General features: G+C 59.4%; 107 protein-coding genes (2 of these 107 only partly in view). 64 read left to right on the top strand and 43 right to left on the bottom strand.

All coding sequences use genetic code 11. From position 1 onward, the window contains the following. On the bottom strand, window positions 1–433 hold the start of the coding sequence (locus ACYU7Z_RS11055; protein WP_460570387.1) for a S41 family peptidase. Its footprint begins 1,004 nt before the window's first position; only the first 433 of its 1,437 coding nucleotides appear in the window; its start codon is at window positions 431–433; its stop codon lies beyond the left edge, outside the window. Window positions 434–724: 291 nt separating this feature from the next. On the opposite strand from ACYU7Z_RS11055, the gene ACYU7Z_RS11050 reads away from it, so the two are divergent. The 9 genes from ACYU7Z_RS11050 to ACYU7Z_RS11010 all read left to right on the top strand — a co-directional run bounded on the left by ACYU7Z_RS11050 (window position 725) and on the right by ACYU7Z_RS11010 (window position 7,508). Continuing rightward, complete coding sequence (locus ACYU7Z_RS11050; RefSeq protein WP_460570385.1) at window positions 725–1,477, top strand: hypothetical protein; 753 nt, start codon at window positions 725–727, stop codon at window positions 1,475–1,477. 163 nt (window positions 1,478–1,640) lie between these two features. Continuing rightward, window positions 1,641–2,489, top strand: coding sequence for a hypothetical protein (locus ACYU7Z_RS11045; protein ID WP_460570383.1), 849 nt, complete (start codon window positions 1,641–1,643; stop codon window positions 2,487–2,489). A 115-nt stretch (window positions 2,490–2,604) separates the two neighbouring features. After that, a complete protein-coding gene (locus ACYU7Z_RS11040) occupies window positions 2,605–3,018 on the top strand; it encodes a DoxX-like family protein (protein ID WP_460570381.1) in 414 nt (137 codons plus the stop codon). 44 nt (window positions 3,019–3,062) lie between these two features. After that, window positions 3,063–3,824 (top strand): YqjF family protein, encoded by a 762-nt coding sequence (locus tag ACYU7Z_RS11035; protein WP_460570379.1) that lies wholly within the window; start codon window positions 3,063–3,065, stop codon window positions 3,822–3,824. Continuing rightward, window positions 3,788–4,543 carry a class I SAM-dependent methyltransferase gene (locus ACYU7Z_RS11030; RefSeq protein ID WP_460570377.1) on the top strand — a complete coding sequence of 252 codons (756 nt, stop codon included), beginning with the start codon at window positions 3,788–3,790 and terminating at the stop codon, window positions 4,541–4,543. Before ACYU7Z_RS11035 ends, ACYU7Z_RS11030 begins: the two co-directional genes overlap by 37 nt. After that, a complete protein-coding gene (locus ACYU7Z_RS11025; protein ID WP_460570375.1) occupies window positions 4,527–4,922 on the top strand; it encodes a hypothetical protein in 396 nt (131 codons plus the stop codon). The genes ACYU7Z_RS11030 and ACYU7Z_RS11025 overlap by 17 nt, the downstream gene beginning before the upstream one ends. Before the next feature lie 93 nt (window positions 4,923–5,015). Then, window positions 5,016–5,612, top strand: a complete 597-nt coding sequence (locus ACYU7Z_RS11020) for a NifU family protein (protein WP_460570373.1) — start codon at window positions 5,016–5,018, stop codon at window positions 5,610–5,612. Between the two features lie 162 nt (window positions 5,613–5,774). Then, window positions 5,775–6,875, top strand: a complete 1,101-nt coding sequence (locus ACYU7Z_RS11015; protein WP_460570371.1) for a transglutaminase-like domain-containing protein — start codon at window positions 5,775–5,777, stop codon at window positions 6,873–6,875. A 45-nt stretch (window positions 6,876–6,920) separates the two neighbouring features. Next, the gene (locus tag ACYU7Z_RS11010) at window positions 6,921–7,508 is read left to right on the top strand and encodes a M23 family metallopeptidase (protein ID WP_460570369.1); all 588 of its coding nucleotides are present in this window, start codon (window positions 6,921–6,923) and stop codon (window positions 7,506–7,508) included. Between the two features lie 92 nt (window positions 7,509–7,600). On the opposite strand, the gene ACYU7Z_RS11005 is transcribed toward ACYU7Z_RS11010, so the two are convergent. Further along, on the bottom strand, window positions 7,601–8,710 hold the full coding sequence (locus ACYU7Z_RS11005) for an AI-2E family transporter (protein ID WP_460570367.1): 1,110 nt from the start codon (window positions 8,708–8,710) through the stop codon (window positions 7,601–7,603). Between the two features lie 225 nt (window positions 8,711–8,935). On the opposite strand from ACYU7Z_RS11005, the gene ACYU7Z_RS11000 reads away from it, so the two are divergent. Genes ACYU7Z_RS11000 through ACYU7Z_RS10985 form a run of 4 tightly spaced genes read left to right on the top strand, consistent with a single transcriptional unit; the run spans window position 8,936 to window position 13,249 of the window. Further along, window positions 8,936–9,853, top strand: coding sequence for a P-loop NTPase family protein (locus ACYU7Z_RS11000; RefSeq protein WP_460570365.1), 918 nt, complete (start codon window positions 8,936–8,938; stop codon window positions 9,851–9,853). Beyond that, window positions 9,850–12,051 (top strand): ABC transporter permease, encoded by a 2,202-nt coding sequence (locus ACYU7Z_RS10995; protein WP_460570363.1) that lies wholly within the window; start codon window positions 9,850–9,852, stop codon window positions 12,049–12,051. Before ACYU7Z_RS11000 ends, ACYU7Z_RS10995 begins: the two co-directional genes overlap by 4 nt. Continuing rightward, the gene (pnuC, locus tag ACYU7Z_RS10990; RefSeq protein WP_460570361.1) at window positions 12,051–12,710 is read left to right on the top strand and encodes a nicotinamide mononucleotide transporter family protein; all 660 of its coding nucleotides are present in this window, start codon (window positions 12,051–12,053) and stop codon (window positions 12,708–12,710) included. Before ACYU7Z_RS10995 ends, pnuC begins: the two co-directional genes overlap by 1 nt. After that, on the top strand, window positions 12,707–13,249 hold the full coding sequence (locus ACYU7Z_RS10985; RefSeq protein ID WP_460570359.1) for an AAA family ATPase: 543 nt from the start codon (window positions 12,707–12,709) through the stop codon (window positions 13,247–13,249). Before pnuC ends, ACYU7Z_RS10985 begins: the two co-directional genes overlap by 4 nt. Before the next feature lie 207 nt (window positions 13,250–13,456). On the opposite strand, the gene mtgA is transcribed toward ACYU7Z_RS10985, so the two are convergent. From mtgA to purN, 7 genes are all read right to left on the bottom strand, one after another. Then, window positions 13,457–14,209, bottom strand: a complete 753-nt coding sequence (gene mtgA / locus ACYU7Z_RS10980) for a biosynthetic peptidoglycan transglycosylase (protein ID WP_460570357.1) — start codon at window positions 14,207–14,209, stop codon at window positions 13,457–13,459. Between the two features lie 133 nt (window positions 14,210–14,342). Next, a complete protein-coding gene (locus tag ACYU7Z_RS10975; RefSeq protein ID WP_460570355.1) occupies window positions 14,343–14,969 on the bottom strand; it encodes a LysE family translocator in 627 nt (208 codons plus the stop codon). 175 nt (window positions 14,970–15,144) lie between these two features. Continuing rightward, window positions 15,145–16,692, bottom strand: coding sequence for a GH3 domain-containing protein (locus ACYU7Z_RS10970; RefSeq protein ID WP_460570353.1), 1,548 nt, complete (start codon window positions 16,690–16,692; stop codon window positions 15,145–15,147). Window positions 16,693–16,732: 40 nt separating this feature from the next. Beyond that, a complete protein-coding gene (locus ACYU7Z_RS10965) occupies window positions 16,733–18,676 on the bottom strand; it encodes a glycosyltransferase (protein WP_460570351.1) in 1,944 nt (647 codons plus the stop codon). Window positions 18,677–18,764: 88 nt separating this feature from the next. Beyond that, entirely contained in the window at window positions 18,765–19,208 is a 444-nt protein-coding gene (locus ACYU7Z_RS10960; protein ID WP_460570349.1) for a response regulator, read from the bottom strand. 45 nt (window positions 19,209–19,253) lie between these two features. After that, window positions 19,254–19,493 (bottom strand): hypothetical protein, encoded by a 240-nt coding sequence (locus tag ACYU7Z_RS10955; RefSeq protein ID WP_460570347.1) that lies wholly within the window; start codon window positions 19,491–19,493, stop codon window positions 19,254–19,256. A gap of 159 nt (window positions 19,494–19,652) precedes the next feature. After that, window positions 19,653–20,258 (bottom strand): phosphoribosylglycinamide formyltransferase, encoded by a 606-nt coding sequence (gene purN / locus ACYU7Z_RS10950; protein ID WP_460570345.1) that lies wholly within the window; start codon window positions 20,256–20,258, stop codon window positions 19,653–19,655. A gap of 267 nt (window positions 20,259–20,525) precedes the next feature. Here purN and ACYU7Z_RS10945 point away from each other — a divergent pair, with 267 nt between their 5' ends. From ACYU7Z_RS10945 to ACYU7Z_RS10880, 14 genes are all read left to right on the top strand, one after another. Continuing rightward, on the top strand, window positions 20,526–21,809 hold the full coding sequence (locus tag ACYU7Z_RS10945) for a c-type cytochrome (protein ID WP_460570343.1): 1,284 nt from the start codon (window positions 20,526–20,528) through the stop codon (window positions 21,807–21,809). A 111-nt stretch (window positions 21,810–21,920) separates the two neighbouring features. Then, complete coding sequence (locus ACYU7Z_RS10940; RefSeq protein ID WP_460570340.1) at window positions 21,921–25,226, top strand: Fe-S cluster-containing hydrogenase; 3,306 nt, start codon at window positions 21,921–21,923, stop codon at window positions 25,224–25,226. 102 nt (window positions 25,227–25,328) lie between these two features. Beyond that, complete coding sequence (nrfD, locus tag ACYU7Z_RS10935; RefSeq protein WP_460570338.1) at window positions 25,329–26,774, top strand: NrfD/PsrC family molybdoenzyme membrane anchor subunit; 1,446 nt, start codon at window positions 25,329–25,331, stop codon at window positions 26,772–26,774. A gap of 14 nt (window positions 26,775–26,788) precedes the next feature. Beyond that, the gene (locus ACYU7Z_RS10930) at window positions 26,789–27,379 is read left to right on the top strand and encodes a DUF3341 domain-containing protein (protein WP_460570336.1); all 591 of its coding nucleotides are present in this window, start codon (window positions 26,789–26,791) and stop codon (window positions 27,377–27,379) included. A 10-nt stretch (window positions 27,380–27,389) separates the two neighbouring features. After that, a complete protein-coding gene (locus tag ACYU7Z_RS10925; RefSeq protein ID WP_460570334.1) occupies window positions 27,390–28,106 on the top strand; it encodes a c-type cytochrome in 717 nt (238 codons plus the stop codon). 22 nt (window positions 28,107–28,128) lie between these two features. After that, entirely contained in the window at window positions 28,129–29,373 is a 1,245-nt protein-coding gene (locus tag ACYU7Z_RS10920; protein WP_460570332.1) for a quinol:cytochrome C oxidoreductase, read from the top strand. Window positions 29,374–29,494: 121 nt separating this feature from the next. Beyond that, window positions 29,495–30,565, top strand: coding sequence for a cytochrome c oxidase subunit II (locus ACYU7Z_RS10915; RefSeq protein ID WP_460570330.1), 1,071 nt, complete (start codon window positions 29,495–29,497; stop codon window positions 30,563–30,565). A gap of 36 nt (window positions 30,566–30,601) precedes the next feature. After that, on the top strand, window positions 30,602–32,434 hold the full coding sequence (locus ACYU7Z_RS10910) for a cytochrome c oxidase subunit I (protein WP_460570328.1): 1,833 nt from the start codon (window positions 30,602–30,604) through the stop codon (window positions 32,432–32,434). Window positions 32,435–32,532: 98 nt separating this feature from the next. Then, on the top strand, window positions 32,533–33,468 hold the full coding sequence (gene cyoE / locus ACYU7Z_RS10905) for a heme o synthase (protein ID WP_460570326.1): 936 nt from the start codon (window positions 32,533–32,535) through the stop codon (window positions 33,466–33,468). A 76-nt stretch (window positions 33,469–33,544) separates the two neighbouring features. Next, window positions 33,545–34,111, top strand: a complete 567-nt coding sequence (locus ACYU7Z_RS10900) for a cytochrome c oxidase subunit 3 (RefSeq protein ID WP_460570324.1) — start codon at window positions 33,545–33,547, stop codon at window positions 34,109–34,111. Between the two features lie 149 nt (window positions 34,112–34,260). Further along, window positions 34,261–35,136: a cytochrome c oxidase subunit 3 family protein gene (locus ACYU7Z_RS10895; protein ID WP_460570322.1), complete on the top strand. Its 876-nt coding sequence runs from the start codon at window positions 34,261–34,263 to the stop codon at window positions 35,134–35,136. 24 nt (window positions 35,137–35,160) lie between these two features. Then, the gene (locus tag ACYU7Z_RS10890; RefSeq protein WP_460570320.1) at window positions 35,161–35,628 is read left to right on the top strand and encodes a cytochrome C oxidase subunit IV family protein; all 468 of its coding nucleotides are present in this window, start codon (window positions 35,161–35,163) and stop codon (window positions 35,626–35,628) included. 104 nt (window positions 35,629–35,732) lie between these two features. Next, window positions 35,733–36,560, top strand: a complete 828-nt coding sequence (locus ACYU7Z_RS10885) for an SCO family protein (RefSeq protein WP_460570318.1) — start codon at window positions 35,733–35,735, stop codon at window positions 36,558–36,560. Beyond that, entirely contained in the window at window positions 36,535–37,074 is a 540-nt protein-coding gene (locus tag ACYU7Z_RS10880) for a DUF420 domain-containing protein (RefSeq protein ID WP_460570316.1), read from the top strand. The genes ACYU7Z_RS10885 and ACYU7Z_RS10880 overlap by 26 nt, the downstream gene beginning before the upstream one ends. A gap of 12 nt (window positions 37,075–37,086) precedes the next feature. On the opposite strand, the gene ACYU7Z_RS10875 is transcribed toward ACYU7Z_RS10880, so the two are convergent. Further along, window positions 37,087–39,663, bottom strand: a complete 2,577-nt coding sequence (locus ACYU7Z_RS10875; protein ID WP_460570314.1) for a lamin tail domain-containing protein — start codon at window positions 39,661–39,663, stop codon at window positions 37,087–37,089. Window positions 39,664–40,129: 466 nt separating this feature from the next. On the opposite strand from ACYU7Z_RS10875, the gene ACYU7Z_RS10870 reads away from it, so the two are divergent. Then, a complete protein-coding gene (locus ACYU7Z_RS10870; protein WP_460570312.1) occupies window positions 40,130–41,119 on the top strand; it encodes an aspartate-semialdehyde dehydrogenase in 990 nt (329 codons plus the stop codon). A gap of 136 nt (window positions 41,120–41,255) precedes the next feature. On the opposite strand, the gene ACYU7Z_RS10865 is transcribed toward ACYU7Z_RS10870, so the two are convergent. The 4 genes from ACYU7Z_RS10865 to ACYU7Z_RS10850 form a co-directional block, all read right to left on the bottom strand. Continuing rightward, complete coding sequence (locus ACYU7Z_RS10865; RefSeq protein ID WP_460570310.1) at window positions 41,256–42,089, bottom strand: Rossmann-fold NAD(P)-binding domain-containing protein; 834 nt, start codon at window positions 42,087–42,089, stop codon at window positions 41,256–41,258. 458 nt (window positions 42,090–42,547) lie between these two features. Then, the gene (locus ACYU7Z_RS10860) at window positions 42,548–43,216 is read right to left on the bottom strand and encodes a DUF2461 domain-containing protein (RefSeq protein WP_460570308.1); all 669 of its coding nucleotides are present in this window, start codon (window positions 43,214–43,216) and stop codon (window positions 42,548–42,550) included. A gap of 355 nt (window positions 43,217–43,571) precedes the next feature. Continuing rightward, window positions 43,572–43,778, bottom strand: a complete 207-nt coding sequence (locus tag ACYU7Z_RS10855) for a response regulator transcription factor (protein ID WP_460570306.1) — start codon at window positions 43,776–43,778, stop codon at window positions 43,572–43,574. Between the two features lie 159 nt (window positions 43,779–43,937). Further along, window positions 43,938–44,189 (bottom strand): hypothetical protein, encoded by a 252-nt coding sequence (locus ACYU7Z_RS10850; protein ID WP_460570304.1) that lies wholly within the window; start codon window positions 44,187–44,189, stop codon window positions 43,938–43,940. Between the two features lie 188 nt (window positions 44,190–44,377). On the opposite strand from ACYU7Z_RS10850, the gene ACYU7Z_RS10845 reads away from it, so the two are divergent. Continuing rightward, window positions 44,378–44,974, top strand: a complete 597-nt coding sequence (locus tag ACYU7Z_RS10845) for a DUF6624 domain-containing protein (RefSeq protein ID WP_460570302.1) — start codon at window positions 44,378–44,380, stop codon at window positions 44,972–44,974. Between the two features lie 90 nt (window positions 44,975–45,064). Here the strand turns inward: ACYU7Z_RS10845 and ACYU7Z_RS10840 are convergent, their stop codons facing one another. From ACYU7Z_RS10840 to ACYU7Z_RS10825, 4 genes are all read right to left on the bottom strand, one after another. Next, window positions 45,065–45,469 (bottom strand): four helix bundle protein, encoded by a 405-nt coding sequence (locus tag ACYU7Z_RS10840; protein ID WP_460570300.1) that lies wholly within the window; start codon window positions 45,467–45,469, stop codon window positions 45,065–45,067. 142 nt (window positions 45,470–45,611) lie between these two features. Then, window positions 45,612–46,172, bottom strand: a complete 561-nt coding sequence (locus ACYU7Z_RS10835; RefSeq protein ID WP_460570298.1) for an NUMOD4 domain-containing protein — start codon at window positions 46,170–46,172, stop codon at window positions 45,612–45,614. A 39-nt stretch (window positions 46,173–46,211) separates the two neighbouring features. After that, window positions 46,212–48,311 (bottom strand): NAD-dependent DNA ligase LigA, encoded by a 2,100-nt coding sequence (ligA, locus tag ACYU7Z_RS10830; protein WP_460570296.1) that lies wholly within the window; start codon window positions 48,309–48,311, stop codon window positions 46,212–46,214. 87 nt (window positions 48,312–48,398) lie between these two features. Next, window positions 48,399–49,019 (bottom strand): hypothetical protein, encoded by a 621-nt coding sequence (locus ACYU7Z_RS10825; RefSeq protein ID WP_460570294.1) that lies wholly within the window; start codon window positions 49,017–49,019, stop codon window positions 48,399–48,401. 383 nt (window positions 49,020–49,402) lie between these two features. On the opposite strand from ACYU7Z_RS10825, the gene mutL reads away from it, so the two are divergent. Then, window positions 49,403–51,289, top strand: a complete 1,887-nt coding sequence (gene mutL, locus ACYU7Z_RS10820) for a DNA mismatch repair endonuclease MutL (protein WP_460570292.1) — start codon at window positions 49,403–49,405, stop codon at window positions 51,287–51,289. Window positions 51,290–51,370: 81 nt separating this feature from the next. Here the strand turns inward: mutL and ACYU7Z_RS10815 are convergent, their stop codons facing one another. The 8 genes from ACYU7Z_RS10815 to ACYU7Z_RS10780 all read right to left on the bottom strand — a co-directional run bounded on the left by ACYU7Z_RS10815 (window position 51,371) and on the right by ACYU7Z_RS10780 (window position 59,335). Further along, a complete protein-coding gene (locus tag ACYU7Z_RS10815) occupies window positions 51,371–51,829 on the bottom strand; it encodes a DUF4352 domain-containing protein (protein WP_460570290.1) in 459 nt (152 codons plus the stop codon). Window positions 51,830–52,002: 173 nt separating this feature from the next. Further along, complete coding sequence (locus ACYU7Z_RS10810; protein WP_460570288.1) at window positions 52,003–52,653, bottom strand: hypothetical protein; 651 nt, start codon at window positions 52,651–52,653, stop codon at window positions 52,003–52,005. A 106-nt stretch (window positions 52,654–52,759) separates the two neighbouring features. Next, window positions 52,760–53,995, bottom strand: coding sequence for a M23 family metallopeptidase (locus tag ACYU7Z_RS10805; RefSeq protein WP_460570286.1), 1,236 nt, complete (start codon window positions 53,993–53,995; stop codon window positions 52,760–52,762). Between the two features lie 79 nt (window positions 53,996–54,074). Beyond that, entirely contained in the window at window positions 54,075–54,605 is a 531-nt protein-coding gene (locus ACYU7Z_RS10800) for an SRPBCC family protein (RefSeq protein WP_460570284.1), read from the bottom strand. Between the two features lie 23 nt (window positions 54,606–54,628). Continuing rightward, window positions 54,629–55,219 carry a DUF6985 domain-containing protein gene (locus tag ACYU7Z_RS10795; protein WP_460570282.1) on the bottom strand — a complete coding sequence of 197 codons (591 nt, stop codon included), beginning with the start codon at window positions 55,217–55,219 and terminating at the stop codon, window positions 54,629–54,631. A 90-nt stretch (window positions 55,220–55,309) separates the two neighbouring features. Beyond that, window positions 55,310–56,947, bottom strand: a complete 1,638-nt coding sequence (locus tag ACYU7Z_RS10790) for a DUF5585 domain-containing protein (protein WP_460570280.1) — start codon at window positions 56,945–56,947, stop codon at window positions 55,310–55,312. Further along, on the bottom strand, window positions 56,940–57,494 hold the full coding sequence (locus tag ACYU7Z_RS10785; RefSeq protein ID WP_460570278.1) for an RNA polymerase sigma factor: 555 nt from the start codon (window positions 57,492–57,494) through the stop codon (window positions 56,940–56,942). Before ACYU7Z_RS10785 ends, ACYU7Z_RS10790 begins: the two co-directional genes overlap by 8 nt. Window positions 57,495–57,565: 71 nt before the next feature. Continuing rightward, window positions 57,566–59,335 carry a carboxypeptidase-like regulatory domain-containing protein gene (locus ACYU7Z_RS10780; RefSeq protein ID WP_460570276.1) on the bottom strand — a complete coding sequence of 590 codons (1,770 nt, stop codon included), beginning with the start codon at window positions 59,333–59,335 and terminating at the stop codon, window positions 57,566–57,568. Window positions 59,336–59,514: 179 nt separating this feature from the next. Between ACYU7Z_RS10780 and pyrH the strand changes: the two genes are divergently transcribed. The 3 genes from pyrH to pdxH all read left to right on the top strand — a co-directional run bounded on the left by pyrH (window position 59,515) and on the right by pdxH (window position 61,618). Further along, the gene (gene pyrH, locus ACYU7Z_RS10775; protein WP_460570274.1) at window positions 59,515–60,231 is read left to right on the top strand and encodes a uridine monophosphate kinase; all 717 of its coding nucleotides are present in this window, start codon (window positions 59,515–59,517) and stop codon (window positions 60,229–60,231) included. Between the two features lie 47 nt (window positions 60,232–60,278). Further along, the gene (locus tag ACYU7Z_RS10770) at window positions 60,279–60,887 is read left to right on the top strand and encodes a hypothetical protein (protein ID WP_460570272.1); all 609 of its coding nucleotides are present in this window, start codon (window positions 60,279–60,281) and stop codon (window positions 60,885–60,887) included. A gap of 83 nt (window positions 60,888–60,970) precedes the next feature. Beyond that, a complete protein-coding gene (gene pdxH / locus ACYU7Z_RS10765) occupies window positions 60,971–61,618 on the top strand; it encodes a pyridoxine/pyridoxamine 5'-phosphate oxidase (protein ID WP_460570270.1) in 648 nt (215 codons plus the stop codon). 80 nt (window positions 61,619–61,698) lie between these two features. Here the strand turns inward: pdxH and ACYU7Z_RS10760 are convergent, their stop codons facing one another. The 4 genes from ACYU7Z_RS10760 to ACYU7Z_RS10745 form a co-directional block, all read right to left on the bottom strand. Further along, on the bottom strand, window positions 61,699–61,818 hold the full coding sequence (locus ACYU7Z_RS10760) for a 30S ribosomal protein THX (RefSeq protein ID WP_460570268.1): 120 nt from the start codon (window positions 61,816–61,818) through the stop codon (window positions 61,699–61,701). Between the two features lie 179 nt (window positions 61,819–61,997). Beyond that, complete coding sequence (locus ACYU7Z_RS10755) at window positions 61,998–62,297, bottom strand: HU family DNA-binding protein (protein ID WP_345258107.1); 300 nt, start codon at window positions 62,295–62,297, stop codon at window positions 61,998–62,000. 235 nt (window positions 62,298–62,532) lie between these two features. After that, window positions 62,533–62,838 (bottom strand): DUF4286 family protein, encoded by a 306-nt coding sequence (locus tag ACYU7Z_RS10750; protein ID WP_460570266.1) that lies wholly within the window; start codon window positions 62,836–62,838, stop codon window positions 62,533–62,535. 192 nt (window positions 62,839–63,030) lie between these two features. Beyond that, window positions 63,031–63,807 (bottom strand): exodeoxyribonuclease III, encoded by a 777-nt coding sequence (locus ACYU7Z_RS10745; protein WP_460570264.1) that lies wholly within the window; start codon window positions 63,805–63,807, stop codon window positions 63,031–63,033. 264 nt (window positions 63,808–64,071) lie between these two features. Here ACYU7Z_RS10745 and ACYU7Z_RS10740 point away from each other — a divergent pair, with 264 nt between their 5' ends. From ACYU7Z_RS10740 to ACYU7Z_RS10715, 6 genes are all read left to right on the top strand, one after another. Further along, window positions 64,072–66,975 (top strand): alpha-amylase family glycosyl hydrolase, encoded by a 2,904-nt coding sequence (locus ACYU7Z_RS10740; protein WP_460570262.1) that lies wholly within the window; start codon window positions 64,072–64,074, stop codon window positions 66,973–66,975. A 3-nt stretch (window positions 66,976–66,978) separates the two neighbouring features. Then, window positions 66,979–67,713, top strand: a complete 735-nt coding sequence (locus ACYU7Z_RS10735) for an NUDIX hydrolase (protein ID WP_460570260.1) — start codon at window positions 66,979–66,981, stop codon at window positions 67,711–67,713. A 179-nt stretch (window positions 67,714–67,892) separates the two neighbouring features. Continuing rightward, window positions 67,893–70,931, top strand: coding sequence for a SusC/RagA family TonB-linked outer membrane protein (locus ACYU7Z_RS10730; RefSeq protein WP_460570258.1), 3,039 nt, complete (start codon window positions 67,893–67,895; stop codon window positions 70,929–70,931). 26 nt (window positions 70,932–70,957) lie between these two features. After that, complete coding sequence (locus ACYU7Z_RS10725) at window positions 70,958–72,547, top strand: RagB/SusD family nutrient uptake outer membrane protein (RefSeq protein ID WP_460570256.1); 1,590 nt, start codon at window positions 70,958–70,960, stop codon at window positions 72,545–72,547. 27 nt (window positions 72,548–72,574) lie between these two features. Then, a complete protein-coding gene (locus ACYU7Z_RS10720) occupies window positions 72,575–73,414 on the top strand; it encodes a SusE domain-containing protein (protein ID WP_460570254.1) in 840 nt (279 codons plus the stop codon). 20 nt (window positions 73,415–73,434) lie between these two features. Then, window positions 73,435–74,649 (top strand): SusE domain-containing protein, encoded by a 1,215-nt coding sequence (locus ACYU7Z_RS10715; protein WP_460570252.1) that lies wholly within the window; start codon window positions 73,435–73,437, stop codon window positions 74,647–74,649. Between the two features lie 129 nt (window positions 74,650–74,778). Here ACYU7Z_RS10715 and ACYU7Z_RS10710 read toward each other — a convergent pair whose 3' ends face one another. After that, window positions 74,779–75,123 carry an HNH endonuclease gene (locus ACYU7Z_RS10710; RefSeq protein WP_460570250.1) on the bottom strand — a complete coding sequence of 115 codons (345 nt, stop codon included), beginning with the start codon at window positions 75,121–75,123 and terminating at the stop codon, window positions 74,779–74,781. A 99-nt stretch (window positions 75,124–75,222) separates the two neighbouring features. Here ACYU7Z_RS10710 and ACYU7Z_RS10705 point away from each other — a divergent pair, with 99 nt between their 5' ends. The 6 genes from ACYU7Z_RS10705 (at window position 75,223) to tsf (ending at window position 81,070) form a co-directional block, all read left to right on the top strand. Next, complete coding sequence (locus tag ACYU7Z_RS10705; protein WP_460570248.1) at window positions 75,223–75,822, top strand: hydrolase; 600 nt, start codon at window positions 75,223–75,225, stop codon at window positions 75,820–75,822. Window positions 75,823–75,921: 99 nt separating this feature from the next. After that, window positions 75,922–77,673, top strand: coding sequence for a PKD domain-containing protein (locus ACYU7Z_RS10700; RefSeq protein WP_460570246.1), 1,752 nt, complete (start codon window positions 75,922–75,924; stop codon window positions 77,671–77,673). A gap of 480 nt (window positions 77,674–78,153) precedes the next feature. Next, window positions 78,154–78,603 (top strand): large ribosomal subunit protein uL13, encoded by a 450-nt coding sequence (gene rplM / locus ACYU7Z_RS10695; RefSeq protein ID WP_460570244.1) that lies wholly within the window; start codon window positions 78,154–78,156, stop codon window positions 78,601–78,603. Window positions 78,604–78,645: 42 nt separating this feature from the next. After that, window positions 78,646–79,035, top strand: coding sequence for a 30S ribosomal protein S9 (rpsI, locus tag ACYU7Z_RS10690; RefSeq protein ID WP_460570242.1), 390 nt, complete (start codon window positions 78,646–78,648; stop codon window positions 79,033–79,035). Window positions 79,036–79,116: 81 nt separating this feature from the next. After that, on the top strand, window positions 79,117–80,028 hold the full coding sequence (gene rpsB, locus ACYU7Z_RS10685) for a small ribosomal subunit protein uS2 (RefSeq protein ID WP_460570240.1): 912 nt from the start codon (window positions 79,117–79,119) through the stop codon (window positions 80,026–80,028). Window positions 80,029–80,230: 202 nt separating this feature from the next. Further along, window positions 80,231–81,070, top strand: a complete 840-nt coding sequence (gene tsf, locus ACYU7Z_RS10680; protein WP_460570238.1) for a translation elongation factor Ts — start codon at window positions 80,231–80,233, stop codon at window positions 81,068–81,070. 119 nt (window positions 81,071–81,189) lie between these two features. On the opposite strand, the gene ACYU7Z_RS10675 is transcribed toward tsf, so the two are convergent. The 5 genes from ACYU7Z_RS10675 to ACYU7Z_RS10655 all read right to left on the bottom strand — a co-directional run bounded on the left by ACYU7Z_RS10675 (window position 81,190) and on the right by ACYU7Z_RS10655 (window position 86,223). Further along, entirely contained in the window at window positions 81,190–82,449 is a 1,260-nt protein-coding gene (locus ACYU7Z_RS10675) for a DUF547 domain-containing protein (protein ID WP_460570236.1), read from the bottom strand. A gap of 147 nt (window positions 82,450–82,596) precedes the next feature. Then, window positions 82,597–83,499, bottom strand: coding sequence for a prohibitin family protein (locus tag ACYU7Z_RS10670; RefSeq protein WP_460570234.1), 903 nt, complete (start codon window positions 83,497–83,499; stop codon window positions 82,597–82,599). An 81-nt stretch (window positions 83,500–83,580) separates the two neighbouring features. Then, window positions 83,581–84,189, bottom strand: coding sequence for a hypothetical protein (locus ACYU7Z_RS10665; protein ID WP_460570232.1), 609 nt, complete (start codon window positions 84,187–84,189; stop codon window positions 83,581–83,583). Between the two features lie 93 nt (window positions 84,190–84,282). Beyond that, window positions 84,283–85,242 carry a 1-acyl-sn-glycerol-3-phosphate acyltransferase gene (locus ACYU7Z_RS10660; RefSeq protein ID WP_460570230.1) on the bottom strand — a complete coding sequence of 320 codons (960 nt, stop codon included), beginning with the start codon at window positions 85,240–85,242 and terminating at the stop codon, window positions 84,283–84,285. A gap of 189 nt (window positions 85,243–85,431) precedes the next feature. Continuing rightward, on the bottom strand, window positions 85,432–86,223 hold the full coding sequence (locus ACYU7Z_RS10655) for a hypothetical protein (protein WP_460570228.1): 792 nt from the start codon (window positions 86,221–86,223) through the stop codon (window positions 85,432–85,434). A 196-nt stretch (window positions 86,224–86,419) separates the two neighbouring features. Here ACYU7Z_RS10655 and ACYU7Z_RS10650 point away from each other — a divergent pair, with 196 nt between their 5' ends. From ACYU7Z_RS10650 to murI, 16 genes are all read left to right on the top strand, one after another. Beyond that, window positions 86,420–87,727, top strand: a complete 1,308-nt coding sequence (locus tag ACYU7Z_RS10650; protein ID WP_460570226.1) for an OmpA family protein — start codon at window positions 86,420–86,422, stop codon at window positions 87,725–87,727. A gap of 5 nt (window positions 87,728–87,732) precedes the next feature. Beyond that, window positions 87,733–88,752 (top strand): hypothetical protein, encoded by a 1,020-nt coding sequence (locus ACYU7Z_RS10645; protein WP_460570224.1) that lies wholly within the window; start codon window positions 87,733–87,735, stop codon window positions 88,750–88,752. Between the two features lie 61 nt (window positions 88,753–88,813). Further along, the gene (locus ACYU7Z_RS10640; protein WP_460570222.1) at window positions 88,814–89,068 is read left to right on the top strand and encodes a hypothetical protein; all 255 of its coding nucleotides are present in this window, start codon (window positions 88,814–88,816) and stop codon (window positions 89,066–89,068) included. A 142-nt stretch (window positions 89,069–89,210) separates the two neighbouring features. Beyond that, window positions 89,211–89,561, top strand: a complete 351-nt coding sequence (gldC, locus tag ACYU7Z_RS10635) for a gliding motility protein GldC (RefSeq protein WP_460570220.1) — start codon at window positions 89,211–89,213, stop codon at window positions 89,559–89,561. Window positions 89,562–89,672: 111 nt separating this feature from the next. Beyond that, window positions 89,673–90,128 (top strand): GatB/YqeY domain-containing protein, encoded by a 456-nt coding sequence (locus tag ACYU7Z_RS10630; protein ID WP_460570218.1) that lies wholly within the window; start codon window positions 89,673–89,675, stop codon window positions 90,126–90,128. Window positions 90,129–90,199: 71 nt separating this feature from the next. Continuing rightward, window positions 90,200–90,736: a CvpA family protein gene (locus ACYU7Z_RS10625; protein ID WP_460570216.1), complete on the top strand. Its 537-nt coding sequence runs from the start codon at window positions 90,200–90,202 to the stop codon at window positions 90,734–90,736. Window positions 90,737–90,977: 241 nt separating this feature from the next. Further along, entirely contained in the window at window positions 90,978–91,757 is a 780-nt protein-coding gene (locus ACYU7Z_RS10620; protein WP_460570214.1) for an alpha/beta fold hydrolase, read from the top strand. A gap of 30 nt (window positions 91,758–91,787) precedes the next feature. Further along, a complete protein-coding gene (locus ACYU7Z_RS10615) occupies window positions 91,788–92,447 on the top strand; it encodes a CBS domain-containing protein (RefSeq protein ID WP_460570212.1) in 660 nt (219 codons plus the stop codon). A 178-nt stretch (window positions 92,448–92,625) separates the two neighbouring features. Continuing rightward, window positions 92,626–94,083 (top strand): BamA/TamA family outer membrane protein, encoded by a 1,458-nt coding sequence (locus ACYU7Z_RS10610; protein ID WP_460570210.1) that lies wholly within the window; start codon window positions 92,626–92,628, stop codon window positions 94,081–94,083. A gap of 21 nt (window positions 94,084–94,104) precedes the next feature. Further along, a complete protein-coding gene (locus tag ACYU7Z_RS10605; RefSeq protein ID WP_460570208.1) occupies window positions 94,105–94,992 on the top strand; it encodes a diacylglycerol kinase catalytic domain-containing protein in 888 nt (295 codons plus the stop codon). 171 nt (window positions 94,993–95,163) lie between these two features. Then, complete coding sequence (gene porG / locus ACYU7Z_RS10600) at window positions 95,164–96,003, top strand: type IX secretion system protein PorG (RefSeq protein ID WP_460570206.1); 840 nt, start codon at window positions 95,164–95,166, stop codon at window positions 96,001–96,003. Between the two features lie 138 nt (window positions 96,004–96,141). Further along, window positions 96,142–96,888, top strand: coding sequence for an undecaprenyl diphosphate synthase family protein (locus ACYU7Z_RS10595; protein ID WP_460570204.1), 747 nt, complete (start codon window positions 96,142–96,144; stop codon window positions 96,886–96,888). A 247-nt stretch (window positions 96,889–97,135) separates the two neighbouring features. Next, complete coding sequence (locus ACYU7Z_RS10590; RefSeq protein ID WP_460570202.1) at window positions 97,136–99,871, top strand: BamA/OMP85 family outer membrane protein; 2,736 nt, start codon at window positions 97,136–97,138, stop codon at window positions 99,869–99,871. Window positions 99,872–99,901: 30 nt separating this feature from the next. After that, window positions 99,902–100,417, top strand: a complete 516-nt coding sequence (locus ACYU7Z_RS10585; RefSeq protein WP_460570200.1) for an OmpH/Skp family outer membrane protein — start codon at window positions 99,902–99,904, stop codon at window positions 100,415–100,417. A gap of 79 nt (window positions 100,418–100,496) precedes the next feature. Further along, the gene (locus tag ACYU7Z_RS10580) at window positions 100,497–101,093 is read left to right on the top strand and encodes an OmpH/Skp family outer membrane protein (protein ID WP_460570198.1); all 597 of its coding nucleotides are present in this window, start codon (window positions 100,497–100,499) and stop codon (window positions 101,091–101,093) included. Window positions 101,094–101,218: 125 nt separating this feature from the next. Then, window positions 101,219–102,043 (top strand): glutamate racemase, encoded by an 825-nt coding sequence (gene murI / locus ACYU7Z_RS10575; protein ID WP_460570196.1) that lies wholly within the window; start codon window positions 101,219–101,221, stop codon window positions 102,041–102,043. A 224-nt stretch (window positions 102,044–102,267) separates the two neighbouring features. Here murI and ACYU7Z_RS10570 read toward each other — a convergent pair whose 3' ends face one another. After that, window positions 102,268–104,046: an acyl-CoA dehydrogenase family protein gene (locus ACYU7Z_RS10570; RefSeq protein ID WP_460570194.1), complete on the bottom strand. Its 1,779-nt coding sequence runs from the start codon at window positions 104,044–104,046 to the stop codon at window positions 102,268–102,270. Window positions 104,047–104,156: 110 nt separating this feature from the next. Next, window positions 104,157–104,606, bottom strand: a complete 450-nt coding sequence (locus ACYU7Z_RS10565; protein WP_460570192.1) for a MarR family winged helix-turn-helix transcriptional regulator — start codon at window positions 104,604–104,606, stop codon at window positions 104,157–104,159. A gap of 72 nt (window positions 104,607–104,678) precedes the next feature. On the opposite strand from ACYU7Z_RS10565, the gene ACYU7Z_RS10560 reads away from it, so the two are divergent. Together ACYU7Z_RS10560 and ACYU7Z_RS10555 are read left to right on the top strand one after the other, a co-directional pair. Beyond that, a complete protein-coding gene (locus ACYU7Z_RS10560) occupies window positions 104,679–105,797 on the top strand; it encodes a glycosyltransferase (RefSeq protein ID WP_460570190.1) in 1,119 nt (372 codons plus the stop codon). Between the two features lie 17 nt (window positions 105,798–105,814). Continuing rightward, window positions 105,815–106,900 carry an ABC transporter permease gene (locus ACYU7Z_RS10555; protein WP_460570188.1) on the top strand — a complete coding sequence of 362 codons (1,086 nt, stop codon included), beginning with the start codon at window positions 105,815–105,817 and terminating at the stop codon, window positions 106,898–106,900. A gap of 51 nt (window positions 106,901–106,951) precedes the next feature. Here ACYU7Z_RS10555 and ACYU7Z_RS10550 read toward each other — a convergent pair whose 3' ends face one another. The 3 genes from ACYU7Z_RS10550 to ACYU7Z_RS10540 are packed head-to-tail and all read right to left on the bottom strand — an operon-like array spanning window position 106,952 to window position 110,651. Then, complete coding sequence (locus ACYU7Z_RS10550) at window positions 106,952–108,397, bottom strand: O-antigen ligase family protein (RefSeq protein ID WP_460570186.1); 1,446 nt, start codon at window positions 108,395–108,397, stop codon at window positions 106,952–106,954. A 1-nt stretch (window position 108,398) separates the two neighbouring features. Then, window positions 108,399–109,235, bottom strand: coding sequence for a GumC domain-containing protein (locus ACYU7Z_RS10545; RefSeq protein WP_460570185.1), 837 nt, complete (start codon window positions 109,233–109,235; stop codon window positions 108,399–108,401). 12 nt (window positions 109,236–109,247) lie between these two features. After that, window positions 109,248–110,651, bottom strand: coding sequence for a lipopolysaccharide biosynthesis protein (locus tag ACYU7Z_RS10540; RefSeq protein ID WP_460570183.1), 1,404 nt, complete (start codon window positions 110,649–110,651; stop codon window positions 109,248–109,250). Between the two features lie 77 nt (window positions 110,652–110,728). Here ACYU7Z_RS10540 and fabG point away from each other — a divergent pair, with 77 nt between their 5' ends. After that, the gene (gene fabG, locus ACYU7Z_RS10535) at window positions 110,729–111,484 is read left to right on the top strand and encodes a beta-ketoacyl-ACP reductase (RefSeq protein WP_460570181.1); all 756 of its coding nucleotides are present in this window, start codon (window positions 110,729–110,731) and stop codon (window positions 111,482–111,484) included. Window positions 111,485–111,749: 265 nt separating this feature from the next. Here the strand turns inward: fabG and ACYU7Z_RS10530 are convergent, their stop codons facing one another. Both ACYU7Z_RS10530 and ACYU7Z_RS10525 read right to left on the bottom strand, forming a co-directional pair. Beyond that, window positions 111,750–112,427 carry a DNA-3-methyladenine glycosylase family protein gene (locus ACYU7Z_RS10530; protein WP_460570179.1) on the bottom strand — a complete coding sequence of 226 codons (678 nt, stop codon included), beginning with the start codon at window positions 112,425–112,427 and terminating at the stop codon, window positions 111,750–111,752. A gap of 150 nt (window positions 112,428–112,577) precedes the next feature. Continuing rightward, window positions 112,578–113,234: the 3' portion of an enoyl-CoA hydratase/isomerase family protein gene (locus tag ACYU7Z_RS10525; protein WP_460570177.1), read on the bottom strand. It continues 117 nt past the right edge of the window; only the last 657 of its 774 coding nucleotides appear in the window; its start codon lies off the right edge, out of view; the stop codon is at window positions 112,578–112,580.

Below are 113,234 nucleotides of genomic sequence, written 5' to 3'. Positions count from 1 at the left end.
GGTCGCCGGCGCGGAGCAGGCTGTCGCCCGAAAGATCGGCCAGCACATAAAAGCCATTCTCCGAGGCATCGCGCAGCAGCACCGGGAATACCGGGATCTTGCCGGCAATGATCTTCTGGCTCAACGGCGTTGCCCAGGCATGGGTATGCCCTTCGTTGTTCGCAGCGCACAGCCGCGCCACAAGCGGGTATACTTCCTCAGAGCCGACGTTGCGCCTGACCGACCCGGCCAGCGAGTCGCGCAACTGGTAAAAGCGGCCGCGGTTTATGTCGTGCCAGGGATTCGGATGCATGCTCTCCAGGGTGCGGGAAACGAAGCCGAGGTCTTCGCGTACCTGCGCGGGCGTGAGCGAATCCGGAATGCTTTGCGCAGCAACCGAAGTAAGCAGCAGGCAACAGCCGACGGACAGCGCAATACGAAACGGTGTAGTCATAACAATGGAAAGCTACACAAGCGAAATCAACCGCCACACGCCGCCGGAAGGAACCCGCATTTTCGCGGGATGAATCCGGCGACCGGAGTCCATTTGTTAAAATTTTCGAAAAGGAAATCGCCGCCGACCGGAATTTTTACTGTTTGCACCCCGTCGGTTAAACCTTTTTGGGAAAGGCCCGTCTGAGCGCCTTTTTATCGACGGCGAGGTATATGCGCATTTTCAAAAAACAGCTCTGGAGTTTGGCACAGATTTGTCTTAAGGGCGATCAAACCCTTAAACGTAAGTTTTATGAAAATTGCCAAGCAATCCCTCTTCCTGATCGCCGCCACCTTTGGCGCCACTGCTGCTTTCGCCCAACTGGGTACTGCCGTTTCAACTACTACCAATGCTGCTGTACGCGGCAGCGTTAGTTCTGCCGCCGCCACGAAGGCCGCCACCGGCGCGGCTGTGAGCGCTACGCATGCCGCTTCCGCCGCTACGAAAGCCACGACGGCTACCGCCGCATCCACTGGCGCCGCCACGCAGGCCGCCGCATCGGCCGCCGCTACCAAGGCCGTTGATGTGAAGAGCAGCGTTGGTTCGACCGTGGGTACTACCGCTGCCGGTGCCACGCAAACCGCGACCGAGGCCGCCGATGTAAAAGCCGGCGCCCGCGTGAATGCCCAGGCTTCCACGCATGCCAGCGACCAGGCCAAGGCCAACGCCAATGATAATTCCGCCGTATTCGGCGCGAAGACCGATGCGTCGACCAGCGTAAACACCGGTGCCGATGTGCGCGTGAATGGCAGCGACGCGATCCGCCAGGGCGAGGCCCAGGGCGTGAAGACCAAGGAAAAAGTAAAGCAGGATGGCAGCGCCGCCGTGCAAAAGACAAAGCAAAAGAGTGCCCAGGCCCGCAGCAAGGTGAAGACCGAAGTGCGCGCTAAATCGAAAGGTGCCGTTCACGCTTCGCAAACCGCGAAGGAGCACGCCAGCGAAAATTCCGCCGTTCAGGGCAGCGCCGCTGTGCAGTCTTCCGGCAGCGTGAAGGTGAAGCACTAATACTACGTCATTGCGGCACAGCGAAGCAACTCCTGGCCTACGCAGGCGCTCTGAATAAGAAGTACCCTGCAAACGCCGGACGTCCTTTACAATCAGCACAAGATCGTGGAGGCCGCTTTGCTGTGCCAGCAATGACTTTTTTACTACCCGAAACCCTCCGTGTATGAAACCGATCTTTCTCCTCGCCCTCAGCTTCTGCGGCCTCGCTGCTTCGGCCCAATCCGACAGCACCGCCCGCACCGACAGCGTTCCGAAGGCAAAACCGCAATTCAAGATATCGCTCAACTACAACAGCAACCTGCATTACTACGGACGCACCGACAGCATCCGCAGCAGCGGTTACTTCCCGATGGCCGAATTCTGGGCCACGCCCAACTTCTATATCAACGCAGCGCCCATCTTCGTCAACAACTCGCTTCAATCGTTTGAGTACGCCGGCGCGGTGGCTACGATCGGCTTCCAGAAGGTGACGAAGAAGTGGATCACGGGCCTCTATGCGCTGAAACCCTTTTATACGGCCGAAGCCCGCCTGGTGCAGTCGGCCCTGAAGGCACAGACAGGTGCGAGCGTCACGCGGCTCAACAAGTTGCTCAACCTGACGCTGGGCGCCGATGCGAAATTCAGCAGCGCCGTCGACTTCGGCGCCTCCGCCGGCATCGACCACCTTGTGCGCATCGAGTTGGGCAAGGGCGTCTTCGTCATCGACCCGGGCGTGACCGTCAACGCCGGCACGCAGCAGTTCAGCAGCACCTATGTCAAAAAGGGATCGGGCAGCAACAGCCCGCTGCCGGTACCGCTGCCCGGCAACAACGGCGGCAGTAGTTCTACGGTCACCGAAACCGGACGCCGCTTCGCCGTGCTTTCGTATGAGGCCACGCTGCCGCTTATCTACGCCCGCGATCACTGGATGCTGCTGGTCACGCCCGGCTTCGTAGCACCGCAAAACCTCGTAGCCGGCGAATACGGCAAGGCGATGGGGTATGTGACGGCGGGAGTGAAGTATACGTTCTAGGCCGCGGAAAATTTTCAATGTTCAACGCTCAATGCTCAATATTCAAGGGTCTTCCCTGAGAATTGAATATTGAGCGTTGTTTATTGAGCATTTCTGATCACTGTATCTTTAGCGCGTGCCGCTCCTTCACCGCATTGTCCGCATTTTTATTGCTTTTGTATGGCTCGTCAACGGGCTTTGGGCGAAGCTGCTCCACGCCGTGCCGCGGCACGAGGCGATCGTGGCGCGCTTCGTGGGCACAGACGCGGCGCCCCTGCTCACCCGTCTTATCGGCGCTGCCGAGATCGTGATGGGATTGTGGTGGCTGAGCGGCTACCGGCGGCGCGCCAACACGATACTGCAGCTCATAGTGGTGGCAACGATGAATACCCTCGAGGCGATCTTCGCCCGCGACCTGCTGCTCTGGGGACCGTGGAATGCGGCCTGGGCGGCGCTTTTCTGCGGCCTTGTCGCCTGGGGCGGACTCCGGCGGAACGCCGCCGATTCATTGACCGGCACGCGGCGCAGCGCGCTTCCGCTTGAAAATTGAGCCGGAACGATTTCGCGTAGTCTACCTTTGCCTTATACTTTCCTATGCAGTCACTGAAGGATCATCCCTTTGCCGTTGAAGCCCACTTCGACTCGTCGCTGGTACTCACCTTCGCGGCGCCCAAGGAACGCCTGCAGCCGCTGCTTCCCGAATGCCTGGAGCTCGACACCTTTCACGGCGATACCGCCTTCCTCGCCGTAGCGATGGTGCAAACAAGGGGGCTTCGCCCGAAGGGCTTCCCGGCCTTTATGGGCAACGACTTCTTTCTCACCGGCTACCGGCTTTTTGTACGCTATACCACGAGCGCCGGCAAGCGCCTCCGCGGGCTCTACATCCTCCGCTCCGAAACCGACAAGCCGCGGATGTCGTTCTTCGGAAACATCTTCACACACTACAACTACCGCACAACCGACATCACGCTGGCGCACTCCGGGCCGCATACCGAGATCGTATCGAAGCGCTCGAAGCTGCACGTGCGCACTACCGATACCGAAAGCCCGGTACCGCTCCCCGCGCACTCGCCCTTCGCCGACTGGAAGGAAGCACGCCGCTTTGCCGGCCCGCTGCCCTTTACGTTCACCTACGACAAATCGCGAAGCGAAGTGCTGATCATCGAAGGCGTGCGCGAGCACTGGGATCCCGAGCCGGTGCTGGTAACGGGTTACGAGGTGGGCTTTCTCCGGGAGCTCGGTCTTGCCGACCTGCCGCTGGCCAACGCCTTCCGCATCCGCAACATTCCGTATTATTGGAAAAAGGGTAAACGCGATCTATGGAAACCCGCCGCCGGCCCCTCCAGGGTGTCCTGAACATCATCCGCTTCAACTGGCCCTTCTTTGCCGTAGCGCTGTCCGCCTGGATTGTGCTGGCGCTGGCCGCATCGTGGGTACAGGATTGGCTGAAGGGCCTGCTCCTCGTGCTGCTGGCGGCAAGCATTGCGCTGACACTCGTTTCACTGCTCGTGTCCCTGTATATCTACGACCTGTCGGGGTTTTACCGGCTGCAGTGGCTCGGCGCCGCAGGCATCGGTCCCGGCGCGCGGGTGCTCAACATCAATGCCGGCTTCGACGAAACGAGCGCTGCCCTGCAGGAACGGTTCGGTCCCCTGGCGTTGGAGGTTTGGGACTTTTATGATCCCGCGCGGCACACGGAGCCTTCCATCGCACGGGCACGCGCCGCCTACCCCGCGTACCCCGGCACACAAGTGGTGGAAACATCGCAGCTTCCGGGTGGCGGGTCCTTCGACCGGATCCTCCTCACCTTCGCCGCCCACGAGATCCGCAACGACGATGAGCGGGCGCGCTTCTTCACCGCACTGCGCGAGCGGCTGGCGCCGGGCGGCCGCATCATCGTTACCGAGCACCTCCGCGACAGCGCCAATGCCCTTGCCTATCACTTCGGCGTGCTCCACTTCCTGCCGCGGAAAAGCTGGCTCCGCGTGTTTGGCGAAAGCGGGCTGCGCCTGGAAAAAGAAACGAAGTTCACGCCGTTTGTCAGCACCTTTGTACTCCATGCTGCTGCAACTTAAGATCATCGGCGTACTGCTCCTGTGCCTGGCGGCGCTGCACTGCATCTTCCCGCGCTACTTCCGCTGGCGCGAAGAGCTCGCCGGCCTCAGCCTCATGAACCGCCAGATGATGGGGATCCATACCTTTTTTATCGCGGTGACCGTAGGACTGATGGGGCTGCTGTGCCTGGCTGCCGGCGAGGAGCTGCTGCAAACGCCACTCGGCAAAAAGCTCGCCCTCGGCCTCGCCCTCTTCTGGGCGCTGCGCTTCGGGATCCAGTTTTTCGGCTACTCCCCGCAACTGTGGCGCGGCAAGCGCTTCGAGACGGCCGTTCACGTTGCCTTTACCCTGCTTTGGGCATACCTGGTGGCCGTTTTCCTCCTGGTGTACTGGTACTGACCGCGGCCCGTGTCGCGGGCGGGTCATATTTCCGTTTCCCGTAACATTTCCGCGCCGGCCATTGCCTAACTTTGCCCCCGTAAACCTGACGTTATGATCAAGACCGGCAATCCCATTATCAGCATATATACCGAGATGACGCCCAACCCGGAAACGATGAAGTTTGTTGCCAACAAGCTCCTCTACCCCGGCAAAAGCATCGACTTCCCCGACGTGGAAAGCGCGAAGCCCTCGCCGCTCGCCACCGAGCTGTTCGGCTTCCCCTTTATCCGCGCCGTATTCATCGCCTCCAACTTCGTTACCCTCAGCAAGACCACCGAGACCGATTGGGCCGACGTGATCCCGACGATCCGCCAGTTCCTCAAAGAGTACCTCGAGGAAGGCAAGGCGGTTGTGAATGAAGATGAAGTGGCGCAGGTGGTGCCCCAGAGCTCCAACGAGGTAACGGCCGACGACGACGACGTGGTGAAGCGTGTAAAGGAACTCCTCGAGAACTATGTGAAGCCCGCGGTGGAAATGGACGGTGGCGCGATCCAGTTCAAAAGCTACAAAGAGGGCGTCGTAAACCTGATGCTCCAAGGCTCCTGCTCCGGCTGCCCCTCCTCGATGATCACGCTGAAGGCCGGTATCGAAGGCATGATGAAGCGGATGATCCCCGAGGTGAAGGAAGTAGTTGCCGAGGCCGAATAAAGAACCGGCGCGTCCCGAAGCTTCGGAACACTAAGAAAACAGAGCATACACATTCGCAACGAATAAGAATGGTCCCGCCCGCCGCGGGACCATTTTTTTTGACAGTTCATGTAACTCAGGCCGCGCCCCGTTCGTCAGAACGAGCATCTTGCAGCTCCATTTATGAAACCACTACTCACGCTCTTGCTTGCCACGGGCAGCCTGCTGGCCGCCGCTCAACCGACGTACCGTAACCTGCCCCTGCTGGAGGCCTCCGGCGCCACTGCCGACTACCGGGTAGATGGCAACTGGACGCGTGGCTCCTGGGGCTTTGCACCCGAAGCCGCGCCCGACGTGCTCAGCATCCCCGTGTTTTCGCGCACGGTACAATTCGGTTTTTTTACCGGTAAGGACTCGATCCTGTTTCCCCTCAGCGCCGGCAAGCCCTACCGGTTTTACGTGCATACGATCGACGGCAAATACGCGCTTACCGACGTGCGTGGCTACAACTACGAGCCGCTCTCCTTCGACAGCGCTGCATCGGGGCGTCACCCGCAGTTCTGGTACGAGCACTCGGCCGACAATCCCTTCCTGCAGCAGCTCCGGGCATCGTATGGATTGGAGGAGATTGTGCGCGGCGCTACCTCCGACTCGGCCCGTGCGCTCCGCATCCTGAAATGGACACACGACCGCTGGAGCCACAATGGCGACAACCAGCCTTCGAAGCCCGATGCCCTGACGATCCTCGAAGAGGCGAAGTCGGGCAAGCAGTTCCGCTGTGTCGAATACGGCATCGTGGCGACGTCCGCCCTCAACGCCATCGGCCTGCCGGCGCGGGTGCTGGCGCTCAAAACGAAAGACGTGGAAACCACCGAGTCGGGCGCGGGTCACGTGCTGCTCGAGGTATACCTCACCGACCTGAAAAAGTGGGCGATCCTCGACGGGCAGTGGGATGCGATGCCGGTGCTCAACGGCGTGCCGCTCAATGCCGTCGAATTCCAGCAGGCCATTGCCCGCAACTACGACAGCCTGCAGATCCGCAGCCTCTCGGGTACCGGCAAAGACGATTACACCCGCTGGATCTTTCCCTATCTCTATTACTTCGATGTGAAATTCGACAACCGCGAAGGTGTTGCCGAGCGCGCCAGGCAGGAAGGCAAGCAGAGCCTCATGCTCGTACCCCTTGCTGCGAAGGAGCCTGCCGTGTTCCAGAAGGTGGCGCCCATCACCTATGCGCTGTATACGCGCTCTCTGGCCGATTTCTATGCAGCGCCCGCCTGGTGACCGCCCGCTTGATTTCAGCCCCGTAAACGGCTATCTTCATGGGTCATGAGGATAGCCGTTTGTGTTTCGATAGTGCTCAGCGCGCTGGCTTTTTGTACCGGTTCCTGTGGCGTGCAGCACCGCTTTGCCAGCGCCGCCGAGGCCGCGGCCGACTCCTCGCCCGTGTACCGGCTGCCCTATGCGCCAAGTTCGCGGTACCGGCTGGTGCAAGGCTACAACTCCTGGCTCTCGCACCGGCACCGCCTCGGGCTTGACTTCAAAATGAAAGTGGGCACCACCGTTATCGCCGCCCGCGAAGGCGTGGTGGTTCGGGTGGTCGACAGCTTTTCGGCACATGGGCTCAGCAAGCGCTACCTCGGTCGCGCCAACGTGGTGGTGATCCGCCATGCCGACGGCTCGAACCTGCTTTATGGCCACTTGAAAAAGGGAAGCGCGCTGGTGCACGTAGGCGACAGCGTGCAGCTCGGACAGCCGCTGGCGCTGAGCGGCAATGTAGGCTTTTCGGCCTTTCCGCACCTGCACCTTACCGCCTGGACAAACAGCGCCGCGGGTCGCCGCGCTCTGCCCACCCGCTTCGGCACCCGCGAAGGAATCCTGTACCTGCGTCCCGGCCGCCGCTACCGCGCTCTTTAATCAGTGACAGTTCCCGGCCACAACGCCAAACGCCAAACTCCAAACTCCAAACTCCAAACTCCAAACCCCAAACCCCAAACCGGAACCGGAAACTACTTCGACTTATGCCGGATGCGCCGGATGAGGAACCCGTGCTCGCGCGGCAGGTTGGTGTCGTCGCCCATCAGCAGGGCGAAGGGGCGCAGGCCGGGGATCTCTTCGAACACCACCTTTACGATCGCCAGCAGGGGCAGGGCCATGAAGGTGCCCGACAGGCCCCAGAGGGCCGCCATGGTGAGTACGGCCACGATCGCCGCCAGCGCGTTGATGCGGATCTTGGAGCCCACGATGATCGGGTTAAGGATGTTGGTGTCGATCATGTGAATCAGTAACATAGACACGACGGCCCACAGCACCGTAGCGGGCGCGTTGGTGGTGATGGAGATCAGCGCGGTGAGCAGCAGCGCGAGCGTGATGCCGATATAGGGAAGGATCTTGATGATGGCGCTGATGATGGCCAGGAGCAGCGCGTAGCGGATGCCCAGCAGCGCCAGCACGGCGAAGAAGGCGCTCGCAACGACCGCCATCTCGATGAGCAGCCCCACGATGTAGCTCCGGATCACGTATTGAATTCGGTTGAACAGATTCTGGATAACGCCCGCGTGCTCGTCGGCAAACAGCTGCAGGAAAAAGCCCAGGATAAGTCCGCGGTACAGCAGCATCAGGAACGTCATGATCAGCAGCAGGATGCCGGCGAAGAGGATCACCGAGCCCAGGGTGAGCGTCCGGTTTACCAGGTACGACGTTTTGGGTAGGAGGTTGACGCTCGAGGTTTGGACGATCTCGTGCACCCGCGCCGTGTCGGTCTTGAGCCAGCGCCCGAGCAGCGCCTCCAGTTGCTGCAGCGAATGGTCGATGTTCTGCTTGATAAGGGGCAGGTCTTCGCGGAACGAGAGGATGGCGTTGAACAGGAAGTAGAACAGCAGCACGAAAAATACGATCGCGAACAGCAGCACGATAAGCGCCGCGTAGGCCCGACCGAAGCCCTGCTTTTCGAAAAAGCGGCAGGGGCCGGTGAGCAGCAGCGCCATAAGCCCCGCCAGGGCCAGGGGCTTCAGCACCATCTGGCAGTAATAAAACAGCACCAGCGCCAGCGCCAGCGTCAGCAGGGGTGGAAGCAGGCGGGTAAAGGTGTCGTTGGTGGGGACGCGGCAGACGGGCATAACGGCAGGGGTAAAAAAGTTGTGCCGGGGCTACGTACAAGAGAAAGAACGCAGATTTGTTATGATTTTTATGATTAGAGCGCAGATAAACACTTCAGAAATCATAACCAATCTTAAAAATCTGTGTATCCACCGCAGGTGGATCTGCGTTCTTTCTCTCACCGGCGCTTGCGGCGCTTACTGCAGATTCCCGAAAATCAGTAAGTTTATCCCACAACTGCACCTATGTCCTTTGCAATCGAAACCCGGGCGCTCTCCTTTGCCTTTGGAAAGCGCCGGGTCGTCAACGAGCTGTCGCTCCATGTACCCGGGCAGAGCATCTACGGGTTTCTTGGTCCCAATGGCGCCGGCAAGAGCACGACGATCCGCCTACTTACCGGCATGCTGCTTTCCGATAGCGACAACATCTTTCTCCAGGGCCGCTCGCTGCAGCAGCACCTGCCAAGGTTGTTCGCCAGCGTCGGCACGCTCATCGAAAGCCCGTCGCTCTGGGGTCATCTCACGGCCCGCGAAAACCTCCGTGTCATCGCCACGCTCCGCGGCCTGCCCGCCACCCGCATCGACGCCGTGCTCGGCATCGTGCGCCTCACGCAGGTGCAGCACCGCCGCGTGGCGCAGTTCTCACTCGGCATGAAGCAGCGCCTCGGCATCGCCATGGCCCTCCTGCCCGACCCTTCGCTGCTGCTGCTCGACGAGCCCGCCAACGGCCTCGACCCATCGGGGATCGTCGAGATCCGCGACCTGCTCCGGCACCTGCACCGCGAGGAAGGCAAAACGATCTTCGTGTCCAGCCACCTGCTCGCCGAGGTCGAAAAAACCTGCACCCATATCGGCATCATCCATAAAGGCGTGCTCCGCTACGAGAACACGCTCGAGCAGCTGCGCCGCGATGCCGAAGCGGGTGGCGAAGCTGTCTTCACCATCCCCGGCGCGGCCGCACGCAGCGATGCCTTCGACCCCGCCTGGGGCGCGCGCCCGCTCAACGGCGACGAGGTGCTCTTCCCCATCACCGACGCCGGCGGCGTGGCCCGCCTCAACGAAAGCCTCGTGGCCCGCGGCCTTCCCGTTTGCGGCATCCGCATGCAGGGCGGCCTCGAAGACTGGTTTATGCGCATCACCCAAAACGACAAGTCCATCGTATGAAATTATTTCTCGCCACCCACGCCGCCTGCTTCCGCGCCGAGTGGATCAAGCTCAAACGCACCGGTCTTTTCTGGATGGGCCTCGGCACCGCGCTCGTGATCCCGCTGATCATGACCATCGTCGGCTACTTCATCCCCGATCTCAACAGCGACCGCGACGCCTGGAACAAGATGCTCGAAACGAATATCGGCGCCTTCGGTGCGTTCTTTTACCCCTTGTTCCTGGTCATCACCATGGTGCGCCTCGTATATCTCGAGCACAAGGCCGATACGTGGAAGGTGCTCGAAACGCAGCCCGTGTCGCGGGCCGCACTCTTCCTGGTGAAGTACGAGGTGGCGCTGCTCGTCGCGCTCCTGAGCCTCCTGCTGCTGGTAGCCTTCAGCCTCCTCGGCGGAAGCATCCTGCAATGGAGCGGCGCGCAATCCGCCCTGGCCTCCTCGAAGATCGACGCGCTCCGCATCGCCAAAGTGCTGCTCCGCTACTGGATCGCCTCCCTCGGCATCGTGGCGCTGCATTACTATATCGCCCTGCTGATCCGCACCTTTGCCTGGCCGCTTATCATCGGCCTTATCGGGATCATTGCCGGCAATTCGCTCGCCGACGCGGGCATCTGGAACTGGTTTCCCTGGTCGGCCTTTGCGCTTACAGGCGAGGGAATGAAGGGCTCGCCGCAGGGAAGCCTCCTGCTGCCCCACGAGTGGCTTGCGATCCTGTGGGCACTCCTTGGACTCCTGTTCGGGTATACGCTGCTTACACGCCGCGGCTTCGCGGCCGCGCATCTCCGGGGCCGCTATGCCGTGTTCAGTGGGACTGCCGTTGCCATATTCGCGCTCGCGGCCTGGGGCCTCACGCGGCCACAGCTGATGACCCGTTACAACGGTACCGTGATCGCCGGGCAGCTAAAATCCGACAACCCGGTGAAGACGGTGGCGCTGCTCCGCGGGCCGGCGCAGGATACGGTTCTTTCCGGAATGGTGGTCAATGGTTCCTTCCACCTGGCGGGCGTGGATGGCCTCGCCCCCGACCTGTACCAGCTTCAGCTGGGAAGCCTGTCGCTGCCGGTGTATTTCGGAAGCCGCGACTCGCTCTTTGTTGCGGTCACCAATACAAAGGAGCAGTTTGAGCAGCACTTCAGCGGCACGCGCGGCGCCGAGAACGAATTCCTCGCGCGGGAGCGCCTCCCCGACTTCTCAAGTATCGAGCGCTTCGGCATCCAGGAGCCGCCTGCGAAGTTCTCGAGGCTGGTGCTCAATAACCTGGATGGCTACACGCAAAAGGCGGAGCGCTTTCATACGGTCGACAACGTGCGGCCCGCCGCCGACTTCGTAGCGTTCTACCGTAAGCTGTGCGCGGTGTCGCTGCTGCGTATCGTCAACATCGAGTACCCCAAGGCCTTCGCGCTGTATCACCCCAACGAGAAGCTGGCGTACACGCCCGGCCTCGAGGAGCTTCGGCGCGAGATCTCCCTCAACGATCCTTCGCTGGCAGGGCAGGCGAATTACCTGCAGTACGTGGCCGACTACCTGCGCAGCCGCGTGGCGCTCAGCCCGAACCGCGATAGCGCGCTGGTCGCCTATGCGCAGCAGCAGGTAACGAATCCTGCCGTTCGCGACGCTTTTTACCTGAGCATCTTCTCCGATCGCTTGCAGCGGCTTCCCGACAGCAGCGCGCGTGCTTCGTTCGTGGCCGCAGCCCTGCCCGAGCTCAGCAGCCCATCGTACCGGCGTGTGCTGGAGCAAAACCTGCGGCGGCTCAACAGCCTGATGCGCGGCCGCCCGGCACCCGACTTCGCGTCGGAATCGGGCAACGGCACCGCCTTCCGTCTTGACCGCTTCCGGGGTCGCTACGTCGTGATCGATGTGTGGGCTTCCTGGTGCGGCCCCTGCAAGCGCGAGTCGCCTTATTTCGAGGAGATGGCCGAGCGCTTCACCGACGAGCGGGTGCTGTTCGTGGCGCTGTCGGTCGACGAGGACCGCAACGACTGGCGCCGCGAGATCGTGTACAATACGTCGCGCGTGCTGCAGCTGCATGTGCCCGATGCCGGCGACTCCTTCCTTCAGCCGTATGGCATTACCACGATCCCGCGCTACCTCCTGCTCGACCCGCAGGGCCGCATCCTCAACGCGAGCCTCCCCGTGCCCTCCGATCCCGAATTTGCCGCTATCTTGCAGCGGGAGATCCCGTTCGGGAAATATTGATGCACGACTTTTTTGAGCAGTTCTGGCAAGGGCTGCGGCTAACGACGCCCCTCGAGTTCATTGCGGTTATCAGCGGCATCGTGAGTGTGTGGTTTTCGCGGAAGGAAAACATCTGGGTGTACCCGGTGGGCCTTGTCAACACCGCCATTTACATGTACCTCTCGATCAAGGGTGACCTCTTTGGCGAGGCTACGGTAAACCTTTATTACACCATCATGAGCATTTACGGCTGGATCCTGTGGGCGCGTCGCAACGAGCGGCAGCAGCATGCCGTGCGCATTACTTTTTCAACCAGCCGCGAATGGCTGCAGGAGATCGCTTTCTTCGCCGCATTCTATATCGCCATCTTCTTTGCCCTCGACTATGTGAAGGGCGCCTTCCAGGCCAACACCATTCCGGCCGCCGATGCCTTTGCCTCCGCCACCGCCTTTACCGGTATGTGGCTGATGGCGCGCAAGAAGGTGGAAAGCTGGTACTGGTGGATCGCTACCAACATCGCATCGATACCGCTCTACTACGTCAAAGGATACGTGTTCACGAGCGTCCTGTTTTTCATCCTGCTGCTGATGGCATTCTGGGGTCTTGCCGAATGGAAGGAGCGGGCCCGGAGCGCTCAAAAAGTGGTCGTCGACGACCTGCTGATGGAGGTGCCGCGATGAAGAAGATCGTGGTGATAGGTCCTGAGTCGACGGGCAAAAGCACCCTCTGCCGCGAGCTCGCGGCGCACTACGACACGGCCTGGTGCCCCGAGTACGCCCGCAGCTATCTCGAGGTGAACGGCACCGACTACGACCGCGGCGACCTGATGCGCATCGCCCAGGGCCAGCTGGCACTCGAGGCTTATATGGAGGAAGAAGCCCGCGGCGACTATTATTTCGTGGACACCGACATGTACGTGATGAAGGTGTGGTACGAGGTGGTCTTCGGCGAATGCCCGCCCTGGATAATCCGGCAATGCGCAGTACAGCACTGCGACCTCTACCTCCTCTGCAACACCGACCTGCCCTGGGTGGCCGACGGCATGCGCGAGTACCCCGACCTGGAAATGCGGCAGCGGCTGTACAAAACCTACCTGGATATTATGGTGAATGATGGCCGCCCCTTTGCGATCATCTCCGGAAACGAGCAGGAGCGGCTGCAGTGCGCGATTGCCGCGATCGAGCAGGAGTTTGCGGACTGGGACGATGAAGCTTCCTAACCGCAAAGAAATAGAGAAAGAAGTCCGTACGCTAAGCCCGTTGAAACCCTCATTGCGAGGAGCCGTCGTCGGAGGAAGGGGCCTGAAGCAATCTCCCGGGGCTTACGCGGCAGGTGTTTCTGTCGCCTTCCGAGACCGCGGACGCACCCCGAAAGAGATTGCTTCGCTACGCTCGCAATGACGTGATGATGGGACGTCGCGAATCCCTTATTCGCTTTTTTCATCCCGGTTCCGGGCCTTCTTCACTTTACTCTCTTTCGCTTGCTGCAGGCCGATCACACGTTGCACATCCGGATCTATCTGCAAGAAATTCATGTTGGCCTGGATCTGCGCCGCGCGCCGCTGCACGTAACCGCCATTGCCCGGCTGAAAGCGCTTCGGATTGGGCAGGCAGGCGGCGATGAGGGCCGCCTCGCGGCGCGAGAGCTCCGCGGCCGGCTTGTGAAAGTAGTGTTGCGCCGCGGCTTCCACGCCGTACACACCGCGTCCCATTTCGATCACGTTGAGATATACTTCGAGGATGCGCTCCTTGCCCCAGATCCACTCGATCATCTTGGTAAAATAAACTTCGAGGCCTTTGCGGAGCCAGCTGCGCCCCTGCCAGAGAAAAACGTTCTTGGCTGTTTGCTGTGAGATGGTGGAAGCGCCGCGCACGCGGCCCGGTTTGCGCTTGTTGTAGGCCTGCGCCTTTTCGATGCTTTTCCAGTCAAAGCCGGCATGGTCGGGGAAGAGCTGGTCTTCGGACGCGATCACCGCCAGCTTCATGTTCGACGGAACATCACCGATATAATCGCGCTTCAGGCCGTCGCCGCTGAACAGCGACACCAGCTGCGTCATCGTCACGGGCGGATCGATCCACTTCAGCAGCACGATGTACAGCAGCTGCGCGATGAACAGGAAGAGAAAGGTTCTCTTCACGATGCGCCAGAAAGGGGAGCCTTTGGATCGCTTGTTTTTCATAAGGGATCAAGTCAAAATCAAAAATCAACATTCAAAAAGCTTGGTGCCGCGACTTTCTTTTGAAATGGAAACGCGTCAAAGCTGGGAGTTGTTTCCAGGCGCTTTTGACTTTTGGTTTTTGACTTTTGAGTTATCAATGGTGGAAGAACAGGTAATACACCTGCAGCCCCACGCCGAAGCAGATCAGGATAAACCCGTTGAGGCGGCTGATGAACTGGATATTGTGCGGGGTGAGGCGCCGGCGGATCTTGTTGGCGCCAAGAACCTTCAGCACGTCGGTGCCGGCTACGAAGAGCAGGGCGATCCCGAAGATGCCGAGCCGCTGGTCGATGGTGTGATCGGCGAAGGATGTTGCCGCCGCCAGCCAGAATAGCCAGATGCCCGGGTTTAGCACGTTCATCAGGAAGCCCGTCACAAACAGCTTGAAGAAATCGCGCTTGCGAAACTTCTGCTCCGTTTGCCCGTCGACGGCCACCTTGATCTTTTTAAAGAAAAGAAAATAAACGCCCACGCCCACCAGAAAGAGGCTCCCGATGATCCCGACGATCTCCTTTCCCGTAATAATACGGGTGAAGAGCTCGGTGAAGAAGTTGACGGCGAGTGCCAGCAGCACATCGCTCACTGACACGCCCGCGATAAAGGCCATGCCGCCGCGCGTTCCGTTGTTGATGCTTTGCTTGATGGTGGTAAAGAGCAAAGGCCCCACCGAGATGGAGAGCAGCAAGCCAAGCGAAAGTCCTTTGATGAGAGCGTACCACATATTCTACCGCAACGAATATAATGTGCGAATGTGCAAATCTGGTTTTGAGTCTGCAAACGAGTCTGCTAACGAGTCTGCTAATGTGCTGGTCTGCTAATCTGCTAATACCTGCTCTCTACCCGAAAGTCAGAGACTTCTCCTTATTCGCAGACCAGCAGACTATTTCATTAGCAGATTACACCCGCCCGTTTGTTCCCCTTGTTTCTTCGAGGAACCGGTTCCAGTCGGTGAGTATTTTTCCTTTGAGCACGCGTGGGAATTTATGCTGGCTTCCGAGCTTGCCTTCTTTTTCCATGAACTCCATAAAGGCGCGCTCGGGGAGTTTTTCCAGGAACACCGCCTTCAGCGCCGAGCCGCGCTCCACGGCGTAGTCGTCGTTGAGCACGCAAAGCTGCGCGTCGATCTTTTCGGCCAGCAGGGCTTCGTCAACGGCATCGTCGCAGGCAACGTACCACTTGTGCGCGAAGAGGCCTTCATAGGGAAAGCCCACAACGCCGTACTCGGGGATGGAGATATTCATTTCTTCGCTGACGAGCTGCACGGCGCGGTTCATGTTCTCCACGCTGAGGTGCTCGCCCACGAGGCTCAGGAAGTGCTTGGTGCGCCCGGTGATCACCACCTCGGCGCGCTCCTTGTTCACGAAGCGCAGCGTATCGCCGATGAGGTAGCGCCAGGCACCCGCGTTGGTGCTCATAAGCAACGCATACTCGCGGCCCACCTCCACCTCGTGGATCATCAGCGCCTCCGGGTTGTCGACCATCTTGCCATCGGCATCGAAGTTCTTGTCGTCGAAGGGCACGAACTCCATGAAGATGTTGTTGTCGAGTATCAGCTGCATCCCCTCTGCGTTCTCTCGGGCGCGGTAGCCGATAAAACCTTCGCTGGAAAGGTAATTCTCGATATAAACGATGGGCTTGCCGAGCAGCTTCTCGAAGCCTTTTTTATAGGGCTCGAACGAAACGCCGCCGTGCACAAAGAAGCCGAGGTTGGGCCAGATATCGTGGATGGTCTTTACCTGGTAATGCTCCACGATCATCTCCATGCACATCTGGCACCAGGCGGGCACGCCCACGATGTAGCCGATGTCCCATTCGCGCGCATGCTCTACGATCTCGTGGAGCTTCTCGTTCCAGTCTTTGATCTTGGCGATGCGGCCTCCGGGCTTGTAGAAGGTCTGGAACCAGAAGGGGCGGTTCTTGGCAAGGATACCCGACAGGTCGCCGGCATACCAGCCGGCCGCGCCCTTCTGCAGGTCGGTGGCGCCGCCGAGCATGAGAAAGCCTTTCGTTACGGCGTTGCGTGGGAGGTTGTCATACGAGATGATCGACAGCCACTGCCGCAGGTAATTGACGCGGTTGCTGCGGAGCATCTCGCGTGTTACGGGGATGTATTTGCTGGCCGCCTCGGAGGTGCCCGAGCTCAGCGCGTAGTACTTGATCTTGCCGGGCCAGGCAACGTCGGGCACACCGTCGAGGGTTTTCTTCCACCACTCCTCGTAGATCTTGCTGTAGTCGTGCACCGGCACCATCTGCTGAAACAGCTTGCCGGGGTGCTTGCTGAGCAGGATCTCGTCAAAGCGGTATTTCTGTCCGAACTCGGTAAACCGGGCCTTCCGAAGCAGTTTTTTCAGCACCCGGAGTTGCTGCCGACGCGGGTCGTTTTGCGGGATGCGCAGCGCAGCCGCGAGGGCTTTGGGTAATTTCAGATCGATTATTCTCGCCATTCGTTCGCAATAAAGGTAAGGGCTCCTAAGCTCAGTGCGTTCATAAACCAAGCCAACGGTAATTGCGGAAAATGATTTTGAGGTCTTCGGCCGCGTCGTAGTCGCGCGCATACCAGTAGTCGGCCTGCCGGAGGCTTTCTTCGGCCAGCGCCGAATAGGCTTCCGCGGGTCGTCCGCCGGCGCTGAGCACGCCCGTCCGCAGCACAGGCAACGCGGGCCCGGGGAGGCGATAGCCCACCCAGGTTTTGCGGCCCAGCAGCACAGCCAGCACATTGCGGGCAAAGCGCCCGGGCCGCTTCACGAGCAGCAGGTGTACCGGCAGGGTCACGAGGAAGCCCAGGGCCAGCAAGACATCGGTAAGCCGCTTGCTGCGCCGGTACGACGGGGCAGCCAGGCGCAGCGGCGCCTGCAGCGAAAGGGCTTCACCGCTGCTGTCCTTCGAGTCGCTACCCACCATGCTCGAAGAGCCGGCGGCGTGGTAACGGAGCCGCACATGCCGCGCCAGGCGGCCGGTGTGGGTCACCGCATCGCGGAAGCTGAGCGTGCCGATGCAGAAGATAAGCTCCTGCGCGTCGAGTGCCCGGATGGCCTCCGGCGCGCGCGCCAGGTCGGTAACGGTATCGGGCTCGCCGGGCTGCAGCCCCACGCGCCCGAGGATATGGGCGCCCCGCCCGTTGCGAACGAGCAACTGCCGCAGCTCGGCGTATTCATCGGCGGTGGCCGCAATGAGGATATAGGGTTTCTCCACCAGCTCGGCCGGCCGCTGCAGGAGGCCCGTTTGGAGCAGCAGGCGCCGCACCGTGCCGATGGCCACAAACCCAAGAAGGGCGCCGCCCACCAGGATCGCGCGCGAAAAGCGCAGGATCTCGGGCAGCAGCGCGTAGCCGGCCAGCAGCACCAGTGCGGCAAAGCCGGCGGCCCGCAGGAGGTTGCTGCGCCGGTAGATCTTGTCGTACAGGCCGGCATAGTACGCCGTAATAATATATACGAGCGTATAGATCGGCAGCGAGGCACGGATGAGCGGCCCCGGCAGTACGATGTCGGGACGTACGTAGCCGATCCACAGCTCCTTGACGAGCCAGAACGAAAGCAGGATCAGGATGCCGTCGATCACGGGGAGGCCGATCCAGCGGAGCGCCTTGGCCCCCGCGGCCAGCGCCGCCCGGAGCCAGATCGCGAACTGGATCGATATGCGGAAGAGCCGCGCCCGCGCGCCACCGTAGTGCTTGCGCACGAAGATGTTCATGGCGCTGTAGAAGAGCCGCACGTAGTTGAGTGATCCGCGCTTCGTGCTCTCACCCTTGAAGTGGATGATGCTTGTGTCGGCGACATAATAGTTTTTGTAGCCGGCCCGCTGGATGCGGTAGCTGAGGTCCACGTCTTCTCCATACATGAAGAAGGCCTCGTCGAAGGAGCCGACAGTATCGAGCACCAGCCGCGGTATCAGCATGAAGGCGCCGGCCAGCACGTCGACCTCCCAGTTGCGGTGCTCGTCGAGGTGACCGAGGTGGTAGCGGCCGAAGATCCGCGAATGCGGGAACAGGAGCGAAAGACCGAACAGCTTGTAAAGGGCCGTCAGCGGCGCGGGGAAGGAGCGCTTCGATTCTTTCAGAAAGGACCCGGTGCCGTCGATCATTCGCACGCCAAGTGCGCCGGCATCCGGGTGGGTTTCGAAAAAGCGGAGGCAGGTCCGGAGGCCGTCTTCGGGGAGCAGCGTATCGGGGTTGAGGAAAAGTATGTAGCGGCCGCGGGCGATGGCGAGGCCCTGGTTGCAGGCGCGCCCGAATCCCACGTTCTCGCTGTTGGCCACGAAGCGCAGGCCGGGGAAGCGCGCGCGCAGGTAGGCTTCACTGTCGTCGCTGCTGTGGTTGTCGACCACGATGACCTCGGTGTCGATATCCCGGCTGGCGGCCTGCACCGAATGCAGGCATTGCTCCAGGAAGTAGCGCACGTTGTAATTAACTATGATGACGGAGAGGGTCAAGCAGTAAGGTTAGCGGCAAAGATAGCCGGACGGGCAAAGTGGTAAAGGCGGAAGTCGGAAGCGCGCAACTGCCGCTCCTCCGGGCCGGTCAGCTTTTGTTCTGGATCTTGCGCCGCACTTCTTCGGCGCAGTGGCTGATGAAGTCTTCGGTGATCTGCTCCATCTGGCGGTAGTGCAGCGGCTTGGTGATGAAGCCGGCCTTGTAGCGGTCGGCGAAATCCTTGTCGGTGGGCAGCGAGGACGTGGTGAACAACACGACCGGCACGTCGGCGTAGCGCTCGAGGGTACGCAGCTCGCGGAGCACCTGCTTGCCGTCGACGATGGGCATGTTGACGTCGAGGATAATGAGGCAGGGCACCGGGTCGAGTTCCTGCAGGCCCTTGAGGAAGTGGAGCGCCTGGCCGCCGTCGGTAACGGTCACCACCTCCACCTCGCGGGCAAATTCCGAGAAGGCGTCCTGCACGAGTTGCAGGTCGTCGGCGTCGTCGTCGGCGTACAATACGATGTTCTTGGGCGTGCTGGACTTCGTCATACTTCAGTTGCGCTGCTGTGTGCCCCTCAAACTGCAGGGACAGGGTCAAACTAAATGTTCCAGGTCGATCAGCTCCAGGTACGGATCCAGGAGGGCAACGGAGCGGAAGCAGCGCACCTTCTTCGGCAGGAGCCGGTATTGACGGTACAGCACTTCCACATAAAAGCCCTCGATCTGGTATAGTACGCAGGCCTGCGCCCCTATTTTGCGTTTGCCGAGATAAGTTCCCTCTTCATACAAAAGGTCGAGTTGCTCCATCTGCGACAGCAATAGAAAATCAAACATCCTCATGATTCCGGTCCTCCCGGGGTAGCCGCCACAAAGACCGTGCGGGGCTGGGCCGGCCGGCTTCGGGGTAGAGCGGAAAAAGCTGGAATCATGGGTTCGGTTTCACGGGGCCTTTCAAAGGTAGGGCTTTGGAACTGAACAATGGATAGGCGCCGCTCATTTACCGCCGAGCACGGCGCGCTCCACTACCTCCGCGTAGTGCCGGTGCTCGAGCTCGTGCACACGGGCCGCCAGGGTCAAGGGGCTGTCGCCGGGAAGTACGGGGCAGCGGGCCTGGAACAGGTGGTCGCCGTGGTCGTAGTGCTCGTCGACATAATGAATGGTGATGCCCGACTCCGTATCGCCCGACGCCAGCACCGCCTTGTGCACATGCTGCCCCCACATGCCCTTGCCTCCGTAGGCCGGGAGCAGCGCCGGGTGGATGTTGACGATCCGCGCCGGGTACGCCTCGATAAGGGGGGGCGGGATCTTCCAGAGAAAACCGGCCAACACTATATATGTTATACGGGCCGCCTGCAGCTCCGGCAGGTACGCATCGCCGTGAAAGAAGCGCGCGCGCTCCAGCAGCAGCGTCGGTACGCCGAAGGCCGCCGCGCGGGCCAGCACGCCGGCTCCGGGCTTGTTGCACACGATCAGCGCCACCTCTATAGCGGGATGCCCGCGGAAATATTCCATCAGGCTCTGTGCGTTTGTGCCGTTGCCGGAGGCAAAGACGGCGAGGCGATGGGGGCGTGTGCCGCTATGGTTCGAATCGGGTGTCATGGGTTGGAGCGCACGAAAGTACCGCCAAACTGTGGAAGCAGAATACCTGACCAAAGTCATGTTTTTTCACAAGGCGGCGTCGTAAATGCAGGTTTGTTTGATGAAAAAACAAGTCTATATTCCGCGGGTTTTACAAGAGTGCTAATCGGCTGAAATGCAGGCCTGTAGCGGGTTAAAAAAAATTTAAAGCTTATGGGTATTTGTAAGAACTCTGTCATATTTTTGCCCCCGATTCGGAAATTTTCCACATTTAGATCAGTTGAATCTATGATTTTCCATAAGCCACGTGTAACGAAAATTGGCCTCCTGTTTTTCTTCACGCTGATTCTTTCTTTCGCTACATATGCCCAGGGCGATGCTGCACACGGCAAGCAGCTGTTTCAGCAGAACTGCCAGACCTGTCACGCCCTCGATAAGGCACTGACCGGCCCGGCGCTGCGCGGTTTCAAGCAGCGCGGACCCTGGGGCGACCAGAAAGAAGTGTACAAGTGGATCCATAACCCCGCGGCCTACATCCCCACCAACCCCTACACCAAAGCGTTGCAGGCGCAGATGGGCGCCATCATGCAGTCGTTCCCGCAACTGACCGAGAAGGACATCGACGACATCACGCAATACATCACCACGGCCCCGGAGCCGGGTGCTGAGAAGAAGGAAGGCGGCGCGGCCGGTGCCAACGCAGGCGCCTCGCAGGAAAGCGGCAACGGCTCCCTCATCTTCGGCATCATCTCGATCGTGCTGGCGATCATCGCCCTGATCCTGATGCAGGTAAACAACAACCTGAAGAAACTCTCCGACGACCGCGAAGGCATCAGCCGCCCCGAGCAGGTGCCCTTCTGGCGCAATAAAGTATACATCGCCCTCATCGCCCTGCTGCTCTTTGTGATCGGCGGCTACTTCGTGGCCAAAGGCGCTATCGGCCTCGGCCGCCAGCAAGGCTACCAGCCCGACCAGCCGATCTACTACTCGCACAAGGTGCACGCCGGCGTCAACCAGATCAACTGCCTGTACTGCCACGGCTCCGCCTGGGAATCCAAGCACGCCGGCATCCCCTCGCTCAATATCTGTATGAACTGCCACAAGGCCATCAACGCTTACGAGAAAGGCCCCAAGCTGTTCGACGAGGAAGGCAACGAGATCAACGGTACCAACGAGATCCAGAAGCTGTATAAATACGCCAACTATACCCCGGGCAAACCCTGGGATCCGAGCAAGGCCACGTCGCCGGAGTGGGTCAAGATCCACAACCTCCCCGACCACGTGTACTTCAACCACGCCCAGCACGTGAACGCCGGCAAGGTGCAGTGCCAGAACTGCCACGGCAACATCCAGGAAATGGACAAGGTGAAGCAGGTAGCCGAGCTGAGCATGGGCTGGTGTATCAACTGCCACCGCGAGACGAAGGTGAACTTCTACAACTCGGCCGACAGCAGCGGTAACAAGTTTTACAGCATCTACGAGAAATTCCACAACGACATCAAGGCCGGCAAGATGGACAGCGTACGCGTGCAGGATATCGGCGGCCTCGAGTGCCAGAAGTGCCACTATTGATAAGCCTCTCCGTTCGCCGGAGCCTCAGCGAAGGCGGACAGCAGTTCTTACTTCTACCTAATCAGTCTAAAACAAACCGCGTCTTTTTGTGGGGCGCGGGAGATAATAAATATGAGCACGAATAAGTATTGGCAAAGTTTCGCTGAACTCAACGACAGCCAGCGCCACCAGCAGCGTACCCAGGACGAGTTCCAGGAGCAGCTGCCCTTCGAGGAACTGGACGGCAGCCTGCTCGATGCAAAGACCCCGCGTCGTGACTTCCTCAAATACCTCGGCTTCAGCACCGCGGCCGCTACCATCGCCGCTTCCTGTAAGATGCCGGTGCGCAAGGCCATGCCTTACGTTAACCGCCCCGAAACGGTGACCCCCGGTGTTGCCAAATATTATGCTACCACCTTCGTCCAGGACGGTGAGATCGTGCCCGCCATCGCCAAGGTGCGCGACGGCCGCCCCATAAAGCTCGAAGGCAACACGCTTTCTTCGATCACCAAAGGCGGTACGAGCCCGCGCATGCAGGCATCCGTGCTCGACCTCTATGATACCTTCCGCACCACGCACCCGAAGCGCCGCAACGGCGACAAGTGGGACGAGATCCCAACGTACGAGGAGTTTGACCGCCTCGTAGGCCAGGCCATGGCCGGCCTCGGTGGCGGCTCGGTGGTACTGCTCACCAGCACCATCAACTCGCCTTCCACCAAGCAGGTGATCAGCGAGTTTCTCGGCAAGGTGCCCGGCGCCCGCCACGTACAGTACGACTCCGTTTCGTACAGCGGTATGCTGCTGGCCAACGAATCGTCGTTCGGCCGCCGCGCCATCCCGGCTTACAACTTTGACCGTGCTGCCGTTATCGTATCGCTCGGCGCCGACTTCCTCGGCACCTGGCTCAGCCCCGTGGAATTTGCCCGCCAGTACTCGTACGGCCGCAAGATCAACGAGGCGCATCCCACGATGAGCAAGCACTACCAGCTCGAAAGCATTCTCTCGCTCACCGGCTCCAACGCCGACGAGCGCTTCACGCACCGCCCCTCCGAAACGGGAGCCGTGGCTGTTGCCCTCCTCAACGCCCTCAATGGCACGGCTGCCGGTGTTGGTGACGCCAAGCTCAAAGCCGGCATCGCCAAGATCGCTGCCGACCTCAAGGCCAACAGCGGCAAAGCCCTCGTGGTTTGCGGCTCCAACGACCCCAACGTTCAGCTCGTGGTGAACGCCATCAACAGCGCTATCGGCGCCTACGGCAACACCATCGACTGGTCGACGCCGATGATGACGAAAGCCGCCATCGACAAGGACATGGGCGACCTCGTTACCGCCATGAACGCCGGCTCGGTAGGTGCCCTCCTCGTATTCGACGCCAACCCGGCCTACGACTACTACAATGCCGCCGCCTTCAAGACCGGCATGACCAAGGTGAAGCTCGCCGTATCGTTCAGCCCCAAGATGGACGAAACGACCGCGCTGTGCAACTTCGCCGCACCCGCTCCCCACTTCCTCGAAAGCTGGGGTGATGCCGAATCGCGCGCCGGACATATCTCCTTCATCCAGCCGACGATCTTCCCGCTCTTCAAAACCCGCCCCTTCCAGACTTCGCTGCTGAAGTGGAGCGGTAACAATACCGATTACGATACGTACTTCCGCCAGTTCTGGAGCAGCCGCATCGGTGGCGAGCTCGCACTCGACGCCGCCCTGCAGGATGGTGTTTGGGAGAACGGTGGCCGCGCCGCCACAACCCCGGCAGCGCCCGCCACGATGGTTACCGATACGGTGAATACCAACGGTACCACCACGACCTTCACGCCCCCGACCTACACTGGCGGCAATGCCGGCTCCTTCAACGGTGGCGGTGTTCAGGGCGCAGTAGCCGGTATCGGTTCCAACAAAGCCAGCGGCAAGAACGAAGTAGTTCTTTACCAGAACGTGGGCATGGGCTCCGGTAAGCAGGGCGCCAACCCCTGGCTGCTCGAGCTCCCCGACCCGATCACGAAGGCCAGCTGGGACAACTTCGCCATGATCTCCGTATCGAAGGCGAAAGAGCTGGGCATCGAGCTCAACTCCGACTACGAATACCACCGCGAGAAGCCCTCGATCGAGCTGACTGTCGGTAACACGAAAGTGACGCTCCCGATCATCGTGGTTCCCGGTGTCGAAGCCAACACCATTGGCGTGGCGCTCGGCTACGGCCGCAACGCCGCCTACGGCAAGGCTGCCGAAGGCACTGGCGTCAACGTCTTCCCCTTCGCCCGCTTCAACGGTGTGACGGTGGATTACTACAACGCCGTTACGATCTCCGATAAGCCCGTTGCTACCGACTATAAAGTAGCCCAGACGCAGGTACACAACTCTTACGAGAACCGCCAGGAAGTGGTGAAAGAAACCACGATGGCCATGTTCCTGAAGGAGCCCAACCGCTTCAAGGAGCAGCGCGAAGAGCTCACTGCCGACTTCGCCAGCAAAACCGGCGATTACCGCCACGAGGCAACGCTTTACGCCAAGCCCGATGGCGAGGGTGGCAACACTTACGACCACAGCTTCCCCGGTCCGAAATGGGGTATGGCCATCGATATGAACTCCTGTATCGGCTGCGGCGCCTGCGTGGTTGCCTGCCACCTGGAGAACAACGTGCCGGTTGTTGGTAAGAGCGAAGTGCTCCGCGCCCACGAAATGCACTGGCTGCGTATCGACCGCTACTTCGTGAGCGATGCCAAGAACGCCGACGACCTGAAGGCCGTTGTGTTCCAGCCGATGCTGTGCCAGCACTGCGACAACGCACCCTGCGAGAACGTTTGCCCGGTAGCCGCTACCATGCACAACTCCGAAGGTGTCAACCAGATGGCCTACAACCGTTGCATCGGTACCCGCTATTGCGCCAACAACTGTCCGTATAAAGTACGCCGCTTCAACTGGGGTGACTACACAGGTGCGTCGACGCACGGTGTGCTCGGTCCGAAGAGCGGTGTGGGCAAGCTCGACTACGTAGTAGAGCAGATGAACGACGACCTCACCCGCATGGTGCTCAACCCCGACGTGGTAACGCGCTCGCGCGGTGTGATGGAGAAGTGTACGTTCTGCGTGCAGCGCACCCAGGAAGGCAAGCTGAAGGCCAAGCTCGAAAACCGCCCGCTGAAAGGCGACGAGGTAGTGAGCGCCTGCGCCCAGGCCTGCCCCACGAACGCCATCACCTTCGGCAACGCCAACGATCCCAACAGCTCCGTCGCGCAGATCCGCCGCAACAACCCGCAGCGTCTCTTCCACGTGATCGAGCAGATCCACACGCTGCCCAACGTAAGCTACCTCGCCCGCGTGCGCAACAGCAATGAGATCCTCGAGAACGAGGAGAACATGGGCGAGCACGCCCGCCAGGATGCCCACGAAGGAAACGAGGTAACGCCCGGTGCACACCCGGCGCCTACCGAGAAGTAAGAATGTGAACCCTGAGCCGTGAAGCACAAACGATCGCGGCAGCTGATAAACTAGTCACTAACAGGGCCGAAGGCGCAAGCCGGAAGCCGACAGATCAACCATATGGCATTACTTAAATACGAATCGCAGGTAAGACCACCGCTCGTTGAGGGCAACAAAGATTATCACCAGGTAACGGAAGACATCTGCCGTCCCGTCGAAACGAAGCCCAGCCTCCTTTGGTGGATCGGCTTCCTCATCTCGGTAGGCCTGCTGCTCTTCGGTGTGATCTCCGTAACCCGTGAAGTCTGGTTCGGTACGGGCCAGTGGAACCTGAACCGCACCATCGGTTGGGGCTGGGACATCACCAACTTCGTATGGTGGGTCGGTATCGGTCACGCCGGTACCCTGATCTCGGCGATCCTGCTGCTTTTCCGCCAGGGCTGGCGTACCGGTGTAAACCGCGCGGCCGAGGCCATGACCATCTTCGCGGTAATGTGCGCGGGCCAGTTCCCGATCTTCCACATGGGCCGTGTATGGAACGCCTTCTTTACCCTGCCTTACCCCAACACACGCGGACCGCTTTGGGTGAACTTCAACTCGCCGCTGCTGTGGGACGTATTCGCCATCTCCACTTACTTCACCGTATCGCTCCTCTTCTGGTACTCGGGCCTGCTGCCCGACCTGGCCACCCTGCGTGACCGGGCCAAGCTGAAGTGGCGCAAGGCTTTCTACGGTACCGCCGCCTTCGGCTGGACGGGCTCCACGAAGCACTGGCAGCGCCACGAGGCCCTGTCGCTGGTGCTCGCCGGCCTCTCCACCCCGCTGGTACTTTCGGTACACACCATCGTATCCTTCGACTTCGCCACCTCGGTGATCCCCGGCTGGCACACGACCATCTTCCCGCCCTACTTCGTGGCTGGTGCCATCTTCTCGGGCTTCGCGATGGTACAGACGCTCCTCCTCGTTACCCGCAAGGTGCTGCACCTCGAAGAGTACATCACCATCGAGCACATCGAGGTAATGAATAAAGTAATCGTACTGACCGGCTCGATCGTGGGCATCGCCTACCTCACCGAGCTGTTCATGGCCTGGTACTCGGGTGTGAAGTACGAGTGGTTCGCCTTCGAGCAAAACCGCGTGAACCTCGCTTCGCCCTACGGCTGGAGCTACTGGATCATGATGGGTTGCAACGTGATCTCGCCCCAGATCTTCTGGTTCCGCAAGATGCGCCGCAACATCCTGGTGACCTTCTTCATGTCGATCCTCGTAAACATCGGTATGTGGTTCGAGCGCTTCGTGATCATCGTTACCTCGCTGTACCGCGACTACCTGCCCTCCAGCTGGAGCCCGTACTACACCCCCACCATCTGGGAGATCGGGTTCTACATGGGTACGTTCGGCCTCTTCTTCACCTGCTACTTCCTTTTCTCGAAATACTTCCCTGTAATCGCTATCGCCGAGATCAAGCATATCCTCAAGAAGAGCGGTAACAAGTACAAGTCGGAGATGACGGTGATCGAGCAGGAGCCGGTTGACCAATTCGTGCACGAACACGCACACCACTAAGAAATTAAGATACTATGCCGATCAAGAAATTTGTAGTTGGTAACTTTTATGACGAGCAGGTGCTGTTCCCCGCGGTAAAAGCGGTGCGCAAGGCCGGCCATAAGATCCACGACGTATATACGCCTTTCCCGATCCACGGTCTTGATACCGCCATGGGTCTCCGCGACACGAGCCTCCACACGGCCGGCTTCGTGTACGGTATCGCCGGAACGACCACGGCCTTCAGCTTCATCACCTGGACGCTGACGACCGACTGGCCGCTCAACATCGGTGGCAAGCCGCACTTCTCGCTGCCGGCGTGGATCCCGATCATGTTTGAGCTGACGGTACTGTTCTCCGCCGTGGGTATGGTGCTGACCTTCTGCTACCTCTGCCAGCTGGCGCCTTTCGTAAAGAAAGACCACTTTAACCTCCGCTCCACCGACGACACCTTCACCATGGCCATCGAGCTCACAGAGCGCTCGAACGAGCAGGAGGTGATCAGCTTCCTCCAGAGCATCGGTGGCCAGGGCGTTGAAGTGATGCACAAGGAAACGGGCTGGTGGCTCGGTCGCTACGACAAGGAACAACAACTCTACAACAACGAAGTGGCGGTAGCCGGATAAAACAGGAACGATGAAAAAAGTATTGCTTCTTACAGGATTCATTGCAGGTGTGCTCGGCTTCAGCAGCTGCGGCGGCGCCCACGGGAACGATCCCGGCCACGCCTACATGCCCGATATGTATTACAGCCGCGCCTACGAGGCCTACGGCTACAACAACCAACCCGAAGACCACGATCTGAAAAGCCGCGGTGCTTCTTATAACGGAATGCCCGTGCCCGGTACGGTAGCCCGCGGCGACGCGTTCCCCTTTGCCCTCGCGGCAGGCGACAGCGGTTACAACCAGGCAGCCTCCTACAAGGCGCCCGGTCAGCCGACGACATTCACAGCTGTCCAGCAGAAGGAAGCCCAGCGCCTGTTCCAGGTGAACTGCGCCATCTGCCACGGTACCGCCCTCGACGGCAACGGCCCCCTCTGGAAAGGCGGCGAAGGTCCCTTCCCGGCGGCCCCGCGCAACCTGATGGACGACTATTCCAAGAAGCTTTCCGATGCGCAGATCTACCACGTGATCACCTACGGCAAAGGCCAGATGGGTTCCTATGCCTCGCAGGTGCATCCCGAGCAGCGCTGGTGGATCATCAACTACATCCGCAGCAAGCAGGGTCCTGCCAAGGCAGCCGGTGCCGACACAACGGCCAAAGCCGCAACCGCAGCGCCTGCAGCAACCGGAACGACCTCCGCAGCCGGTACCGCACCCGCCGCTCCTGCTGTAACGAAACCCACAAATTAACTGACGACTTAATCACGAGATAATGGCAGCTTTACGAGAGCAATTTGTAGTACCCAAACGATACAATACCCTGGCCATGGCCCTCATGGCGATCGGTATCTTGTCGGTGATCATCCTATTTGTGACGCACGGCATGGCCAGCGGCAACAGCGAAGAAGCCGTGCACGAGCGCGCCCGCTTCTGGGCCTCGCTGCTGCAGAACAGCGTCTACTTCCTGCTGGTGGTAAACGCCTGTATGTTCTTTATCTGCGCCACGACCCTCGCCTGGGGCGGCTTCCAGATCTCCTTCCGCCGCGTTACGGAAGCCATTTCCACCTGTGTGCCGGTACTCGGTATCATCACGCTGGTTGTGCTGATGGCCATCACCTTCGGCGGCGACCACGCCCTCTACCACTGGACCGACAAGGAGCACGTGCAGCACGACGAGATCCTCAAGGGTAAGTCGGGCTTCCTCAACTCCACCTTCTTTACTGTCTGGACGATCATCACGATCGCCGGCTGGTGGTTTCTCGGCAAGCGCATGCGCAACCTGTCGCGCGCTATCGACGATACCCCGCTGTCGCCCGATGAAGCAAAAAAATACCAGTGGACCAACACGGTTCGCGCGGCACACTTTCTCGTGCTGTTTGCCCTCACGGTGCTTTCGAGCACGCCCTGGCTGTGGCTGATGTCGATCAATGCCCACTGGTACTCGACGATGTTCAGCTGGTACACCTTCGCCTCGAGCTTCGTGGCCGGTATGGCGCTGATCACCCTGTTTGTGGTTTACCTGAAAAACAACAACTACCTCGAGCTGGTTACCAAAGAGCACCTGCACGACCTCGGTAAGTTCATGTTCGCCTTCTCGATTTTCTGGACCTACCTCTGGTATTCGCAGTTCATGCTGACCTGGTACGCCAACATCCCCGAGGAAACGATCTACTTCAAGCCCCGGATGCACGGTGCCTACCGCGGCCTGTTCTTCCTGAACCTGATCATCAACTTCCTCGCGCCGCTGCTGATCCTGATGAAGCGAAACTCGAAGCGCAACTACGGTACGATCTCGCTGATGGCCGTACTGATCCTCTTCGGTCACTGGCTCGACTTCTACCAGATGGTGTTCCCCGGCATCTCGAACGACCATGTTCCGTTCATGCTCGTGGATTTCGGTATCGCCCTTGGCTTTGTCGGTATCATCATGTTCGTCACGGCCCGCAGCCTTGCCAAGCACCCGCTCTACGCCCGGAACCACCCGTTCCTGAAAGAGAGCATCGTGCACCACACATAAAAAACAAAAAGTCAAAATTCAAGAACCCAAGGCCCGGCGCCGAAGCAATTTTTGAATTTTGTCTCCCGAAGCGTCGGGAAGAATTTTGAAATAGACTTTGAGAATATAGAAACAACGAACTATGTCGATTTCCTGGATTGTAATAGCGCTGATTTTGGGATTTGTGATCGTATTCCAGATCGCCAAGGCCAGCGAATATGTCTCCATCCTTCGGGGTGAGGAAAAAACGCGAAAAGAAAACAACCGGATCAATGCCTTCCTGCTCCTGGCATTCCTGATCGCCGGCCTCATCGGCGTATGGTATTGCAACGAGCGCCTCAAGGGAAAGATCCTCGGCGAAGCTGCGTCGAACCACGGCGAGCGCATCGACTCCATGCTGTGGATCACGCTGGTCATCACCGGTATCGTGTTCCTCATCACGCAGGTGCTGCTGTTCTGGTTTTCGTTCAAGTACCAGGAGAAAGAAGGCCGCAAGGCGTTTTACTATCCCCACAACAACAAGCTGGAGCTTATCTGGACCGTTATTCCCGCCATCACGCTGACCATCCTCGTTGGCTTTGGCCTCTATTACTGGTTCCAGATCACCGGTGAAGCGCCGAAAGACGCCCAGGTAGTGGAAGTCTATGGCAAGCAATTCAACTGGGAATTCCGCTACGCCGGTAAGGATGGCCAGTTCGGCAAACGCTACTTCAAGGAAGTCAACGAAGCTACCGGCAACCCGCTCGGCCAGATCTGGTCGGACCCCGCCAACCGCGACGATATCTACACCACCGGTGAAATGCACATCGTTGTCGGCAAGCCCGTAAAGCTGATCATCAACGCCAAAGACGTAATCCACGACGTGGGCCTCGTGCACTTCCGCATGAAGATGGACGCTGTACCGGGCATCCCCACCACGATGTGGTTCACACCCAAGTTCACCACCAAGCAAATGCGCGACAAGTACGGTCCTGATTTCAACTACGAGATCTCCTGCGACCAGATGTGCGGCAAGGGCCACTTCTCGATGCGCGGCACCGTAGTGGTGGAAACGCAGGAAGAATTCAACGCCTGGCTGGGAACGAAGCAACCGCAGTACATCGCCGCCACGCAGGGCGCCGCACCGGCTCCCGCGCCCGGCAAAACGAATATGGGAGGCGACACGACGAAAGCGGCGCCTGCCGATACCACCAAGCGGACCGCCGCTCTCTGATAACCACATTGATTCCGTTTCTAAAGAGCTTACGATATGAACGAGCATACACATCACAACGTGCAGACAGGGGCTGATGCAACACATGGAGCACTCCATGTAGATCATCACCACGATGGTGACCACGGCCACCACCACAAGGAGACCTTCATTACGAAGTACATCTTCAGCCAGGACCACAAGACCATTGCCAAGCAGTTCCTCATCACGGGTATGCTCTGGGCGATCGTCGGCGGCCTGTTCTCGGTGCTGTTCCGCCTCCAGCTGGCTTACCCCGACGAATCGTTCCCCATCCTGGAAACGTTCTTCGGCAACTGGGCCAAAGGCGGCCAGATCCAGCCTGAATTCTATTACGCGCTGATCACAATGCACGGTACCGTGCTGGTGTTCTTCGTACTCACCGGCGGCCTGTCGGGAACCTTCGCGAACCTGCTCATTCCGCTGCAGCTCGGCGCCCGCGACATGGCATCGCCCTTTATGAACATGCTGTCGTACTGGTTCTTCTTCCTCGCCAGCGTGATCATGTTCTCCTCGCTCTTCGTACAAACGGGTCCCGCCTCCGGTGGCTGGACGTCGTACCCGCCGCTGTCGGCCCTGGCCCAGGCGTCGATCGGCTCCAAGATCGGTATGGACCTCTGGATCGTATCGATGGCCATGTTCGTTGTGAGCTCGCTGCTCGGCGGCCTCAACTACATCGCCACCATCCTGAACATGCGTACCAAGGGCATGAGCATGACGCGCATGCCGCTCACCATCTGGGCGCTGTTCTTCACGGCCATCCTCGGGGTTCTTTCCTTCCCCGTTCTGTTCTCGGGCTTTATCCTGCTCCTGTTCGACCGTCACCTGGGTACCTCGTTCTACCTGAGCGACATCGTTGTGGCCGGCCAGGTGCTGCCCAACGAAGGCGGTAGCGCGATCCTGTACCAGCACTTGTTCTGGTTCCTGGGTCACCCCGAAGTTTACATCATCATCCTGCCCGCGATGGGCCTGGTGTCCGAGGTTATGTCCGTCAACGCCCGCAAGCCGATCTTCGGTTACATGGCGATGGTCGGTTCCATCTTCGCCATCACCATCCTAGCCTTCCTGGTATGGGCGCACCACATGTTCGTTACGGGCCTGAATCCCTTCCTCGGCGCCTTCTTCGTACTGCTGACCCTGCTGATCGCCATTCCCTCGGCCATCAAGGTGTTCAACTGGCTGACGACGCTTTGGCGTGGCAACCTGCGCTTCACACCTGCCATGATGTTCGCCATCGGCTTTGTAAGCCTGTTCATCTCCGGTGGTCTTACGGGTATCTGGCTGGGTAACTCCACGCTCGACATCCACCTGCACGATACGTACTTCGTGATCGCGCACTTTCACATCGTAATGGGTGTGTCCGCCTTCTTCGGCATGTTCGCCGGTGTATACCACTGGTTCCCGAAGATGTTCGGCCGCTACCTCAACAATACGCTCGGCTATATTCACTTCTGGGTGACGCTGGCCGGTGCTTACCTGATCTTCTGGCCGATGCACTACCAGGGCCTGGCCGGCGTTCCGCGCCGCTACCTCGACCTGCGTCTGTGGACCTCGTTCAACCACTTCGGTGACCTGAACAAGATGATCACGGTGGTATCGATCATTGTATTCTCGGTGCAGCTCATGTTCGTGTTCAACTTCTTCTACTCGATCTTCAAGGGTCGTAAGGTGCGCACGATGAACCCCTGGGGTGCTGCCACCCTCGAGTGGACGACGCCGATCAACCCCGGCCACGGCAACTGGCCTGGTGAGATCCCGGAAGTACACCGCTGGGCGTACGACTACAGCAAAGACGGCCGCGAGTACATCCCGCAGACCGAGGCGCTGAACCCGAACGAAACGAAACACTAGTCTGACTTTGGTTTGACTGGTTGACAAGATGATACGTGCGTTTGATTTTGTGTGACTAGTTATTTGAAATCGATCGTTTGCAAACCGCAACACTACAGATGGAAACAGGGGAGGCCTCGAAAAGTAACCGGCTGAAGGATTACCTGCAGCTGATGAAGCCTTCACTGAGCATCATGGTGGTCTTCTCCAGCGTCGTCAGCTTCCTGCTCGTGCCCCGCGTGAGCGAGCTGTACGAAAGCCCCTGGTGGCGCAGCGTGTTGCTCTTCATCGGCGGTATGCTGGTGACGGGTGCCGCCAATGCCATCAACCAGGTGGTGGAGAAGGACACGGACGCCAAAATGAAGCGCACGGCCAAGCGGCCTGTTGCTTCAGGACGGATGTCCGCGGCGGAAGGCTGGGCCTTTGCGATCCTCACCGGCGCTGTCGGTGTCGGGATCCTGGGCTGGTACTTTAATTGGTTGTCGGCCGGCATTGCCGCCTTCAGCCTCTTCCTGTACGCCTTCATCTATACGCCGCTGAAAAAGGTGAATGCCATCTCGGTGTTTGTTGGTGCCTTTCCGGGCGCGCTTCCCTGCCTCATCGGCTGGATCGCGGGCTCGGGTGTATTCGCTCCTTTTGACACCTATACCGTCAATGGGCACGAATATTCGAACGTCGGCGGCTGGGTGCTCTTTGCCATCCAGTTCCTGTGGCAGTTCCCGCACTTCTGGGCCATTGCCTGGGTTGCGCACCGCGACTACACGGCGGCCGGCTTCAAGCTGCTGCCGAGTGCCGAGGGCCCGACGAAGTTCACCGCGCTGCAAACGATCATCTATTCGCTGCTGCTCATCCCGGTATGCGCGCTGCCTTACTACATCGGTCTCACCGGAACGGTAAGCCTCGTGATCGTAACGCTGATGAATCTCTTTCTCGTGTTCCAGTGCGTTCGCCTGTACCGCGAGAACGATGCAAAGGCGGGACGCCGTGTGATGTTCAGCTCGTATGCGCACCTGCCCGTAGTGCTCCTGGCGCTGCTGGCGGATAAGATCGTGTGAATGACGCTTCAAGCTAGCTTATCGTGACAGCTGTCATGCCGAGAGTAGCCGAAGTACGATAAACTAATAAAGAGAGATGGTAACCGTGAGTACGCCGCAAAGACAAAAGATACATCCGCACAAGTTCACCATGTGGGTGGCGATCGGCAGCATCCTGATGATGTTCGCCGGACTCACCTCCGCCTACATCGTGAAGAGCAACCAGGCCAACTGGGAAGAGGTGTCGATACCGAAGGCCTTCTGGGCTTCTACGGCAGCGATCCTCCTCAGCAGCCTCACAATGCAGCTGGCCCTGCGCGCCTTCAAGCAGCGCAACTTTGCCCGCTACCGGGGGCTGCTTGTAGCGACGCTCGTGCTCGGGATCGCCTTCGTGACGCTCCAGTGGGTTGGCTTCAGCTGGCTCTGGAACCATGGGGTGCGCTTCAAGGGTGCCGGCGCGGGACAGTTCCTTTACGCCATTGCCGGCCTCCACGCGATGCACGTCATTGGTGGGATCGTTGCGCTGGCGGTAGTTTTTGGACGGGCTTTCCTGGGTCGCAGCAAGAACTACAACGCGGTGCCGGTGGAAGTGATGGCCACGTACTGGCACTTCGTGGATGTGCTCTGGATTTACCTGCTGGTCTTCTTTATGTGGATCGGATAAACAAAAAGTTTGGGGTTTGTGGTTTGGAGTTTGAAGTTGCGCATGCGACGACAACGACAACGACAGGCTCCGGAAGAAATAGAAAAACTGAAACCGATTTGTGGCTGGACTAACTCCCAACCACAAACTACAAACTACAAACTGTACATATGGCTCAATCTGCTGTCGTAACGGGTAAGCAATGGTGGGGGGGAGGACGAAGCCCTTTCAACCTGGAGTATGGGAAACTGATGATGTGGTACTTCCTGATGAGTGACGCCTTCACGTTCGGCGCGTTCCTGATCTCCTACGGTACCATCCGCTTCTCGCAGAACTTCTGGCCCGACCCGAACGTCGTGTTCAACGCCTTCCCCGGAACCGGCCACATGAACCTGCCGCTGGCCTTCGTATCGGTCATGACCTTCATCCTCATCATCTCCTCGGTGACGATGGTGCTGGCCGTGCACGCCGGACATAGCAACGACAAGAAAAGTGTTGTGAAGTGGCTCGCCTGGACCATCGTAGGCGGTCTTGCATTCCTTGGCTGCCAGGCCTGGGAGTGGCATCACCTCATCACCGGCGAGCACGCGGTGCTGGCCAACGGCGCACTCGACGTAGTGGGTCAGACCACCAAGATCAACCCCTGGGGCAGCGCCATCCATGATACCAACGTGCTGACGCAGGCTCTTGCGAACACTCCGCACGAGGGACTCGCCAAGCTGGCACACATCCACCACGAGAACATGAGCGAGCAACAGCTGCTGGCCATGAACGATACGCAGCTGCGCGGCCTTATCGACCTCACCGAGCTCCACGTTCGTAACACGGGCCCGGTAGCTTTCGGCGGCTTCTTCTACGGCATCACCGGTTTCCACGGCTTCCACGTATTCTCGGGTGTGATCATCAACATCGTGATGCTGCTGATGACGCAGAACAACGTGTTCGAAAAGCGCGGCCACTACCTGATGATCGAAAAGGCCGGTCTCTACTGGCACTTTGTAGACCTCGTATGGGTATTTGTATTCCTTTGCTTCTACCTGATCTAACCCGTAACCCACTAAACAGTAACAATGGCACATAATATCCATAGCAATACGCACAGCCCCGAGATCACGTTTGAGCACCACACCGACGATGCGACCTTCCGCAGCCGGGTGCGAAAGACGACGATCCTGCTGTCGATCATCACCATCATCGAGCTGGGCATCGGCCTGCTCATTTACACCATGCACAAGGGCGCCGAGCCCAACCCGCTGCTGATCCTGATGTTCAAGGGTGTGGTGTGCATTCTCACGCTTGCAAAAGCCTTCTACATCGTTTCCGTGTTCATGCACCTCGGCGATGAGATCCGCAATATGATCATGACCATCGTGATGCCGCTCCTGCTTTTCGTTTGGTTCATCACCGCGTTCCTGTGGGACGGAAATTCGTTCCGTACGCTGCGCAACCGCTACGATAAGCGCTACCAGGAAACGATGGTCCAGCACGAGCCCGCGCCCGCGCACACCGATACCTCGGGTGCCGGCGGCCTGCAATAATGTGGCCTGCTTAACGATTCGAAGCCGTCGTCGCACTACCTTTGCGGCGACGGCTTTTTTTTGGCCGCCATCCACCACATCGCTCACTTCCAACCACCGCTCCCTTGAATAAAACAGCCCTCATCGGTTTGCTGATGGCGCTGGTGCTCCCGCTGGCCGGCTATTTCATCGTGCGGCATTACAGCAAGGACGTCACGCCCATGCCGCGCCGCTACATCTACGACTCCGTAAGCACCACGATGGTCAACGGCAAGCAGCAGGTCGATACACAATGGCACCGCCTGCCGGATTTTTCGCTCACGAACCAGCTCGGCCGGACCGTAAGCTGGAAGGACCTGGAAGGCAAGGTCGTGGTCATCGACTTCTTCTTTACGCACTGCCCCACGATCTGTCCGCGGATGACGGAGAACATGAGGCGCCTGCAGGACGGCCTCAGCAGCGGCCAGCGCGTTGGCGACCAGCAGGCGAAATTCGTACACCTGCTATCGCTTTCGGTAGATCCCGGGCGCGACAGTGTACCTGCGCTGAAGAACTGGGCCGACCGCTGGGGGATCGATCCCGACAAGTGGTGGCTGCTTACCGGTGACAAAAAAGCGATCTACGACCTCTCCATCAACGACCTCAAGGTGCTGTCGGTAGACGGCAAAGGAGAAGACACCAGCTTCATCCATTCCGACCGGATGATCCTTATTGATAAGAACCGGAATATCCGTGGCTACTACCACGGTCTCGACACCGCCGAAGTAGGCCGGCTCTCGCGCGATATCGTTCTCGTGTCGCTGGAGAAGGACCCGAAGGCAAGAAGCATTTTCGCAGGCAAGCTCGAAACCTTGGCGCTACTCGTATTCGCCGTCATCGGCGGGCTTATGCTCCTGACCTATTTCCTGAAAAAAGACAAGCAACAGCATGGCATTCACTCTCAGCAAAAATGACAAGCGCGCGCGCACGCTGATCCTCCTCGTTTCCTTTGTTGTATTCGCAGCCGTGGTGCTGCTGGGACGGTTCAAGCTCGAAGTCGACCCGGGCTTTGATGTGCACGTGTTTGCGAAGATCAATGCCGTGATCAATTCGGTGGTAGCTATCCTGCTTGTCGCGGGCATCATCAGCGCAAAGAACGGACGTTACGCCACGCACCGCAGGATCATGCTGTCGGCCATGTTCCTGTCGATCCTCTTCCTCGTTTCCTACATCGCCCACCACCTGTTGTCGGGCGACACTAAATTCGGCGGTACCGGTACCATTCGCTACATCTACCTGTTCATTCTCGCCACCCATATCGTACTCGCGGCCGTCATCCTGCCCTTTATCCTGTTTACCGCTTACCGCGCGCTTATCGGCGAGAACGAGCGCCACCGCAAGCTGGCAAAGATCACCTGGCCCATCTGGTTCTATGTAGCCGTCACCGGACCGGTCGTTTATGCGCTGATCAGCCCTTACTACCGCTAGGGCGGCCTGCATTCAGCGCAGCTTCCGCGCTACCGTGATGGTGCGCTTGAAAACGCTTCGCTTTCCCTCGAGATTGAATAGCTCGGCGAGGAGCACATACGTGCCGGCCGGAACGAGGCGGCCAGCCGCGTCGAGCCCATCCCAGCTCCAGCCTCCCGAGCGCCCGAGCACATCGTTGCGCACCAAGGCATGCACCGGGCGACCGGCCGCGTCGTAGAGCGCGATGTTGGCCACGTAACCGCTTTCCTCCAGCTCGTAGTGAATCATCGTTACATCATCAAAGCCATCGTTATCGGGCGAGAAAACGGCGGGCGTGACGGTGAATGTCCCCTCGCCAGCGCCGCCCCTTGCCTGCGAGTTCCGGGCCGTCGGTGTGCCGAATCCCGCGGTGCTTGCTGCGGAATGCCAGTTGCCCCGCTCGCCGGATGCTGCCAGGGGATCCATCCGCTCGAGCGACACGCCATGGGCATCGTTGATGAGGCCGAACTGCCAGGCGGGGTCATAATGCACTTCATCCAGTACAACGCCGCGATCGTTCAGCAACACTACTGTGCCTCCCTCGTCAGGCAGGGCCGGAAGTCCAGTGAGTTGCTCCAGCCAGTCGGGTTGCGCCACGAAATACCGTCCCGACACATCGGTACTGTCGGCGGTCACGAGCAGGTAGGCACCGGGAAACAGCGCGCGCTGTGTTTCAGAGAGTCGCTTCGGGGTGCCGAGGGCGCCGCTGCTGTTGCGCGTGGCCAGGAATAGTTTGGATAAATCGACGACGCGGTCGCGGCTATAGAGCTCCACATATTCGGCGCCCCCTGTGTGCGGCTGGTACAGGAGCTCATTGATCACAACAATGCCGGCTGAAGCTTCTTCGGCCAGGCCGACAGGTGCCCGGTGCTGCAGGCTGCTTCCGTTGCCGCTGCAATCGCAGGCCCCATCAGCAACAAGTTCATACAGCTTGCCCCGCCGGAGCGGCGCAGCCAATTGTAGTTCTACGGTACAGAATAATGGTGGTAGTGCCCGCGCACGTTGTACGGCCGGGCCGCCACCGAGCAACCAGACCGCGGTTGCCGCGCGGGTGCTGTCGAGGGGCTCGCTGAATTCGGCAAGAATAGTGAGGCTGTCGGGGGCGAAGGTCCGGAGCAGCCGCGGTGCATCAAGGTAGGGATGCGGGCCGGCAACACTGTTGGCGCCGCCCGGCGTGCCGCCGCGCGGATCCTCGCTCGCGGCCCAATTGGCCGCCCCGCCGCAGGGATTGGCCGTATCGCGCAGCTCGAGGCTCCAGCCGCCGTCGTCTTTCAGCGCGTCGCGGTACCAGTCGCGTGTCCAGGTAAGAGCATGGACCGTGCGGCCACCGGCATCCAGCAACTGCAACAGCCCGCCCTCGTTGGCGAGCGCGGGAAAGCCGGAAAGGCCCAGCACCGAACCGTGGAAGAAGGCCGCGCCGGCTGTTGATGTCAGAATAAGGAAGCTGTCCGGCTCGAGCCAGTAGTCGGGCAATGGCGCGCTCTGTGACGTGGCCGTGGCGAAGGTCCATCCCTTCAGACAAACCGGAAAGTGGCAACGGTTGCGCAGTTCCACGTACTCGTACGGCGGCAGTTCCCTTGGCGGGTCGGGGTCGGCCAGGAACTCATGGATCAGCACATCGTAGCGTGCGGTTGGGTGGTAGCGAAAAAGGTCGCTGTCCTGCACGAGCTCATTCCCCCAGGCATCGCGTATATGCTGCACCCGGAGCAGCAGTGCCGTATCCGCGGGTAAGGGTGCCGCAAAATGAAGCCGCCACAGCGCTCCGTCGGATGGATCGGGCTGCACCCGCAGCGCTGCTCCGATGCCGGACAGACTGTAGTTGCCGGGGTTGGCCGCGCTCGCCGCATCCACCGGCTCATCGAACCGTATTTCTACAGTGCTGTCGTCGGGGGCGCGAACCGAGCGAATGGAAGGCGCCAGCGTGTCGGGCACGAAGCTGCCGATGCGGATATCGTCGAAATAATGGCGCCCGAAAAACGACGACGTGCTTTGCCGCACGAGCAGCGCGAAATAACCGCCGTTCGGGTAAGTGCCGTCTGTCGCCTGCCCGTCGGTCACGAATGAGCCGCCATTGGACGCATGCCGCAGGGAAAAACTTCCGCCGCTGCGTATCACCTGCAGCTGCAGTTGGTTGTCGCTGCTGCCGGTTACCCCGTCGGGACCATCGATGATCCGTACGGTGGCCGCAGCGTCTTTGCGGTACAGGCAGATGTCGTCCTGCGTGCCGCCTACGCGCACGAAGTAGCCCGTGTTGCCCGGTGCCTCGGGGTTGGCGTTGTGGCTCAGGATCCAGATGTCGCTGTAGTTGACAGATGATGTAGCAAAGGCGAGGCGCATCCAGAGCTTCCACTGCAGGTTGCCAGCCAGGGCCGCCGGGGTGCCCAGGTAGAACGTGCTGTTGGCTATTGCACTGGTGCTTTGCAATTGCTTTTGCGCGTTCACCGTCCAGGCGCCGGGGCTGCCGGTCCAGGGCGGAGCGGCTGTAAAATTGCTGTCGGAAAAGGTTTCACTCAGCTGGCCGCGGGCAAGCAGGGCCGCCAGCAAAAAGGAGGTTAACAACGGCAGTCGCATGGTGTTCAATTACCGTTCAAATATGACCCCGCCGGAAGGGCAAAAACAAAGGGTTTTTCCCGCCACTGGATGATATTTTCCTGTGAAAAAGCTGGTGAAAACAACAGGGGTTTCCATGTAGAAAAAGGGTGGTACGCGAAGAAGCCTTTTAATCCATCATTGCGAGGCGCCGGTGCCGCAGGCAACGGCGATGAAGCAACCGGCTCCCCTTTGGGCGCATGCCCTGCGCCGCAGTTGCCGGAGCGGTTCCCAAAAGTGAATCCGGTTGCTTCGCTCCACTTCGTTTCGCTCGCAATGACGTCCCTTGGGGAGGATCCACGCTATGACGTCCCGTGAGGCTGCGCCGGAGTGACGTGCAGGGCAAATCTTACCGAACGCCTCAGTTCTCTTTTCCTTCGCCCTTAACAGCCCTTTGTCATCCTGAGCCTGCCGAAGGGTTACCTTTGCCCCCTTAATAAACCTCATTATGAAGATCGCTGTGGTCGGCGCCACCGGGCTGGTGGGCACCAAGATGTTGCAAGTGCTGGAAGAACGCAATTTCCCCGTAACGGAGCTGCTTCCCGTGGCTTCCGAGCGCTCGGTGGGTAAACAGGTGACCTTCAAGGGGCAACCCTGTACAATCGTATCCATGCAGGATGCCATCGACGCGCGCCCCCAGATCGCGATCTTCTCCGCCGGCGGCGACACCTCGAAGGAGTGGGCGCCGCGCTTCGCCGACGCCGGCATCACCGTGATCGACAATTCGTCGGCCTGGCGTATGGACCCGGCGCGCCCGCTGGTGGTGCCCGAGGTGAACGCGTCGGTGCTGAAGGCGACCGACAAGATCATCGCCAATCCCAATTGCTCCACGATCCAGATGGTGGTGGCGCTGAAGCCGCTGCACGATCGTTACAAGATCCGCCGCGTGGTGGTATCGACCTATCAAAGTGTTACCGGCACGGGCAAGAAAGCCGTCGACCAGCTGTACAACGAGCGCGCCGGCAAGGAAGGACCGATGGCGTACAAGTATCCCATCGACCTCAACGCGCTGCCGCAGATCGACGTCTTCATGGATAACGGCTACACCAAGGAGGAGATGAAGATGGTCAACGAGACGAAGAAGATCATGGGCGATGATTCCATCCGCGTTACGGCCACCACGGTCCGTATTCCTACGGTAGGCGGGCATAGCGAAAGCGTCAACGTGGAATTCGAACAAGAGTTTGATATCAACGAGCTGCGCGAGACCCTCGCCAAGGCGCCCGGCGTGGTGCTTCAGGACGACCCGTCGCAGCAGATCTACCCGATGCCGCTCTGGGCGCACGATAAGGATGAAGTCTTCGTTGGCCGCATCCGCCGCGACGAAACGCAGCCCAGGACCGTCAACATGTGGATCGTATCGGATAACCTGCGCAAGGGCGCGGCGACGAATGCCGTTCAGATTGCGGAGTATCTCGTAGCAAAGGGGCTGGTGTAAGAAGAGAAAGAACGCAGATTTTTTATGATTTTTAAGATCGACGCTGATTGCATTGTGTACGTCGGCAAATCATAACTAATCCTAACAGATCTGCGTATCCCGCTTGCGGGATCTGCGTTCTTTCTCCCGGGATGCCTCAATCAACGAGTGTGCTCAACGCCAGTTCGCGGTTGGCTTTCATATCCTGCTCCACAGATCTCAATTTAGCGGCGATGACATCGATCGGGTGCTTGCCCAGCGGCAGGCGCAGCGTCGTGTTCCCGTTGTGCACATAATCAACAAGCACACGCGCAGCCTTGGCGGGATCGCCTTCCTGGCGGCCGTCGATGCGGCTGATGTAATGGTACATCTGGGCTACGGGCGTGGCCTTGTATTCGTCGATGCGGGTTTGCGCGAGGCGCACCGAGGAGCCCGCAAACTGCGTGCGGAACGGGCCCGGCTCCACGATCACCACGCGGATGCCAAAAGGGCTGACTTCCTGCGCGAGCGCTTCACTGTAGCCTTCGAGGGCAAACTTGCTGGCGTTGTAAATCCCGAAGCCGGCTGTCGCCTTGATGCCGGCGGCAGAAGAAAGCTGCAGGATATACCCGCTGCCCTGCGCGCGCATGAGCGGAAGCAATTCTTTGGTCAGCGCGGCCATGCCGAAGAAGTTGGTTTCAAACTGCGCGCGGATCTCCTCCATATTGAATTCCTCGATGGCACCTACTGTGCCGTATCCGGCATTGTTGACCAGCACGTCGATGCGCCCGAAGCGGGCCACGGCTTCGTCGACGGCGGCGGGGATACGCGCGCTGTCGTTGAGGTCGAGTACGAGGCCTATCGACTGATCGGGATTCTGCTGCGTGAATGCCGCGGCTTGCTCCGGCTTCCGGAAGGTGGCTGCCACGCGGTCGCCCTTGGCCAGTGCGGCCCCGGCCAGCTCGGCGCCCAGGCCACTCGATACACCCGTGATAAACCAGACTTTGGACATAGCGTACGTTTACCGGGTGAACAATCGGGGCGCAAAAGAGTTCAAATGCAGGATCCCGATCGCAAGCGATTGGGATGCCGAGGGCTTGGAAGGGAACGATGTGGCGGGGCCCTGAGCGGTTAAAGCTCCCGATCACAGGTGATTGGGATGACGATGGCCTGGAATGGAATGATGTGGCGGCCCGGCCCTGCCCAAAGATCCCGATCACAAGTGATCGGGATGACGAGCTGGCTAAGCGGAATGATTCAAGGCGCGGCCATCGGCCTGCACCAAGCGCGTGGCACTGAACCTGGCCGCGCGCCATCGATACCCCTAAGTACGATACGTCATCCCGGTCGCCCGCGACCGGGATCTCGTTGCGAGCGACTGCTCTACCGTTAACGGAACTTCGTTGGAATCGGGTATTGAGCCCGTCGCTGCGCGGCAGCGCGAAACGGTACATCGCATGCGATCGGAACCTACTCCAGCCCCCGATTGATAAAATCCAATAACGGCTTCAGCGCCACGAATGCGGCGACGGTCTTCCTGTGCAGCGTGGCTTTCGTGAGCTCTTCATCTGCAAGCCTTGTTTCGGCGATAAAGCTTTTTAGCTTGAGGTATTCGGCAGCGGGGTTGTCTTTGTCGTAGCCTTTCGGCATCGTGCTGAGGCGCTGGTCGTCGCCGCGGTAGAGATCGGAAAAAGTTTTTTTGAAGGTCTTTTCGCGGAGGATGCCCTGGAACTCGGGCCAGTTATAATCGATCTCCTGCCGCATCATTTTGAGCTTCGGCGCATCCGGGAGCCAGAGGCCGCCTCCGACGAAGGAATGGCCGCCCGGCTCGAGGTGAAAGTAGTAGCCGGCAAAGCCGCTCTTGCGTCCGCCCCGCTTGATGGACGCGCCGAAGTTGCTTTTGTAGGGCGTTTTATCGTTCGAAAAGCGGATATCGCGGTTGATCCGGAACAGGCACTCGCGCGCCGTCGTCCCCGCGATGGAAGGGTCGTGCTTCGCGAGGGCATCGATGACCAGCTGCAGGAAGTTGGCAAAGTCGATCCGAGCGGCTTCGTAGGCCGTCCGGTGCGTGTCGAACCAGGCTTTGTTGTTGTTCTTCTTTAAGGCCGAGAGGTATTTGAGGGTTTGCGGTTCGAGCATGCTTGAAAGGTTCTTAAGGTTTTTAGGGTTCTGAAGGTTCGGGCGATTGTCGAAATTAAGCGTGTACCCTTCAATGTGGCAGTCGTCCATTCCGATGGACCCTAAGAATTGTCCGAAACCCCTGCGCATGCAAAAGAGGCCCTCGGGCCTCTTTTGTTGTTACCGGAATTTGTTCCGGACGGTTTCTTCTTATTGTAGTTCTACGGTTACGCGGCACACAGGATCCTAGAAGCGAAATCGACGTGTCGCCAACAGGAATAGGAATAACGTCGGGAAAAACGTAAGGGTTTTTCCAGAGGAGAAGCGGCGGGAGATTGCCTGTGCCGGCGCATCGTGGGCTGTAAGCAGGTTGCGCTTATACTTTCACCAGCTCGTTCTTCACAGCGTAAAGGGCGATGCCCACGAGGTTGCGGGCTTTGACCTTTTTCTGGATGGAGCCACGGTATTCTTCTACCGTGCGAAAGCTAAGTCCGAGCTTGTCGGCCATTTCTTTGGCCGTGAGTTGCTTACAGATCATCTTGATGATGGCCAGTTCTGTCTTGTTGAATTCTATGGGCTTCATGTACTTCTAAAATACGGTTTCATGGCAAATTTCGACAACATTTGCCCGATAACCGATGCAAAAACGGTTAAAGTGTAGAAAGAGCCCTCATCCGTTGAAAGTTTTTCCGGAGAATGCGTAGAACTACGTAACAAGTATCGTAAAAATGCTGTCCTGCTTTCAGGACGCAACCTCACCTTCGGGCGTACCCGGTGATGGGTTGACATCGCGGCGCTCGCTGTCGGCAGCCGGGTGTCCGCCGCGGGAGCGGCGCTTTTGAATGGCGATCGAAAGCTCTGTTACGAGCTCCCGCTGTTCGTGCACCTCCTGCCAGGTGGCGCCGTTGAGCAGCGCCGCCTGCAGGCGGAAGGACGCCGTTTGGTGCATACGCACCAGGCTGTCCAGGTTGATATGGTGGAGTTCTTCTTTCATAGTGTCAGCATCACAGATCAGCAACGGCAATGAATCTTCCTACGGGAGACAAATACCCTTCCATTTTTTTCCGGGCTTATTGCCGGGCCTTGGAAGGCATTTTTTGGGTATGCATCGGGACAAAATGTTGACCCAAGTGGCCTGCAGACGCGGGCCCGGCCGGCAAAAGCCGTATCTTGATGGGGACCATGCCCCTCTCCCGATCGCTGCTCCGACTGCTCCTGGCGGCCCTGCTTCCCGCCGGGGCGACTGCCCAGGAACCGGCGCGCCCGCAGCTCGCGCGGCGCATCGATTCGTTATGGGCAATTGAAGCGGCACCCGCCGCCACGCCCCCCGACACGGCGCGGCACAGCCTTGCGCCCGCCGCCGCCCAGCTGCGCAACAGCGCCCTCCGCGGCATTCTCGAAACCGAAGGCTATCCGGGTCTGCGCGAAGTGGGCCCCGCCAGCTGCGAGCGCTTCTGGATCCTGCTGCAGCGCGCGGACAACGATCCTACCCTCCAGCGCTTTGCCCTGAGCCTCCTGAAAGAACAGGCCGCCGCCCGCAACGTGCCGGGCCTCCACCTCGCCTGGCTGCAGGACCGTGTGCTCGTAAATGCCGGGCAGCGGCAATGGTACGGCACACAGGTACGTCTCAACGCCGACAGCTCCTCCTTCGAGCCGCGCCCCGTCGAAGACTCCGTGAGCCTAGACCTTCGCCGCGCCAGCCTCGGCCTGCCGCCGATCGCTGAATTTATTGCGTTGATGAATCGGAGGTACCGGGAGATGTTGAAGCCTAAAGAGTAGGTTCGGGACCTCACCCCCGGCCCTTCTACTGGGGTTCTTAAGGTTCTTGGAGTTCTTAAGGTTCTGGGATTGTAGTGGTAGAAATGAGGATTAAGGTTGTGCGGGGGTGGTAAATCGTGGGCCGCGGAAATTGCTTCCTTTCAAATAGTTGATCAGGTTGAGGATGGCTGCTTTGGCCCGGCCACAAAGGCGATACAAGCGATCAAATTCATCCTGTGTTACATAGTCGCGGTCGAGAATGCGATAGAGTTGTGATTGTGTTTCAGCGCCCGATGCGTGGGCGAATTCCAGGAATTGAATAAACTCTTTATTACCGCCGCGGCCATGTCCTTCGGCGATGTTATCCATGATGGAGCCCGACGAGGCATTGACCTGGTCGCGTAGCTTGAAGTCCCTCGAAAGGTCCGATTCGAGGCTGATGCGGCGGATCTCCTTACACAGTTCCCTGGCGAGTTGCCAGGCAATGATATCCTCAAAGCGCTTGAAAGTAGGCATAGCCGAAGCTAGCCCGGCTTGCCGCATGACAGTAGGATTTGGGAACGGGACTTTTCCCGCCAGCAGTTGCTTTTTTCACCAAGAATCCCCGGTGATTTCCTCAACCACCAAAACCTTCAGAACCCTAAGAACCTTCAGAGCCTCAAACCCGCGCCCAATTCTCCCCGCTCTTGATCCGGTACAGCGTCATTTCACTGACGTCGTATTTCTCGGCGAGCTGGCGGATGGTGAGGCGGCGGCGGGCGCTGTTCAGCTGGTCTTTGATCTTGCGCACCTGTACGGCCGTGAGCTTGAGGCCGACCGTGCGATTGGCCTGCTTCTCCTTGTAGGCCATCTTTGCCGGTGAGCCCTGCTGGTGCTCGATCATCTCCTCGAGCGTAGCCCACTTAAGATTCTTGATATGGTTGTCGAGCTTATCGTGGTTCTTGTGAATCACGAAGGCATGCTTGGGTGAAGGGCGTTTGAGGAAAAGCTTGGCGAGCTCCCGGTGAATGTACAGCGTGCCCTTGCTATCGGGGCGATGCAGGTTGAGCGTGCGGTAGCCGGTGGTGACCGACCCGCTGAGGAGCTTACCGTCGGCCAGCACGTCCTCGCGGTACGAGGCGATGCGCCCGGCGCTCGACAACGCATAGCGGTTGCGGAGTTGCTTGTAGCCGTTGAAGACGAGGGGTTTCCAGGTTTCGCCCGGCAGTTTCTTGATCATAGGTCGACGTTTTTGATCCTTGTCGGAGGCCGGCCTCTATTATCCCGCAAAAGGCTCGCCAACAAGGGCCAGGAATTCGTCTTCCGTCAAAATTCTAATTGACGTGATCTTCTTCGCTTTCTCGAGCTTGGAGCCCGCATCGTCGCCGACTACAAGGTACTGCAGCTTGCTGCTGACCCCCGAGGCGATCGTGCCGCCCTGTGCTTCCACCATCGCTTCGGCCGCGCTTCGCTTCAATCGGTTGAGCGTACCCGTGAACAGGAAGCTCTTGCCTTCGAGCGAGCCGCCGGCAGCGGGTTTCGGCTCGTTGGTCATCGTCAGCCCCAGCGCTTCGAGCTCCCGGAGCAGTGCGATGCTGTCATCGTTGCGGAAAAAGGCCACGACGCTCGCCGCCACCTTCGGACCAACATCTTCGAGGGCCATCAGCTGCTCTTCGGTGAAGTCTTTGAGCTCGAGAATATGGTGCACGGAATTGGCCAGCGTCTTGGCCATCGTTTCGCCCACGTGACGGATGCCGAGGGCAAACACGAGCCGGTGCAACGGTTGCTTCTTCGAGGCTTCGATGGCGGCACGGAGCTTCTCCACCGATTTCGCGCCGAAGCCTTCAAGCGCACCGATGGCGTCGAAGTCGAGGCGGTAGATCTGCGGGATGGAGGCGAGGAGGCCGAGGCGGTGAAACTTCTCGATATTGGCCTCGCCGAGTCCGCGGATGTCCATGGCGTCTTTCGATACGAAGTGATACAGGCGCTCCAGTTGCTGCGCCGGGCAGGCGATGTTGATGCAGCGCCAGGCCGCTTCTTCCTCGGGGCGGAACAGCGGGTCGCCGCAGGAAGGGCAATGCGTCGGGAATTTGATCGGTTCCTCGGAGCCGTCCCGTAGTTCTACAAGTGGCTTCACAATATAGGGGATGACGTCGCCGGCGCGCTCCACCAGCACGGTGTCGCCGATGCGGATGTCTTTTTCGCGGATCACGTCTTCGTTGAACAGCGATACCGAGCTCACCGTAACGCCGCCGATGCCCACGGGCTCGATCTTGGCCACGGGGCCGATGTTGCCGGTGCGGCCCACCTGGTACTCAATGCGGAGCAGCCTGCTCGTTGCCTGCCGCGCCTTGAACTTGTAGGCGATGGCCCAGCGCGGGTGGTGCGTGGTCATCCCGAGCTTGTCCTGCAGCGCGAAGTCGTTCACCTTGATCACCATCCCGTCGATCTCGTAGGGCAGGTCGTCGCGGCCGGCCTCGTAGTCGTTGCAATAATCGATGACGGCCTGGATGCCTTTGAACACTTTCTTTTCCCTGTGCGGGCTGCGGAAGCCGAGGTCCCACAGCATGTCGAGGGTTTGGGAGTGCGTGTACACGTCTTCCTCCTTGCCGGGCAGGAGCGTAAAGTAGCCCAGCTGGTACACGAAGGCTTCGAGCTTGCGGCGACCCACCTCGAGCGGGTCCTTGATGCGGAGGGTGCCGGCGGCGGCGTTGCGCGGGTTGGCCAGCGGCTGGCTGCCGGCTTCCACCAGGGCCTCGTTGAAGCGCTTGAAGTTGCTTTTGTTGATCAGCACCTCGCCCCGTATTTCTGCGGTATGGATGCCATGGGCCGAGAAGGCGGCCGAGAGCGGGATGCTGCGGATCTGGCGGATGTTGGGCGTGATGTCGTCTCCGTAAACGCCGTCGCCGCGGGTGGCGCCGCGAAGCAGCTTGTCGTTTTCATATATGAGCGAGATGGAAGCCCCGTCGAACTTGGGCTCGACACAGTATTCGATGGTATCGCTGCCGGCGCCTTCGCGCACGCGCTTGTCGAAATGCAGCAGGTCTTCGGCGTTGTAGGAGTTGTCGAGCGACAGCATCGGCACGAGGTGCTGCACCGTCGGGAAGTCTTTGGTGAGTCCCTTGCCTATACGCTGCGTGGGGGAGTCGGGTACGATCAGGTCGGGGTTTTCCGTCTCCAGCGCCTCCAGGCTTTTGAAGAGCGTATCGTATTCGAAATCGGAGATGAGCGGGTCGTTCTGGATATAGTAGCGGTACTCGTGGAAGCGCAGCGTATCGCGCAGGGCGTCGATATCGGCCGACGTGATGGCCTTGCCGGCAGCCTTTTTCAGGAGCGCGGTGGTTTGCTGGCTGATATGCTGGAGGGAGGTCCGGGTCATGGAGCAAATCTAGTGAGCGGTGAGCAAGTGAACGGTCAGCAAATCATTCTGACTTTCTGCTCACCCGCTGACCGCTCACCTGCTCACTTAATTCTCCCGTATCCAGATCGTCACCTTGTGCGGTGCAGCCTCATCGCCGCCGAAGTAGGGATAGAGCTGGTAGCCCTTGCCGCTGGCGGTTGTGGCGGCGCGGGGCAGCGAGTCGGTGCGGCCGTTGAGTGAGAAGTAGTACTGGCTTCCCTTCACGTGGATGCCACAGTGTGCATCGGCGCCGAGGGCTACGGTGCCGAGCTCCTTCTCGGTCATGACGCCGGCGTTGTACACGTAGCCAAAGAGGCGGAGGGCGCCGTCGCTCCAGCGCCAGCCGAAACGGGCGCTGTACTGGTGGTGGTCGGTGCCGTTGTTGTCGGAAAAGCCCCAGAGCTTGTTGATGTCGTACTGGTTGCTGGCATCGACGGTCTGGTAGATGGCCGAGAAGTCGAAGCGGACGATAAAGTTCTGCTCGCTCAGGTCGACGGCGCGGAGGCGGTTCTGCTCGCAGTAGTGCGCCCCCGCGGGGATCGTGTAGGCAACGGTGCCTGCCACGGGGCCGCTGTTGCTGCTGTTGTCGGTTTGTTGTTCGAGGGCGTCGATGGCCTTGTTGCAGCCGGCCAGCAGGAAGGCCGCGGCCAGCAGGAAGGCCGCGGCCAGCGAAAGAATGGTTTTCATAGTCGGATAGCAGTTCCCCGGTTGCAAAGGGAGGGTGTAAATTAGCGCGGCCATGGGCAAGGCGGAGCTGTTTTTCGGTGAGCGGTGAGCAGTGAGCGGTGAGCCGGACGGAGGAGCATGTGCCCTGTGAGGTGAAGGTCTTTGAAAACGTCATTGCGGGGTGCCAGACGCCTTCGGCGGAAGGCCCGAAGCAATCGGGTCTTCTATGTGGGGAAAGCCCTACGCCGGGTGCACGCCCGGCCGCTCCCACATAGGGCAGGCGATTGCTTCGTCCGCTGCGCTACCTCGCAATGACGCTCCACGGGGGGGGGTACCACTCACTGCTCACCGGTCTTGCTCAGGAATTTAGCACGTTCTCGTACCTTCGTTCCAAAGAGAGACCTGTGGCGGATAGAATTCAATTGCTCCCCGATCATATTGCAAACCAGATAGCGGCCGGCGAGGTCATCCAGCGACCCGCCTCCGCGGTCAAAGAGCTCCTGGAGAATGCCGTCGACGCGGGTGCCACGCAGGTACGCCTCCTGGTCAACGACGCCGGCAAGGCCCTCGTGCAGGTGATCGACAACGGCTCGGGGATGAGCGGCACCGACGCCCGACGCTCCTTCGAGCGCCACGCCACCTCCAAGATCCGCCAGATCGACGACCTTTTCCAGATCCGCACCATGGGTTTCCGCGGCGAGGCCCTCGCCTCCATCGCCGCCGTGGCGCAGGTGGAGCTCCGCACCCGCCGCGCCGAAGACGAGCTCGGTACCTGCATCGAGATCGAGAACTCGCTGGTGACCAGCCAGGAGCCCGTGGCCGCGCCCGTGGGCACGTCGATCGCCATGAAGAACCTGTTCTTCAACGTACCCGCGCGCCGCAATTTTCTCAAGAGCAATCCCTCCGAGCTGCGCCACATCGTCGACGAGTTTATCCGCGTGGCGCTGGCCTTCCCGAATATCTTCTTCTCGCTCACCCACAACGGGCAGCAGCTGTTTCACCTCGAGTCCGGCTCGCTTAAGCAGCGCATCGTACAGATCCTCGGGAGCAACTACGGCAGCAAGCTCGTGGCCGTGAAGGAAGACACCGACTACCTCGATGTGCAGGGTTTCGTGGGCAAGCCCGAAACCGCCAAGAAAACCCGCGGCGACCAGTACTTCTTTGTCAACAACCGCTATATCCGGAGCCCCTACCTGCACCACGCCGTGATGCAGGCCTACCAGGGACTCATCGCCCCCGACGCCTTCCCGAGTTACGTGCTTTTTATCGAGCTCGACCCGGCGCAGGTGGATGTGAATGTGCATCCGACCAAGCAGGAGATCAAGTTCGAGGACGAGAAGATCGTATATGCCTTCGTGCAGGCCGCCATCAAGCATGCGCTGGCGCAGTTTTCCATCACCCCGACGCTCGATTTCGACCTCGATGCCTCCATCCAGAACCTTGAGTCGGTACAGCGTCCGTTTACCGAGGCGCAGCAGCAAAGCGCGCGCGGCTCACAGCTGTACCAGGGATTCACGCAGCAGCACCAGGCCCACGCCATCGAGGCATCGCGGGCCTTCCAGGCGCCGTCGTCAAACGCTGCGGCCCCCGGCGGGCGCACGTTCCCGGCCATGCCGTCCTTCGAGCGCGATAGCAGCGCCCCCTTCAACCCGGTGCTGCCCGACGCCGGCGGTGCAGAAGGGATCGACCCCACCTTCACGCCGTTGCTCGACGTGTTCCGCTCGCATGAGCCCTGGGGCGTGCAGCAGTTGTTCGGCACCTACATCCTGGCCGCCGAGGAAGACCGCTTCCTGCTCATACACCAGCAAAGCGCGCACGAGCGCGTGCTCTATGAGCGTGCCGCCGCGGCCGTGCAGGGCAAGCCGATCGCCACGCAGCGCTCGCTGTTTCCCGCCTCCATCGAGCTCACACCGGCCGACGCCGTGCTGCTCACCGAGCTCCTTCCCGACCTGCAGCAGGTGGGCTATACCATCGAGCCCTTTGGCGGCAGCGCCTTTGTGATCCAGGGCACTCCCGCCGACGTGGAAGCCGGCAACGAGAAAGCCCTCCTCGAGCGCATCCTCGAGCAGGTAAAGCATTTCAGCGAGGTGAAGCTCCCGCGCCGCGAGACGCTGCTTCGCTCCGTAGCTCTCCAGCAAAGCATCAAGCCCGGAACGACGCTGACCGAAAAGGAAATGCAACGCCTCGTCGATGATCTCTTCAAATGCCGCGTGCCCAACACAACGCCGGGCGGCAAGCCGACGTACATGGAGTTCAAGAAAGACGGGCTTGATAAGTTGTTCGGACGGTAGGTAAAACCAAAAGTCAAAAATCAAAAGTCAGAAGCGGAGGCCGGCAGTTGTTGTGGCATTTGCTGCGACGTGTCGACGCTTTCAGGAAGCAGGAAGCCGCGCTACCCGTACCGTTCCACTGACCGGCGACACGAATTGGAAGCGATATTCTCCATGCTCCTTAACGGAGTACATCAACAGGACTTCTTCCGTTTTGCCCGGTTCTACGGTCGTAGTGTAGGCATGCAGGTTCAGTGCGCCCGTGGGGCTTTTCGGATCGGTCCGGGCGGGCACAGTATTACCGGCGGGATCGAAAAGCCTGAATGTGTCATCATTGAAATGAACGGGGTCCTTGCCCGCATTTTCGACGGAAAACGCGACGACATAATTCAGGCCGTGGCTGGAATCAAGCCTGTTTTCGTTGGCAACATCATAGGCGATACCGGCGCTGTTGATCGAAACGCGCAGGCCGTCTATCTCGAGGGTGCCGAGGCTTTTGGTTGCCTCTTCGCACGATGTTGCCAAAAGTAGAAAACAAAGCAAGGTGGTTAGTACTCTCATGTGCTTGTTGGTTCAGGAAGTGCCGCGTACAACGACCCGTATTTGTACTGCTGCCGTATGTATGAGGAAAGATAGGAAATAAAGGCAAAGGGCTTTGCGCTGTGCCAGGCATTAATGGTCGAGCGAGAATCTGGCATAGTCCAGGGGTCTCTGGTAGCGGTGATCCATCCGCTTCAGCGACACCGCAACCAGTGGCTCTTGTCTAAATGAGTTGTATCAACGTTATAAATACGCAGAAAGTGCCTGTACACTGTGTCAACCCGAACGACGCTCAGCGAAGGTGGGTCGCTATCCGTTGCGCCACAGCCATAGTCTCTCAAATAGATGCCCGATTGACCGTTGACAAACAAAGGCTCAAAATGATTATTGGTACATACCGTTGAAGCAAGGAGGGTAAAAATTCCCGCGACCATGAAAAACAGTGCTGCGCCAATCGTCAGTCCTGCTTTTCTGCCTTCATCCGACGCGTCATCGGTCCGCTTCAACGTCTTCACAAGCGTTAATAATATGGCGAAGGGAACTACGAAGATGCCAGCGATTTTATAGGACTCGACCAAGCGCTTGTCAAGTAATTCAATGCCTTTCGCAGCAAGAAAAATGGGAACGCCCCACCAAAAAAGCAGAACGAGCAAAGCAAAATAGAATATCGTGTTACGGACCTTATTCATCTGGCGCCCTGAACTGTCATTACCATCGAATATACGCCTTCTCATTGCTGCGATCCGTTCCTTCCGCAGCAAACGACACTTCACCAGTTGCGTGAACGGCGTCCTTCGAAATGCCCAACATTCCTGCACTTTCTTCCCATACGTCTTTGCATCCATCGAGGTGTAATCGTGGCCTTACCCGTAGTTATACTGTACCAACCCGGCGTCTACCTGCGCTTCTTCGGGTAGCGGGTGTCCGGGGCGGTTGTCGTCGATGCCGCGGTTAACGGAACAGGACGATGTCTCCAAAAACGGGCATGCGCATTTTCAACGCTACCGGCGCCAGTGTGCCGGCGAAAGCGCGGCCGTGGTCGGCCATGTCGTCCACGTCCTGCTTGCTGGCGCGGCCCTGGCGCAGGAGGCTCGCGAACACGTAGGGGTAGCCTTCGTCGTAGTAATGCGGGCCGTCCTGCAGCTGGAAGTGCAGGTGCGCGCCCGTTGAATTGCCCGTGTTGCCCACCTGGGCAAGCACCTGGCCGGCACGCACGCGGGTGCCGGGCTTTATGCGAATGCTTCCCGGCTTGAGATGACCATAGAAAGCCGACCATCCGTTCTTCATCCGGAGCACGAGGTAATTGCCGGTGATCGTCTTCGCCGTGCGGGGCACGGTCATCAGGGGCGGGGTGTTGTCGGGTATGTCGTTCTGCACTTCGGTAACGACGCCGTCCGCAACGGCATACACGTCGGCGCCGTATCCCGCGTAGTTTTCGTTGCGGCTGCTGTCGCCTTCAAACACTTTCAGCGAGTCGCCGAGGCGCACCCAATCGACGGCGAAGCGTTGCGGCAGGCGGATCCGCCCGTTGTACGGATACAGCAGGCGGTTGTGGCCCTCAGTGCTGGCCACGACGGGGTCGACGCCCTGGGCCACGAGCCATAACCCTTTGATCGGCGGCGCCAGCACAACCGCTTCCGTTTTTCCTACCGGGAGCGGGGTAAGGTCGAGCGCCATCTTTTTCCCCTGCAATTGCAGCAACAGGCGCTGGTACAGGCGCACCGGCGCTGGCGCCCGCGGCGGCAGCGGGATCCAGAAGAACAGGATGCCCCGCTGCCCGGGCTCGAGGACCGTCTTCACCGAGTCGTCCGGGCTGGCAAGATGCCGCCACTGCTTCGCGAAGGATTCGCCGCTGCTTTGATAGAGGATTGTTCCGCGAACGGTGTCGGTTCGCACTTCCACGCCATCCAGCCGGATCGCCGCCTGGTAAAGGTTGCTCAGGTGAAGCTCGTAGACCAGCCAGGTGCCCGATTCGAGGCGAACGGTCTTCGGTGGGTAATATTGGTCTGCCTGCAGCGGAACACGCGGGTTCGGCACGTAATCGGCAGACGGATGGCCGGGGCCTTTCGGCGTTGCGGGTTGCGCCGCGCAGGGGCTACCGCCGGCCCATTGCAGCACGATGGCTACGGCAAAGAGCATCCTTCGGACGCTGAGATTTGCTGGCTTGGCGTGGAGCAGGGCATTCATACGCAAAGATTCTGGTGGCGCTGAAAGTACGCCGGTCTTCCGGGAAGTCAGGCGCAGCATCTGCTTAGCGCTGCAGGAGTCAGGAGCGGTCTGTTTCGAGAATGCGTTTCAGCGTGCCGAGGCTGCTGTCCATATCCTTCGCCACGTTCTTTTCGAGCATCGGAACGAGAAGATTCAGCGGGTAGCCCAGCGTGCCCCGGTTGCTCCAGCTTACCCTGGTTTGCCGGTCGGAAAGGGCTTCGGTTTCCAGCACGATGCGGGCTGTGGCGCGCATCGGTTTCACAAAGCGGACCTCGGCTTCCACGCGGGCGCCTTCCTCGATGGCAATGATTTCCTTCTCGCCAACACCGGCGCTCTTGTCGCCGCTCCAGGCATAGATGTAGCCAACGGTTCCGTCGGTGCCTGTGAACGTTCGCCCGCGGTCGGCGCCGGCCATTGCATGCTTGTTGAAGTTGTCCTGGTTGCGGAGCAGCTTCACATAGTCGAACACCTGTTGCCGCGGCGCATTGATCACGACCTGGCGGCGCACATAATGCTCGCGCTTCAAAAAGAGGGCGATAAGCAGCAGCAGCGCAAGGGCGCTTCCTGCAACCAGTAATGTTGTCAGCATAGTAGGTTGTTTTCCGGGTGAGGTCAGGCTTCGCCGCCGGCGTCTTCCTCGGCGAGCCAGTCGGCAAAGGCGGTTTCGGCGTCGCCGATCGCCACGATGCGGTCTTTGTGGGTGAGCACGCCCAGGCCATGCTCCTCATCCCAGCTGGCGCCGAACTCGTAGCCCACGTACGATTGCCCATCGCGGCTTGTGTCGAGAATATGTACCCAGGAAAGGCCGATGAGGTCGCGGAACTGGGCGGCATCGGTTACTTCGGGCATGAGCTCCGCGGCTTCTTCGGCGCTGTAGTCGTATTGCTGGCGCATCTCGGGGTATTTGGCCTGGAGGGCGGCGAGGATGGTATCGCGGATGCTGTCCTGCTGCTTCAGCATGTATTCGTAGGCGGCGATCATCTCCGGGCGCAGCTCGGGCTCGCCGTCGTACACCGTTTCGCCGATCTCCACGCGCGTGCGCCCTTCCGAAGCGCCGTCGCTGGTTTCATCAAAAAAGCTATGGCTGGCGTTGAAACCCGCCCAGGCCGTCAGCTGCAGCGGCGCCTCGAAATGATAGGAGGGGCGCTTGCCGCCGATATTGTTGATCACTTCGAGTCCGGGGATTTCCGCTGCGTTGCTCATAAGGAATGTTTCGCCAGTGAAAATACGGCCAGAACGCCAAAAGAAAAGGACGCCCTGCCGGCGTCCTTTCTATGGAGATTCTGGTTGCACTTACCGGCGTCGCTTCGACTGCCAGGCCCAAAAGCGGATCGTGGCTTCGAAAGCTTCGTTGAACTCGTCGCGCACTTCGCCCTCGGGGCGGGTGTAGCGCAGATAGGGCTGCAGGTCGCGGCGGTAGCGGAGGCCAAGGCCCCAGCGGCGCCAGCTCCATTCGGTTTGCAGCACCAGCTGCCATTGCGATTGGTAGAGGAAGGAGTCGCGGTAGCCCGGCACCTGGAATGCGGCGGCGCTCTCGCGGCTCAGGTTGTTGGCAAGATCACGGCGGTAGCTGATGCGCTCTCCGGCGGCGCGGTACAACACGCTCCACTGGAAGCCGGCGCCAATGCTCCAGCGCCGCAGCAGCTGGTAATTGGCCGTAAACGGGAACTGGTGGTACCAAACCTTGCGCAGCTGCTGGCGATCGGTTTGCAGCGAGTGGGTAGCCGTATCGAGGCGTGTTTTCTGGTAGAAGCTTAGTCCCGGCAATAGCTGCGGGGCATTGAAGCGCGCCTCTCCCTGGAGGAACCAGCGGCCTTTGTGCACCCGGAGCCATACCGACGGCACATGCTCGGTGAAGGGGTTGTAGCGTCCCTGGTAATTGGCGCCGCTCCCGTTCTGGCCGCCGATCGGTACGGCCTGGCTCAGGCCCACACCGGCCGAAAGCCAGGGGGCGCGGCGGGCCCGCTTCTTCGCGGCCTCCCGCGTTGCGGTCGCTGCCAGCGAGTCGACCGAGGCGGATACCCGGGCTGCGGAATCGATGCCGGGAAGGGCGACCGGCACGGGCGTCTTCGCTCCGGCGGTTACGCTGCTGTCGGGCGGCCCGCTTGCAGCCGATTTTGTTGTCCCGGCTGCGTTTGCGGACGGAATTGTGCCATCTGCTTGGGCCGACGGCTTCGGAGTTAGGGTCGGGTCGTTGGGCGTGGGAAGGCCACTGTTATCGCCGCCCGCTGCCGGGGTAGGCACGGGCCAGGGTTCCTTCCGAAGCGCAACGGTTCCGGCGGCGGCGGTGGCTGCCTTCCTGCGCGCGGTTTTCGTGCCGGTAGCGGGTTTGCGGCCCTTTTTCACCGCTGCAGGCGGTCCGGCAACGAGGATATTGCCACTGCTTGTTGGCGCCGCTGTAACGCTTGCCGGGGCCGGCTGACCTGTCATTGTGGGATTGGCGCTGCCAGAAGTTCCCGTTCTCGCAACGGATGTGCTGCGGTCGTTCTTCTTTTTAGAGGTCGGAGCGGGCTCCGGGTTATCCGTGCCGGCGCCGGGCTGCGACGGGGCGCTTTGGGTTACGCTTGGGGTCGGATCGCTTTCGCTGGGGCTTCGGTGGTCGGGAATGGTAGCAACGGCGCTTGTGTCGGTTTGGGTGCTTTGTTGGGTAGGGTTGGTAATTGGTGACGACTGGGACGGGTGAACTGCAGTGGGAGACGTGCCGGGATGGCTGCTGCGGTACCAGTAGAGGCCGATGGCGCCTACGCTGAGCACGAGCAGGAGAAGACCCCAGCCGGCGCAGCCGGAGAGGAATGCCGGGATGATGGGCGGTGCCTTGCAGTCGTCCTTGTCGAGCAGGGCGCTCATGTCGCGCCAGGCCGCGTCGGCGTCGGGCAGGGGCAGGTCGCTCCAGCGCTCGTCGAGCTCTTCAAAGGGTGGTTGCTTACTCATGGTAGTGCATATTCTCCTGTTGAATCAATTGCTGTAGTTGTTTGCGGGCGGCGTTCAGGTGCCATTTGCTGGTGCCTTCACTGATCCCAAGCAGCGCGGCGATCTCTTTATGCGTGCATCCCTCGAGCACGTACAGGTTGAACACCGCGGCGGTGGCCGGTTGCAGCCGCCGCACCAGTGCCAGCAGCTCGTTTGCCTGCAGGCGGCTTACGGCCTCGGCCGGGATATGGGCCTCGGCGGCACTTTCGAGCTCACCGGTCGGCTCCTGCCGCTGCCGCGCCTTGATGTAGTCGAGGCAGCTGTGTAGCACGATCGTCCGGATCCACGTGTAAAGGCTTCCCTGGGCGGCGTCGTAGCGGCCGATGTGGCGGAACACCTTGAGAAAGCCGTTGTTCAGTGCCTCCACCGCATCCGCTTCGTTGCGGGTATACCGAAGGCACAGGGCCGCCATCGACCGGTAGTAGTCCCGGTAGAGTCGTTCCTGTGCCTTGCGGTTGCCGGCGCGGCAGCCATCCAGTAATTCAGTATCGGGAGCGGTTGGAATCAAGTACGGCTGTCGCGTGGTTGGTTGAGAAGTAAAATAATGGTGTTTTTCGAAAGGTGACCTTTATCTGTCTATCAGAACAGTCTTCGCAGGCGGTACGAGCCGGAAACGGTGTGGGTGGCCGCCCCCACAACGTAGGTTCCGGTGAAGGTTCCCTGGATATAGTCGCCGAGGGCCGCGGGCCAGCTCGTAATGGTGGTGGTTACCGAGGAGGAATTGTTCTGCTGGTCGGCATAGAACGAAGTAACAGGGTAAGTGCCGGCAGCCGCAGGGCTCGTGAAGTTCATCGAGAAGTTGTGGTTGCTGCCCGTGCCCGGGAGGGTCATGCCGCCGATGTACGTATTCCAGTTGGTCGTGCCCTGTACCTGCGACGAGTAGTAGTTCAGCGAGTCGCTGCTGCTCATCGACACCTGCGTGCCGCCATCGACGGTGTAATTGAGGTATTCAGCGGCCGACTGGGAGCAGACCTGGATCGTTCCGGCGGCCGTAGTGCCCGGCGTCCAGGCAACGGTCGAGGCGTTGCTCTGCGTACCGGTTGCAGTGTTGATGCCGAGGATGTCGATACTGCTGCCCGAGCCGGAGCAATTGAGCACATTCACTTCAAAGTGGCCGCTGGCATTGACGCCGGCATAGTGCACGCGGTTGTTGAGCACGAGAATGGCGTAGCCCGAGGTAACCGGCGCGTTGTTGCAGTCCACGAGGGTACCGCTTACAAGGCTCAGCGACGATGTGGCGATATTGGCCGTGATCGCCGGGAGGGTGGTGTTGCTGCTGAGCGGCGAGATGTTTTGCGTGAACACGGGCGACCAGCAGTTGTCGAGCACGTCAAGCGTCAGCTGCTCGTTGGCGGGTACGATGCCGCTCACCTGTCCGAGCGAGTCGGTCCAGCCATAGGCGCTGGTCCACCAGCTGGCGCCTGCGGGGCGGGTGATGCGCACCGCCACGTGGGGAAGCGGGTCGCCATTGGGTGCTTTCAGGGTGAGGCTCAGTGTGACGGCTTCCATCGGCTGGTCGCAGTTCCAGAACGAGAAGTGCGGAACGTTGCCCACGTAGCTGTTGCCGACCTTGGTGGCGCTGCCTTCTTCTTTCCAGATACCGGTGGCTTCATCCACGTACCACATCGGGATCGTTGCGGGCGCGGAGGCCTGCGCCGCCGTGGGGATCGCCGTGGTCAGCTGGGCGGTAGACCCGCTCTTGACCTGGAGCTTCTGGCCGGAGGCGCCTTCCAGCTCCACGGCCAGCATGCCGTAGGAGTTGAGAATTACGCGCTTGCCGTTCTTGTCGTTGGCCATCAGCGAGCCGGGAATGGTCTGGCCGATGTCGGTGGCGGAAGGATCGATATAGGCGGCATACACCGATACGGCACCCGTATAGGCGGCACCGGTAGCGGCATCCACCACGCCCGAGGCCGTCAGGGTTACCTTGGAGCCGTTGGAAAGCGTGGCCGCGCCACCCGTTGTGGCATCTACGGTACCGGCAAGCGTGCGCTTGACCAGTTTGATCTGCACCTGGTTGCTGCCGGAAGTAGCGGCAAAGGAGCGGAGGGCCTTGAAGTAGCCGGCCTTGGTTGCGGTTACAAGGGCCTGGTTCTTATCGAGGGTGGCGCCGTCGATGCGGAAGTAGCCGCGGCTGTCGGTAGAGGCGGTCTGGCTGCCCACTTTCACGGTCACACCGGCGGCGGGAGCGCCATTCTCATCGAGCACATTGCCCTGCAGGTTAGCGGTTACCGGGCTGGGGAGCACCGGCTGCACGTCGGGGCCGCCGGCATAATCCACCTGCTTCTGGCAGCTGCCCAGTACGAGGGCCGCAGCAGCGATCAAGGTTAGTTTGGAAAAAATACGCATGATTGGTTGTTTGAAAGGCATATACTGCCGGGTGGAAGAAAGGGTTGGGTAAAAAAAGGGAAAAAGTTTGGAGTTGGGGGTTTGCTGTTTGAAGTCGGGTTTAAGGCGGGAATAACTACAAACCACAAACTACAAACTACAAACGCGCCTATCTTCGCGCCGAAACCCTACTCCTAGCTATGCTCCCCAAATACAAACGCATCCTGCTCAAGCTTTCCGGTGAATCCCTCATGGGCGACAAAAGCTTTGGCTTCGACACCTCGGTGCTGAGCCTCTATGCCCAGGATATCAAGAGCATCGTCGATCTCGGCGTGCAGGTGGCCATCGTCATCGGCGGCGGCAACATCTACCGCGGGATGAACGAGGCCGAAACGGGCATTGAGCGCGCCCACGGCGATTATATGGGCATGCTGGCCACCGTCATCAACGGTATGGCGCTGCAGGCGGCCCTCGAAAAGCAGGGTGTGTATACGCGCCTCCAGAGCGCCATCAAGATGGAGCAGATCGCCGAGCCCTACATCCGCCGCCGCGCCATCCGCCACCTCGAAAAGGGCCGCGTGGTGATCTTCGGCGCCGGCACGGGCAACCCCTACTTCACTACCGACACCGCCGGCTCGCTGCGCGCCATCGAGATCAAGGCCGACGTGATCATGAAGGGCACCCGCGTCGACGGCATCTATACCGCCGACCCCGAGAAGGATCCCAACGCGACGCGCTACAGCACCATCACCTACCAGGAGTGCATCACGCAAAAGCTCAATGTGATGGATATGACCGCCTTTACCCTCTGCATGGAGAATACCCTGCCGATCGTCGTGTTCGACATGAACCGCGCCGACAACCTCCGCAGGGTCGTAACCGGCGAAAAAGTAGGCACGCTCGTCAACGGCGGCTAAGGGTTCTGCGAAATTCTGGGTAGCTTGCCAGTGCCAAACATCTGCCGATGCTTACCATTTCCATACTGCTGTTGCTTCTCGCCGCCGCCGCCGCCCTGCTGGCTTGGCGCTTCCGGTTGCTCCCGCACAGGAGCGAGGCCCGCGCCCGTGTGGCGCAGATAGAGAAGGCCCCCGTTGCGCCGCCGCAGCCGATGTTTCTTCCCGAATCCTTCGAGGCCGACGAGCTCGAGGCCGAAGACGTCAGCTGGCTCCTTGCCCGCCAGCGCAGCGCCCTCGATAAAGTGGAGCGCACACAGCTGCAGCGCGAAAGTGCCGCGCGCTTCGAGGAGCTCGGCGACCAGCTTGATTCGCTCGAAAGCCGCGTGCAGCAACTGCAGCGCCGTATGGAAGAATGGAAGTCCGCGCTCCTCGAGCGCGAAGGGCTGCGCCTTTCCTACCAGCAACTTCAGAACGACCATCTCGACCAGCAATACACGCTCGAAAGCCTCCGCGAAGAACGCGAGCAACTGCAGCTCGAGCTCGCCGAGGCCCGCAAGGAAGCCCTGCTCGACTACGAAGAAAATGAGCGCCTGAAAAAGCAGCTCGCGTTACTTCGAAGCCTGACGCGGGAAGAGTCGGAGGGTTTTTATGGTTCTCAAGGTTCCTCGGGTTCTTGAGCACAACACAGCGCCTTCACCGGAACTACAAACCATAAACTACAAACTCCAAACCCCAAACTTTCCCGATTTACTTTTGCGCCATGTCCCACACTTCCGTTGCCGATATCCGCAAAGACTATGCGTCGCGCGAGTTACTTGAATCGAATGCGTTTGACGACCCGATGCTGCAGTTCGGCACCTGGTGGGATGAGGCCGTGAGCAGCCAGATCGACGAGGTCAACGCGATGACGCTGGCCACGGCTTCGAGCGACGGAATGCCATCGGCACGGATCGTTTTGCTGAAAGGATTTGACGAGGGGGGATTTGTCTTCTTTACCAACTACCAATCGTTCAAGGCCATGCAGCTCGCCGAAAACCCGCGGGCGTGTCTTGTATTTTTCTGGAAGGAGCTGGAGCGCCAGGTGCGCATCACGGGCCTCGTGGAGAAGGTGCCCGCGGCCGAGTCGGATGCCTATTTCAACTCGCGCCCCGAGGGCAGCCGAATCGGCGCCTGGACCTCACCGCAAAGTCTGGTGATACCCAATCGCGACTGGCTCGAAGAAGCCTATGCGGAGCAGGCCGGCGTGATGACCGGCACCGACATTCACCGGCCCGAATTCTGGGGCGGCTACCGCGTACGCCCCATCATCATTGAATTCTGGCAGGGCCGCCCGAGCCGCCTCCACGACCGCCTCCAATATACCCTCGGCGACAACGGGGCATGGAAAAGGGAGCGGTTAGCTCCCTAGGAAAGTTTATAGTCTTCAGTTTACAGTTTTCAGTTCAGTGTATTTCAAACAAACTGGAAACTATAAACTGTAAACTTTGCTTATGCCTTTTTTTCCGCAGGCTGGTTGCCTGTGATCTTCTTGGCAGTCGCCGGGCGGGATTTGCCGAACGAGCCTTTGAAGGTCTTTCCTTTTTTGGTTTTCTTATCACCACGTCCCATGTTCTGTAAATTTTAATTAGGCAGCAAAAATAACAAGTTTGGCGTTTGGAGTAGGGAGTTTGTTGTTTCAGGGTCGCCGCAACTGAGGCGTGCGCCAGCCAACTCCGAACTACAAATGCCAATCCTCAAACTGAAAAACCCCGCCAAAGCGGGGTTTTTCGTAAGTTATGTCTCAGCAGTTAGAGCTTGCTGGAGAGTTCCTTACCAGCCTTGAAGCGGGCCACTTTGCGGGCCTTGATCTTGATCACTTCGCCGGTCTGGGGGTTGCGGCCGTTGCGGGCGGCACGCTTCGATACGGAGAACGTACCAAAGCCTACGAGGGTTACTTTGTCGCCCTTCTTGAGGGTTTTGGTTACGGAGTCAACGAAAGAATCCAGTGCGATGTTAGCCTGGGTCTTGGTGATGCCTGCTTCTTCAGCGATCTGGGCAATCAGTTCAGCTTTGTTCATAGTGGATAGAGTTAATGATTTAGAATGCAACAAATTTATACGGTTTTACCTACCAACAAAATATTTTTCGCCCTTTCCGCAACGGAGTTTTGTCGGCCGAAAGCCGCGCGGGAGGCGGGTTTGCGGCGGAAGGTGAAAAACTGCCGATGGGCCTGTTCGGCTCAAAGCCGCTATGGGCCTGCATTTGCGCGTATGAGGTTCTAAAATCCGCGCCCGGTAAGGGTTTCAGCGGGCATGGATTTGAATTATACACATAGCGGCGAAATCAGTGGATAACTTCCATCAGCGAGCGGAACGCGATAAAGCGATTGCCCCAGCGGTCGAAGCTTTCCTTCCGGAACCGGTCCGCGAAATCGCTCAGGTACCGCTCGTAGTTGCCCGCGCCGGCAGCCGTGTATTGCACCGCGAAGGTCGGCCCCTCGCTGTCGTCCTGCTCCAGCAGCCGGTGCACGCGAAACGACTCAAAGCAGCCCGTGGCCACGATCGCCGGGGCATGCTCCTTGCGCAGCCACTCCAGCCAGGCATCGGCAATCTCGGCGGCCACTTTGATGGTTACGTTGTATACTAACATGACGTATTTGTTATTCGTCATTGCGAGGAAGCCCCCGCCAGCGGGGCAACGAAGCAATCTTCCGGTTGAAGGCGCAATGCCGACTCTACCCGGGTCAGATTGCTTCAGGCCTGCGCTTTTGGAGCGCATTCCTTCGCAATGACGCTATTAATTTTATGTCTTCCAAATCCGGGATCCCGAGATCCGGGATAATCAGATTGCATTTAAATCCAGCTCCGCATACACCGGGCAATGATCACTGTGCTTCACATCGGGGTAGATGGAAGCGGCGCGCAGCGCGGGTTTCAGCGGATCGGTGACCGAGATGTAATCGATGCGCCAGCCTTTGTTCTCGGCGCGCACGGTCGGCGAGCGCTGGCTCCACCAGCTGTAGTGATGCGGGTCGTTGTTAAAGAGCCGCAGCGAATCCACCCAGCCGTTGCTGTATAGTTTGTCCATCCAGGCGCGCTCTTCGGGAAGAAAGCCGCTGTTCTTCTTGTTGCCCTTCGGATCGTGGATATCGATCTCGCGGTGCGCGATGTTGTAGTCGCCGCAAAGCACAATGTTGGGATGCTTTTCGCGTAGCGATTGCACGTAGCTGTAAAATTCCTCGAGCCACTGGTATTTGTAGGTCTGGCGCGCATCGCCCGAGGTGCCCGAGGGGAAGTACGCGTTGATCAGCCGGAGCGGGCCGAAATCGAGCTGGATCACGCGGCCCTCATCGTCGCTTACCTGGTGGCCCGTGCCGCATTGCACGTTGTCGGGCTTGTGCTTGGTAAACACGGTCACGCCGCTGTAGCCCTTCTTCTGCGCGCAAAACCAGTGATCTTCGTAGCCCAGTGCCGCGAAGGCTTCCTTTTCGACGTCGGAGGGCTGCGCCTTCGCCTCCTGGATGCATACCACGTCGGCGGGATGCGTGCGCAGCCACTCCATAAAACCCTTGCGGATGGCGGCGCGCAGCCCGTTCACGTTATACGAGATGATCTTCATGCAGGCAAGATACGATCGGCGGCCGGCACAAAGAGAAAGAACGCCGATCCACCTGCGGTGGATACGCTGATTTATTAAGATTGGGTATGATTTGCTGACGCACGCGACCTATCTGCGCAAATCCTAATCATCATAAAAAATCTGCGTTCTTTCTCTCCGCGCGCCTGCGCGCTGTGCCTGTGGCTCTCTCAGATAAAAAATTTTCACCATCTTTTAATGTGTTAATAGTACATAATGTATCTTTAGCGCCTATACACACTTGCTATGAAACGACTGCTGCTTGCCTTGCTTGCCGTTTTCACCACGCTATTTTCCGAAGCCCAGCTACTGTCCTGGACGCCGCCTTTCCCCACCGAAGCCGACGCCAGCCAGAACCTTGTTATTACCATGGATGCCACGCTTGGCAACCAGGGTCTTAAGGATTATGCTACCTCTTCGGACGTGTACGTGCACATCGGCGTTATCACCAACCTGAGCACAAGTCCGAGCAACTGGCTGCACGCCCCGTTTGTGTGGGCGACCACCAACGCCACTGCCAACGCGCCTTTCGTGAGCGCCAACAAGTGGAAGTATACCATCAACGGTTCGCTCCGCAGCTTCTTCGGCATCACCGATCCCAACGAGCATATCCTCAAAGTCGCCATCCTGTTCCGCAACGGCGCCGGCACCAAGGTGCAGCGCAATACCGACGGCTCCGATATGTATGTGCCGGTATATACGACAGGCGCCTTCAACGTTCGCCTCGACAAGCCAAACCGCCAGCCGAACTACCAGATGACCGCCGACGCCGTCAACTGGACCACCGGCAGCTCCTTCACGGTAACGGGCAACGCCAGCGCGGCTTCCACGATCAAGCTGTCGCTTATCAGCGGTGGCGGTGCGCCCACGCAGCTGGCAACCGCTTCCGGTGTTACGACGCTCTCCGCTACCGGCACGGTCACCTCCCTCGGCCAGCAAACGATCATCGCCGAAGCCAATAACGGCACAACAACTGTTTACGATACGATCAAAGTCTTTGTCGGCCCCACTACTTCGCCTACAGCGGCCCTGCCCGCAGGCGTCGTCGACGGCATCAACTACGGCACCGATGCCACGAAGGTGACCCTCGTGCTCCGCGCACCGAACAAAACAAAAGCCACCGTCATCGGCGACTTCAACAACTGGCTGGAAGACCTGAACTACGTGATGAACAAAACGCCTGACGGCAAGTTCTTCTGGATCACGCTCAACGGCCTCACGCCCGGACAGCAATACGGCTTCCAGTACAAGGTCGACGACTCGATCCGCGTAGCCGATCCCTACAGCACCCTCGTTCTGGATCCCTACAACGACCAGTATGTGAACCAGGGTTACACCGTGTATCCCAACATGAAGGCGTATCCCAGCGGCCTTACAACCGAAGCGGTGGGAGTGCTGCAAACCGCCGCGCCGGCCTACAACTGGTCGGGCACAAGCTACACGCGTCCCAACAAAGGCACACTTGTAACCTACGAGCTGCTGATCCGCGACTTCCTCGCCAACCACGACTGGAAGACGCTGACCGATACCCTCAACTACCTGAAGACGCTCGGTGTGAACGCGATCGAAATCATGCCCTTCAACGAGTTTGAAGGCAACAACAGCTGGGGCTATAACCCTGATTTCTACTTCAGCCCCGACAAGTGGTACGGCCCGGCCAACGACCTGCGCCGCTTCGTGGATTCCTGCCACCGCCGCGGCATTGCCGTTATCCAGGACATTGCGCTGAACCATTCTTTCGGCATGAGCCCGATGGTGCGCCTGTACTGGGATGCCGCCAACAGCCGCCCCGCCGCTAACAATCCCTGGTTCAACCCTACTGCCCGTCACCCGTTCAACGTGGGTTATGATATGAACCACGAAAGCGCCGACACCAAGTACTTCGTGTCGCGCGTGATGGATTTCTGGACCAACCAATACAAGATCGACGGGTTCCGCTTCGACCTTTCCAAGGGCTTTACCCAAACGACCACGACCGATGTAGGTCCCTGGAGCGCTTACGACCAGAGCCGCATCAACATCTGGAAAGCCTATTACGATTCGCTGCAGCTGCATGCACCCGGCGCCTATGCCGTGCTCGAGCACTTCGCCGACAATTCCGAGGAAACCGTTCTGGCCAACTACGGCCTGATGTTCTGGGGCAACCTCTCCGGCCCTTACGAGCAGTCGGCCATGGGCTATGCCACCTCCAACGCCTCGCTCGACTGGGGCCTGTTTACGGTGCGCGGCTGGAACCAGCCCAACCTGATGACCTACGCCGAGAGCCACGACGAGGAGCGCCTTATGTATAAGATGCTCAACTTCGGCAATGCCTCCGGCTCGTACAACGTGCGCGATCTCAACACCGCGCTGAAGCGTATGGAGCTCGTGGGCGCCTTCCTTTTCACGATCCCCGGTCCGAAGATGATCTGGCAATTCGGTGAGCTGGGCTACGATTATTCGATCAATTATTGCTCGAACGGAACGATCAGCAGCAACTGCCGCACCGATATGAAGCCGATCCGCTGGGATTACCTCGCCAATGCCGGCCGCAAGCATGTTTACGACGTGTGGAGCAAGATGATCAACCTGCGCTACCATCCCTGGTATGCGGCCAACTTCACGTCGAGCCGCATCGGCCGCCAGCTCGATGGCAACTTCCGCTGGCTGCAGGTGACGACGGATACGTCGAACCTCTGTGTGGTGGGCAACTTCGATGTGGCTTCGCAAACCGGCACCGTGACCTTCCAGAATGCCGGCACCTGGTACGACCTTATCGATGGAACGACCTTCACGGCTACCGGCGCTGCCCAGAGCATCACGCTGGCACCGGGCGAATACCATATTTACACAAACCGAAATACCAACAACTCGAGCAATACCCCGGTGCAGAATCTGGCTACCAGCGGCAACAGCCTCGACGCCGGTGTGTATCCCAACCCTGTGGCCCGCGCGGACTTCCAGGCTGACCTGTACCTGCCGGCTGCCGGCAACGTCAGCTTCGACCTGCTGACCGCGACGGGACAGGAGCTGCGTACCCTCCGCCAGGGCTACCTCCCGCGTGGGCGGCAGCTGCTGACGATCAGCCGCGCGGGCATCCCGGCCGGAGCGTACTACCTCCGCATCAACTCGAAGAATGGCACCCGAGTCCTTCCCATCATCTTCCAATAAGCTATGTCCAAACGATTGCTGCTAAAGACTGCTGAAATTGAAAAGGCCACGCATATTGAGTATTTCAATATCGCGTTGTCGGTCGATTGTGTGATTTTCGGATACGAAGACAAGCAACTCAAGGTGCTTGTGCAGAAGTCGGACCTGGCGGAATTCCAGGGCATGTACTCGCTGCTCGGCGACCTGGTGCGTCCCAACGAGGATCTTGACGATGCGCCCTACCGCGTGCTGAACGACCGCACCGGCCTGCGCGACGTGTACCTCGAGCAGGTGCATACCTTCGGGGGGCTCAACCGGCACCCGTCGGGGCGCGTGGTTACGACCGCCTACTACTCGCTGATCGACGTGTGCCACCATGCCCTCCAGATCACCGAGCACGATGTGCACTGGCACCCGATGGCCGACCTGAACAACCTGGCCTTCGACCACAAGCTCATTCTCGATACCTGTCTCGAGCGCCTGCGGCAGCAGGTGATGGAGGAGCCGATCGTGTTCAACCTGCTGCAGGAGAAATTCTCGCTGCGCCAGCTGCAGGATCTTTACGAGGCCATCCTCGGCGTGGAGCTCGATCGGCGTAACTTCCGCAAGCGGATCACGCTCAAGAACTGGCTCGTGGATCTTAATGAAATGGAGGAGGACGTACCGCACCGCCCGGGCAAGCTGTATAAGCTGCGTACCCAGTTGCGGCGCGAATATCGTATGAGCGACAAGCAGCGAATCCAGCGTCTGATTGTCTAACAATTCGGCCGGGCGCCTGATTTTGCTCAAACCGTATGCATTTTCGGCGAAAAAATTTCGTTAATAATCCGAGAACATTTAAAATTGTGTGCTGAATACACATTGACTGCGCGACGGCTTGCTCAAAACGACATCCAAAGCTTGCTACAACGATTTAATCATTAATTAGTCTCTTGCTTATGAACTGCAGAAAATTGCTCCAAAAGATCGCAATGCCGCTGTTTTTCGTGCTGCTTACGGTAGCGTCGATGGCGCAAACGCAGGTCACCGGGCGCATCACTGATGCGAATGGTGCCGGTTTGGCCGGTGTGACGGTTACGGTAAAAGGTACGAGCACGGCGACCGCCACCAACGAGAACGGTGAATTCACCATCCCGGTTCCGGCCAACGGCCGCATCCTGGTGTTCAGCTCGGTGGGCTACGGCACGCGCGAAGAAAACATCAACGGCCGCAGCAGCATCAACACGACGCTGCAAACCTCCGGTCAGAACCTCAATGAAGTAGTGGTGGTGGCCTACGGCACCCGCCGCCGCGGCGACCTCACCTCCTCGGTGACCCAGGTTACCTCGAAGGATTTCCAGAAAGGCTTCCAGCCCTCGGCCGAACAGCTGATCCAGGGTAAGGTAGCCGGCGTTCAGATGACGAACGGCGGTGGCCAGGCCGGTGGCGGCAGCCGCATCCGCATCCGCGGTGGCTCCTCGCTCACGGCTTCCAACGACCCGCTGGTGGTTATCGACAACGTACCCGTTGAAGGCAACGGCGTTTCCGGTACCGGCAACCTGCTCAGCACCATCAACCCGAACGACATCGAGTCGATGACGGTTCTGAAGGATGCCTCCGCAACGGCCCTCTACGGCTCGCGCGCCTCGAACGGTGTGATCATCATCGTAACGAAAAAAGGCTCGCGCGGCAAGGTGAAGTTCAACTTCAACACCACCAACTCGATCAGCAAGATCAGCAAGTTCGCACCGGTACTCACCGGCGACGACATCCGCTCGATCATCGGCCAGAATGCAGGCGCCACGGGCGACAGCACCTGGTACAAGCTGCTCGGCACCGCCAACACCGACTGGCAGCGCGAGATCTACCGCACGGCCTTCGCTACCGACAACAACCTGAGCGCATCGGGCCAGGTGAAGTGGCTGCCCTTCCGCATCTCCGGCGGCTATACCCGCCAGGAAGGCGTTCTCCGCAAGAACCAGTTCGACCGCCTCTCGGCTGCGTTGAACCTCTCGCCCAAGTTCCTCAACGACCACCTCTCGGTAATCGTGAACGGTAAGTTCGCCAACATCAAGAATAACTTCTCCGACGAAGGCGCCATCGGTACCGCTACCTACTACGATCCGACCCAGCCGGTGTACGCAACGGCCAGTAAGAACAGTCTCGCTGGTTACTACCAGTTCCTGCAAACCAGCACCACGTCGCCGCTTGGCTTCGAGCCGAAGTCGCTGGCGCCCGCCAACCCGCTCTCGATGATCGACCTCCGCGACAACACGTCGACGGTGAACCGCTTTATCGGCAACGTACAGGTGGACTACTCGCTGCACTGGTTCCCCGACCTGCACCTGATCGCCAACGCCGGCGGTGACTTCACCACTGGCCAGGGCCACAACAATGTTGACTCGATGGCTTTCGCCTCGTTCAGCTACGGTGGCAGCCGCTACAAGTACAAGCAGGGCCGCGCCGACAAGCTGCTCGACCTCTCGATGTTCTACTCGAAAGACATCAAGACGCTGAAGACGAAAGTGGACGTTCTGCTGCTGCACAGCTACCAGGACAACACCATCAAGGTATACAACAACCCTTCGTTCAGCTACCGTGCCATCGCCGACCGTTCCAACCCGGCCGCCGGCGACACGATCCCCAACTCGAAGCCGAACCCCGAGAACGTTCGCTTCGACGACCACTACCGCCTCGAGTCGTGGCTGAGCCGCGTCAACTTCAGCATCATGGACAAGTACCTGCTTTCCGCATCGGTACGTCGTGATGCCTCCTCGAAGCTGTCGCCCTCGGGCCGCGTGGATTACTTCCCGGCGGTTTCGGGTGCCTGGCGCCTGAAGCAGGAGTTCTTCAACAACGTTCGCGCCCTCTCCGACCTGAAGCTCCGTGCCTCCTACGGTATCACGGGCCAGCAGGGTGGTATCGACTACTACTCGTACCTCGTGCGCTACACGGCTTCGAACAGCAGCGCCCAGTACCAGCTCGGCGACACGTATTATACGATGTATCGCCCCGAAGCCTACAACAAGAACCTGAAGTGGGAGCGCACCCGCACCTTCAACCTCGGTCTTGATTTCGGGTTCCTCAACAACCGCCTGTCGGGTAGCTTCGACTACTTCCGCCGCAACACCACCGACCTGCTGCTGCGCGTACCGGTTGCCCCGGGTGCCAACTTCTCGAACTTTATCGTGAAGAACGTTGCTTCCATGACGGGTGAAGGTCTCGAACTCGCGATCAACTCGACACCGGTTCGTACCAGCAACTTCAGCTGGGACTTCAACTTCAACGCCACCTGGCAGAAGCGCCGCATCACCGGCCTGCAGGACTACCCCGATCCGAACTTCAAGGGTATCGACGTGAGCGGTATCGGTATCGCTACCGGCAACACGATCGGCAAGCTCCAGGTTGACCAGTCGCCCTACGCCTTCTATGTATATAAGCAGGTGTATGACAAGGACGGCAAGCCGCTCGAGGGTGTATTCGAAGACCTGAACCGCGACGGTGTGGTTGACAACAACGACCGCCGCCTGTTCAAGAAGCCGGATGCCGACTTCCTCGTGGGCTTCGCTACCCAGGTGAATTACAAGAAGTTCTTCGCTGGTGCCACCGCGCACGGCCAGATCGGCAACTACATGTACAACCAGTACGCTGCCGGCGGAGTTCTCGCGAGCATCAAGAACCCCATCGGTATCGTGGGCAACGTCTCGCCCTCGTTCATCGAGACGGGTTTCCAGAACAACTCGAACAACCAGTTCATGTCGGATTACTACATCCAGAATGCCTCGTTCCTGCGTATAGATAACATCAACCTGGGTTACGACCTCGGCCGTATCATCAGCAACCGCACGAACCTGCGCGTAAGCGCCAGCATCCAGAACGTGGCTGTGATCACCAACTACAAAGGCCTGGACCCTGAAGTTTCGAGCGATTCCGGTATCGATGGCAACATCTACCCCCGTCCTCGCGTATATACTCTCAGCTTCAACCTGGACTTCTAATTTGAAAACTGCGTAAAACCATGAAAATGTTCTCTATAAAAAATAAAATGTTCCTGGGCGTTTGCGCCGTGCTGGCATTCAGCTCCTGCGCCAAGAAGCTCGACGTGTTCCCCGAGAATGCGTTCACCCAGGAGCAGGCCTACGGAACGGCCGCCGGCTACAAGTCGGTTCTGGCAAAAGTTTACGGCGCCATGGCGCTTTCGGGCAACGCCGGTCCTGCCGGTGCCACCGACATCCAGGGTCTCGATGAAGGCTCCCAGTCGCCCTTTATCCGCGGCTTCTTCAATGCCCAGGAGCTGCCGACCGACGAGGCCATCGTATCGTGGGATGACCAGACCATCAAGGATTTCCACGGTCTGCGCTTCACCACCACCGACCCCTTCCTCTACGGTCTCTATTCGCGTCTTATTTACAACGTAGCCCTCTGCAACGAGTACCTGCGTGAGTCGACCGACGACAAGCTGGGCAGCCGCGGTATCTCCGGTACCGAGGCCGACGCCATCCGCGCCAGCCGCGGCGAGGTACGCTTCATCCGCGCCTTCAACTACTGGTGCATGATGGACCTCTTCGGCAAATCCTCGTTTATCGTGGAGACCGACGAAGTAGGCGCTACCCTCCCCCGCGAGATCAGCCGCACGGCCCTGTTCACATACGTTGAGAACGAGCTGATGGCTATCCAGGACCAGATGCTGCCCGCCAAGAGCGCCGAGTACGGCCGCGTGGACCGCGCCGCTGCCTGGGCTCTTCTCGCCCGCATGTACCTGAACGCCCAGGTGTACACCGGCACAGCCCGCTACACCGATGCTGCCACGTATGCCAACAAGGTGATCACCGCCGGCTACAGCCTCTACCCGAACTACCCCGCTACGTTCCTGGCCGACAACGACAAAGCCAAGAACGAGTTCATCTACACGATCAACTGCGACGGCGCCCGTACGCAGAACTACGGCAACACTTCCTTCCTCGTACATGCGGCGAGCGGCGACGACGCCTCGGCTGAGTACGGTGTAGGCGGCGGCTGGTATGGCTACCGCGTTACCCGCCAGTTTGTAAACCTGTTCCAGGATCCGAGCGGCGCTACCGACAAGCGTGCCCTGTTTACCAACCTCGCCAACCCCGACATCACCGACGTAGGTCAGTACATGCAGGGTGTGCACACGAAGAAGTGGCGCAACATCCGCTCCGATGGCGGCGCCGTATCGGATGCGCAGGCCCGCAACTTCGCCGACAACGACTTCCCGGTATTCCGCCTTTCGGAGATGTACCTCATCTACGCCGAGGCCGTTAAGCGTTTGCCGAGTGCCGGCGATGCGACCACCGCTACCAACTACCTCAACCTGATCCGCCGTCGTGCCTATGGCAACAACAGCGGCGACTATGCCGCACTGCCTTCGCTGCAGGAGATCCTCGACGAGCGCGGCCGCGAGCTGCACTGGGAAGGTCATCGCCGTACCGACCTCGTACGCTACAACCAGCTGACCACCTCCACCTACCTGTGGCAGTGGAAAGGCGGATCGCAGTCGGGTACCTCGGTTGACTCGAAGTACAACCTGTTCCCCATCCCGCAAACGGTGCTGACCGCCAACCCGAACCTCTCCCAGAATTCCGGTTATTAATTCGTTTAAATAATTAATTTCGTTTATATGAAAATGAAATCCATCTACGGGGCACTGGCCGCCTTTGCGCTGCTGCTGACAGCCTGTAAGAAGCAGGAGTCGGTAACCACGCTCGACGCGGGTACCGCCCCGACCCTGACCGCTTCGGTTGCCAACAACGGCCAGATCCCGCTGGACTATTACGTGCGCGGCAATAACGCCATCACGTTCAACTGGACCAACCCCGATTACAAACTGAGCAGCGGCCCCAACAGCCAGGCCGTAACCTACCGTATCGAGATCGACACGGTGGGCGCCAACTTCACCAACCCGAAGAAGCGCACCGTTACCGTAGCCGGCGACCTGAGCAAGTCCTTCACGCAGGAGCAGTTCAACGACATGCTCTACACGGGTCTCCAGCTGAAAGACAGCATCCAGCACAACATCGAGGTACGCGTAACATCGTACATGGGTAATAACGCCGCGCAGCTGAAGTCGAACACGATGACGTTCAAGGTGAAGCCTTACGACATCCCGCCCAAGGTAGCGCCCCCGACCACTGGCCGCCTCTGGATCACCGGTTCGGCCACCCCGGCCAGCTGGATGGGTGGTGGCGACGCGCCCCGCGCCAACCAGGAATTCACCCGCATTTCGAACACCAAGTACGAGATCACGCTCCCGCTCAACGGTGGACAGTCGTACCTCTTCGTACCGCAGTACGGCGATTGGGGTGACAAATACGGCTACACCGGCGCCGGCAACGCCAACAACCCCAGCGCCGACGAATTCAAGCGCGGTGGTAACGACCTGAAGGCGCCTGCTTCCAGCGGCAACTACAAGATCGTCGTTGACTTCAAGCTGGGCACCTACACCGTAACTCCCGTTTAACAACTAATCAAAACATTGCTATGAAATTGTTTTCCAAACTGCTCAGCGCCTTCGCCATCGCAGCACTCCTGACGGCCTGCGACAAGAAAGACGCCGCTGATGTTGCCGCCAACGGCAACGCCCCCAAGCTGGAATCCAACACGGTAGTGCTGGCACCGCAGGCTGTTGACTCCCTGCGCAACGTGCTGTCGCTCCGCTGGACCAGTCCCAACTACAGCGCCAACATGGCCACCAAGTACATCATCCAGATCGACTCGGTGGGCCAGAACTTCGCCAACCCCTATAGCCGCGAAGTGATGAGCGCCAACTCGATCGACATTATGGCCAAAGACCTCAACAACTGGATGGTCGGCCGCGGCTGGGCCTTCAATGTGCCGGTCAGCCTGGAGATGCGCGTTATCTCCTCCTACAGCAACAACAACGAACGCCTCTATTCCAACGTCATCCCGATTCGCATGACGCCCTACCGCACGCCCCCGCGCGTAGCTGTTCCCACATCCGACAGCCTTGTCATCGTAGGATCGGCGAGCGAAGTGGGCTGGACCAACAACAACCCGGCGCAGGTGCTCCAGAAGTTTGCAAAACTCGACGGCACCACATGGGCCGGTATCTTCTACCTCACCGGTGGTGGTGAGTTCCTGGTGCTGCCGGAAGCCGGCAACTGGGGCAAGAAGTACGCCCTGCAGGATAACACCGTTGCCAACGTAACGTCCTCGGGCTCCTTTGGCTACCACGACGGCTCCACGCCGAGTGGCACCTACGATGCCAACTTCAAGGCGCCGGCCACAACCGGCTACTACCGCATCGAGCTCGACTTCCAGACCGGCCGCTACACGATCACTCCCTGGAAAGGCATGCTTGCCCCCAACTTCTACGTAACGGGTGCTGCAACAGGTGATGGCTGGGCCAACTCCGCCACACCCCCCGCGAGCCAGACCTTCACACGTACCAGCTCTTCGGAGTATACGCTGACCACAACGCTCCAGGGCGGCCAGGAGTTCCTGATCCTGCCCGTTGCCGGCAGCTGGAACCAGAAGTATGCCGTGCAGGACAATACAGTTGCCGGCATCTCCGCCGGTGGTGACTTCGGTTACCACGATGGCACTGTTGCCGGTGGCATCTTCGACGCCAACTTCAAGGCGCCGGCTACTACGGGTACCCGTACCATCAAGCTGAACCTGGCAGCCCGCGTAACGCCTGGTTCCAACGCTTCGGGCCGTTTCACGATCCAATAAGCCTTAGATATCATAGCAGGAAAAGAGCGCCCTTCGGGGCGCTTTTTTTATTTCAGATTTCGGGCCCCGGAGTAGGAGCCGCCTGAGGCGCTTGCCGGGATCTGAAGCCGGCAATTACCATTCAGGATTCTATTTGAGGTAGCGCCGCTTGAACCACAGGTAATCGGCCTCGGTTCGAAACACCGCCGGCCCGGCCTCGTTGACGTAGCGGACGACTTCTCTCGTATGGGCAATCTTGTCGAGGAGGTTGCGCGCCGTGGCAGCCTTGGCCGCGCGGTTGTAGGCTCCTTCTAGGTAGGCCAGGAAGTCGTGCGGCATCAGCGCCTTCTTCTGCGTGTTGCAGGCCCGGCAGCACAAGCGCTTATTCGCAGCCGTCTTTGCACCGCCCTTTGACTGCGGGATCAGGTGATCGATGGTCGGGATGACATGGTGGGTGAATTCCCGGCCGCAATAACAACAGTGTTTGCTATCCAAAGGCGTAAAGTTTGGCGTTTGCTGTTTGAGGTTTGGAGTTCATTGGCTGAATTTCCGCAACTTCAGACTCCAAACCCCCAACTCCAAACTTTTGTTCTGATGAACCTGAACTTAAACCGTACCGAATTCGGCAGCCCCTCCGATAAGGGCAATGTGCTCAGCGAGGCCGAAGCTTTGGACCTGCTCCGCGAATGGGTGCCCAATGAGCGGCTGCAACTGCACATGAAGCAGGTGGGTGGCCTGATGAAGGCCTGGGCCCTTGAGCGGGAAGGCCTGTCCGGGTCGGAAGCCCACAAATGGTGGCTCGCCGGACTGCTCCACGATGCCGATTGGGAGCGCTGGCCCGGGCAGCATTGCCGCCGTATTGTTGAGGAGCTCGAAGCGCGGCACCTCGATCCCTCCATCATCCGCTGCATCGCCTCGCATGGGCCCAAATACTTCGGCGTGGAACCTGAATCGCAGATGGACAAGATGATCTACGCCTTCGACGAGCTGTCGGGGTTTATCCATGCCGCCGCGCTGATCCGGCCCACCCGTTATGAGGGCATGGACGTCAAAAGCGTTCAGAAGAAGCTTAAGACACCCTCTTTCGCCGCGCAGGTCAGCCGCGAGGATATACAGGATGCGATATCGCGTATCGGCACGCCGCTGGAGGAAATCATCGCCTTTATCCTCGGGAAGCAACCGGCGATCGCCTGACGAATCCCGGGAATTTGTTAACGATCTATTAAACCCGCGACGACGGACGGAGTCATTGGTTACGGCGCAGTCACGCGCCAGCAACTAAACTTCGCGGCTATGAGGAAACTCTACTTTTTACTGATCGCCCTCCTGCTGGCGGCCGGCAGCCAGGCCCAGGACAGCTGTCGGGCCGAATTCAGCATCCAGCAATTGAACGGCAACAGCCTGCCCATTACCCTGCAGACAACCGCCGTTGCCTGGCATAACCATCAGAAAGCCGTGATCAGCGTGTGCTGGACCTGGGGTGATGGTACGCCGGTACAGTGCAGCCAGCGGAGCGGAACGACAGCTCCCTCCATGACCGGTACGCATATCTACCCGGCCAACGGCACCTACACAATTGGCGTCACGATCAACTACGATGGTGGCTGCAGCAGCAGCTTCACCCGCACCGTTGTATTGCCGGCGCCTTCCCCGACGGTCACACCAGACTCCTGCCACGCTTCCTTTACGGCTGCAACAGTAAGTGCCGGCCCGATGGCGCAGATCGTACACTTCGAAGCGCAGCCCTGGCACAACCACCAGCGTCGCGTAACGCAGGTGTGCTGGCAATTCGGGGACGGCCACGATACCTGTGTGAGCTACGGGGCGGCCACGACAGTTCCTTTTTTCGTGAACCACAACTACAGCGCGCCCGGCAACTACAGTGCCTGCGTCAAAATCGTTTACGACGGCGGCTGCCAGAGCACCTATTGCCACAATGTATCGCTCGCTCCGCCCGCCGACAGCTGCAGCGCGCACTTCACGCTGCAGGCGGTAGCCGCACAGCCGCTGGGACGCCGCTTTGTGGCACAGCCCTGGCACAACAACGGCAAGCGTGTGACCAGCGTGTGCTGGAACTTTGGCGACGGCCGCGACAGCTGCGTGAATTACCCCGCGGGCTTCGTGGGCGACTACGCCGTACCGCATAGCTACAGCTACCCCGGAACGTACACCGTATGCGTGCGCATCAATTACGAGGGCGGCTGCCACAGCCTGTACTGCGCACCCGTGGTCGTACACGTAGTGACACCTGCGCCGGTGCCCGACAGCAGCTGCCATGTCAACTTCGTATCGCTGGCCGACTCCTTCCTCCACCGCCGTTTTGCTGCCGTGCTGCAGGGCAGCCGCCGCCCGCTGCGCATCTGCTGGAACTTCGGCGACGGCAGCAGCCACTGCGAGCAGCTTTCTTCGACCAGTACGGCGAATGCGCTCCTTGCCGACCATGTCTATAGCACCCCCGGACACTACCAGGTTTGTGTGCGGATCGAATACGACGGCGGCTGCGTGGCGCAGGAGTGCCACGAGATACTGGTGACTTCGCCCGGCAACTGCACTGTGAGCTTCAGCAAACAAGCGCTCTCTGACCGGCACTTCCAGTTTGTTGCTGCCGGCACTACCGACCCGGGCGACACGCCCACGTGGCGCTGGAGCTTCGGTGATGGCAGCGCGGCCCAAGGCCGGCAGGTGGAGCATAGCTACGCCGGTGGCGGCACGTACCAGGTATGCGTGAGCATGATCACGGCGAGCGGCTGCCAGGCGCGGTATTGCGATACCGTCACGGTACATGCGCCCGTTGTGACCCTGCTGACGCTCGTTCCGAACCCGGTAAGCACGGTACTGCACGCGAACTTCCATTCCGCGGAGCCGGGCACGGCTACCATCCGCATCGTATCGGCCACGGGGCTCATCGTGCGTACCGAAACGCGCCCCTGCTATGCCGGGATGAACTTCTGGCAATTAAACGTGTCGGCGCTGCCCACCGGTTACTACCAGCTCGTCGTGCAGACCAATACCCAGTTTGCCGCCTCGGGCTTCTTCAAGCAATAAACCAGGACCCCTGATCAGAAAGAAAGGCCTCCGGAAGGGGGCCTTTTTCAGTTTGGGGTCGGGGGGAGTTTTGGGTTTTACGTTTTACGTTTTGGGTTTTACGTTTTGGGTTTTACGTTTTGGGTTTTACGTTTTCGGTTTGGCGTTTTGGGTTTCCGGTTTTGAATACCCAGGTCGGGATGAGTGCAGGTGAGCCGATGGGCCCTCACGCGCTTCGGGAGCGGCGAAATTGTCAATGATTTACAAAACCGTTCAAAAATTCCATTGTTTTCCAATCACTTACAAAGGTGCCTGCGAAAAAAGACGCCTTTTTTCTTGGCGATGTGGATAACTTTTGGCTACCTTCGCGCCTCCTAAAGCTACCCCCGGGGAGTAGCGGGAGCCCGGCAGGAGGATGGTCCTGCGGGTTTATTTATCAACAACCGTTCACTGTCAGGCTGAGCACAGTCGAAGCCCGGGCAGGGGACAAAAACAAGTTTCATGAGCAAATTACATTTTACCACCAAGCATGCGAATGCGGCTACCGTGCAACGCAACTGGTATGTTGTCGACGGTACCAATCAAACCGTGGGTCGTATGTGCGCTCGTATTGCCGCCATTCTGCGCGGTAAGAACAAGGCGTACTACACTCCTCACGTCGATTGCGGCGACAACGTGATCGTCATCAACTGTGACAAGGTTATCCTCACCGGTAACAAAATGGAAGAGAAGGTTTACGACCGTTTCTCGGGTTACCCGGGTGGCCGTAAAGAAGAGATCGCAAAGGACCTGCTGAAGCGTCGTCCGGAAGTTCTGATCGAGCGCGCCGTTAAAGGCATGCTTCCGAAGAACCGCCTCGGCCGCCAGATGTACAAGAAACTGTACGTATACGCCGGCAACCAGCATCCCCACACCGCCCAGCAGCCCAAAGAACTCACGTTCGGCAAGTAAGCGGATCACAAACGTTAATCGACAACTCGCAAACCAATTTAAATGGAAAAGCAAAGAAACAGTGTTGGCCGTCGTAAGGAAGCTGTAACGCGCGTCTTCGTGACCCGCGGCTCCGGCGCCATCACCGTAAACGATAAAGACTACAAAGCCTACTTCCCGCTCGTATACCTGCAAAACCAGGTGGAGCGCCCCCTCAAGACCGTTGAAGCTGCCGACAAGTTCGACATCAAGATCAACGCTGCCGGTGGTGGTGTGAAAGGCCAGGCTGAAGCCGCCATGCTCGGCATCGCCCGTGTACTGGTTGACCTGAACCCCGACTTCCGTCCCGCCCTGAAGGCCGCCGGCCTCCTGAAGCGTGATCCCCGCTCGGTGGAACGTAAGAAATTCGGTAAGAAGAAAGCCCGCCGTTCCTACCAGTTCAGCAAGCGCTAATATCTCACACCGGGTCCTTCTCCCGTTCGGAGAGAGACGTTGGATGGGAACTATATTCAAACTACTACAACAAACATTCAAATGGAACAAAACACTTCCTTACAACAGCAGCTTCTGGAGGCCGGCGTACACTTCGGTCACCTGAAGAAGAAGTGGAACCCGAAGATGCTGCCTTACATCTTCGCCGAGAAGAAGGGCATTCACATCATCGACCTCAATAAAACCACCGAGCACCTGCAGGAAGCTGCAGCTGCCATGAAGCAGATCGCCCGCAGCGGCAAGAAGATCCTCTTCGTCGGTACCAAGAAGCAGGCAAAAGATATCGTTACGGAATGCGCCCAGCGCGTGAACATGCCGTACGTTACCGAGCGCTGGCTGGGTGGCATGCTCACCAACTTCAACACGGTGCGCAAGAGCGTTAAGAAAATGCAGAGCATCGAGAAGATGCTGGGCGACGGTTCGTTCGACTCCATCACCAAGAAGGAGCGCCTGACCCTGAGCCGCGATAAAGAAAAGATGGAAAAGGTACTGGGTGGTATCGCCCAGCTCGGCCGCGTTCCGGCTGCCCTCTTCATCGTCGACATCGGCCACGAGCACATCGCTCTTGCCGAAGCCAAGCGCCTGGGCATCCAGACCTTCGGCGTGGTGGATACGAACTGCGACCCCAACAAGGTTGACTTCGCAATCCCCGGCAACGACGACGCTACCAAGTCGATCGCCATCATCACCAACTACATCACCGCTGCCATCGCAGAAGGCCTCTCCGAGCGCCAGACCGCGAAGGACGAAGAAGGTGAAGAAGCTGCTGACGGCGAAAACGACAAGCGCGCTTCGCGCCTCGAGGCGGAAGCCCAGGCCGAAGGCGGTCGTGGCGGACGCGGCGCAGGCCGTGGTCCTGGCGCAGGTGGCCCCGGCGGTGCCGGTGGTGGCCAGCGTCGCCGCACCCCCTCCGGTGGTGGTGCCGGTGCCCGTCGCCCGGGTGGTGGCCGATAAGAGTCTGCCAATGTGCTAGTCTGCTGGTCTGCAAATGCAGCTGCAAACGAAAACAAACAGATCTTTTACACAATAGTCAAATAGCAATACAGTTCCGCCCCGGCGGAACTGTATTGTATAAATACTGGTTGAAAAGAAGAGTTATCGTTGTCGTTTAACGAAAACTACAAACTACAAACTTCAAACTACAAACTGTTTTCCCATGTCTACTGTAACGATTACAGCCCAGGATATCAACAAGCTGCGCCAGGCTACCGGCGCCGGTATGATGGATTGCCGCAAGGCCCTCACCGAGACCAATGGTGACTTCGAAGCCGCTATCGACTGGCTGCGCAAGCAGGGCCAGAAAGTAGCTGCCAAGCGCAGCGACCGCGAAGCCAAGGAAGGTGTGGTGATCGCCAAGACCACCGCCGACAACAAGACCGGCTTTATCGTGAGCATCTCCTGCGAAACGGACTTCGTATCGAAGAACGCCGACTTCGTAGCCTTTGCCCAGAGCATCGCCGACGCCGCCGTTGCCAACAACGTGAAGAGCGCCGAAGAACTCAACGAGGTGACCGTAAACGGTGCCAAGGTTTCTGATATGATCAACGACAAGCTCGCCTCCATCGGTGAGAAGATCGGTATCGCCCGCTTCGAGCGCGTGGAAGCTCCTTACGTAGCTTCTTACATCCACGGTGCCAACCGTATGGGTGTGCTCGTAGCCTTCAACAAGGAAGCCGGTGAAGCCGGTAAGGACGTGGCCATGCAGATCGCTGCCATGAACCCCGTTGCCGTTGACGAAGCTTCCGTACCTGCCGACGTGGTAGCCCGCGAGAAAGCCGTTATCATGGACATCATCCAGCAGGATCCCAAGATGGCCGGTAAGCCCCAGGATATGCTCGAGAAGATCTCCGCCGGTAAGCTCAACGCCTTCTTCAAGGAAAGCACCCTCAGCGCCCAGGCCTTCGTGAAAGACACGTCGAAGTCGGTGGCTGACTACCTCAAGAGCGTCGACAGCGACCTCAAGGTGATCGAGTTCAAGCGTGTTGCCCTCGGTTAATCTCCGGCAGCATTCATTACAATATACAAGCCCCGTCATCGACGGGGCTTGTTCGTGTTTGCTAATGCGGTATCGACCTCCCTTCAAAACCTTCCAAAACCTCTCAAAACCTTTTCGCGCTAGTTGTTGAGAATCTTCGTTTCCAGCTCCAGCGTCCAGTTGTACGGCTGGTAGCGCAGGTTGGGTTTCGCTCCCGGCTGGATGAGGCCCTTCTCGGCAAGCAGCTTTCTGATGCCTTTGTTGCCGCCGAAGTCGTTGCGGTACCAGCCCATCACCGCCGGCACATCCACGATGTTGTCGGAAGGACTGCTCACCACCTCGTTGTGGAGGTAGTTGTCGGTGGCGAGATCGAGTTGCTTGTCCATATCGTCGGGGCTGTAGAAGGCGATCGGCGGGCAGCTCTTGGCGCCGCAGTTGAGGGCGAAGTGAATCCGGTAATCGACCTTGTCCACACGCTGGGCCACTTCGAATGCATCGGGGAGCGCAATGTGGATGTAGGCAACCCCACCGCTCCGCGACTTCGACCGGCGCAGGATGCCGTGCTCGATATCGTCGAGGCTCAGGGCATGACCGGCTACGTAGAATTCCTTCGAGGTAAAAAACTCCTTGCGTACCGCGAAGCGCGCCGGGTTCTTGCGGAGCGATTCCTGCACGAAGCCGTTATAGAGGTTGATCCAGAACGCCTTCCGGGCGTTGTCGTTGGTCAGCGAGTTCTTGAGGTCTCCCTGGCTAAGGTTGCGCAGGCGTTCCAGGAAGCCGTCAATTTTTTCGCCCGTGCGCGCGGCGTATACAAAGTCCTGCGAGAGCTGCAGCACCGGGTCGGAGCTGCGGCGGCGCGGCGCGGGCACGGGCACATGCGCTGCAGAAGGGCTGTGGATTGCGGCGCTGTCACCGCCTTGCGACAGCCAGTTCGCGATGGCACCATCGGTGATGTTCTCGGCCTCGGTAACCGAAATAATACTGCCTCCTGCATCAAGCACGAGCGTGTAGGGATAGGTGGGCGGGGCGAAGCGCTGCGTGAAGCTTTCCGTGCTGTCGACGATCAGCGGGAGCCGCACCGAGCGTTGCGTTACAAAGCTGCGCAGCTTGGCCGGCGACTCAGTAGACACGAGCACCACCCGCACCGCATCGGGGTTCTTCTCCTGGATTGCCTGGAGGCGTGGGAGCGCCCGGATGCAGGGCGTGCACCAGGTTCCGAAAAAGTCGAGGATGGTCAGCCGGCCACGCAGGCTGTCGAAGCGCGTGGCGGGCTCCGCCCGGTTCAGCACCGGCGACACGGCCATATCGGCCACCTTGCTGCCGAGCCGGTAGGGCAATTGAGCGTTGAGGCTGCCGGCGAGGAGCAGCAATAAGATCAGGATCGGGGTTGTCGGTTTCATGGTCAGATCCTCCGGTTGCCGGCGTTCGTTTATTTTCTGCGGAAGCCGCAGCCGGCAATCCCTGAATTGCAGGGAAAACAATGCCACAGCCTGCTACGGCCGACCTTGCTGTGCCGAAATCCCCCGCTTTTTTGCCCCCATCCCGCGCTATTGCTTCGTATCGAGGATCACGGGCGCGCTCTTGCCACCCATCATGATGATCTTGGCATTCTGCGATTTGGCGAGCTCCATCGTAGCCTTTATCTGCTCGTATTGCAGCTGGCGGTCGGTGAGGCTTTCCGAAATGATGTGCTGGTAGTCGGCGATACCCTGCGCCTCGACGCGCTTGCGGTCCGCTTCCTGCCGCTCCTTGGCGAGCACGAACTGCATTTTCTGCGACTCCTGCTCTGCCTGGATCTTTTGCTCGATCGATGTTTTCACCGTAGCGGGGAGCGTGATGTTACGCACCAGCAGGTTTTCAAGCAGCAGGCCCCGCGAGCGGAAGTCGGCCTCGATGGCTTTGAAGATCCGCGACTGGAACTCGTCGCGGCGGGTGGAGTAGAGGGCAACGGCCTCGTAATAAACGGCGTTGTCGCGGATGCGGGTGCGGGCGATGGGACGAACGACCTTGTCTTCATAGTCGATACCGGTTTCGCGTACGAGGCGCGGGGCATCGGCGGGAACCACACGGTACAGCACCGTCAGGTCGATGGTCACTTCGAGCCCGTCGGCGGTGAGAACACGGATGGCATCATCGCCCGACTTGTGGCCTTCGTCGTTGACACCGCTCATCGTATAGTTCTGCGTGCGCGCATCGAGCCGGTCGATCTCGTAGAGCGGGTTTACCACGTGCAGGCCGCTGGGAAGCACATCGGGCTGCACCTTGCCGAACAGCTTCTTGACACCGATCTCACCGGCATCGACCTTCACGAAGCAGGAGGAGATGACGCCCAGCACGAGAAAGCCGAGGCCAACGAGCTTTCCAACCTGCGCGGGGCGGCGTAGCAGTTCCTGCGATTGGATAAGAAAGGAAACGATGAGAATGATGACGCCCAGGATGATCAGGACCATGTTGGTTGCAATTTGTGGGGCAAGGTACAGCCTCCGGCACTGGAGCGCCCCGGTTTGGGACGAGGATGCGCATGGGCGCCGTTAACGCCCTGATTGAAACGACAAGTTGCCTTCGGCCTTCTTGTAGTACTCGATCCAGCCTGCCAGCTCCGACGAGAATCCGCCGATGCGGAAACGGAAGAACCCCGACAGGTCGGTAAGCAGGTAGCGACCGTCGTTCATCCAAAGCACGAGGTGCCGGCGGCTGCTTCGGCCGTGGCGCACGCGCAGGATCGCGGTTTCGCGGATCCGGTTCCAGGCGATGAACGTATCGTTGATCTGGATGCCCTGCCGGTCGAGCAGCAGGACCACCCGTGGAATAGCAAGCCACATAAAGACACTGACCATCGCAACCCAGAGAAGGCCGACGGCCAGGGGCACATACCAGCGCGCCGCACCGTGCAGCGGCGATGAGGGGCCGTTCATGGCAAAGCCGGCCAGCACAGTACCTACGAGTCCAAACACGAGCATCGACTTGCGGGCATTGGGGCGGAACTCGCGGCTCCCGGCATCGTCGGCAAGGGGCCTGCGATCGGCAATCGCCCGCGTTGGCCGGATGCTGGCCGGCCGGAAGAAGTTGCCGAAAAGTTTTTGTGCGTTCACCTGCCTCGGGATCTCCTCGAGGCTGTTGGCATGGGGAAGCTCGTTCATGGCGTTGGGCTTGAGTGCAGCAGGAAGGTACGAAGCTTCGGGAGCATGGCGGGACGCCGCAAGCGCAGGAGCATAGCCATGTTTCAACGCGTATTAGTTCGTTTGCCGCTTCAGCTGCACAGCGGCCCAGGCGCCCAGCGGCGACAGTAGAACTACAGGAAGCGCCGCCCAGCAGGGCAGCCAGAGAAAGGCCAGCAGGGCCAGCACAACCAGGTACACCGGGTAAAGCAGCAGCAGCAGGGCCACGACCACGCTGTCGAAGTGGTCGTTGTTGAAGCGGGCCTTTGTGAGCCACTTCACGGGGAAATAGAGCGGCGCGTGCGCGATCGTTCCAATGAGCGCCAGCGGCGCCAAGGCGATCCGCTGCCACCATGGAAGCGGTGCCGACAGGCGCTCCTTCAGGGCGGGAGCGTTGCGCGCGTCGATATCGAACACCAGTTCCTGGAGCTGCCCGCGCAGCTGCCGGTTGAACTCGGCAAACTGCAGGCCTTCGCTGGGTTGTAGTTCTACGGTGGCGCGGTCGAGCGGGCTGCCGAAGCGGAGCCACACGTTCTTGCCGAAGTTGCGAAAGGGGCTGTAGTTGATGCCCAGCGGCACTACGGTGAGCGGGATGCCTTCCTGCCAGGCGCTGGTGGCGAGTCGCGCCGTGCCTTTGCGCAGCGGCCGCAGCTTCCACTCGTTGACGCAGCCGCCTTCGCTGAAGATGAGCACCACGCCGCCGGCGCGGAACACGTTGCGGCAGGCCGCGAAGGTGCTGTAGTTGTGACCGAGATTTTCGACGCCTTCGGATGTGCGGTATACGGGCAGCAGGTGAAAGATGTCGATCAGCCGGCGCAGCCCGCTGTGGGCAAAGGCGTCGCCGCGCGCGAGCGAATAAAGCGGCTTGTCGAGCAATATGGTGAGGATGATGCCGTCGAGGAAGGAGTTGGGGTGGTTGGCCGCCAGCAGCAACGGCCCCTGCGCATGCAGCCACTCCGGCCGGTTCACGAAGATGCGGCGGCAGAAGATCTTGATGGCAAGACGGGCGTAGGCTTTCAGGACGCGGTAAAGCACGGGGGCAAGGTAAGGAAGGCAGGCGGCAATCGGCAATCGGCAAAGAGCCAGGGAGGGAAAGAACGCTGATCCACCTGCGGTGGATACGCAGATCTTTTACGATTGGTTATGATTTGCTGACGCACATTTTCAGCTAAACCCGATCTGCGCTAATCCTGATAATCATAAAAAATCTGCGTTCTTTTTCTCTTACAGTGCAGGGAGCAGGCCTTCGAGCAATGCCGCACCCGTCTCCGTCACCTCATATACCTGGAACGACTTCCAGCGGATAAGCCCCTTGGCCCGCATCGAGGCGAGGAGCTTGTTGTTGCCACTGTCGGTGAGGCCGGTGACGCCATGAAGCTTCGCATAAGAGACGCGCTCGGGCGCCTGGCCGCAAAGCCATAGGAGCAGGCGGGCGGCGTCGGCGATATGGGTGTCGCGGCAGGCCCCCATCGGGCCTTTGCGGAGGGCGGCGGCTACCGTGGCCTCGGGTAGCCCCGCGTCGAAGAGCCGCTGCAGGCGGGCGCGGTGCTGTGCCTCCTTCCAGGTGCGCTCCCAGGCCGTGCGGAGGTCGGGCGGCAGGCTCGTGAGGGCCGGCAGCGGGATTATGGGGGCGGGCAGTTCGCCCGCGGACCCGGTAAGCGGGCGTTGGGGGACGGGCAGATTGCCCTGGATTCCAGTCAGCGGGCTTTGGAGGACGGGTAGTCCGTTCTGTATTCCGGTGAGCCGGTCTGCCGGGGCGGGTAGTTCGTTCCGGAGCCCGGTTAGCTGGTTCTGTGGGACGGATAGTGAGGTTTGTAGTCCATGCACTTCGCTTTGGGGGACGGCCAGCTGCGTCTGTGGTACATCGACCGGCCTTTGCGGGAGGCGGTCGGGCGCTGGAGTTCCGCCCTGGCGTGCCAGTTGTTCCTCAAGCCGCAGGTTCTTCTCGGCCAGCGCCGCCACGAGGCTGGAAAGACGCCGGTTCTCGGCCTGCAGTTGTTCGACTTCGGGCTGCATACGATTGGTTTTGGGTAGCAGTAAGATACAAAAAAGGATTTACGATCTGTTGATCCCCTTCGCACGTCCTGTGCAAGAAAGCCACAGGCAACTCATCGGCCTATTTCGGCAATTCATACATCCAACCGTAGTACTACGGGCCGGCGCGGGCAACTTCGCGCACCTGCCAACCGTATTCTCCGGCTCAAACAACTGCATGAAGACACTCGTATTCCTGGCTGTGCTTGCACTGCCCCTGTTCTCCCAATCGCAATCCGTACTCGAGCGCGTAAAGCAAAAAGCAAAGGAGCGTGTAGACCGTAAGGTCGATGGGGGCATCGACAAGGCACTTGACGGCGCCGAGAACGCTGCCGAAAATGAAGTAAAGAATGACGCCACGGCGGCAGGCGAAAACAGCACACCGACTGCACAACCCGCTGCCGCTGCGCCGGCAGCCAGCCCTGCGTCGTTCAAAAGCTACTCGCGCTACGACTTTGTGCGCGGCGAGGAGATCGTGTACACCGAAGACTTCGTCGGCGACGTCATCGGCGAGTTTCCCCTGGGTTGGGCCACCGACAACCGCGGCGAGACCGTAACCATTGGAGGCATGGAAGGAAAGTGGCTGCGGATGTTCAAGGAGGGACGATTCTTGTCGCCCTACGTCAAAGCATTGCCTGCAAACTTTACCGCCGAATTCGACATGGTGCTTCACCTGCCGCCCAACGAGCTGAGCTCGAACTTCCCGGCCCTCAACGTGCACCTGCTCAGCGTGGCTCCCGGCGATGAAAAAGGCCGCCGTTATTTCAACACGTCCCGCGATGCCAGCACCGACCTGCACCTCGAGCTTGTTCCGTACGCCGACGAGAACTCGCGCATCAGTCTTTTCGTGGATGGCCCGCAGAACCATTATTTCAGCAAGGAAGGAAAGGAGCTGCCATTCCTCGGCGCCCTGATCGACAAGCGGATTCACGTTTCCCTGTGGGTGCAAAAGGAACGGCTCCGCCTCTGGATCAACGGCGAAAAGATCTTCGACATGCCGCAGGCGCTTCCTGAAAAGGCGGGCTTTAACCGCATCGCCTTCGACACCGGCGATTCGCCCTATGGCGAAGAAGCGACGGGCTACTACGTGTCGAACTTCCGCCTTGCCCAGGGCGCTCCCGACCTGCGCACGAAGCTGATCGCCGAAGGCCGTTTCAGCACCAGCGGTATTCTTTTCGATACCGGCTCTGACAAGATCCGTCCCGAAAGCGCCGGCGTGCTTGCCGAAATAGCGAAGCTGCTCAAGGATAATGCAGGCATTCGCGTGCAGATCGTTGGCCATACCGACAGCGACGGCGACGATGCGAAAAACCTGGCGCTGTCGAAGGCGCGGGCCGCCGCGGTGAAGGCAGCGCTCAGCGCGCAATACGGCGTCGATGCCGCGCGGATGGACACCGACGGCAAAGGCGAAAGCCAGCCCGCTGCCGACAACACAAGCGCCGAAGGCAAATCGAAAAACCGCCGCGTCGAATTCATCAAACGCTAAGACCTATGAAACAAAAAATCTTCAACGCCCTCGCGGGCTGCCTGCTACTTGCATGCCCCGCGCACAGCCAGCAGCCCTCCTCCATCAGCTTTGCCGACTGGTATGCACAATCGCCGGTACCGATGGCCGATATCGATGAGACCTATGGAGCCTTCGGGAGCATGGACGGCACGGAGCGCCGGTTCCGCGCATCCTACGAGAAATTCCACGAGCCGCTCGAAGAGCTCCTGAAAAGCTTCCACGAGCGGTTCCGCGAAGGGCTTGCCAGCCCGGCCCGACTCAGCCCAGAGGAGCGCCGCCTCGCAGAGCGCTACCGGCAAGCAGGCAATGGCCTGCGCGAGGACGGGCTGCTGTCGGTCTTCGCCCTGCTGATGGAGGATCGGCCGCTCGCTTCGGCGAAGCAGCTTTCGTGGGATAAGCCGGCGGGGCTCAGCGCTCAGGCGCAGGAGTGGTACCGGGCGCTGCTCGACATCGAGCGAAGCCTCGACTGGCCCGCCCTGTCGGCCGATGTAAAGAAGGAGGGGCCGCTGGCAGTTTACTCGCATCGCGACGAAGAGGCGGAAGCGATGAATGCCGCGTTCCAGCGCCAGGTGGCCGCCCTGCCGATGAAAAAAGTGAAGGTGGCGCCGGGTTCCGATGTGACCACCGAAGTGAGCGACCCCGAAAAGATGGCGCAGCTACTCGCCAACCTGCAAAAGCAGCGGCGCGTTCTTTGGAAAAAGCAATACACCCAACGCTATGCGTGGTGGAAGCTGCGCTACGACCGGGTGCAGGCGGCAGCGCTGCGTCTCGACAGCCTGCTGGAAGCAACGGGCTTCGGCGGCAGCCTTGAGGGCGCGGATGCTTCGTTGCGGCCGGTGCTGGCCGATGTGCAGCTGCGTATCCTTCAGTCGCTCTCGCTGCTTCATGGCATGACGGCCCACCTGGTAGACCTTTCGCGGATGCTGGGTGTTTCGGAGGTGGAAAACAGGGAGTCCATCGCGACCTACGAGAAGCTCGCTCGCGGCGAAGGAATGCTACCCTGACTCCTGTTGTTCCTGGAAAACCGCTATTCGTTTACCTGAATCATAAAACCTGTCAACAAATATGAAAAAGATCAGCCTCTTCCTGCTCCTGGCGCTGCCTGCCGCCTGCTTCGCGCAAAGCGCCCAGTCAAAGCAGGCCGCCAGTCAACCGCAGCCGGTTCGTAAAATCATCAACGGCGATACCATTTACGTGCAGCCTGCGCCCGCGGCGGCGCCGCAACGGGAGATGAAAATCATCAACGGGGATACCATTTACGTGCAGCCCGCCCCGGCCGCCGGTGCCGCGAAAAGCAGCGGCAGGCGAAAGCGCGGCTGACCCGGCCCCGTTGCTCGTTCAGCCTGTTTTACGCGGCAGCCTCCCGAGGGGGCTGCCGCTTTTTTGCGCTGCTGCTTCTCCCGAAGCCCGCTGCCTTTCGGCCCAGCGCGGTGATTCCGTACCTTCGCGCGAAATTTCCGAAATGCACAAGTCCACCATCACCATAGACGTAACCCTCGACGAGGGCCGCGTTCCCGAGCACATCCAATGGCAGGCCACCGAGAGCACCGCATCGGTGCCCCAGGCCGCCAAGGCCATGATCCTTTCCCTGTGGGACAGCGCCGACAAGAGCGCCCTCCGCATCGACCTCTGGACACAGAAGATGATGGTCGACGAGATGGCCGACTTCTACTACCAGACCCTCATGACCATGGCCGACACTTTTGGCCGTGCCACGCAGAACCAGGAGCTCGTAGGCGAGATGAAAGAATTCGCGAAGGGCTTCTACCAGAAATTCCAGGACCAGCAGCTCAAAGACAATAAAGCCAGCTAATGGGGTAATGGGGTGATGGGGTAATGTGGTAATACGCAACCCGGTCATCCAGGCAGTCAGGTTTTTTTCATTACCACATTCGCAGATTACCACATCAGCACATTTAAGACTATGACCCTCGAGCAAAAGATCATGGAGCCCCTGAAAGAGGCCATGAAAAGCAAGAACGAAGCGGCCCTCCGCGCGCTGCGCGCCATCAAGGCCGAGATCATCAAGGCCAAGACGGAGCCCGGTGCGGGCGGCGAGCTGCCGGCCGACAAGGAGATCCCGATGCTGCAGAAAATGGTAAAGCAGCGCCGCGACGCGCTGGAGATCTACCAGCAGCAGGGGCGCCCCGAGCTGGCGCAGAAGGAGCAGGAGGAGATCGATGTGATCGCCGGCTTCCTGCCGCAGCAGCTGTCGGAGGAAGAATTGAAGAACGAGCTCCGCGCCATCATCGCGCAGGTGGGCGCCTCCTCGCCGGCCGATATGGGCAAGGTGATGGGCGTGGCCTCGAAGCAGCTTGGCGGCCGTGCCGAAGGAAAGGCGATCTCCGCGGCAGTGAAGGAGCTGCTGGCACAGAAGTGAGCAAGTGAGCGGTGAGCAGTGAACCGGCGCTCACCGCTCACCGTTGACGCGCTCACCTGTATACGTTGCTTATGGGAATTGACCTCATCGTCCTCGGGCTGCTGCTGCTTGCCCTCTTCAAAGGCCTCCGCAAGGGTCTTGTGCTCGCCGTATTCTCCTTCCTTGGTTTCGTGATCGGGCTGGCCGCAGCGCTGAAGCTCAGTGCGGTGGTAGCCACGTACCTCGGTGCCAATACCAACGTGTCGGGGCGCTGGCTGCCGGTGCTGGCCTTTGTGCTGGTGTTCGTGGCGGTGCTGCTGCTCGTGCGCCTTGGCGCCAAGCTTATCGAGGGAGCATTGAGCCTGGTGCTCCTGGGCTGGGCCAACAAGCTGGGAGGATTCATCTTTTACGCCTTGCTCTACCTTTTCGTGTTCAGCATCGTTCTGTTCTGGGCCGACCAGCTGCACCTGTTGCGGGCGGGCCTGAAGGCGTCTTCGCTGTGCTGGCCCTGGCTGCAGCCGATGGCGCCGAAGATCATCGGGGTGCTTGGCGCCGTGCTGCCCTTTTTCCGGAACCTGTTCGACGAGCTCTCGGCGTTTTTCGGAGGCGTGGCCCCGAAAGCTTCCTGATTTCCTAACCAGCATCAGGCCCCGCCAATTAGTGGACCGCTATATTTGCCGGGATCGTGGGGCACGAAGCTTACGATGTCAGTGCGCGGAGCACGGGGCAACGAAGCAATCGGCCTCTGCCTGTGGCAGTTTGCTTCGCTTCGCCCGCAATGACGGAGCTGAAGCAGCTCACAGCTCACGATATTGGTACAATTCGTGTCTTTTAGGTAAATGGACTATTTTAGCGAACAGAGTTTAGCAGATGCAGTACGAAGTAAAAACACAGGATAAGTTCAAGTTCATCGAGGAAGGAGAGGGAGAGCCCCTCGTGCTGCTGCATGGCCTGTTTGGCGGCCTGAGCAACTATACCGATGTCATTGAATATTTCCGCCGCTCGTATAAGGTGGTGGTGCCCATGCTGCCCCTGTTCGACCTTGATATCCTGCACACTACGGTGGGCGGGCTGGCCAAGCATGTACACAAATTCATCGAGGCGCGGAATTACAGCAACATCCACCTGCTGGGTAACTCGCTCGGCGGCCACGTGGCCCTCGTGCACCTGCTGAAGCACCCGGAGCGCGTCAAAACGCTCATCCTCACCGGCTCATCCGGCCTTTTCGAGAACGGCATGGGCGACTCCTACCCGAAGCGCGGCGATTACGACTATATCAAGAAAAAAACGGAGCTGACCTTCTACGATCCCAAGATGGCTTCCGACGAGCTGGTGACCGAGGTCTTCGAGATCACCCGTAACCGGATGAAGGTCATCAAGATCATTGCCCTGGCGAAAAGCGCCATCCGCAACAACCTCGGCGACGAGCTGACGCAGATCCAGCAGCCGACGCTGCTGATCTGGGGGAACAACGACACTATCACGCCTCCCTTCGTTGCCCGCGAGTTCAACCGCCTGATTCCCAACAGCGAGCTGCATTTTATCGACAAGTGCGGCCATGCCCCGATGATGGAGCAGCCGCAGGAGTTCAACGAGATACTGGATAAATTTTTGCAAAAGCGCGCCCAGCCTGCAACAGTTGCCAGCTGATACGTGTCTTTACTGGAAAGGGCATAACCTATGTTGACCAAAGACCTGATATCGAACTCGATTCCGTACCTGCACCTGGACGACAAGGTCTTCCATGCCCTTCAGCTCATGAACGATTACCACGTGGCGCACCTGCCCATCGTGGATGAGGATCAATACCTCGGCATCGTGTCGGAAGAGCAGCTCCTGCATTCCGACGAGGAAGGCATCCTCAAAGGGCTTCCCATCTCCGACGGCGGCAGCGCCGTGCAGGGGAGCGATCACTTTCTCAAAGCCATCCAGGTTGCCGTTCAGAACAAGCTGAGCGTAGTGCCGGTCATCGGTGAGGAAAAGCACATACTCGGGCTCGTTACCTACACCGACCTGCTGCGCAATGCCTCCGAATTTATGAGCCTCGACCAGCCCGGTGGTCTTATCGTACTTGAAATGGAGCCGAAGGCCTATGCCTTCAACGAGATCAACCGCATTATCGAATCGAGCGACGCCCAGATCACGCAGCTCAACTCCTTCGCCGACCCCGAGACGGGCCTCCTGCAGGTAACCATCCGCGTCAGCAAGCTCGAGATCTCCGACATCGTCAGCACCCTCCAGCGCTACGAATACGTAGTGAAATATTACTTTGGGGAGGAAATGTACCAGAACGAGTTGCGCCGGAATTTCGATAATCTGATGAGCTATCTCAAATTTTAATGGTTCCTAACCCCATCCGCTCCTGTTTTTAGCGTAACTTATTCACTTTTAGGGGCCTTCCGCCCTTCTACGATGCGCTGCCGGCGTCCGTCCCTACACGTTAGGCGATGATCGTTTTTAACAGGTCGTTTATTTTCCGGTATGCAATTCGTATAGGTATGGCAGGGTTCCACCCGTTATGCTAACCGGTACATCGACATATAAGTATCTCTCCCTGCTGGCCGCGCTGCTGCTGGCCGCCTTCACATCGTCGGCGCAATTGGAACGCGCAGCCGAGTCGCTGCTGTTTTCCACGCAGGAGGCAGTGCCACATGCCGATACCACCGGTATTTACAACGTTTCCGATTTCGAGATCGAGGGCAACAAGCACACCCGCGAGCTGATCATCCTCCGCGAGCTTCCCTTCCAGCAGGGCGAGCGCTACACACTCGCCGAGCTCATGGCCCGCAGCCGGCAGGCCCGCAGCCGCCTCCTCAATACCGGCTTGTTCCTCGACGTGGTGGTGGGCGTGGCCAAAGCAGAGGGCGAGGATGCGATCATCCTGGTGTCGGTAAAGGAACGCTGGTATTTTATCCCGCGACCCGTGCTCGACGTCGTCGGTAAATCGTACCAGCAATGGTTCCAGGAAGGAATGCCCGACGGCTACCTGCGCTATGGCGTCAACATCAAGCACAAGAACCTGACGGGGCTTAACGACCGTCTCACCGTAAGCCTGCTCAACGGCTACCAGAAAGAGCTCGGGATTACCTACGAAGGGCTCCCGCTCGATTACCGCCTCCGCTGGACGGCCAACTTCTCGTTCCAGATGGGCCAGCAGCGCGACATCGTTTATACCACGCAGAACAACAAGACACTCAGCCTGCATGGCGACAATGCCTTTCTTTATTCCTATACCCGTCTGCAGGGATCGCTGGGGTATCGCCCCGCCATCAAAACGCGTCACAGCTTCGGTATAACCTGGAACGATGAGAGCTTCCGCGATACCGTCGGCAAGTCGAACACTTCGTATTTCTACAACCTCGCCCGTGCCCAGTACGCCGAGGTGTCGTACCAGATGCAGTACCAGGACCTCGACTTCGTTCCCTATCCCACGAACGGCCTCGAAGGTGAGTTGCTGCTTTCGAAGAAGGGACTCGACGCCGGGCCGATCAACCAATGGCAGCTGCGGGCCCGTGCTTCCTGGTATGCACCCATCACGGACAAATCCTTTCTCAACCTGCGCGCTACGGGTGGGATCAAGCTGCCCTTCCAGCAACCCTACCGCCTGCAGGGCTTCGCCGGCGGCGGCGATGTATTCATGCAGGGCTATGAGCCCTACACCATCGACGGCGTTGCGGGCGGCTTTGTAAAAGCTTCCATCCATCGCCGCATACTCGACCGGCGCTTCGGCGTGAACATCAAGCGCTTCCCGCAGCTGGCCAATGTGCCGGTGAAGATCTATGCGAAGGCTTTCGGTAACAGTGGCTATATCTACAACGAAAATCCCGGTACCAACTTTCTCAACAACCGCCTGCTCTACTCAGCCGGCGTAGGCCTCGACCTGGTGCTCTTCTACGATTTCACCTTCCGTATCGAATGGACCGTTAATGGAAACGCCCAAAACGGTCTATATTTACACGACAGGAATCGTTGGTAACCAAACAGAAAAAAGGCCTTATTGAAAGTAGCTATCTATAGCCGGGTATTGGATCTGGGCCATCTGAAAGACGTGCAGCTCTTTTTCGAGGAGCTGCAGCAGGAGCAAATTGCGCCGGTCGTGTTCCGGGACTATTACGAGGCCCTACGCGCACAGATCAGCCTGCCCAATCTCCAGACCTTCAGTTGCTCCGAAGAGCTCGCCGACGATATCGAATTCATCATTTCCCTCGGCGGCGACGGCACCCTGCTCGATACGGCCACGCTTGTCCGCGACAAGAACATTCCGATCGCCGGCATCAACTTCGGCCGGCTCGGCTTCCTGGCCTCCATCGGCCGCGATGAAGTGCAGCAGGCGATGCGCGCCCTTTCGCGCCGCTCCTATATCATCGACAACCGATCGCTCATCCACCTCGATGCCAGCGTCCCGCTGTTTCACGACATCCCGTATGCGCTCAACGAGTTTGCCATCCACAAGCGCGATGTTTCGCCGATGGTGAAAATTCACACCTACATCAACGGCGAGCTGCTCAATACGTACTGGGCTGACGGGCTTATCGTGGCCACGCCCACGGGCTCCACGGGCTACTCGCTTTCCTGCCAGGGCCCGGTGGTATTCCCCGACTCGGGCTCCTTCGTCATCACACCGATCGCGCCGCACAACCTCAACGTGCGCTCCATCGTGATCCCCGACAGCACCATTCTTTCCTTCGAGATCGAAAGCCGCTCCGAAGACATCATCGTCGCCCTCGATGCCCGCCGCGAGATCGTAAGCAAGAGCGTGCAGCTGGCGGTGCGCAAGGAAAGCTTCGGCATCAACCTCGTGCGGCTCACCGAAAACAACTTCCTGCAAACACTCCGCAACAAACTGAGCTGGGGCTTCGACAAGCGCAACCCGGGCGGGCTGTAAAAAGGTTCAGGGAGGTTCAGGGAGGTTCAGGAGGGTTTCAACAAAGCTTGCTTCGTCCGATTGTTGCTGTTGGTATTCCGACCGCCGGTTGCCGGTTTCGTAGGTTGCCGGCACAAGAAATCGGGGATTCCTGCGTTATAGGCATCTGGAAAAACTTAATTTGCAAGCCTTATGAGAAAGATTCTGGCCCTTCTCGCTTTCTGCGCACCGGTGGTGGCATCGGCGCAGCAAGGCTATGTGCAGGAAGGGGAATTCGGTTTCGGCGTTGGAGCCGCGCATTATTTCGGCGACCTGAACACACGCGCCAACATCAACCGGCCGAAGGTGGCCGCCATGGCTTTTTTCCGGAAGAACTTCGGCAACTATGTAGCCCTTCGGGTGAGCGCGGCTTATGCGCGCCTCGGATATTCGGACGTATACAACAAGCGCAACGAATACATGCGCCGCCGCAACCTCTCGTTTAATACGAATGTGTGGGAGCTGGCCCTGCAAGGCGATTTCAACTTCTACAAGTTCATGCCCTACAGCGAGGAAACGCGGTTTACCCCGTACGTGACCTTCGGCCTCGGCATCTTTACCTACGATCCCTTTGCCTACCTCGGCGGACAGAAGTATTACCTCCGCAGCCTCGGCACCGAAGGGCAGGGCAGCAGCCAGTACCCCGACCGCAAGCAGTACAGCACCATGGCCTTCTCGATCCCGCTGGGTGTGGGCATGAAATACAACCTCAACGACCGCATGAACATCGGCTTCGAGATCGTGCATCGCTTCACCAATACCGATTACCTCGACGATGTGAGCAGCACCTATGTAGAGCCCTCCGTCTTTCCGCCGAACCCCGACGGCACGCCTTCGGCAGCGTTGCTCCTGAGCGACCGCTCGTACGAAACCGGCACGCCCATCGGCGGCAAAGGCGTTCAGCGCGGCATCTCGAAGCAGAAAGACCAGTTTGCCACGGCGATCATCTACCTGAGCTGGAACCTGCAATCGTATAAGTGCCCGTCGTACTAGCACCTAGATAACGCGGATAGGAAAGCCATCGCATCGCGATGGCTTTTGTTTTTCGTCTTTGATCTGCGTTATCCGCGCGATCGGCGTACCCGGGCGCCTGCGCCGCCTTTCCCCCGAGAATCGTACTTTTACCGCCCTATGTCAGAACTCCTTCCGCAGATCGACAAAACCCGCCTGCCGCGGCATATTGCTATCATCATGGACGGCAATGGCCGCTGGGCCAAGGAGCAGGGGAAAGACCGCCTTTTCGGCCACTACCATGGCGTGGAAAGCGTGCGCGACATCGTGGAAGGCTGCGCCGAGCTGGGCATCGGCTACCTGACGCTCTATGCTTTCTCTACCGAAAACTGGGACCGCCCCGAGTACGAGGTGGTGGGCCTCATGGAGCTGCTGGTGACCACCATCCGCAACGAGGTGGAAAGCCTGCACAAGAACAACATCAAGCTGCACGTCATCGGCGACCTCAACATGCTTCCGGCCTACGCCCGCCAGGAGCTCCAGGAAGCACTGGACTTCACCAAGGACAATACGGGCCTGCAGCTCGTGATGGCGCTCAGCTACAGCGGCCGCTGGGAGCTGCTCAATGCCGTCAAGAACATCGCCTGGGAAGCCAAGCAGGGGCGCCTCAACGTGGAGGAGATCGACCAGCACACGCTCCAGCAATACCTGTGCACCAGCGCCTTCCCCGACCCCGAGCTCATGATCCGCACCTCGGGCGAATACCGCATCTCCAATTTCCTTCTCTACCAGCTGGCGTATGCGGAATTATATTTCACGCAGGTCCGCTGGCCCGACTTCCGCAAGGAAAACCTGTACGAGGCCCTGCTCGACTACCAGGGGCGGGAGCGCCGCTTCGGCAAAACCGGGGAGCAGGTCAAGGGGTAGGAGGTTTTACGTTTTACGTTTTACGTTTTGCGTTTTATGTTTTACGTTCTGTGTCGGGATGGGCTGTCCGGCGCTGCCCCGCTTTAACCGGTTGCGCCAGCCAAACGTAAAACCGAAAACGTAAAACCGGGAACGTTCAAACCCGCCGGGGACGGGCTTCCTTTTAACAAATAGCTACCAAATTTCCCTTTAATTTGCCGCCCAAAGCTTTCTGTACACTGCTTACGTCCTGACTGAATCCTCATTTATGCGCCAATTTGTTCTTCGTTTTCTCTTCCTGGCCTTGTGCGTTTGCACATCGGCCACGCTCCTGCATGCCCAGGTTCCCGACTCTGCCAACCGACCGACATCGGTGGACCCGTCGCTGCAGAACATCGAAGAAGGCCGCCCCAAGCCCTATACCATCAAGGCCATCCAGGTTACCGGCGTGCGTACCCTCGACACCTCCATTATCCTGTCGATCTCGGGCCTGCAGGTAGGACAGCAGATCATGATCCCGGGCTCCGACGTATTCGCCAAGGCAATCCAGAACCTGTGGCGCCAGCGCTTTTTCTCCAACGTACAGATCTTTATCACGTCGACCGAAGGCGACTATATCAGTCTCGAGCTTGTGCTGCAGGAACGCCCGCGTCTCGGCGCTTTTCACTTCGTGGGAATCCGTAAGACCGAAGCCGACGAGCTGAAGGACAAAGTGGGCCTCGTGCGCTCCACGATCATCACCGAAAACACGCGCCGCATCGCCCTCGACGTTATCAAAAAATATTTCTCCAGCAAGGGCTACCAGTACGTCAGCGTACGCATCGACGAAAAGCCCGACCCGAGCCTGACCAACGCCAACGACCTCACGTTCGTGATCGACAAAGGCCCCAAGGTGAAGGTGAACGAGGTGAACTTCTACGGCAACCAGGCCGTCACCGACCTCCGCCTCAAGAAGGAAATGAAGGGTACGAAGGAGATGACCAAGCTTGACCTGAACCCCCAGGAGGTGCCCGGCAAATTCGGCTCCAACGACAAGATCTCCTTCAAGGATTACGTGAAAGACTGGGGCTTCCTCTCGCCGAGCAAGACCAAGGCCGTTCTCGATCCTTATATCCGCGTCAAGTTCTTCGGAAGCTCGAAGTTCGACGAGAAAAAATACCACGAAGACCTCGAGAAGATCCTCGACTACTACAACGCACTCGGCTACCGTGATGCCCGCATCGTGGATACGGCGCTCACGCGTCTTCCCAACGGCAACGTGAACGTGGAGATCAAGGTCGACGAAGGCCGCCGCTACTACTTCGGCAACATCACCTTCCGCGGCAACACCAAGTACAGCGACTCAGTGCTCCAGCAGGTGCTCCGCATCAGCAAGGGCGACGTGTACAACCTCGGCCTGCTCAACAAGCGTGTGGGCAAAGAGCTGTCGGCCGACGGTGGCGACATCAGCGCCCTCTACATGGACGACGGCTACCTGTTCTTCCGCGCCGAGCCCATCGAGACCTCTATCTATAATGATACGATCGACCACGAGATCCGCATCGTGGAAGGCCCGCAGGCCACGATCAAGAACGTCAATATCTACGGAAACGAAAAGACGAAGGACTATGTGATCCGCCGCGAGCTCCGCACCGTGCCCGGTGAGAAGTTCAGCCGCTCGGACCTTATCCGCTCGCAGCGCGAACTGGCGCAGCTCCAGTTCTTCAACCAGGAGAAGATCAACCCCGGCGTCGTGCCCGACCAGAGCGACGGTACGGTCGACATCAACTGGAACCTCGAGGAAAAATCCTCCGACCAGCTCGAGCTCTCTGCCGGCTGGGGCGGTGGCGTAGGTCTTACCGGTACGCTTGGTGTGACCTTCAACAACTTCTCGATCCGCAACATCCTGAAGCGCTCGACCTGGGACCCGCTGCCTTCGGGCGACGGCCAGAAGCTGTCGATCCGTGTGCAGAGCAACGGCGCGGCTTACCGCTCCTACAACTTCTCGTTCACCGAGCCCTGGCTCGGCGGCAAGAAGCGTAACCCCTTCACGATCTCGTTCTACAACTCGAAGTTCTCGAACCTCTATGGTACAAACGGCGCTTACGACAAGACGCTCGCCAGCCAGCAATACCTCCGCACCATCGGTTTCGGTATCTCGCTCGGCAAGCAGCTCAAGTGGCCCGACGACTATTTCAGCCTGCTGTACTCGCTCAACTACACGCAGTACAAGCTGAAGAACTATAATTTCTCCGGCTTCGGCTTCAACAACGGTACGGCCAACAACGTGTCGTTCAAGATCGCATTGCAGCGCTCCTCGGTGTTCGACCCGCAGTATCCCACCGGCGGTTCCAACATGGTGGCCTCGGTGCAGTTCACCCCGCCCTACTCGCTGTTCGACAAGAGCATCATCACGTCGGGCAACCCTTATTCGAATCCGGAGTACCACAAGTGGCGCTTTACCTCCGAGTGGTTTGTGCCCCTGGGCCGCCCCGGTGGCGCCGACCGCAATCGGCAGCTGGTGCTGAAGGTAGCTGCGAAATACGGCTTCATGGGTCGCTACACCAACAAGCTTGACTTCTCGCCTTTCGAGCGATTCCAGCTTGGTGGCGACGGCCTCACCAACAGCTACGGCATCCTGGGCTACGACGTGATCTCGCTGCGCGGTTACCCGGTGTTCGACAAGACCGACCCGTCGGTGAACCCCGACCTGTCGCAGGCCGGCTCGTACTTCACGATCTTCAACAAGTACCAGCTCGAGCTGCGCTACCCGCTGGTGCGCAACCAGAGCAGCACTATCTATGGTCTGACCTTCTTTGATGCCGCCAACGGCTGGAACAACTTCAAGGAGTACAACCCGTTCCGCCTCCGCCGCAGCGTGGGTGTGGGCATGCGTTTCTTCCTGCCGATGTTCGGTATGCTGGGCTTCGACTACGGCGTTGGCCTCGACCGCATGACGCCGGGCGACCGCACCCTGAAGAACGCGAGCCGCTTTACGTTCATGCTGGGCTTCGAACCGGAATAATTTATCCTCACCCAAATACAAACCGCGATCATGAAGAAACTCATTGTGCTTGCCTTTTGCAGCCTGCTGGCCACCGCGGCCGTCCAGGCGCAGCGTTACGCCGTGATCGATACGAAGTACATTCTCGACAAGATGCCGGAGTATAAGGCCGCGCAGCAAAGCCTCGACCAGATCGCTGCCGGATGGCAGAAGGAGATCGACCGCCTGCAGGCCGAGCTGGACAAGATGTACAAAGACTTCGAGGCCGAGCAGGTGATGCTCAGCGAAGACCTTCGCAAAAAGCGCGAGGACCAGATCTTCGCCAAGGAGAAGGCACTGCGCGAGCTGCAGCGCCAGCGCTTCGGCTTCGAGGGCGACCTGTTCAAGAAGCGGCAGGAGCTGATCAAGCCCGTCCAGGACAAGGTGTACAGCGCCGTACAGAAGGTGGCCGTTCAGCGCGGCTACGACTTCATCCTCGACAAAAGCGAGGGAATAACCGTTATCTTTGCCGACCCTAAGCTGGAAAAGAGTGACGAAGTACTCCGCGAGCTGGGTGTTCGTAACTAAAAAATTAATGTAAAACCGGGAGCCCGGGCAACGCCTTCTTCCCGCCACCAGTCATACTATAAATCACACAACAACAAACATGAAGAAGATCTCTTTCCTTTTGATTGCCCTTTTCTCGCTCCTGGGCGCCACCGAAGCCTCTGCCCAGAAGATCGGCTATATCAGCGTGGATGAAGTCGTAAGCCTGATGCCCGAGCTGCCCCGCCTCGACACGCAGCTGCAGCGTTACCAGATCGATTCGCTCGCGCCGCGCTACAGCTATATGCTCAGCGAGTTCCAGCGCAAAGACAGCATGGTCAATGGTGCCGACTCCCTGAAGAACTACCCCAACGCTTCTGTTCGCGGACAGGTTCGTGAAGAAGTAGCCCAGCTCGCCAACACGCTCCAGAACTGGCAGCAGATCGCCGGCCAGGCCTATGAGAACAAGAAGAACGCGCTCCTCGAGCCCGTGCTGCGCAAGGTGTACACCGCCATCAATGTAGTGGCCAAAGAAAACAACTATGCTTATGTGCTGAGCAAGGAAAACCTGATCGTAGCGCCCCAGGGCGACGACATGCTGATCCTCGTATCGCGCAAGCTCAATATCAAGCTTCCCGCAGGTGTTGGTGCCCCCACAGGCGCTCCTGCAGGTGCTCCCGCTGGCGGCGCCCGCCCGAAGACGGGTGGAAAGCAATAAGGACGTCAATCGTGAATCGTAAATAAGCGATGCACGGTCTTACAGAACGGATGCCAACGGCATCCGTTCTTTTTTTGCGCCAGCCATTCACGATTGACGATTGACGATTCACGTAGCTTTGTCCCATGCCCACAGCTCCCATTGGCGTTTTCGATTCCGGCTACGGTGGCCTTACGGTGTTGCGTGCCCTCGTTGACCGGCTGCCGCAGTACGACTACCTGTACCTCGGCGACAATGCCCGCGCGCCCTATGGTAACCGCTCTTTCGATACCGTGTACCGCTACACGCTGCAGTGCGTCGAGTGGCTGCTGGGCCAGGGTTGCCCGCTGATCATCCTCGCCTGCAACACGGCTTCGGCAAAGGCGCTGCGCAGCATCCAGCAGAACGACCTGGCACGGCTCGACCCCAAGGCGCGTGTGCTCGGCGTCATCCGCCCGACCGCCGAAGTGGTGGGCAAGTACTCGGAGAGCGGCGCGGTGGCCGTGCTGGCAACCACCGGTACGGTGCAATCGAAGTCGTACGAGATCGAGATCGCAAAGTTCTTCCCGGGCCTGACTGTGGTTCCGGAGGCCTGCCCGATGTGGGTGCCGCTTATCGAGAACAACGAGCACACTGGCCCCGGCGCCGACTACTTCGTAAAGCAACACGTTCGGCACGTGCTGGAACAAAACCCCGAGGTAGATACACTGCTCCTCGCCTGCACGCATTACCCGCTGCTGCTGGAGAAAATACAGCAGCTCCTGCCCAAAGGCGTACGTGTGCTGGCACAGGGCGATATCGTGGCCGAAAGCCTCGAAGACTACCTGCAGCGGCACCCGGAGATAGAAACGAACCTTACAAAAAGCGGCAGCCGCGCATTTTATACAACCGATTCTACTGAGGACTTTAACCGGAAGGCTACCTTCTTTTTTGGCGAAGATGTTTCGTCGAAGCACGTCGACCTGCGGTAGCAGGTCATTCGCGAGGAACGAAGCAAACTCCTGCGTTACGCGGGGTGTTTCTGACGTAAAAAGATTTTGGTTGTAAAACTTCCGATTCGGAACAGCCTTCAGGTCGGTGAGTTTGCTTCCCTTCGCCCGCAATGACTGTAGTCGCGCGCGACGCGACCACCGTTTGAAAAAGAAAAAGGCCCCGCTCACGCAGGACCTTTTCTCTTTTTAACCAAAACCAAAAATTAAAGAAAGTACTTCTGCTCCGCGATCACGGCGTCGGCGACGCGGCGGCGGGCCTCCTTGCTGTTGTACGACTGGGCTTTTGTAAAGCGGCGGATTCCCATCAGCATCATGCGCTGCTCATCGCCGTCGGCGAAGGCATTGATGGCATCCTTACCGGCTTTCGCGATGCGGTCGGCGGCATCGTAAAGGAAAACGCCGGCGATGTCGCGGTGGAGCTGCGTGGCCTTTCCTTCCTGCTCGAGGCGCATCACGCGGAGCAGCAGGCTTTCTGCCACGAACGTATCGATCGACATATCGGCGATGTTCATCAGGATCTCCTGCTCGTGCTCCAGCTTCATCATCAGCTTTTGCGCAGCCGCGCCGGCGGTGAGGAGGATGGCCTTCTTGAAGCCTTCCACCAGCTTGCGCTCCGCGGCGAAGGCTGTTTCGTCGGCATCGCCGAAGTCGGGTATGGCGAGGAGCTCCTGGCCCACCTTCATGGCCGGGCCCATCATCGCGAGGCGGCCCTGCATGGCGCGCTTCAGCGTCATATCTACCGACAGGAGACGGTTGATCTCGTTGGTGCCTTCGTAGATGCGGTTGATGCGCGAATCGCGGTAGGCGCGCGAGATGTTGTACTCCGCCGAGAAGCCGTTGCCTCCGTGGATCTGAACACCTTCATCAACGCAGTAGTCGAGCGTTTCGGAACCGTGCACTTTCAGCAGCGCGCACTCGATGGCATATTCCTCCGCGGCGCCGAGCAGCGCGTCGTTGAACGGCTTTCCTTCGGCGACTGCTTCCTTTTCTTTTTCATCGATCCAGGCCGCGGTGCGGTAGAGGGCGCTTTCGCAGGCGTACGTGCGGATCGTCATTTCAGCGATCTTGTACTTGATGGCACCGAAGTTGGCGATGGCCGTCTTGAACTGCTCGCGCGTGTTGGCATATTCAACCGAAGTAGTGATGGCGCGCTTCGCCCCGCCAAGTGCTGCTGCGCACAGCTTGAGGCGGCCGATGTTGAGAATGTTGAACGCGATCTTGTGACCCTTGCCGATATCGCCGAGCACGTTTTCCACGGGCACCTTGCAGTCCTGGAAATACAACTGCACGGTGGACGATCCCTTGATTCCCATCTTGTGTTCTTCCGGTCCCTGGGTAAAGCCCTCGAAGCCGCGCTCCACGATAAAGCCGGTGAACTTGTCGCCGTCCACTTTTGCAAACACGGTATAGACGTCGGCAAAGCCGCCGTTGGTGATCCAGCATTTCTGGCCGTTCAGGATATAGTATTTGCCGTCTTCGCTGAGGCGGGCCGTCGTCTTCGCGCCGAGCGCGTCGGAGCCGCTGTTGGGCTCGGTAAGGCCGTAGGCGCCGGTCCATTCGCCCGAGATCAGCTTCGGTATGTACTTCGCCTTCTGCGCATCGGTGCCGAAGTACAGGATCGGCAGGGTGCCGATACCCGTGTGCGCCGAGATGGCTACCGAAAAGGAATGTCCCGCGCCGAGGTATTCGTTGACGATGGTCGATGTGATAAAATCTTTGCCGAGACCGCCGTATTCTTCGGGAAACGACGTGGCAAGAAGTCCCTGCTCACCGGCCTTCTGCACCAGCGATTTCATGAGGCCGGGCTCCATGTTGTCGATGCGGTCGAGGATGGGAAACACCTCGCTGTCGAGGTATTGGTTGCACATGTCGCGGATCATGAGTTGCTCTTCGCTGAAGTGCTCGGGAACGAAGGTGGCCGCGGGATCGCTCTCGCGGATCAGCCATTCGCCGCCTTTCAGGGTGGTTTGTGTCGCTTCCATGGTGTCGAAGTTTGTTGTTTGTAGTTTGTTGTATGTAGTTACGGGTGAAACCAGCCTATTCAAAACCTTGCAGAACCTCCAAACCTTTCTAAACCTCCCTAAACCCGTTTCTACACCTGCTGCGAAAGGTTGTCGTACACTTTCTGCAGCACCATTTTCGCCATCTCGATCTGGTCGGCGGGCACGCCCTGGAGTGCCTCGTTGAGCGTTTCCTCTGCCAGCTGCATGGTCTGCTCCTGCAATTTGCCGGCCGCCTTCGTCACGTACACCTTGTTGATGCGGCGGTCGTTCTCATCGCCGATTCGCTTTACAAAGCCGGCCTTCTCCAGGTTGTCGATCAGGCGGGTGATACTGGGCTTGTCGCGGAACGTGGCGTTGCACAACTCCTGCTGGCTCATGCCGTCTTCCTTCCACAGGTGATACAACACGCTCCACTGCTCGATGGTGAGCGGGAGCTCGTGCTGGTTGAACTTTTTCTGCAGGCGACGCGCAATGGCCGTCGAGGCCTTGCCCGTGATGAAACTATACAGCTCGCCTTTGCGGAATTGGTTGTTTGGCATACAGTTGTTTATGCAACTAAGTAAATTTAACGCGTTTTCCGATAAATTGAGCGCTTCGGTAAAAATATTTTCATGGCTGCATGGGGCTTGTTCTGGATGGTTTGGGTGGTTTTGTGGATTGGCTATATCCTGCTGATCGGGTTTTACCGCCGCGGCTGGCAACGCGGGGCACCCCGTTCCCCCGGCGGCCCGGGCGCGCAGCCTTTTGTGTCGGTGCTCGTGGCGGCGCGTAACGAAGAGCAGCACCTGCCCGCGCTGCTGGCGGCGCTGCGGGGGCAGGATTGCCCGCAGGCCCTCTTCGAGGTGCTGTTGCTCGACGATCATTCGGAGGACGGCACGGCCCGCGTAGCTGCGGCCGCGGGCGGCAACCTGCGGCTGCTGCCGCTCCCCGCCGACCGGCAAGGAAAAAAAGCCGCCATCGCGTTCGGCGTGTCGCATGCCCGCGGCCCCTGGATCGTAACCACCGACGCCGATTGCATTCCCGGCCCGCATTGGCTGACGCGATTGCTCGAAGGGAGCAGCGACGCAGCCTTTATTGCCGCGCCGGTCCGGTACAGCCCGGTACGCAGTTTCTGCGACCGCTTCCAGGCAATCGATTTTATGACGCTGCAGGGCATCACCGCGGCTTCCGTGGCAACCGGCTTTCACAGCATGTGCAACGGCGCCAATCTCGCGTACCGCAAAGAAGCCTTCGAGGCCGTGGGTGGCTTTGCCGGTGTAGACCGGCTTGCCAGTGGCGACGACCTGCTGCTGATGCACAAAATTACCAAGCGCTACCCGGACGGCGTGCGCTTCCGTAAGGAACCAGACGCGATCGTCGACACGGCGCCGGCGCCGGGCTGGCGGGCCTTCTGGAAGCAGCGTGTTCGCTGGGCCTCCAAGTCGGCGCATTACGACGACAAGCGGATCTTCTTGGCCCTGCTTTTAGTCTATGGGTTTAACCTGCATTTCCTGCTGCTTGCGGTATGGGTCTTCTGGAACCCGGCGCTGCTCTGGCTCCTGGGCGGCGGACTGCTCCTCAAGACATTTGTAGAAATACGGTTCCTGCTTCCCGTGGCGCGCTTCTTCGGCCAGCAGCGTCTCCTCCGCTGGTTTGCCTTGATGCAGCCGCTGCACATCGTGTACACGGTGCTGGTGGGCGCGCTGAGCCAATTGGGCAGCTACGAGTGGAAGGGGCGCCGCGTTCGCTGAAGTCTTATCTTCCCTTTATGATCGAAGCGCCCGTCACCTCGCGCAGCGCCGTCTGGCACCGCTTTCGCCGCAACAAGGCGGCGTTGGCCGGTCTATGCCTCATTGCGCTGGCGGTGCTCGTGGCCATCTTCGCCTATTACCTCGCTCCCGATGCTTCGCCCAATGCCAACCGCATCATCCTCGAGATCGGGGGCACCAAGCCCGGATTCCGGCAGGAATTCGTGCTCGTCAGAAAAACACCGGCGCCGCCGCAGCCCGGACCATTTGCCCGTTTGATTTCGGGCGCGCCCGATCCCTTCGAGCATGTGCCGATCGTAGGCGAACAACTAGCGGGTGATTCGCTGCATGTAGAAAAGTACGTGGATGAAGGCCTGTCGGAGCGACGCACCTACGCCACGAAAGACATTGCGGACAAGAACCCGGTGCAGACGCAGCGCTTCCTGCTGGGCACCGACAAGTACGGGCGCGACATCCTGAGCCGGCTGATCATCGGCACGCGCGTGAGTCTTTGCGTAGGTCTTGTAACGGTGCTGCTTTCCCTCAGTATCGGCGTATTCCTGGGCGCCATCGCCGGCTACTTCGGTGGCCGCACCGATGCCTTTGTGCTGTGGCTGATCAACGTGCTCTGGAGCATCCCGACGCTGCTGCTTGTGTTTGCGATGACGCTGCTACTCGGCAAGGGCTTCTGGCAGGTGTTCATCGCCGTTGGCCTGACGCTCTGGGTCAACGTGGCGCGGCTTGTGCGCGGGCAGGTGCTGGCCGCGCGCGAGCTGCCCTACGTGGAAGCCGCACGGGTGCTCGGCTTCTCGCATTTCCGGACGCTCTTCCGCCATATCCTCCCCAACATCACGGCACCGATCCTCGTCATCGCCGCATCCAACTTCGCATCGGCCATCGTGCTCGAAGCCGGTCTTTCCTTTCTCGGGGTGGGCGTGCAGCCACCGATGCCCAGCTGGGGACTCATGATCAAGGAGAACTACAACTTCATTATTACAAACAACCCGATGCTGGCGCTTGCCCCGGGATTCGCCATCATGCTGCTGGTGCTGGCTTTTCACCTGGTAGGTAACGGCCTGCGCGATGCACTGGATGTGCGGGGATGAGAGAAGGAACGCTGATCTACCGGCGGTGGATACGCAGATCATTATCATTTGTTACGATTCGCTGACGCAATCCTTATTTCGCTCGCCACGCATCCGCACTTCGGCCGCGATGAGGGCTGCCAGCGCGAGGTAGAAGAGGCTTCCGAGCTTGTCGGTTTCCACGAGGTCGTTGATCAGGTTCACCGTGCATTCCATGGCGAGGATCACCGCCGACACGGCGGCCACGCAGCGCCAGAGCGGATCGGTGGAGCGTAAATAGATCCGCTGCGCCAGGTAAAAGGCATAGCCCGTAACGAGCAGGAGCAGGAACAGGCCCACGAATCCCTGCTCGATGGCTGTAAAGAGATAATAGTTGTGCACCGTGCTCTTCTCGGGGTTGTCGCTCACCCAGGTGCGGAAGGCCGGCACGGTAAAATGCTTGTAGTTGCGCACGTAGGTGTTCGGTCCCCAGCCCGTAGCCCAATGCTGCTTCACCATCCGCGCACCGGCGATCCAGCGGTAGAAGCGTTCCGCGTTCGACAGGTCCTTGAACTGGTAGGTGGCTTCCAGGTGCTCGCGGAAGTCGGTATGAAAAACGGTCGTGTTGAAATTGCCGGCGAAGCGCATGTAGCGCTGGCTGTCGATGATCCAGTACACGGAGAGAGACGCGCCGATCAGTACCGCAAAGAAGGCCGGCATCAGCAGGCGCCGCCGCAGCAGTAGAAATACAATACCGCCGGCAAAGAGCGCTACCCAGGCGCCGCGGGCGTAGCTCAGCACGATCGCCAGCAGCGCGACCGCGATGAAGACCTTCATCAGCCGCTTGCGGGCCTCCGTTTTTGCGAAATGATGCCCGGCTACGAGCAGCGGTATCGTGCAGGCGAGTACCGACGAATAGTTGACGTGGTTGCGGAAGTACGGATACAGCGCGCTGTTGATGCTGGTAAACGAAAAGCCGGAGCCTGCGTGGAGCACGAGCGTATGCGCCACCAGCAGGAGCATGGAAGCCGTGAACAGTTGCGCCGTGCGCACGAGGTTAGCGGGGTTGCGAAACAGCACGAACGGCGTGACGATAAAGGCGCCGAAGTACCATCCTTTCGCGAGGCAGTATTTCAGCGACAGCACGAAGTCGGTGGAGAAGTACGCCGACACGATCCACCAGGATGCCTGCAGCAGCAGGAACAGCAGGAGCAGCGATCGCGCCATGCCCTGCAGCGGTCGCCTCTTACGATGATATACGAGAAAGCAAAGCGTAGCAAAAGAGGTCAGCAGCATCAGCGGCTCCGTGGGCAGGTCGGTGCCGAGACTTTCGGTGACGTTGAACTCGATCGACCAGGGAAGGAACGCGATCAGTGTCCAGAACAGCACGAAGGGATCGTGGCACACCCACAGGAAGAAAAGTACGAGGAAAGGCAGCGCCAGCAGCTTCGGCTGCGTGAGGTACATCGAAAGGGCCGCGACCAGCACGAAGAAGATACCGAATCCGATAAACAGCCGGGTGCGTGCCACGGGGTTCATGTCAGGCTTTTTTGCGGCTTTCCAGGAACAGCACCAGCACGATCGCGAACACGAGTGCCACGAACGTAGCCATGGCGAAGAGCGGCAGCAGCTTCGGGCGCTCGGGCTTGAATCCGGGGCGCGCAGCTTCTACCAGCAGCAGTACGCTCGGCTTGGTATTGACCACGAGCGTATACTCGTTGATGAGGCGCTGGTACTCGCCAAGCTCTTTGATGATGGCGTCGTTGCGCACCTGCAGCAGCTGGCGGCGCGCGTCGCCGGTGCGTTGCAGCGAATCGGAACCCTTGAGGTATTCGGCCTGCAAGGCATCGTAATGCTGTTGCAGGTTGGCCAGGATGCGCTCGTTGGACGCGCTCTGGAGGCGCTGGTGCATCTTCTGGAACTTATCGAACAGCGAGTTGGCCATGCGCGCCGCGAGGTATTTGTCGCGGTCAAACACGCGGATGCGCAGCTGGTTGTATTCGTCCTTGGAAACGTCCACATTCTCGCGGAGCTCCTTCATCGCCTGGTACAGCGGCAGCTTGCTTTTGGAAAGCCGGTAGTGGTTCACTAGATCGTTCTCGCGGATCAGTTGAAAGAAGAGCGTGTCGAGCGCCGCGGTGCCGAGGATTCGGTCGATATCGTCGGGGCCGCCGAGCGACGGGTAAAGACCCTGGATGTTTTCGCTGAAGATCTTCGATTTGTCGAAGTTGATGGAGGTGCCGGGGAGCGCCACCACCATTCCCATGTACTGGCGTTCGAGCGTGAGCAGTATCCCGGCCGAAACGATGGCCACCAGCAGCACCAGGCCGGCGATGAGTTTCCACCAGCGCCGGAAGAGGGTCAGAAAATCAGGCATGAAAGGCGTTTGTCAGATTGAGGAACGTTTGGATCGGACCGAATTAAAGAGCACAAACATAATCAAAGTGGCGGCAATGGCGGCGTTGAGGGTCCAGAGCAGCGGGCCCAATGATGAACCCGACAGCCAGCGGCCGGCGGTGTAGGTGACCGTGCCGAGCAGTGCGCAGGCCATCAGCGACGGGAGGTGCAGGCGCAGGGCAAAGGCGCCGCGGGCCCCGGCGAAGCAGGCGACAGCGCAGGCATACTGGCTGGCGAGTGCCGCCCAGCAGCATCCCAGGGCTCCATAGCGCGGTATCAGGTACAGGTTGAGCGCCGTGTTGAGCAGCACGCTTCCCAGCACCGTTGCATTGAACCAGGCAAAGCGGCCGGCCGATGTGAGCAGCGATCCGTAGATGTGAATGCCATAGTACGCGGGCAGCACGGCGACGCAGGCCACGAGCACGCGGATCGAGTAGGCATCGGTTGTATGATACAACAGGCGCATCAGCTGCGGCGCGAAGGCGGCGCATACGGCTACGAACCCGAAGGCCGCCGCCAGCAGGCCGTGGCGCAGCCGCAGCGTAGTGGCGTCAACAAGCGCAGGCTCTTTCAAGTGCCGGGCCGCAAAGGGCACGAGGAAAGCGGCCGTCATGTAACCCACGGTATTACCGGCATCGAGGAGGCGATAGGCAGCCGCGTAAATGCCGGCCTGCAGCGGCCCTTGCGGGTGGATGCGTTCGAGCAGGAAGGCATCGAGCCGAGTATGAACGCTCATGAGGAGGATCAGCAGCACAAAGGGAGCGCTCTGGCGAAACAGGATGTTGTACGAGGTGGGCTCGGCCGGCGCCTCGTGGTGCCGCGCGGCAATGACTGCCGCAAGCGCTACGGCCAGCACTGTCGCAGCAAGCTGGATCCACAGGAAGGCTTCGAGCGTTAGCTCCGACCGAACCGGCAGGTAGAGCAAGCCGCCGCATACCAGTATCGTCAGGGTCTTGTCGGTCACCGACAGCCAGGCATCGGCGCGGAACTGCTGGTAACCCGTAACCATGTTGCGAAACAGCACAAGAAAAGAAGAGGCAATCTGCAAGGCGCCGGTGAGCAGGATCAGCGGCCAGTCGCGGAGGCCGCTGCCTGCAGCAACGAGGCACAGCACGGCAAGGTAGGCAGCCGAGAGCCCGCATTTGATGCCGATCAGGCGCCGTGCCGAAATGCGCTCGCGCAGGGCGAGTTGCCGGTTGAGCATGTTGGTGAGGCCGGCATCGGCGATGATGGAAAGAATGATCGCGAGGTTAAGGATGGCGAAGTAGGAGCCGTAGCGCTCGTGGCCAACGCTTACCTGCACCTTCCGGTCGATGCCGAACACCCACAGCGGCTTCACCAGCACGTTGAGCACAACCAGCCAGGAAAGGCTTCTCAGGAAGGACTTGGGGGCCATCGGGCGTAAATGTAACGGAAAGGGCGCATCGGGGATCGCTGCCGCCCCTATCAGGCGGGTTTTCGTATCATTGCCCCATGAAACTCCTCTCCAACAAAGTGGCCATCGTTACCGGCGCAGCGCGCGGTATCGGCGCCGGTATCGCCCGCAAATTTGCCGAGCAGGGCGCGCACGTGGCCTTTACCTATGTATCCGAAGGCAGCGCCGACAAGGCCAAAGCCCTTGAAGACGAGCTGAAAGCCCTCGGCGTCAATGCGAAGGCCTACCGCTCCAATGCCGGCGACTTTGCCGAGAGCGAGGCCTTTGTAAACAGCGTCGTGAAGGAGTTCGGCACCGTCGACATCTGCGTCAATAACGCCGGCATCTCCAAAGACAACCTGCTGCTGCGCATGACCGCCGAGCAGTGGGACGACGTAATGACCACCAACCTCAAGAGCGTGTTCAATATGACCAAGGGCGTTATCCGCCCGATGATGAAAGCCAAGAGCGGCTCGATCATCAACATGGGCTCGGTGATCGGCGTGATGGGCAACGCCGGGCAAAGCTCCTACGCGGCTTCCAAGGCCGGTATCATCGGCTTTTCGAAGTCGGTGGCCAAAGAGCTCGGCTCGCGCAATGTTCGCTGCAACGTCATCGCCCCGGGCTTCGTGGAGACCGATATGACGTCGTACCTCAAGGAAGGCGAGCAGGCCGACAAATACAAAGCCGGCATCCCGCTGGGCCGCTTCGGCTCGGCCGACGACATCGCCAACGTCACGCTTTTCCTCGCCTCCGACCTGAGCGCCTATGTAACGGGCCAGGTGCTGAACGTGGATGGTGGACTACTTATGTAAGCCCCCTGTCCCCCCAAGGGGGCACTGAGGTTGAAAAATCCGTGGTTCTGAAAAATTCCTAAAGTTGTTTCCTATAATAGCCCCGCATCGGCGGGGCTTTCTATTTTAAAAATGCTCAATGCGCAAGGATTGAGTGAGTGAAGCAGTGCCCGGCGGCACCTGAATATTGAACATTGAGCGTTGAGAATTGATTCGTCTTTCTTAATGACTGATCGGGATAAAAAAATCAGCCCCGATCTAAGTGCCCCCTTCGGGGGACAGGGGGCTAGTGCAGTATACGAATCTTCCGCACCTTGATATAATGGTGCCATACGATCATCGTAGCGATCGAGCGGTAGGGGCGCAGCGGCTCCGCCCAGGCGATCGCTTTTTCTTTTGTGATCGCGTCCCAGCCATTGATCATTTTGATGCCGTTCATAAGGGCAATGTCGCCGGTGGGGAACAGGTCGGTGCGCTGCAGCGAATGCAGCAGGTAGATGTCGGCGGTCCAGTCGCCGATGCCTTTAAGCGCGGTGAGGCGGGCGCGGACTTCTTCGTCGGGAAGTTCTTCCAGTCCGCGCAGGGAAAGCTTCCGGCTTTGCAGCGCTTCGGCGAGCCCGCGCACATAGCCGGTCTTCTGCCGCGTGAAGTAGCAGGCACGCAGCTGCTCGTCGCTCATCGCGAGGATCTTCGCAGGCGTGGGCAGCCCGATGGCATCCGTGAGCTTCTGGTAGGCCGCGTAGGCCGACTGCAGCGATACCTGCTGCTCCAGGATCGTAAGCACCAGCGTGGCGAAGCGCGCCGGGCGCGTCCACAGCGGCGGGTAGCCGTGCTCGGTCAGTACGCGTTGCAAGCCGCTGTCGCGGCCCGCTACCAGGTCGCAGAGGGAGTGGAAATTATCGGCGTTGAACGTTGTGATGGTTCTGGAGGTTCTTATGGTTCTGGAGGTTGCCTGCTCCGTCATTGCGCGCGCAACGAAGTGGAGCGAAGCAATCAGATGATCGATAAGGGCCAGCCGGCACGGCCAGCGCGCAAGCATCCACCAAACAAGCATCCGATTGCTTCGTCGGCCGGCGCCTCACGCCGCCCTCCTCTCAATAACGTCCACTTGTTACTATGCTTTTGCCTTGAACTTGGCGATGGCTTCGCGCGTGAACGAGCTCAGCACGAGGCGGCCGCTGATCTCGGCGCGGCTGCAAAGAAGCTCGTCCCAGTTTTCGGTGCCTTTCCAGAAGATCGTCTTAAGCTCGCGCATCGCGTCGGGCGAGCTGTGCGCCAGCTGCGTAGCAAGGCGGTTGATCGATTCGTCCATCCCCTCGGCGCTGTTGTGCACCTCGGCGAAAAGGCCTTTCCGCTTTGCCCACTCGGCATTGCGCCACATCGAGGCATCAATAGCGAGCTGGCTGAAGGCCGACGAGCCGATCTTGCGCTCCACGGCGGGGCCCACTACAAAGGGGCCGATACCGACGGCGAGCTCCGACAGCTTGATGTCGGCGGCTTCCGTGGCAATGGCATAATCAACAGCCGCGGCAAGGCCTACCCCACCACCGACGCACTTGCCCTGGATACGGCCGATGACCAGCTTCGGGCACTTGCGGATGGCGTTGATGACGTCGGCAAAGCCGCTGAAGAATGTAAAGCCCGCCTTCTCGTCCTCGATGCGTGTCAGCTCGTCGAAGGAAGCGCCGGCGCAGAAGGTTCGGTCGCCACCGGAGCGCAGTACGATGACGCGCGTGTCCTTATCGGTGCCCGCTCCATGGATCTCGTGGGC

It is taken from the genome of Flaviaestuariibacter terrae (assembly GCF_054777635.1).
The sequence above is the reverse complement of the archived record's forward strand: the minus strand, read 5'-3'. Positions and strand labels throughout refer to the sequence as shown.

Bases quoted from the DNA above. Each gene is read 5' to 3' on its own strand.
- ACYU7Z_RS10780 (WP_460570276.1), bottom strand. From the start codon at position 59,335: ATGCGTATTTTTTCCAAACTAACCTTGATCGCTGCTGCGGCCCTCGTA.
- purN (WP_460570345.1), bottom strand. From the start codon at position 20,258: ATGACACCCGATTCGAACCATAGCGGCACACGCCCCCATCGCCTCGCC.
- ACYU7Z_RS10735 (WP_460570260.1), top strand. From the start codon at position 66,979: ATGTCCAAACGATTGCTGCTAAAGACTGCTGAAATTGAAAAGGCCACG.
- ACYU7Z_RS10805 (WP_460570286.1), bottom strand. From the start codon at position 53,995: ATGAATGCCCTGCTCCACGCCAAGCCAGCAAATCTCAGCGTCCGAAGG.
- ACYU7Z_RS10850 (WP_460570304.1), bottom strand. From the start codon at position 44,189: ATGAAAGAAGAACTCCACCATATCAACCTGGACAGCCTGGTGCGTATG.
- ACYU7Z_RS11035 (WP_460570379.1), top strand. From the start codon at position 3,063: ATGCAGTCACTGAAGGATCATCCCTTTGCCGTTGAAGCCCACTTCGAC.
- ACYU7Z_RS10985 (WP_460570359.1), top strand. From the start codon at position 12,707: ATGAAGAAGATCGTGGTGATAGGTCCTGAGTCGACGGGCAAAAGCACC.
- ACYU7Z_RS10855 (WP_460570306.1), bottom strand. From the start codon at position 43,778: ATGAAGCCCATAGAATTCAACAAGACAGAACTGGCCATCATCAAGATG.
- ACYU7Z_RS10670 (WP_460570234.1), bottom strand. From the start codon at position 83,499: ATGGTCCTGATCATCCTGGGCGTCATCATTCTCATCGTTTCCTTTCTT.
- ACYU7Z_RS11010 (WP_460570369.1), top strand. From the start codon at position 6,921: ATGAGGATAGCCGTTTGTGTTTCGATAGTGCTCAGCGCGCTGGCTTTT.
- murI (WP_460570196.1), top strand. From the start codon at position 101,219: ATGCCCACAGCTCCCATTGGCGTTTTCGATTCCGGCTACGGTGGCCTT.
- ACYU7Z_RS11020 (WP_460570373.1), top strand. From the start codon at position 5,016: ATGATCAAGACCGGCAATCCCATTATCAGCATATATACCGAGATGACG.
- nrfD (WP_460570338.1), top strand. From the start codon at position 25,329: ATGGCATTACTTAAATACGAATCGCAGGTAAGACCACCGCTCGTTGAG.
- ACYU7Z_RS11045 (WP_460570383.1), top strand. From the start codon at position 1,641: ATGAAACCGATCTTTCTCCTCGCCCTCAGCTTCTGCGGCCTCGCTGCT.
- ACYU7Z_RS10675 (WP_460570236.1), bottom strand. From the start codon at position 82,449: ATGAAACCGACAACCCCGATCCTGATCTTATTGCTGCTCCTCGCCGGC.
- porG (WP_460570206.1), top strand. From the start codon at position 95,164: ATGAGAAAGATTCTGGCCCTTCTCGCTTTCTGCGCACCGGTGGTGGCA.
- mtgA (WP_460570357.1), bottom strand. From the start codon at position 14,209: ATGAAAAACAAGCGATCCAAAGGCTCCCCTTTCTGGCGCATCGTGAAG.
- ACYU7Z_RS10975 (WP_460570355.1), bottom strand. From the start codon at position 14,969: ATGTGGTACGCTCTCATCAAAGGACTTTCGCTTGGCTTGCTGCTCTCC.
- tsf (WP_460570238.1), top strand. From the start codon at position 80,231: ATGTCTACTGTAACGATTACAGCCCAGGATATCAACAAGCTGCGCCAG.
- ACYU7Z_RS10800 (WP_460570284.1), bottom strand. From the start codon at position 54,605: ATGCTGACAACATTACTGGTTGCAGGAAGCGCCCTTGCGCTGCTGCTG.
- ACYU7Z_RS10845 (WP_460570302.1), top strand. From the start codon at position 44,378: ATGCCCCTCTCCCGATCGCTGCTCCGACTGCTCCTGGCGGCCCTGCTT.
- ACYU7Z_RS10700 (WP_460570246.1), top strand. From the start codon at position 75,922: ATGAGGAAACTCTACTTTTTACTGATCGCCCTCCTGCTGGCGGCCGGC.
- ACYU7Z_RS10955 (WP_460570347.1), bottom strand. From the start codon at position 19,493: ATGTTTGATTTTCTATTGCTGTCGCAGATGGAGCAACTCGACCTTTTG.
- ACYU7Z_RS10590 (WP_460570202.1), top strand. From the start codon at position 97,136: ATGCGCCAATTTGTTCTTCGTTTTCTCTTCCTGGCCTTGTGCGTTTGC.
- ACYU7Z_RS10745 (WP_460570264.1), bottom strand. From the start codon at position 63,807: ATGAAGATCATCTCGTATAACGTGAACGGGCTGCGCGCCGCCATCCGC.
- ACYU7Z_RS10725 (WP_460570256.1), top strand. From the start codon at position 70,958: ATGTTCTCTATAAAAAATAAAATGTTCCTGGGCGTTTGCGCCGTGCTG.
- ACYU7Z_RS10645 (WP_460570224.1), top strand. From the start codon at position 87,733: ATGAAACAAAAAATCTTCAACGCCCTCGCGGGCTGCCTGCTACTTGCA.
- ACYU7Z_RS10860 (WP_460570308.1), bottom strand. From the start codon at position 43,216: ATGCTCGAACCGCAAACCCTCAAATACCTCTCGGCCTTAAAGAAGAAC.
- ACYU7Z_RS10915 (WP_460570330.1), top strand. From the start codon at position 29,495: ATGTCGATTTCCTGGATTGTAATAGCGCTGATTTTGGGATTTGTGATC.
- ACYU7Z_RS10890 (WP_460570320.1), top strand. From the start codon at position 35,161: ATGGCACATAATATCCATAGCAATACGCACAGCCCCGAGATCACGTTT.
- ACYU7Z_RS10895 (WP_460570322.1), top strand. From the start codon at position 34,261: ATGGCTCAATCTGCTGTCGTAACGGGTAAGCAATGGTGGGGGGGAGGA.
- ACYU7Z_RS10540 (WP_460570183.1), bottom strand. From the start codon at position 110,651: ATGGCCCCCAAGTCCTTCCTGAGAAGCCTTTCCTGGCTGGTTGTGCTC.
- ACYU7Z_RS10945 (WP_460570343.1), top strand. From the start codon at position 20,526: ATGATTTTCCATAAGCCACGTGTAACGAAAATTGGCCTCCTGTTTTTC.
- ACYU7Z_RS10865 (WP_460570310.1), bottom strand. From the start codon at position 42,089: ATGTCCAAAGTCTGGTTTATCACGGGTGTATCGAGTGGCCTGGGCGCC.
- ACYU7Z_RS10560 (WP_460570190.1), top strand. From the start codon at position 104,679: ATGGCTGCATGGGGCTTGTTCTGGATGGTTTGGGTGGTTTTGTGGATT.
- rplM (WP_460570244.1), top strand. From the start codon at position 78,154: ATGAGCAAATTACATTTTACCACCAAGCATGCGAATGCGGCTACCGTG.
- ACYU7Z_RS10595 (WP_460570204.1), top strand. From the start codon at position 96,142: ATGTCAGAACTCCTTCCGCAGATCGACAAAACCCGCCTGCCGCGGCAT.
- ACYU7Z_RS10910 (WP_460570328.1), top strand. From the start codon at position 30,602: ATGAACGAGCATACACATCACAACGTGCAGACAGGGGCTGATGCAACA.
- ACYU7Z_RS11000 (WP_460570365.1), top strand. From the start codon at position 8,936: ATGTCCTTTGCAATCGAAACCCGGGCGCTCTCCTTTGCCTTTGGAAAG.
- gldC (WP_460570220.1), top strand. From the start codon at position 89,211: ATGCACAAGTCCACCATCACCATAGACGTAACCCTCGACGAGGGCCGC.
- ACYU7Z_RS10920 (WP_460570332.1), top strand. From the start codon at position 28,129: ATGGCAGCTTTACGAGAGCAATTTGTAGTACCCAAACGATACAATACC.
- ACYU7Z_RS10995 (WP_460570363.1), top strand. From the start codon at position 9,850: ATGAAATTATTTCTCGCCACCCACGCCGCCTGCTTCCGCGCCGAGTGG.
- ACYU7Z_RS10720 (WP_460570254.1), top strand. From the start codon at position 72,575: ATGAAAATGAAATCCATCTACGGGGCACTGGCCGCCTTTGCGCTGCTG.
- ACYU7Z_RS10655 (WP_460570228.1), bottom strand. From the start codon at position 86,223: ATGCAGCCCGAAGTCGAACAACTGCAGGCCGAGAACCGGCGTCTTTCC.
- ACYU7Z_RS11025 (WP_460570375.1), top strand. From the start codon at position 4,527: ATGCTGCTGCAACTTAAGATCATCGGCGTACTGCTCCTGTGCCTGGCG.
- rpsI (WP_460570242.1), top strand. From the start codon at position 78,646: ATGGAAAAGCAAAGAAACAGTGTTGGCCGTCGTAAGGAAGCTGTAACG.
- ACYU7Z_RS10810 (WP_460570288.1), bottom strand. From the start codon at position 52,653: ATGGATGCAAAGACGTATGGGAAGAAAGTGCAGGAATGTTGGGCATTT.
- ACYU7Z_RS10580 (WP_460570198.1), top strand. From the start codon at position 100,497: ATGAAGAAGATCTCTTTCCTTTTGATTGCCCTTTTCTCGCTCCTGGGC.
- ACYU7Z_RS10840 (WP_460570300.1), bottom strand. From the start codon at position 45,469: ATGCCTACTTTCAAGCGCTTTGAGGATATCATTGCCTGGCAACTCGCC.
- ACYU7Z_RS10630 (WP_460570218.1), top strand. From the start codon at position 89,673: ATGACCCTCGAGCAAAAGATCATGGAGCCCCTGAAAGAGGCCATGAAA.
- ACYU7Z_RS10620 (WP_460570214.1), top strand. From the start codon at position 90,978: ATGCAGTACGAAGTAAAAACACAGGATAAGTTCAAGTTCATCGAGGAA.
- ACYU7Z_RS10835 (WP_460570298.1), bottom strand. From the start codon at position 46,172: ATGATCAAGAAACTGCCGGGCGAAACCTGGAAACCCCTCGTCTTCAAC.
- ACYU7Z_RS10940 (WP_460570340.1), top strand. From the start codon at position 21,921: ATGAGCACGAATAAGTATTGGCAAAGTTTCGCTGAACTCAACGACAGC.
- ACYU7Z_RS10740 (WP_460570262.1), top strand. From the start codon at position 64,072: ATGAAACGACTGCTGCTTGCCTTGCTTGCCGTTTTCACCACGCTATTT.
- ACYU7Z_RS10970 (WP_460570353.1), bottom strand. From the start codon at position 16,692: ATGGCGAGAATAATCGATCTGAAATTACCCAAAGCCCTCGCGGCTGCG.
- ACYU7Z_RS10565 (WP_460570192.1), bottom strand. From the start codon at position 104,606: ATGCCAAACAACCAATTCCGCAAAGGCGAGCTGTATAGTTTCATCACG.
- ACYU7Z_RS10960 (WP_460570349.1), bottom strand. From the start codon at position 19,208: ATGACGAAGTCCAGCACGCCCAAGAACATCGTATTGTACGCCGACGAC.
- ACYU7Z_RS10545 (WP_460570185.1), bottom strand. From the start codon at position 109,235: ATGCCTGATTTTCTGACCCTCTTCCGGCGCTGGTGGAAACTCATCGCC.
- rpsB (WP_460570240.1), top strand. From the start codon at position 79,117: ATGGAACAAAACACTTCCTTACAACAGCAGCTTCTGGAGGCCGGCGTA.
- ACYU7Z_RS10625 (WP_460570216.1), top strand. From the start codon at position 90,200: ATGGGAATTGACCTCATCGTCCTCGGGCTGCTGCTGCTTGCCCTCTTC.
- ACYU7Z_RS10760 (WP_460570268.1), bottom strand. From the start codon at position 61,818: ATGGGACGTGGTGATAAGAAAACCAAAAAAGGAAAGACCTTCAAAGGC.
- ACYU7Z_RS10665 (WP_460570232.1), bottom strand. From the start codon at position 84,189: ATGAACGAGCTTCCCCATGCCAACAGCCTCGAGGAGATCCCGAGGCAG.
- ACYU7Z_RS10925 (WP_460570334.1), top strand. From the start codon at position 27,390: ATGAAAAAAGTATTGCTTCTTACAGGATTCATTGCAGGTGTGCTCGGC.
- ACYU7Z_RS10610 (WP_460570210.1), top strand. From the start codon at position 92,626: ATGCTAACCGGTACATCGACATATAAGTATCTCTCCCTGCTGGCCGCG.
- ACYU7Z_RS10750 (WP_460570266.1), bottom strand. From the start codon at position 62,838: ATGTTAGTATACAACGTAACCATCAAAGTGGCCGCCGAGATTGCCGAT.
- ACYU7Z_RS10930 (WP_460570336.1), top strand. From the start codon at position 26,789: ATGCCGATCAAGAAATTTGTAGTTGGTAACTTTTATGACGAGCAGGTG.
- ACYU7Z_RS10730 (WP_460570258.1), top strand. From the start codon at position 67,893: ATGAACTGCAGAAAATTGCTCCAAAAGATCGCAATGCCGCTGTTTTTC.
- ACYU7Z_RS10650 (WP_460570226.1), top strand. From the start codon at position 86,420: ATGAAGACACTCGTATTCCTGGCTGTGCTTGCACTGCCCCTGTTCTCC.
- cyoE (WP_460570326.1), top strand. From the start codon at position 32,533: ATGGAAACAGGGGAGGCCTCGAAAAGTAACCGGCTGAAGGATTACCTG.
- ACYU7Z_RS11005 (WP_460570367.1), bottom strand. From the start codon at position 8,710: ATGCCCGTCTGCCGCGTCCCCACCAACGACACCTTTACCCGCCTGCTT.
- ACYU7Z_RS11015 (WP_460570371.1), top strand. From the start codon at position 5,775: ATGAAACCACTACTCACGCTCTTGCTTGCCACGGGCAGCCTGCTGGCC.
- ACYU7Z_RS10880 (WP_460570316.1), top strand. From the start codon at position 36,535: ATGGCATTCACTCTCAGCAAAAATGACAAGCGCGCGCGCACGCTGATC.
- pyrH (WP_460570274.1), top strand. From the start codon at position 59,515: ATGCTCCCCAAATACAAACGCATCCTGCTCAAGCTTTCCGGTGAATCC.
- ACYU7Z_RS10640 (WP_460570222.1), top strand. From the start codon at position 88,814: ATGAAAAAGATCAGCCTCTTCCTGCTCCTGGCGCTGCCTGCCGCCTGC.
- ACYU7Z_RS10555 (WP_460570188.1), top strand. From the start codon at position 105,815: ATGATCGAAGCGCCCGTCACCTCGCGCAGCGCCGTCTGGCACCGCTTT.
- ACYU7Z_RS10825 (WP_460570294.1), bottom strand. From the start codon at position 49,019: ATGAAAACCATTCTTTCGCTGGCCGCGGCCTTCCTGCTGGCCGCGGCC.
- ACYU7Z_RS10550 (WP_460570186.1), bottom strand. From the start codon at position 108,397: ATGAACCCCGTGGCACGCACCCGGCTGTTTATCGGATTCGGTATCTTC.
- ACYU7Z_RS10770 (WP_460570272.1), top strand. From the start codon at position 60,279: ATGCTTACCATTTCCATACTGCTGTTGCTTCTCGCCGCCGCCGCCGCC.
- ACYU7Z_RS10705 (WP_460570248.1), top strand. From the start codon at position 75,223: ATGAACCTGAACTTAAACCGTACCGAATTCGGCAGCCCCTCCGATAAG.
- ACYU7Z_RS11050 (WP_460570385.1), top strand. From the start codon at position 725: ATGAAAATTGCCAAGCAATCCCTCTTCCTGATCGCCGCCACCTTTGGC.
- pnuC (WP_460570361.1), top strand. From the start codon at position 12,051: ATGCACGACTTTTTTGAGCAGTTCTGGCAAGGGCTGCGGCTAACGACG.
- ACYU7Z_RS10530 (WP_460570179.1), bottom strand. From the start codon at position 112,427: ATGACGGAGCAGGCAACCTCCAGAACCATAAGAACCTCCAGAACCATC.
- ACYU7Z_RS10795 (WP_460570282.1), bottom strand. From the start codon at position 55,219: ATGAGCAACGCAGCGGAAATCCCCGGACTCGAAGTGATCAACAATATC.
- ACYU7Z_RS10570 (WP_460570194.1), bottom strand. From the start codon at position 104,046: ATGGAAGCGACACAAACCACCCTGAAAGGCGGCGAATGGCTGATCCGC.
- pdxH (WP_460570270.1), top strand. From the start codon at position 60,971: ATGTCCCACACTTCCGTTGCCGATATCCGCAAAGACTATGCGTCGCGC.
- ACYU7Z_RS10715 (WP_460570252.1), top strand. From the start codon at position 73,435: ATGAAATTGTTTTCCAAACTGCTCAGCGCCTTCGCCATCGCAGCACTC.
- fabG (WP_460570181.1), top strand. From the start codon at position 110,729: ATGAAACTCCTCTCCAACAAAGTGGCCATCGTTACCGGCGCAGCGCGC.
- ACYU7Z_RS10585 (WP_460570200.1), top strand. From the start codon at position 99,902: ATGAAGAAACTCATTGTGCTTGCCTTTTGCAGCCTGCTGGCCACCGCG.
- ACYU7Z_RS10875 (WP_460570314.1), bottom strand. From the start codon at position 39,663: ATGCGACTGCCGTTGTTAACCTCCTTTTTGCTGGCGGCCCTGCTTGCC.
- ACYU7Z_RS10815 (WP_460570290.1), bottom strand. From the start codon at position 51,829: ATGAGAGTACTAACCACCTTGCTTTGTTTTCTACTTTTGGCAACATCG.
- ACYU7Z_RS10870 (WP_460570312.1), top strand. From the start codon at position 40,130: ATGAAGATCGCTGTGGTCGGCGCCACCGGGCTGGTGGGCACCAAGATG.
- ACYU7Z_RS10615 (WP_460570212.1), top strand. From the start codon at position 91,788: ATGTTGACCAAAGACCTGATATCGAACTCGATTCCGTACCTGCACCTG.
- ACYU7Z_RS11030 (WP_460570377.1), top strand. From the start codon at position 3,788: ATGGAAACCCGCCGCCGGCCCCTCCAGGGTGTCCTGAACATCATCCGC.
- ACYU7Z_RS10900 (WP_460570324.1), top strand. From the start codon at position 33,545: ATGGTAACCGTGAGTACGCCGCAAAGACAAAAGATACATCCGCACAAG.
- ligA (WP_460570296.1), bottom strand. From the start codon at position 48,311: ATGACCCGGACCTCCCTCCAGCATATCAGCCAGCAAACCACCGCGCTC.
- ACYU7Z_RS10790 (WP_460570280.1), bottom strand. From the start codon at position 56,947: ATGAGTAAGCAACCACCCTTTGAAGAGCTCGACGAGCGCTGGAGCGAC.